92 protein-coding genes, 2 pseudogenes and 1 riboswitch (1 of these 95 running past the window's edge) are annotated in these 115,343 nt (G+C 52.7%); of the genes and pseudogenes, 53 read left to right on the top strand and 41 right to left on the bottom strand.

What is annotated here, in order from left to right; translation table 11 throughout:
* The first annotated feature begins 58 nt into the window (after window positions 1-58).
* Window positions 59-1,063, top strand: coding sequence for a nucleoid-associated protein YejK (gene yejK, locus A6A26_RS19370; RefSeq protein ID WP_063880244.1), 1,005 nt, complete (start codon window positions 59-61; stop codon window positions 1,061-1,063).
* Window positions 1,064-1,156: 93 nt separating this feature from the next.
* Here the strand turns inward: yejK and rplY are convergent, their stop codons facing one another.
* Window positions 1,157-1,441, bottom strand: a complete 285-nt coding sequence (gene rplY, locus A6A26_RS19365; protein WP_063880243.1) for a 50S ribosomal protein L25 — start codon at window positions 1,439-1,441, stop codon at window positions 1,157-1,159.
* Window positions 1,442-1,572: 131 nt separating this feature from the next.
* Window positions 1,573-3,327 carry a DNA repair helicase RadD gene (locus tag A6A26_RS19360; protein WP_063881219.1) on the bottom strand — a complete coding sequence of 585 codons (1,755 nt, stop codon included), beginning with the start codon at window positions 3,325-3,327 and terminating at the stop codon, window positions 1,573-1,575.
* Window positions 3,328-3,482: 155 nt separating this feature from the next.
* Between A6A26_RS19360 and rsuA the strand changes: the two genes are divergently transcribed.
* From rsuA to A6A26_RS19345, 3 genes are all read left to right on the top strand, one after another.
* Complete coding sequence (gene rsuA / locus A6A26_RS19355; RefSeq protein ID WP_063880242.1) at window positions 3,483-4,202, top strand: 16S rRNA pseudouridine(516) synthase RsuA; 720 nt, start codon at window positions 3,483-3,485, stop codon at window positions 4,200-4,202.
* Between the two features lie 11 nt (window positions 4,203-4,213).
* Window positions 4,214-5,410, top strand: a complete 1,197-nt coding sequence (locus tag A6A26_RS19350; RefSeq protein ID WP_063880241.1) for a Bcr/CflA family multidrug efflux MFS transporter — start codon at window positions 4,214-4,216, stop codon at window positions 5,408-5,410.
* 277 nt (window positions 5,411-5,687) lie between these two features.
* The gene (locus A6A26_RS19345) at window positions 5,688-6,008 is read left to right on the top strand and encodes a YejG family protein (protein WP_063880240.1); all 321 of its coding nucleotides are present in this window, start codon (window positions 5,688-5,690) and stop codon (window positions 6,006-6,008) included.
* Here A6A26_RS19345 and yejF read toward each other — a convergent pair.
* From yejF to yeiP, 9 genes and pseudogenes are all read right to left on the bottom strand, one after another.
* Window positions 5,995-7,599, bottom strand: a complete 1,605-nt coding sequence (gene yejF / locus A6A26_RS19340; RefSeq protein ID WP_063880239.1) for a microcin C ABC transporter ATP-binding protein YejF — start codon at window positions 7,597-7,599, stop codon at window positions 5,995-5,997. The genes A6A26_RS19345 and yejF overlap by 14 nt on opposite strands.
* Complete coding sequence (locus A6A26_RS19335) at window positions 7,600-8,622, bottom strand: ABC transporter permease (protein WP_063880238.1); 1,023 nt, start codon at window positions 8,620-8,622, stop codon at window positions 7,600-7,602.
* Window positions 8,622-9,716, bottom strand: a complete 1,095-nt coding sequence (locus tag A6A26_RS19330) for a microcin C ABC transporter permease YejB (protein WP_063880237.1) — start codon at window positions 9,714-9,716, stop codon at window positions 8,622-8,624. Before A6A26_RS19330 ends, A6A26_RS19335 begins: the two co-directional genes overlap by 1 nt.
* Before the next feature lie 11 nt (window positions 9,717-9,727).
* Window positions 9,728-11,536, bottom strand: a complete 1,809-nt coding sequence (locus tag A6A26_RS19325; protein WP_063880236.1) for an extracellular solute-binding protein — start codon at window positions 11,534-11,536, stop codon at window positions 9,728-9,730.
* A gap of 53 nt (window positions 11,537-11,589) precedes the next feature.
* Window positions 11,590-13,163 (bottom strand): annotated as a pseudogene (locus A6A26_RS19320) (cyclic di-GMP phosphodiesterase).
* Window positions 13,164-13,370: 207 nt separating this feature from the next.
* Window positions 13,371-13,940 carry a bifunctional murein DD-endopeptidase/murein LD-carboxypeptidase gene (gene mepS / locus A6A26_RS19315; RefSeq protein WP_063880235.1) on the bottom strand — a complete coding sequence of 190 codons (570 nt, stop codon included), beginning with the start codon at window positions 13,938-13,940 and terminating at the stop codon, window positions 13,371-13,373.
* Window positions 13,941-14,452: 512 nt separating this feature from the next.
* The gene (locus A6A26_RS19310) at window positions 14,453-15,160 is read right to left on the bottom strand and encodes a phosphatase PAP2 family protein (RefSeq protein ID WP_063880234.1); all 708 of its coding nucleotides are present in this window, start codon (window positions 15,158-15,160) and stop codon (window positions 14,453-14,455) included.
* 41 nt (window positions 15,161-15,201) lie between these two features.
* Window positions 15,202-16,179: a CobW family GTP-binding protein gene (locus A6A26_RS19305; RefSeq protein ID WP_063880233.1), complete on the bottom strand. Its 978-nt coding sequence runs from the start codon at window positions 16,177-16,179 to the stop codon at window positions 15,202-15,204.
* Between the two features lie 80 nt (window positions 16,180-16,259).
* The gene (gene yeiP, locus A6A26_RS19300) at window positions 16,260-16,832 is read right to left on the bottom strand and encodes an elongation factor P-like protein YeiP (protein WP_063880232.1); all 573 of its coding nucleotides are present in this window, start codon (window positions 16,830-16,832) and stop codon (window positions 16,260-16,262) included.
* Window positions 16,833-17,120: 288 nt separating this feature from the next.
* On the opposite strand from yeiP, the gene A6A26_RS19295 reads away from it, so the two are divergent.
* Complete coding sequence (locus A6A26_RS19295; protein ID WP_063880231.1) at window positions 17,121-17,375, top strand: YkgJ family cysteine cluster protein; 255 nt, start codon at window positions 17,121-17,123, stop codon at window positions 17,373-17,375.
* A 194-nt stretch (window positions 17,376-17,569) separates the two neighbouring features.
* On the opposite strand, the gene A6A26_RS19290 is transcribed toward A6A26_RS19295, so the two are convergent.
* Window positions 17,570-18,952 carry an MFS transporter gene (locus A6A26_RS19290; protein ID WP_063880230.1) on the bottom strand — a complete coding sequence of 461 codons (1,383 nt, stop codon included), beginning with the start codon at window positions 18,950-18,952 and terminating at the stop codon, window positions 17,570-17,572.
* Window positions 18,953-19,426: 474 nt separating this feature from the next.
* Here A6A26_RS19290 and A6A26_RS19285 point away from each other — a divergent pair, with 474 nt between their 5' ends.
* The 6 genes from A6A26_RS19285 (at window position 19,427) to fruA (ending at window position 27,410) form a co-directional block, all read left to right on the top strand.
* Window positions 19,427-20,455, top strand: a complete 1,029-nt coding sequence (locus A6A26_RS19285; protein WP_063880229.1) for a LacI family DNA-binding transcriptional regulator — start codon at window positions 19,427-19,429, stop codon at window positions 20,453-20,455.
* 251 nt (window positions 20,456-20,706) lie between these two features.
* The gene (locus A6A26_RS19280) at window positions 20,707-21,636 is read left to right on the top strand and encodes a dihydrodipicolinate synthase family protein (RefSeq protein ID WP_063880228.1); all 930 of its coding nucleotides are present in this window, start codon (window positions 20,707-20,709) and stop codon (window positions 21,634-21,636) included.
* 317 nt (window positions 21,637-21,953) lie between these two features.
* Complete coding sequence (locus tag A6A26_RS19275) at window positions 21,954-23,240, top strand: anaerobic C4-dicarboxylate transporter family protein (RefSeq protein ID WP_063880227.1); 1,287 nt, start codon at window positions 21,954-21,956, stop codon at window positions 23,238-23,240.
* Between the two features lie 384 nt (window positions 23,241-23,624).
* On the top strand, window positions 23,625-24,755 hold the full coding sequence (gene fruB, locus A6A26_RS19270; RefSeq protein WP_063880226.1) for a fused PTS fructose transporter subunit IIA/HPr protein: 1,131 nt from the start codon (window positions 23,625-23,627) through the stop codon (window positions 24,753-24,755).
* Complete coding sequence (fruK, locus tag A6A26_RS19265; RefSeq protein WP_063880225.1) at window positions 24,752-25,690, top strand: 1-phosphofructokinase; 939 nt, start codon at window positions 24,752-24,754, stop codon at window positions 25,688-25,690. Before fruB ends, fruK begins: the two co-directional genes overlap by 4 nt.
* A 16-nt stretch (window positions 25,691-25,706) precedes the next feature.
* The gene (gene fruA / locus A6A26_RS19260) at window positions 25,707-27,410 is read left to right on the top strand and encodes a PTS fructose transporter subunit IIBC (RefSeq protein WP_063880224.1); all 1,704 of its coding nucleotides are present in this window, start codon (window positions 25,707-25,709) and stop codon (window positions 27,408-27,410) included.
* A gap of 39 nt (window positions 27,411-27,449) precedes the next feature.
* On the opposite strand, the gene nfo is transcribed toward fruA, so the two are convergent.
* The 3 genes from nfo to A6A26_RS19240 form a co-directional block, all read right to left on the bottom strand.
* Window positions 27,450-28,292, bottom strand: coding sequence for a deoxyribonuclease IV (nfo, locus tag A6A26_RS19255; protein WP_063880223.1), 843 nt, complete (start codon window positions 28,290-28,292; stop codon window positions 27,450-27,452).
* Between the two features lie 249 nt (window positions 28,293-28,541).
* Window positions 28,542-29,435 (bottom strand): Rpn family recombination-promoting nuclease/putative transposase, encoded by an 894-nt coding sequence (locus tag A6A26_RS19245; protein WP_063881218.1) that lies wholly within the window; start codon window positions 29,433-29,435, stop codon window positions 28,542-28,544.
* A gap of 181 nt (window positions 29,436-29,616) precedes the next feature.
* Entirely contained in the window at window positions 29,617-30,669 is a 1,053-nt protein-coding gene (locus A6A26_RS19240) for a YeiH family protein (RefSeq protein ID WP_063880221.1), read from the bottom strand.
* A 102-nt stretch (window positions 30,670-30,771) separates the two neighbouring features.
* Here A6A26_RS19240 and A6A26_RS19235 point away from each other — a divergent pair, with 102 nt between their 5' ends.
* From A6A26_RS19235 to A6A26_RS19215, 5 genes are all read left to right on the top strand, one after another.
* Complete coding sequence (locus A6A26_RS19235) at window positions 30,772-31,137, top strand: YkvA family protein (protein WP_063880220.1); 366 nt, start codon at window positions 30,772-30,774, stop codon at window positions 31,135-31,137.
* Between the two features lie 17 nt (window positions 31,138-31,154).
* Window positions 31,155-32,021: a DNA-binding transcriptional regulator YeiE gene (gene yieE / locus A6A26_RS19230; RefSeq protein ID WP_063880219.1), complete on the top strand. Its 867-nt coding sequence runs from the start codon at window positions 31,155-31,157 to the stop codon at window positions 32,019-32,021.
* 185 nt (window positions 32,022-32,206) lie between these two features.
* The gene (locus A6A26_RS19225) at window positions 32,207-33,679 is read left to right on the top strand and encodes an amino acid permease (protein WP_063880218.1); all 1,473 of its coding nucleotides are present in this window, start codon (window positions 32,207-32,209) and stop codon (window positions 33,677-33,679) included.
* A 133-nt stretch (window positions 33,680-33,812) separates the two neighbouring features.
* Window positions 33,813-34,889: a FecCD family ABC transporter permease gene (locus tag A6A26_RS19220; protein ID WP_156506681.1), complete on the top strand. Its 1,077-nt coding sequence runs from the start codon at window positions 33,813-33,815 to the stop codon at window positions 34,887-34,889.
* Window positions 34,889-35,677 (top strand): ABC transporter ATP-binding protein, encoded by a 789-nt coding sequence (locus tag A6A26_RS19215; protein ID WP_063880217.1) that lies wholly within the window; start codon window positions 34,889-34,891, stop codon window positions 35,675-35,677. The genes A6A26_RS19220 and A6A26_RS19215 overlap by 1 nt, the downstream gene beginning before the upstream one ends.
* Window positions 35,678-35,713: 36 nt before the next feature.
* Here A6A26_RS19215 and fghA read toward each other — a convergent pair whose 3' ends face one another.
* From fghA to A6A26_RS19200, 3 genes are all read right to left on the bottom strand, one after another.
* A complete protein-coding gene (gene fghA, locus A6A26_RS19210) occupies window positions 35,714-36,559 on the bottom strand; it encodes an S-formylglutathione hydrolase (RefSeq protein ID WP_063880216.1) in 846 nt (281 codons plus the stop codon).
* An 11-nt stretch (window positions 36,560-36,570) separates the two neighbouring features.
* On the bottom strand, window positions 36,571-37,695 hold the full coding sequence (locus A6A26_RS19205; protein WP_063880215.1) for an S-(hydroxymethyl)glutathione dehydrogenase/class III alcohol dehydrogenase: 1,125 nt from the start codon (window positions 37,693-37,695) through the stop codon (window positions 36,571-36,573).
* A gap of 78 nt (window positions 37,696-37,773) precedes the next feature.
* Window positions 37,774-38,685: a putrescine utilization regulator PtrR gene (locus A6A26_RS19200; protein WP_063880214.1), complete on the bottom strand. Its 912-nt coding sequence runs from the start codon at window positions 38,683-38,685 to the stop codon at window positions 37,774-37,776.
* 106 nt (window positions 38,686-38,791) lie between these two features.
* On the opposite strand from A6A26_RS19200, the gene A6A26_RS19195 reads away from it, so the two are divergent.
* The 7 genes from A6A26_RS19195 (at window position 38,792) to mglC (ending at window position 47,037) form a co-directional block, all read left to right on the top strand.
* The gene (locus A6A26_RS19195; protein ID WP_063880213.1) at window positions 38,792-39,919 is read left to right on the top strand and encodes a YbfB/YjiJ family MFS transporter; all 1,128 of its coding nucleotides are present in this window, start codon (window positions 38,792-38,794) and stop codon (window positions 39,917-39,919) included.
* A gap of 125 nt (window positions 39,920-40,044) precedes the next feature.
* Window positions 40,045-40,710, top strand: coding sequence for a GTP cyclohydrolase I FolE (gene folE / locus A6A26_RS19190; protein ID WP_063880212.1), 666 nt, complete (start codon window positions 40,045-40,047; stop codon window positions 40,708-40,710).
* 50 nt (window positions 40,711-40,760) lie between these two features.
* A complete protein-coding gene (gene yeiB / locus A6A26_RS19185; RefSeq protein WP_063880211.1) occupies window positions 40,761-41,921 on the top strand; it encodes a DUF418 domain-containing protein YeiB in 1,161 nt (386 codons plus the stop codon).
* A 142-nt stretch (window positions 41,922-42,063) separates the two neighbouring features.
* Window positions 42,064-43,104 (top strand): HTH-type transcriptional regulator GalS, encoded by a 1,041-nt coding sequence (gene galS / locus A6A26_RS19180; RefSeq protein WP_063880210.1) that lies wholly within the window; start codon window positions 42,064-42,066, stop codon window positions 43,102-43,104.
* A gap of 316 nt (window positions 43,105-43,420) precedes the next feature.
* Window positions 43,421-44,416, top strand: a complete 996-nt coding sequence (mglB, locus tag A6A26_RS19175) for a galactose/glucose ABC transporter substrate-binding protein MglB (protein WP_063881216.1) — start codon at window positions 43,421-43,423, stop codon at window positions 44,414-44,416.
* A 70-nt stretch (window positions 44,417-44,486) separates the two neighbouring features.
* Entirely contained in the window at window positions 44,487-46,007 is a 1,521-nt protein-coding gene (gene mglA / locus A6A26_RS19170) for a galactose/methyl galactoside ABC transporter ATP-binding protein MglA (protein ID WP_063880209.1), read from the top strand.
* A gap of 19 nt (window positions 46,008-46,026) precedes the next feature.
* A complete protein-coding gene (mglC, locus tag A6A26_RS19165; protein WP_063880208.1) occupies window positions 46,027-47,037 on the top strand; it encodes a galactose/methyl galactoside ABC transporter permease MglC in 1,011 nt (336 codons plus the stop codon).
* A 383-nt stretch (window positions 47,038-47,420) separates the two neighbouring features.
* Here mglC and sanA read toward each other — a convergent pair whose 3' ends face one another.
* The 6 genes from sanA to metG all read right to left on the bottom strand — a co-directional run bounded on the left by sanA (window position 47,421) and on the right by metG (window position 54,378).
* Window positions 47,421-48,137 carry an outer membrane permeability protein SanA gene (gene sanA / locus A6A26_RS19160; protein ID WP_063880207.1) on the bottom strand — a complete coding sequence of 239 codons (717 nt, stop codon included), beginning with the start codon at window positions 48,135-48,137 and terminating at the stop codon, window positions 47,421-47,423.
* A 134-nt stretch (window positions 48,138-48,271) separates the two neighbouring features.
* Complete coding sequence (locus A6A26_RS19155) at window positions 48,272-49,969, bottom strand: NAD-dependent malic enzyme (RefSeq protein ID WP_063880206.1); 1,698 nt, start codon at window positions 49,967-49,969, stop codon at window positions 48,272-48,274.
* A gap of 169 nt (window positions 49,970-50,138) precedes the next feature.
* Window positions 50,139-51,029, bottom strand: coding sequence for a cytidine deaminase (gene cdd, locus A6A26_RS19150; RefSeq protein WP_063880205.1), 891 nt, complete (start codon window positions 51,027-51,029; stop codon window positions 50,139-50,141).
* Between the two features lie 119 nt (window positions 51,030-51,148).
* A complete protein-coding gene (locus tag A6A26_RS19145) occupies window positions 51,149-51,841 on the bottom strand; it encodes a CidB/LrgB family autolysis modulator (RefSeq protein WP_063880204.1) in 693 nt (230 codons plus the stop codon).
* Entirely contained in the window at window positions 51,834-52,226 is a 393-nt protein-coding gene (locus A6A26_RS19140; RefSeq protein ID WP_063880203.1) for a CidA/LrgA family protein, read from the bottom strand. The genes A6A26_RS19145 and A6A26_RS19140 overlap by 8 nt, the downstream gene beginning before the upstream one ends.
* A 118-nt stretch (window positions 52,227-52,344) precedes the next feature.
* Window positions 52,345-54,378, bottom strand: coding sequence for a methionine--tRNA ligase (gene metG, locus A6A26_RS19135; protein ID WP_063880202.1), 2,034 nt, complete (start codon window positions 54,376-54,378; stop codon window positions 52,345-52,347).
* A 176-nt stretch (window positions 54,379-54,554) separates the two neighbouring features.
* On the opposite strand from metG, the gene apbC reads away from it, so the two are divergent.
* A complete protein-coding gene (gene apbC, locus A6A26_RS19130; protein WP_063880201.1) occupies window positions 54,555-55,667 on the top strand; it encodes an iron-sulfur cluster carrier protein ApbC in 1,113 nt (370 codons plus the stop codon).
* On the opposite strand, the gene A6A26_RS19125 is transcribed toward apbC, so the two are convergent.
* Window positions 55,664-56,119, bottom strand: coding sequence for a GNAT family N-acetyltransferase (locus tag A6A26_RS19125; RefSeq protein ID WP_063880200.1), 456 nt, complete (start codon window positions 56,117-56,119; stop codon window positions 55,664-55,666). The genes apbC and A6A26_RS19125 overlap by 4 nt on opposite strands.
* Here A6A26_RS19125 and A6A26_RS26075 point away from each other — a divergent pair.
* From A6A26_RS26075 to ahpF, 3 genes are all read left to right on the top strand, one after another.
* Window positions 56,114-56,422, top strand: a complete 309-nt coding sequence (locus A6A26_RS26075) for a hypothetical protein (RefSeq protein WP_253851909.1) — start codon at window positions 56,114-56,116, stop codon at window positions 56,420-56,422. The genes A6A26_RS19125 and A6A26_RS26075 overlap by 6 nt on opposite strands.
* Window positions 56,423-56,454: 32 nt before the next feature.
* Window positions 56,455-57,018: an alkyl hydroperoxide reductase subunit C gene (gene ahpC, locus A6A26_RS19115; protein ID WP_063880198.1), complete on the top strand. Its 564-nt coding sequence runs from the start codon at window positions 56,455-56,457 to the stop codon at window positions 57,016-57,018.
* A gap of 71 nt (window positions 57,019-57,089) precedes the next feature.
* Window positions 57,090-58,658 carry an alkyl hydroperoxide reductase subunit F gene (gene ahpF, locus A6A26_RS19110; protein ID WP_063880197.1) on the top strand — a complete coding sequence of 523 codons (1,569 nt, stop codon included), beginning with the start codon at window positions 57,090-57,092 and terminating at the stop codon, window positions 58,656-58,658.
* A 49-nt stretch (window positions 58,659-58,707) separates the two neighbouring features.
* Here ahpF and A6A26_RS19105 read toward each other — a convergent pair whose 3' ends face one another.
* Both A6A26_RS19105 and A6A26_RS19100 read right to left on the bottom strand, forming a co-directional pair.
* Entirely contained in the window at window positions 58,708-59,667 is a 960-nt protein-coding gene (locus tag A6A26_RS19105) for an AEC family transporter (protein WP_063880196.1), read from the bottom strand.
* A gap of 93 nt (window positions 59,668-59,760) precedes the next feature.
* On the bottom strand, window positions 59,761-59,958 hold the full coding sequence (locus A6A26_RS19100; RefSeq protein ID WP_063880195.1) for a hypothetical protein: 198 nt from the start codon (window positions 59,956-59,958) through the stop codon (window positions 59,761-59,763).
* A 302-nt stretch (window positions 59,959-60,260) separates the two neighbouring features.
* Window positions 60,261-60,357, top strand: a riboswitch (TPP riboswitch).
* A 31-nt stretch (window positions 60,358-60,388) separates the two neighbouring features.
* Here A6A26_RS19100 and thiM point away from each other — a divergent pair.
* Window positions 60,389-61,189: a hydroxyethylthiazole kinase gene (thiM, locus tag A6A26_RS19095; protein ID WP_253851908.1), complete on the top strand. Its 801-nt coding sequence runs from the start codon at window positions 60,389-60,391 to the stop codon at window positions 61,187-61,189.
* On the top strand, window positions 61,176-61,976 hold the full coding sequence (gene thiD / locus A6A26_RS19090; protein ID WP_063880193.1) for a bifunctional hydroxymethylpyrimidine kinase/phosphomethylpyrimidine kinase: 801 nt from the start codon (window positions 61,176-61,178) through the stop codon (window positions 61,974-61,976). Before thiM ends, thiD begins: the two co-directional genes overlap by 14 nt.
* A gap of 34 nt (window positions 61,977-62,010) precedes the next feature.
* Here the strand turns inward: thiD and A6A26_RS19085 are convergent, their stop codons facing one another.
* The 13 genes and pseudogenes from A6A26_RS19085 to A6A26_RS19020 all read right to left on the bottom strand — a co-directional run bounded on the left by A6A26_RS19085 (window position 62,011) and on the right by A6A26_RS19020 (window position 84,004).
* A complete protein-coding gene (locus tag A6A26_RS19085; protein WP_063881215.1) occupies window positions 62,011-62,697 on the bottom strand; it encodes a GntR family transcriptional regulator in 687 nt (228 codons plus the stop codon).
* A gap of 48 nt (window positions 62,698-62,745) precedes the next feature.
* Window positions 62,746-64,216: pseudogene (locus A6A26_RS19080) on the bottom strand (mannitol dehydrogenase family protein).
* A gap of 156 nt (window positions 64,217-64,372) precedes the next feature.
* Window positions 64,373-65,275, bottom strand: coding sequence for a lipid kinase YegS (gene yegS / locus A6A26_RS19075; protein ID WP_063880192.1), 903 nt, complete (start codon window positions 65,273-65,275; stop codon window positions 64,373-64,375).
* 230 nt (window positions 65,276-65,505) lie between these two features.
* On the bottom strand, window positions 65,506-66,879 hold the full coding sequence (yegQ, locus tag A6A26_RS19070; RefSeq protein ID WP_063880191.1) for a prephenate-dependent tRNA uridine(34) hydroxylase TrhP: 1,374 nt from the start codon (window positions 66,877-66,879) through the stop codon (window positions 65,506-65,508).
* 122 nt (window positions 66,880-67,001) lie between these two features.
* Window positions 67,002-67,709 carry an envelope stress response regulator BaeR gene (gene baeR / locus A6A26_RS19065; protein ID WP_063880190.1) on the bottom strand — a complete coding sequence of 236 codons (708 nt, stop codon included), beginning with the start codon at window positions 67,707-67,709 and terminating at the stop codon, window positions 67,002-67,004.
* Between the two features lie 6 nt (window positions 67,710-67,715).
* The gene (gene baeS, locus A6A26_RS19060; protein ID WP_063880189.1) at window positions 67,716-69,104 is read right to left on the bottom strand and encodes an envelope stress sensor histidine kinase BaeS; all 1,389 of its coding nucleotides are present in this window, start codon (window positions 69,102-69,104) and stop codon (window positions 67,716-67,718) included.
* Window positions 69,101-70,501 carry a multidrug transporter subunit MdtD gene (gene mdtD / locus A6A26_RS19055; protein WP_063880188.1) on the bottom strand — a complete coding sequence of 467 codons (1,401 nt, stop codon included), beginning with the start codon at window positions 70,499-70,501 and terminating at the stop codon, window positions 69,101-69,103. The genes baeS and mdtD overlap by 4 nt, the downstream gene beginning before the upstream one ends.
* 12 nt (window positions 70,502-70,513) lie before the next feature.
* Window positions 70,514-73,591: a multidrug efflux RND transporter permease subunit MdtC gene (mdtC, locus tag A6A26_RS19050; protein WP_063880187.1), complete on the bottom strand. Its 3,078-nt coding sequence runs from the start codon at window positions 73,589-73,591 to the stop codon at window positions 70,514-70,516.
* Window positions 73,588-76,710 carry an MdtB/MuxB family multidrug efflux RND transporter permease subunit gene (locus tag A6A26_RS19045; protein ID WP_063880186.1) on the bottom strand — a complete coding sequence of 1,041 codons (3,123 nt, stop codon included), beginning with the start codon at window positions 76,708-76,710 and terminating at the stop codon, window positions 73,588-73,590. Before A6A26_RS19045 ends, mdtC begins: the two co-directional genes overlap by 4 nt.
* A complete protein-coding gene (locus tag A6A26_RS19040; RefSeq protein WP_063880185.1) occupies window positions 76,710-77,942 on the bottom strand; it encodes an MdtA/MuxA family multidrug efflux RND transporter periplasmic adaptor subunit in 1,233 nt (410 codons plus the stop codon). The genes A6A26_RS19045 and A6A26_RS19040 overlap by 1 nt, the downstream gene beginning before the upstream one ends.
* Before the next feature lie 518 nt (window positions 77,943-78,460).
* Window positions 78,461-79,813: a molecular chaperone gene (yegD, locus tag A6A26_RS19030; protein WP_063880183.1), complete on the bottom strand. Its 1,353-nt coding sequence runs from the start codon at window positions 79,811-79,813 to the stop codon at window positions 78,461-78,463.
* A 76-nt stretch (window positions 79,814-79,889) separates the two neighbouring features.
* Complete coding sequence (locus A6A26_RS19025; protein WP_063880182.1) at window positions 79,890-83,225, bottom strand: diguanylate cyclase; 3,336 nt, start codon at window positions 83,223-83,225, stop codon at window positions 79,890-79,892.
* A gap of 164 nt (window positions 83,226-83,389) precedes the next feature.
* Window positions 83,390-84,004 (bottom strand): phosphatase PAP2 family protein, encoded by a 615-nt coding sequence (locus tag A6A26_RS19020; RefSeq protein ID WP_063880181.1) that lies wholly within the window; start codon window positions 84,002-84,004, stop codon window positions 83,390-83,392.
* A 279-nt stretch (window positions 84,005-84,283) separates the two neighbouring features.
* Between A6A26_RS19020 and udk the strand changes: the two genes are divergently transcribed.
* The 3 genes from udk (at window position 84,284) to asmA (ending at window position 87,420) form a co-directional block, all read left to right on the top strand.
* On the top strand, window positions 84,284-84,925 hold the full coding sequence (gene udk / locus A6A26_RS19015; RefSeq protein ID WP_063880180.1) for a uridine kinase: 642 nt from the start codon (window positions 84,284-84,286) through the stop codon (window positions 84,923-84,925).
* A gap of 84 nt (window positions 84,926-85,009) precedes the next feature.
* Entirely contained in the window at window positions 85,010-85,591 is a 582-nt protein-coding gene (dcd, locus tag A6A26_RS19010; protein WP_063880179.1) for a dCTP deaminase, read from the top strand.
* A 14-nt stretch (window positions 85,592-85,605) separates the two neighbouring features.
* Complete coding sequence (gene asmA / locus A6A26_RS19005; RefSeq protein ID WP_063880178.1) at window positions 85,606-87,420, top strand: outer membrane assembly protein AsmA; 1,815 nt, start codon at window positions 85,606-85,608, stop codon at window positions 87,418-87,420.
* Between the two features lie 10 nt (window positions 87,421-87,430).
* Here the strand turns inward: asmA and A6A26_RS19000 are convergent, their stop codons facing one another.
* Window positions 87,431-88,996 (bottom strand): TerC family protein, encoded by a 1,566-nt coding sequence (locus A6A26_RS19000; RefSeq protein WP_063880177.1) that lies wholly within the window; start codon window positions 88,994-88,996, stop codon window positions 87,431-87,433.
* Between the two features lie 777 nt (window positions 88,997-89,773).
* Between A6A26_RS19000 and wbaP the strand changes: the two genes are divergently transcribed.
* From wbaP to asnB, 21 genes are all read left to right on the top strand, one after another.
* Window positions 89,774-91,207, top strand: a complete 1,434-nt coding sequence (wbaP, locus tag A6A26_RS18995) for an undecaprenyl-phosphate galactose phosphotransferase WbaP (RefSeq protein WP_063880176.1) — start codon at window positions 89,774-89,776, stop codon at window positions 91,205-91,207.
* 278 nt (window positions 91,208-91,485) lie between these two features.
* Window positions 91,486-92,625, top strand: coding sequence for a polysaccharide export protein (locus A6A26_RS18990; protein ID WP_063880175.1), 1,140 nt, complete (start codon window positions 91,486-91,488; stop codon window positions 92,623-92,625).
* A gap of 9 nt (window positions 92,626-92,634) precedes the next feature.
* A complete protein-coding gene (locus tag A6A26_RS18985; protein ID WP_063880174.1) occupies window positions 92,635-93,069 on the top strand; it encodes an arsenate reductase/protein-tyrosine-phosphatase family protein in 435 nt (144 codons plus the stop codon).
* A 12-nt stretch (window positions 93,070-93,081) separates the two neighbouring features.
* A complete protein-coding gene (wzc, locus tag A6A26_RS18980) occupies window positions 93,082-95,259 on the top strand; it encodes a tyrosine-protein kinase Wzc (protein ID WP_063880173.1) in 2,178 nt (725 codons plus the stop codon).
* 255 nt (window positions 95,260-95,514) lie between these two features.
* Window positions 95,515-96,651 (top strand): EpsG family protein, encoded by a 1,137-nt coding sequence (locus A6A26_RS18975; RefSeq protein WP_063880172.1) that lies wholly within the window; start codon window positions 95,515-95,517, stop codon window positions 96,649-96,651.
* Window positions 96,652-96,780: 129 nt separating this feature from the next.
* The gene (locus tag A6A26_RS18970; protein ID WP_063881214.1) at window positions 96,781-97,698 is read left to right on the top strand and encodes a glycosyltransferase family 2 protein; all 918 of its coding nucleotides are present in this window, start codon (window positions 96,781-96,783) and stop codon (window positions 97,696-97,698) included.
* Between the two features lie 81 nt (window positions 97,699-97,779).
* Window positions 97,780-98,532: a glycosyltransferase family 2 protein gene (locus A6A26_RS18965; protein ID WP_063880171.1), complete on the top strand. Its 753-nt coding sequence runs from the start codon at window positions 97,780-97,782 to the stop codon at window positions 98,530-98,532.
* Window positions 98,533-98,577: 45 nt separating this feature from the next.
* The gene (locus A6A26_RS18960) at window positions 98,578-99,612 is read left to right on the top strand and encodes a glycosyltransferase (protein ID WP_063880170.1); all 1,035 of its coding nucleotides are present in this window, start codon (window positions 98,578-98,580) and stop codon (window positions 99,610-99,612) included.
* An 87-nt stretch (window positions 99,613-99,699) separates the two neighbouring features.
* The gene (locus A6A26_RS18955) at window positions 99,700-101,913 is read left to right on the top strand and encodes a phage tailspike protein (protein WP_063880169.1); all 2,214 of its coding nucleotides are present in this window, start codon (window positions 99,700-99,702) and stop codon (window positions 101,911-101,913) included.
* Window positions 101,914-102,057: 144 nt separating this feature from the next.
* Window positions 102,058-103,320: a colanic acid biosynthesis pyruvyl transferase WcaK gene (gene wcaK, locus A6A26_RS18950; protein WP_063880168.1), complete on the top strand. Its 1,263-nt coding sequence runs from the start codon at window positions 102,058-102,060 to the stop codon at window positions 103,318-103,320.
* A gap of 4 nt (window positions 103,321-103,324) precedes the next feature.
* Complete coding sequence (locus tag A6A26_RS18945; protein ID WP_063880167.1) at window positions 103,325-104,548, top strand: glycosyltransferase; 1,224 nt, start codon at window positions 103,325-103,327, stop codon at window positions 104,546-104,548.
* A complete protein-coding gene (locus A6A26_RS18940; RefSeq protein ID WP_063880166.1) occupies window positions 104,545-105,885 on the top strand; it encodes a lipopolysaccharide biosynthesis protein in 1,341 nt (446 codons plus the stop codon). The genes A6A26_RS18945 and A6A26_RS18940 overlap by 4 nt, the downstream gene beginning before the upstream one ends.
* 267 nt (window positions 105,886-106,152) lie before the next feature.
* A complete protein-coding gene (gene galF / locus A6A26_RS18935) occupies window positions 106,153-107,049 on the top strand; it encodes a UTP--glucose-1-phosphate uridylyltransferase GalF (RefSeq protein WP_063880165.1) in 897 nt (298 codons plus the stop codon).
* A gap of 45 nt (window positions 107,050-107,094) precedes the next feature.
* Entirely contained in the window at window positions 107,095-108,108 is a 1,014-nt protein-coding gene (gene galE, locus A6A26_RS18930) for a UDP-glucose 4-epimerase GalE (protein ID WP_063880164.1), read from the top strand.
* A 510-nt stretch (window positions 108,109-108,618) separates the two neighbouring features.
* Window positions 108,619-109,695: a UDP-N-acetylglucosamine--undecaprenyl-phosphate N-acetylglucosaminephosphotransferase gene (gene wecA, locus A6A26_RS18925; protein WP_063880163.1), complete on the top strand. Its 1,077-nt coding sequence runs from the start codon at window positions 108,619-108,621 to the stop codon at window positions 109,693-109,695.
* A gap of 142 nt (window positions 109,696-109,837) precedes the next feature.
* A complete protein-coding gene (gene rfbB / locus A6A26_RS18920; protein ID WP_063880162.1) occupies window positions 109,838-110,923 on the top strand; it encodes a dTDP-glucose 4,6-dehydratase in 1,086 nt (361 codons plus the stop codon).
* Window positions 110,923-111,810: a dTDP-4-dehydrorhamnose reductase gene (gene rfbD / locus A6A26_RS18915; protein ID WP_063880161.1), complete on the top strand. Its 888-nt coding sequence runs from the start codon at window positions 110,923-110,925 to the stop codon at window positions 111,808-111,810. The genes rfbB and rfbD overlap by 1 nt, the downstream gene beginning before the upstream one ends.
* A gap of 59 nt (window positions 111,811-111,869) precedes the next feature.
* Complete coding sequence (gene rfbA / locus A6A26_RS18910; RefSeq protein ID WP_063880160.1) at window positions 111,870-112,748, top strand: glucose-1-phosphate thymidylyltransferase RfbA; 879 nt, start codon at window positions 111,870-111,872, stop codon at window positions 112,746-112,748.
* Window positions 112,749-112,750: 2 nt separating this feature from the next.
* Window positions 112,751-113,290, top strand: a complete 540-nt coding sequence (gene rfbC / locus A6A26_RS18905; RefSeq protein ID WP_063880159.1) for a dTDP-4-dehydrorhamnose 3,5-epimerase — start codon at window positions 112,751-112,753, stop codon at window positions 113,288-113,290.
* Between the two features lie 117 nt (window positions 113,291-113,407).
* On the top strand, window positions 113,408-114,622 hold the full coding sequence (locus A6A26_RS18900; protein WP_063880158.1) for an oligosaccharide flippase family protein: 1,215 nt from the start codon (window positions 113,408-113,410) through the stop codon (window positions 114,620-114,622).
* Window positions 114,610-115,343: the 5' end (the start) of an asparagine synthase (glutamine-hydrolyzing) gene (asnB, locus tag A6A26_RS18895; RefSeq protein ID WP_063880157.1), read on the top strand. The gene runs 1,123 nt beyond the window's last position; only the first 734 of its 1,857 coding nucleotides appear in the window; the start codon lies at window positions 114,610-114,612; its stop codon lies off the right edge, out of view. Before A6A26_RS18900 ends, asnB begins: the two co-directional genes overlap by 13 nt.

The raw sequence follows: 115,343 nt of genomic DNA, 5'->3' as shown, positions 1-115,343 counted from the left end.
TTGAAAGCTGCTGCTGGCGGTGTTTGAATACGCGCCTGTGCTATTAGGAGAGTTTACCATGAGTCTGGATATCGACCAGATTGCCTTGCATCAGTTAATTAAACGTGATGAAAATCAGTTAGAGCTGGTGCTTCGTGATTCGTTACTGCCTGCCACCAACACCGTCGAAGCGATGGTGGAAGAGCTGCACCGTGTTTACAGTGCGAAAAGTAAAGCTTACGGGCTGTTTAATGCTGAAAGCGAACTGGCAGAAGCGCTGCGCAACTGCCGCAAAGGTAACGATGATTTTCTCGCTTTTAGCCGGGCTGCGACCGGACGTCTGCGTGATGAACTGGCAAAATATCCGTTCGCCGAAGGCGGCGTGGTGCTGTTTATTCAGTATCGCTACCTGGCGGTCGAATATTTACTGGTGGCGGTGTTGAACAGCCAGTCCAGTATGCGCGTCAACGAACAAATGGATATCAGTAGTACCCATTATCTGGATATTAATCATGCCGATATTGTGGCACGTATCGATCTGACCGAATGGGAAACGAATCCGGAATCAACCCGTTACCTGACCTTCCTGCGTGGACGCGTCGGGCGCAAAGTTTCTGATTTCTTTATGGACTTCCTGGGTGCGGAAGTCGGACTGGACACCAAGGCGCAAAACCGGGGACTGTTACAGGCAGTGGATGACTACTGTGACGAGTCGAATCTGGATAAAAACGAACGCCAAAATTACCGTCAGCAGGTTTACAGCTACTGTAATGAGCAGCTTCAGGCGGGCGAAGAGATTGCGCTAAAAGAATTATCAGGCGAGCTCCCTCCGCTGGGTGAAAAGACGTTTGAAGCCTTTACCCAGGAACAGGGCTATGAACTGGAAGAACATTTCCCGGCGGATCGCGGTACGTTACGCCAGTTAACCAAGTTTGCCGGCAGCGGCGGCGGTCTGACCCTGAACTTCGACGCACTGTTACTTGGTGAACGCATTTTCTGGGACCCGGCAACGGATACGTTGACCATTAAAGGAACGCCACCTAACCTGCGCGAACAGCTTCAACGCCGCACCAGCAGTAAGTAATGCCAGGCCGGGGCAATGCGTTCCGGCGGGTAACAGACAAAATAAAAGGGCCGGTTTCGCAACCGGCCCTTCTACGTTCAACCCATTCGGCGATTAAGCGCGAACGAAGTCGATGTGGTGCAGTTTTGGCTTGAACGGGTGACGCTGAACAGCCTGCACTTTAACTTTGGTGTCTTTACCGTCAACCACCAGAGTCAGAACTTCATCGTAGAAGCCTGGCTTAGTTTGCAGGTTCATCACCTGGTCGTGGTCAAGGTCGATAGCAACCGCTGCTTCTGAACCACCGTAGATGATGGCCGGGAAACGGTTTGCTGTGCGCAGGCGGCGGCTCGCACCCTTACCCTGCTCTTTACGTTCTGCTGCTTCGATAGTGAACATTGATACGTCTCTTTATGATTCCTGCTACAGGCGACCCAGTAACAGAAGGGTTATTCAACACTGCTTATGCACATGCAAAAGCGGGCGGCATTATAGCCGTAATAGGCAGCAGGGGCAAACGCTAATCCGGCCTAACGGAGTTCGTTAGCGCGGCGAAAGCGTCCCTGGTAGTCAAAGAGCTTTTCACGGATCTGCCAGAAGTGGCCTTTGGCGCGCGCCACAACAAAATCGGGATGGCGCAGCAGGGGTTGCAAAGCCAGCACATCGGCAGCGGTTTGCCAGCCTAATGGCACGCCAGGGGCGCGCTGATGAGGGCGCATAAACAGTTGCTCAAACGCTTTGCGCTGTGCGGGCGTTTGCAGGCGAAACCGTTCGCTGACGCTGGTGCCATCTTCATCAAAATAGGTGGCTTTCAACCATTCGCCTTTGTCGTCCTTACCCTGTTCCAGCGCCATGCCGCCGCAGCGCAGTACGCGTGCATCTTTCAGCTTCAGGGCGGCTTTGAGCATATCGTCGGGATCGACCAGAATCTTGTCGCATTCCCGACAGCGGCGAGCGGCGATATCGTTTTCAGCGTTACAGTCCGGGCAGTTTTTAAAGCGAAACCGGTAGTCGCACTGTTCCCGCTCGCCTTCATCGTCTTCCAGAACGCCCTGGCAACGCCGGCCAAAGTGCTCAATCACCATGCCGTCCTGGGTGGCCTTGCCCCAAAATGTATTCGCGAAACCACATGCAGGGCAAAATACCTGCACCGGCTGATTGTCGCTTTTGCCTTTTGGCGCGCCGACTTCAGGGGTAAAAAGATCGTGCGGATTTCCGGCGTAGTCCAGAATCAGGCAATCTTTTTTGCCGGGTGACAAACGTAAACCGCGTCCCACAATTTGTTGATACAGGCTGACCGACTCGGTGGGGCGCAGGATTGCAATCAGATCCACATGCGGCGCATCAAAGCCGGTCGTTAACACCGCGACGTTAACCAGGAATTTAAGCTGCTGGGCTTTAAACGCCGCGATCACCGCATCGCGCTCGTGCGCATGGGTTTCCGCCGACACCAGTGCGCTGTTCTTGGGCAGCAGGCCCAGAATTTCGCGCGCGTGCTCCACGGTGGAGGCAAAAAGCATGACGCCGTGGCGATCCTCGGCAAACTCTACAATTTGCCGGATGATATGCGGAGTAATCCGCTGCTGCTGTTTGAGTTCCCGATTCAGGTCGGCTTCGCTGAACAGACCATTAGCCTGAGCGGTGAGGCGGCTGAAATCATATTGAACCACCGGCATATCCAGCCGCTCTGGCGGCACCAGAAACTGATGCTTGATCATGTAGCGCAGAGGCAGTTCGTAGATGCAGTCGCGGAACAGGGCCTTCTCATCGCCACGGACCATGCCGTGGTAATGAAAGCGATAAATCCATCCCTTGCCCAGGCGAAACGGCGTGGCGGTCAGACCCAGCAATCGCAACTGGGGATTGTGCTGGCGCAGATGATGAAAAATCTGTTGGTACTGGCTCTCTTTATCGTCGCCAATACGGTGGCACTCATCCACAATGACCAGTGAGAAAGCACTGTCAAACAGGCTGAGATTACGTGCAACGGACTGGACGCTGCCGAACACCACCTTTCGCTGGCTCTCTTTACGCTGCAACCCTGCCGCAAAAATATCGGCCTCAAGTCCGTAAGCCTGATATTTGCTGTGATTTTGCGCCACCAACTCTTTGACGTGCGCCAGCACCAGCACCCGACCGCGTGCCAGGCGCGCCAGTTCGGCAATCACCAGGCTTTTTCCGGCCCCGGTGGGCAGGACGATCACGGCAGGTTCATGATGGCGACGGAAGTGGGCGATGGTGGCATCGACCGCGTCCTGTTGATAAGGGCGTAAGGTAAAAGACATGCTGCTCACTTTTGTAAAATCTGCCGCAATTATGCCACGAATCCACTGTAAACGCGCTGTCAGCGAGGCGCAGTTCAGGATATACTTCTCATACTTTTTCAACGGTTAAACAGGCCGTTTTAGTTTCCCTCCGCAGTAACAGGCAAAACGAATTCATGCGACTCGACAAATTCATCTCTCAGCAACTGGAAATCAGCCGTGCTATCGCTGCACGTGAAATCCGTGGTCAACGTGTCACCGTTAACGGTGACGTGGTGCGCGACACCGCTTTCAAACTCCAGCCCGATCACGAGGTTGAGTATGACGGCAACGTGTTACAGATGCAGACCGGGCCGCGCTACTTTATGCTGAACAAACCGCAGGGTTATGTCTGTTCCACGGACGATCCCGATCATCCCACCATTATCTATTTCATTGAAGAACCGATGGCATTTAAGCTGCATGCCGCAGGCCGGTTGGATATTGATACCACCGGTTTAGTTCTGCTTACGGATGATGGTCAGTGGTCACACCGCATTACCTCACCGCGTCACCATTGCGAGAAAACCTACCGTGTGACGCTGGAAGCGCCGGTGAGCGAGGATACGGCCGCGCAATTCAGCGCAGGTGTGCAACTGCATAATGAAAAGCACCTGACAAAACCTGCTCAGCTTGAGGTCATCACGCCCACTGAGGTGCTGCTGACGCTTAGCGAAGGCCGTTACCATCAGGTGAAACGTATGTTCGCCGCCGTGGGTAACCGGGTCGTTGGCCTGCATCGTGAACGCATTGGCGCGATTGCGCTGGACGACACGTTAGAACCGGGTGAATACCGCCCGTTAACCGCAGAAGAGATAGCCAGCATTGGCTTGCCAGAAGAACTTAAACAGAAATAGCGAGAAACCCGGTGCGTAAGGAAAAGAATTCGCCGATGGGCCTGGTCGTTATTCTCGGCCTGTTAGCGATGTTGATGCCGTTATCGATAGACATGTATCTGCCAGCGATGCCACAAATTGCGCGCCAGTTTGCGGTGTCCGCCGGGAGCGTGCAGATGACGCTCAATCTTTACATCCTGGGGTTTGCCATCGGTCAGTTGATCTACGGTCCCCTGGCCGACAGCTATGGCCGCAAGCCGGTCATTACGCTGGGTACCCTGATCTTTGCCTGTGCGGCGGCGGCCTGCGCACTCTCGCAGTCGATTGAACAGCTTATTGCGATGCGGTTTTTGCACGGCCTGTCTGCGGCCGCCGCCAGCGTCGTAATCAATGCGTTGATGCGCGACAGTTACTCGAAAGAGGACTTTTCGCGCATGATGTCATTCGTGATGTTAATTACCACCATCGCACCGCTGCTGGCCCCGATTATCGGCGGCTGGCTGCTGTTAATCTGGAGCTGGCACGCCATTTTCTGGACGCTGTCGATAGCGGCCGTTATCACCACCGTACTGGTGGCGACCCAGATTCGCGAAACCCTTAAACCTGAGCAGCGGCAGCGCTTTCACCTGCGCACCACGCTGGGGAATTTCGTTATCCTGTTTCGCCATAAGCGGGCGTTCAGCTATATGTTATCAAGCGGATTCTCGTTTGCGGGGCTGTTCACCTTTCTCAATGCCGGCCCTTTTGTTTACATCGAACTGAATCACATTTCGCCGCAGAGTTTTGGCTACTACTTCGGCCTGAATATTGTGTTTTTGTTCATCATGACGCTGATTAACAGCCGGGCAGTGCGCCATTTTGGCCCCGTCGCCCTGTTCCGTTTTGGGTTGTTGGTGCAGTTTGCGATGGGCATCTGGTTGTTGATGGTGAGCGCTTTCGATCTGGGGTTCCTGCCGCTGGTATTGGGCATTGCGATGTTTATCGGCTGTGTTTCCATGGTGTCGTCTAATGCGATGGCCGTCATCCTTGATGAGTTTCCGCATATGGCCGGTACCGCCTCCTCTCTGGCGGGTACGTTACGCTTTGGTGTCGGCGCACTGGCTGGCGCGCTGCTGTCTCTGTTCAGTTTTAACAGTGCCTGGCCTATGGTGGGAACCATTGCGCTGTGCGCGACCCTCTCTGTTTTGTTATTTCTCTACGCTTCACGTCCTCGTTCCGTCGCCCGCTAAGCGGGCGTCGCGCCTTGCTGCGATCCGCCTTTATCCGCTTATAAAATAATGTTTCTTATTTGTGAAAAAAAATAGCAAATAAAGTAATCAAATTGGGTCTAAAATGATTGTTAGTTATCATTAAACGCGGTACATATAGCCCAAAGTGAGATTTAACTCTCAAATTTGCTTTTACAGGACGCCTTGCAGGATCTGCGCGTTAGCATGATTTAACGGCTCTCGATGCAGACACCGTTGGTTGTAAATTGAGCTTCATTCTCTGGAGATACTGATCACTATGTTGCAACTTTCGGTTGTGCATCGCTTGCCACAGCGGTTTCGCTGGATTAGCGATCGTCGTGGCGTGATTGAAACCGACGATGTCGGCTCAGAAGAGCATGATGTGATCGCGCTGCGGCTGATCAGCCATGATGGCGTCCCGGCATGGGAAATTCTGCACGAACTCAAAGACATGCTGGCAGCCATTCAGGTGGACGGAAAAATCGCCGAGTGCGAAGGGCAACCCTGCCTGTTTATCCGCCGGTGTGATGAGAGCGCCACGAACTGTTGCCTGAAGAATCAGGGCGTGGCTATTGCGGAAACCTTTATTGGTCACTGAGCGTGACGGAACCCAGCAACTCGCGGGTATAAGCCTGTGCAGGCGCGGCAAACAGCGCTTCACAATCGCCTTGTTCAACGACCTCGCCCTGACGAAGTACGATCAGCTGATGGCAGAGTGAGCGTACCACTTCTAAATCGTGACTGATAAACAGATAGCTCAGTTGACGCTGTTGCTGTAATCCGCGCAGCAGGGTCAGAATCTGTTTCTGCACTGAGCGATCGAGCGACGACGTCGGTTCATCCAGTACCAGTAGTTCCGGTTCAAGAATCAGGGCGCGCGCAATGGCAATGCGCTGACGCTGGCCGCCTGAAAATTCCGCCGGGTAGCGATGGCGGCTCTCTGTATCCAGACCCACCTCTGTCATTACCGCATTAACCCGTTCATCCTGCTGGGCCGCACTCAACTGTGGATAATGCACCGCCAGGCCTTCGGCGATGATCTGCTGCACCGTCATACGGGGATTCAGCGCAGAATTAGGGTCCTGAAACACCACCTGAATACGGCGACGTAACGGCAACAGTTGCTTTCGTGACAGCTGATGCAGTGGCCGATCGTCAAACCAGACCTCGCCCTGAGCCGCAATAAGACGCAGCAGGGCCAGACCCGTAGTGCTTTTGCCTGAGCCAGATTCGCCTACCAGCCCCAGACTTTCTCCCCGTTTCAGGCTAAAACTGAGGTTATTTACGGCGATTTTCTCGCCCGTTTTACGTTTAAATAACCCCTGGCGCAGGGGAAAACCGACGCGCAGATTATCCACTTTCAGGATAACCGGCGTCGCTGCAGGAAGGGGTACGGCACGACCTTCCGGATCGGCCGCCAGCAGTTGCTGGGTATAAGCGTGCTGTGGCTGCGTGAGCAGCGGTTGGCTGCGGTTGTGCTCAACCACCCGTCCAGCGCGCATTACGCTCACGCTGTCCGCCAGTTGGCGAACAATTTTCAGGTTATGGGTAATAAACAGCATCCCCATATTCAGTTCCTGTTGCAGTTCGCGCAGCAGGTTAAGGATTTGTGCCTGAACCGTTACATCCAGCGCAGTCGTGGGTTCATCGGCAATCAACAGTTTCGGCTGGGTGAGCAGGGCCATGGCTATCATCACGCGCTGGCGTTCTCCCCCGGAGAGCTGGTGGGGAAAATCATTCAGGCGCGAGGCCGGCTGGCGAATACCGACGCGATCCAGACAGCGCAGTATTTCTGCCCGCGCGGCTTCACGTCGCATCCCACGGTGTAGCGAAAGCACTTCGTATAACTGTTTTTCAATACTGTGCAGAGGGTTCAGGGACACCATCGGTTCCTGAAAAATCATGGCCATCTGATTACCGCGCAGACCGTGAAGCCGTTGCTCCGATGCCTGTAGCAGGTCTTCCCCAGCCAGCAGGATTTCCCCCTGGGGATAGGTCACCGCGGCGTCATGAAGCAGGCGCATGATCGACAGGGCAGTAACGCTTTTCCCGGAACCGGATTCGCCTACCAGAGCCAGGGTTTCACCCGCTTCAACGCGCAGCGAAACATCCTCCACCACCTGATGCAGCTGTTTGCCCTGACGAAAGGCGACGGAGAGATGATTAACAGCAAGCAGCGGGGCGCTCATTCAGACTCCTTTACTGGGATCAAAAGCGTCGCGCACGGCTTCGCCAATGAAAATAAGCAGCGACAGCAGAATCGCCAGCGTGAAAAAGCCAGATAAACCCAGCCACGGTGCCTGCAGGTTATTTTTACCCTGTAGCAGCAGTTCACCGAGAGAAGGCGAACCAATGGGCAGGCCAAAGCCGAGAAAATCGAGCGAGGTCAACGTGGTGATGGAACCGCACAGGATAAAAGGCAGAAAAGTCAGTGTGGCCACCATGGCATTGGGTAATATATGGCGCAGCATGATCCGTCCGTCACTGACGCCCAGCGCCTGCGCGGCGCGAATATAGTCAAAGTTACGCGTACGCAGGAACTCAGCGCGTACCACGCTGACTAAACTCATCCAGCCAAACAGCACGGTGACCAGCAGCAGCCACCAGAAGCTGGGCTGGATGACGCTGGACAGTAAGATCAGTAAAAACAGCGACGGCATACCGGACCAGACCTCAATCAGGCGTTGACCAATCAGATCCACTCTGCCACCAAAATAGCCTTGTATCGCGCCGATCACGATGCCAATCACGCTGGAAAACAGAGTTAGCAGTAAGCCGAACAGCAGCGAAATACGCAGGCCGTACAACAGACGCGCCAAAACGTCGCCACCGTTCGCGTCTGTGCCCAGCCAGTTTTGCCATGATGGCGGGGAAGGGAAGGGCACCTGTGACGCAAAATTAATGCTGTTGGCACCAAAGCGAATCGGTGCCCACAGCGCCCATCCCTGCTTTTCAATACGCTGTTGCAACCAGGGGTCCTGATAATCTGCCGCGGTAGCAAACTCACCACCGAAATCGCTTTCGCTGTAGTTGAAAAATAGCGGGGCGTACCAGCGTTGCTGATAATGCACCAGCAGCGGTTTGTCATTGGCGACTAACTCGGCACACAGTGAAAGGACGAAGATAAGCAGAAAAACCCACAGCGACCAGTAGCCACGGCGGTTATGACGAAAGCGCTGCCAGCGCTGCTGATTCATCGGGGAAATGTGCATTACCGCCCCTCGAAATTAATGCGTGGATCAACCAGGGTATAGGTTAAATCGCTCAGGATATTCATCAGCAAACCAATCAAGGTGAAAATATACAAGGTGCCAAACATCACCGGATAATCACGCTGGACGGTAGCGTCAAAGCCCAGTAAGCCCAGGCCATTCAGCGAGAACATCACCTCAATCAGTACCGAACTGGTAAAAAACATGCTGATAAAAGTGGCAGGAAAACTGGCAATCACCAGCAGCATCGCATTGCGAAACACATGGTGATAAAGGATGCGCCGTTCCGAAACGCCCTTGGCCCGGGCGGTGACCACATACTGTTTTCGAATTTCATCAAGAAATGCGTTTTTAGTCAGCATGGTTAAGGTGGCAAAACCGCCAATCACCGTAGCCAGTACCGGCAGCGCGATATGCCACAGATAATCGGTTACTTTGCCGTACCAGGGGAGCGTATCAAACTGTGGAGAGGTCAGTCCGCGCAAGGGGAACCAGTCGAAATAGCTGCCGCCCGCAAACAGAACAATCAAGACAATGCCAAACAGAAACGCCGGAATGGAGTAGCCAATGATAATGAAGGTGCTGCTCCAGATATCGAACGTGCTGCCATTACGCACGGCCTTTTTAATGCCTAGTGGAATCGACACCAGGTAGATAATCAACGTACTCCACAGGCCAAGGCTGACAGAAACGGGCAGACTCTCTTTGATTAACTGCAATACGGAGGCGCTGCGGAACAGGCTGTCGCCAAAGTCGAAGCGCACATAATTCCACAGCATCGTAAGATAGCGTTCCCCGATAGGTTTATCGAAGCCGTAACGTCGCTCAATTTCCGCGATAACCTCGGGGTCCAGACCACGCGCGCCGCGATACTGATTATCCCCGGGCGTGAGACGATGCAGGCTGGCCTGCGTACCGCCGCTGTCACCGCCGCCCGCACCGGGCAGCCCGCTGGTTTGACCAAACTGAATATTTGCCAGCGCCTGATCGACCGGGCCACCTGGTGCTATCTGTACAATAAAAAAGTTGAGCGTAATGATCGCCCACAAGGTAGGAATAATCAGTAACAGTCTGCGTAAAAAATAACGTGCCAACCGGGCTCTCCTCAGCGTCTGTCGGCCGGCAGTCGCCCGGCTTTATTCACGTCATACCACCAGTTATCCACACCTGTGCTGTAGGCAGGTTTAACGGCAGGATGGGAAAATTTATCCCAAAAGGCAAGCCGCTGCTCGGCGCTATACCACATCGGGATCATATACGCATTCCACAGCAAGATGCGGTCCAGCGCCTGTCCCAACGGCAGCAACGCGTCGGCATCGTCCTGATGAGCGATGATCTGTTTGACAACATTATCGACCATGGGATCTTTTACCCTCGCCGTGTTCCACGAAGACTGAATATAGTCTGACTGCCAGTTGGCCTGCAGATTGCGTGAGGGCGTCGGCATAGCATGATAAATATTACTGACCATATCATAGTCGCCGCTACGCAGGCGGCGCAGGTACTGCGAGCTGTCAATCTGGCGCAGGGTTAACGTGATACCCAGCCGCGACAGACTATGCTGATAGGGAAGCGCCCACTCGCTATTCGCACCGGCAGGCAGCAACAACTCTGCGGTAAAGGGCTGCCCGGTTTTATCGTTCACCAGGCGCTGGTTGTGGATATGCCAGCCAGCCTGATTCAGCAGTGACATGGCCTTAAGCAGGTTAGCGCGATCGTAGCCGCTGCCGTCAGTTTTCGCGGGCGCATAGGCTTCAGTGAAGATTTCAGGAGGTAACTGTGATTTGAACGGTGCCAGTATTTTCCGCTGTGCAGCATCAGGCACGCCTTGCGCCGCGTACTGCGTATTCTGAAAATAACTGCTGGCTCGCTTAAAAGCATTATAAAACAGTGCTTTATTCATCCATTCGAAATCAAAAGCCAGCGCCATTGCCTGCCGTACCCGGCGATCGTGAAACAAGGGTTTTTCATTATTCAGCGCCAGCCAGCGCGTATCAATTGAGGCCGTATTCGGCGTGGTCTCTTTAACGATCTGCTGATTATCGAAGTTACGACCCAGATACTGGGTGGCCCATTTCTTCCCCGACGTTTCTTCCCGCAGATCAAAGGCACCGGCTTTGAATGCCTCAAACGCAACGTTGTCATCCAGATAATAGTCGTAACGCATGACATCAAAATTGAAACGGCCACGATTGACCGGCAAATCCGCCGCCCAGTAGTTTTTGACCCGACTAAATTCAATAAACTGGCCCAGTTTCCACTTACTTACGCGATAAGGCCCGCTCGACAACGGAGGCTGGCTGAGCGGCTCATTGAATTTTTTATTTTGCCAAAACGTTTGAGATATCACAGGGAGCGTCAGCAACCCCAGCATCAGGTCTTTATCCGGGGCCGGTAAGGTGATTCGTACCGTCTGGGGGTTAAGGGCTTTAATTGTTACACCACGATAAAATATTCGGAACTGTGGAACGCCCTCGGTCATAAATTTTTGGAAAGTAAAGGCCACATCGTCAGCCGTGATGGGAGAACCATCGTGAAACTGTGCGCGAGGGTTGAGCGTAATTTCCATCCAACTGAAGTCATCAGGATGCCGGGCTGATTCAGCAATCAGCGGATAGTAGCTGCTGGTTTCGTCATCCGAGGTAGTGAATAAGCTGTCATACAGCGGCCCGGTACCGACGCCAGGGTTGCCTCGTGAGGCATAACGGTTGAAGTTATCGTAAGTGCCGATGACCGACAGGACAATTTTGCCGCCCTTTGGTGCCGCAGGATTCACATAGTCATAGTGACGGAAGTCTCTGGGGTACTTCGGCGATCCCAGTTGAGCAAAGGTGTAACTTGTCTGAACGGGAGACGCATGCAGCGGGGTGATGAGCAAGCTACACAGCAGCAAAATGACAAAGCGGAGCGGCATAAGGGATGTTCTCTCCTGTGAGTGTCTTGCACCGCAGCGATAATCGACGGTGATTAACGCGTGGGTTGACTGTTATGACGTTGAAAATAGTCTCTTACCTGCTCTGGCCGTAACGGCCGACTGAAGAAATACCCCTGTAAATGGGTGACGCCGCGGTTGATCAGCCAACTGGCTTGTTCATCGGTTTCCACACCTTCAGCCACGCTCATCAGGTTGAGCCTTTTAGCCAGTTGTAACACTGTATCCAGCACGGGTGAAGTGATCGTTTCGGTGCCAATACTTTGCACAAATCCACGATCGATTTTCAGATAATCAAAAGGGTACTTTTCAAGATAGATTAACGCACTGTGCCCGGTGCCAAAATCATCCACTGCGATTTTAATTCCCCGCTGATGTAGCCAGTGAAACAGTTCAGTCGCATTGCCGTTTTCAACTACGGCCCGTTCAGTGATTTCGAAGACGTACTGAAAATGATCGTGAGGCATATTGTCCTGCCAGTACAGGACATCGTCACGGAAACTGCAGGCGCTCAGATGCAGGGGGGAAATATTTAAGCTGAGGCAGGTTCCTTTGGGCAAGCTATGACGTAGCTGGTGTGCATCGCGGGCGACCAGTTCAAACAGGTGTCGGGTCAGGGGGATAATTTGGTTTTGTGCTTCAGCGTAACTGATAAAAATATCGGGTGAGACCGTTTCACCGGACGGATGCGTCCAGCGTAGCAGCGCCTCCATACCGTAAGATTTGCCATCCTGAGCCGTAATTAAAGGCTGATACTCGACGCGAAATTCACCACGCCGGATGCCCAGAGTAATTTCTTTACCGGGTCGCTGAACCCGGGTCAGTAAAAACCAACATGTACAGCCAGCGAGTAATGACATCAACAGGCTACTCAACATAATGGTCTGAAAATCGCCTGCGGATAAGGTTGAGCCGTAGAGTGCAAACTGGAACGGCAGCCCGTCCATAGTGATCTGCGTTAACGGTGGAGGGAGTTGATGATTTCTTACGAGAGTGGTTTGCCAGCTGGTCATCGCGGTATTATGCGCGAGTATCGCAATCCCGGTAATTTCAGGATGCGAGGACGCTTTTATTTGGTAATCGGCCAGGCTCAGATTCAAGGTGGTAAAGATGCCAGACTGTAGGGTGCCGGGTTGCTTGATCCATATCGCCAGTACCGGTTTCGTCGGCTGCATAGGGGTACCCGGCAATAAACGGATATCCCGGTCGCGTGTGGTATCGGTACGGGCCGAAATCGCGCTCAGTGGCTGAAAAAAGCTGCCGGTGGCTGAAGAGCAAAAGGCGTTACCGTCTTTCACTAAAATGATGGCGCGTATGTCGCCAGCAAACGCGGCACGCGCAGTTAACTCATGATTGCCGATATAACATTCTGACTTGACGAACGGAAGCAGGGGAGAAAGGGTATCTGTAATCAGCGTCGCCACGTGACGCTGGAAGTCGTTGCTGCTGTCGATGAGCAGCTGCTTATGTTGATTTTCCCGTTGATGTTGGGTCTCGGTAAGTAAAACAGAGGTTAACAACAAAAAAACAGACTGCCAACAATCGCGCTATTCCACGCGATTCGACGAGGATAAGTTGCCTGGCGTATCAGCGCCCGCGACAATGGCATGAAGTGCTTCCCCTGATCAAAATACAAAACTTAATGGTGCGCAATCGCCCGAATATTTGCGTCTGAGAATATAACGAGTCTGTTAATAATGTCTCGTTATTATTTTGATAAACAAGTATTTTTACGCGGATTCGAGGGATTCAAAAAAAAACGCTGCAAAGGCAGCGTTCTGTTTTTCTCTGGCTGAGAGGACGTTCGAGAGTAGCACTAGCTCGGGTTTTTACTTAAGACCCGGCGAGCTTCGCTATAACGCTTTTTCCAGTAGTCTTCATTAAGGCTGGAGATCATGACACCGCTACTGGTTGAGGCGTGAACAAAATTGTCATTGCCGAGGTAGATACCCACATGGCGACCAGTGGAGCCTGCACGAAACAGAACTAAATCACCTGGACGCAGTCTGGTGCGAGAAATTTCTTTACCCGTTCCCTGCTGCTCGGAGGTGGAGCGGGGAAGATCTAAGCCAAACTGTTCGCGGAAAGTGCGCTGAACGAAGGCGGAACAATCAATACCACGCTTGGTATCACCGCCAAGACGGTAACGTACACCTTTCCAGCTTGCGTATTGCTCCATGATGCGCGACTTAACGTCGACGTTACGCACCATCTCTTCGAACTCATCCTGAGACGCTTGAAGTAAAAAACCATTCTGGTTGTTAACTTCATGATTCTCGTTTTTTACGGTGTTATGGGTACTGCTACAAGCTGAGAGAAGTGTTGCCAGCGCCAGAGCGGGCACTATCCGCCAGATATATCTCAGTATTGGTTGAGACTTGACCATTATACGGGTTTTCCTTCGAAGTCCTTACGACAAGATTGTCGCCAGCCAGATGACAAAACGGAATGAGATTAATAAGCCAGTCAGAACAAGACAATGCTTTAATTATAAAATTGTGTAAATCACCACATTTTACCGATGAAAGCGTGCTTAATACTGCTACTTCTTTCTCACTGCGACCGAGATTAACCGATTACAGAGGCCGTGGCGAGAGCTTTTAATCAAATTCTGATAGGTTTTTTTGATACTTATCAAACTTAAATAACTTGTTCACTTTATCAACAGTTATTCAGGGCTGATAACCTGAGGAAAGGGATGATCTGGCGCTAATTCCAGGCATAGTGCGGGTTAACAGAAGCGCGGTAGCGCCGCGAGTGGCGAGGGCTGACGCTAAATGCTGGATTATCATAGGGTTCAGAAAGGGGATTTCTAGTTAGCTTGCTAATTATTCCATTCGGTTTTTTATAAATAAGGGCGGTTTATAATGTAAACATTATTCCGCCCGAGCTAATGAATTACTGTTGGGGTTTATTTTTACCCGGTAATTTGTGATAAAACCAATTAACCAGGTAATCACTTGCCGGGGTTAATAACCACCAACTCAATCCCACCAGCGTAACCGAAAGTGATCCAACGGCAATATCAGTAAACCAGTGTGCACCAGCCATTATGCGTGGAAGAGAAAACACCACCACAATGACCACGCTGACTAAAAATGTGCGAAAGCCAAAATAGCGCCACATAAATGCCGCGAAGATCATCAGCATCATGCCATGATCGCCTGGAAAACTGTCTTTAGACGCGTCTTTGGCTGGAATGCCGGTCAACTCACTGACGCGATGAACCCCTTCAAAAAACAGCGTTGGACTGGCGTGCTTCACCGGTAGCAAATGACCGGCCTGATTCAGGATGACGGCTGTCAGCAACATCGTAATGCCAATGGCCAGCATACGACGTCGGCCTGTCGGTGTTTCCCGTTGCCATAGCCACAGATAGAGCAAGCCCATTACCAGTAATGACACGGCGTCAAAACCGCGGAAGTTGGTGATCGCGACCAGCAGGGCAAAGCCCGGGTAATTAACCATCTCATTATTGAAAGCGAAGAAAATCCCTTTATCGATATCAAACCAAAACCCATGACCGGGCGGTAAATACCAGGAAAAAAACAGCATCATTCCCAGTGCATTCAGCAGCAGGATGGTGACAAGGCGTGTTGCGTGCATAATTCTGCCCTAATAAAAAATAACCGCCGACCTTAACCATGTCAGCTTAAACGAATCTTCAACAAAGCGGATTGTAGACTATTCCAGTCGGCAGATGAGGAATGAATCATCTCAACGCGGCTGTCAGGCGGTGTTGAACCCAGTATTTCAATATGAACGTCTTCTCCCTGACGGTTAATGCTGACGGCACCCTCCGCAATGCGCAGCACGCCTTTAACCCGATCAACTGGGGCAAGCCGTGCCCACTCCAGCAACGGCAGAGTATCAAACACCGTTTCATCATCAAAAATCCAGCCACAGGCAACATAACCCTGACCCTGATTGACCGCCCGACGCCAGGTTGCGTGCCCGTCGAGTCGCATTGCGGCAATACCACTGGTCGGGGCTGGGTGATGATGATAGTGGGCCGGATGCGGAATGGCGCGCGCTTTCCCTCGCGGCCTGTCGAGCAAAGTGAGGGGAATCTGACCAAACTCGGCAGTAACAAACTGACGATCGTCCTGGTGTGCGGCAAGCCACTGCTCCAGGCGCTGCCGATCGGCTTCGCTCCAGCGATCGCGTTTATTGCCGACAATAATGTCGGCGGCGGCCAGTTGATCGCGAAAGTTTTCATTTTTCGCCACGCGTTCATCATTAAGCTGCCGTGCATCCAGCAGGGTAAGCGTTGCCTGCAGTTCGAGCCAGGGCTGATAAACTGGCGAGGTCAGCATCTGTAATAACTGGCGCGGATGGCCCAGTCCAGTGGGCTCAATCAGCAGGCGATCGGGTTTATTCTGCTTTAACAGCCTGTTTAACCCGACCTGCATGGGCAGTCCGTTGACGCAGCACATGCAACCGCCGGGTATCTCCTTCAGGATGGCACTGCTGTTGGCGAGTAACGCACCATCAATACCAACTTCACCGAATTCATTCACCAGCACAGCCCAGTTTTCCTCTTCGGGCTTATGCGCTAACAGATGAAGCAGCGTGGTGGTTTTACCACTGCCCAGAAATCCGGTAAGAAGGTTAACGCGCGTCATGCCAGCGGCTCCTGTAAAATAAAGAAGATGATATTGTTATATTATAACATCATTCAGCCGCCAGCCTGTAGCGCAGGCAATTAGTCTGCGCGCCCCATATAGCGACGTTCTGCCACATGGATTCGGATGCGATCACCGTTGCTGAGGTACTCCGGTACCTGAACAACTAAACCGGTACTCATCCCGGCAGGTTTGGTGCGGGCACTGGCTGACGCGCCTTTAATACCGGGTGAGGTATCCACAATGTCCATGTCCACGGTTTGTGGTAATTCCAGCGCCAGAACCTGTCCGTCCATGGTGAGAACCTGAATGCCAGGAATGCCACCTTCCGGAATGAACAGCAGCTCTTCTTCTATTTGCTCTTTTTTGAAGGCGTAAGGCGTGTAATCCTCATCGTCCATAAAGACGTATTCATCACCGTCAATATAGGAGAAAGTGACGCTGCGACGGCTCAGAGAGATAGCCTCGATAATCTCGTCGCCTTTAAAGCGTTCTTCGACCTTCATCCCGGTACGGACATCGGTAAAGCGCATTTTATAAAGCGTTGCCGCGCCGCGCGCGCTGGGGCTCTGGACGTCAATATCCTTGACCAGCAGCAGTTTTCCATTGTGGGTAACGGCCATTCCTTTTTTAATTTCATTCGCTTTTGGCATTGCTGTTCTCACTCGCAAAGTAATAGTGCGCGCAACGTTACTCGCGCGCCTCTTAACAGGCAAGATAGCGCGAAAAATTTTGTTGTCGATAGCGAGTGGCAGGGCAGAACAGGCCCGTTGTATGAGTAGATAAGCCAGGTTTTACGAGGTCTTCCTCTTGCAACGGCGATTTCAGCATAAACCGCAATGCCGTTCGCTTAAGCGTTGACCTCTTTTTCTGTAAAGGTGATGTCGGGGTAATCCCCATTCTGTTATCGTCCGCGGTTTACCCTATCCCGGATGTGAAAGATGGAATGTCGTACAGATTGCGGTGCCTGTTGTATCGCCCCCAGCATTTCCTCGCCCATTCCTGGTATGCCTCAGGGTAAACCCGCTAATACGCGCTGCATTCAGCTCGCGGATAATAACCTCTGCAAAATTTTTGCATCTCCCCTGCGGCCAGAGGTGTGCGCGGGACTTCAGCCATCGGTTGAGATGTGCGGCAGCAATCGTCATTACGCCATGGAATATCTGATTCACCTTGAGCAGATCACTGCGCCATAACCTTTTTCGTCCTCCCTGTTGTCGAGCTATCACCGCGCGTTTGGTTTTTCCTTCTGTTCGTCCCAAAATCAGGCTGTTAACGATGCGCTGACCAGGCTCTCGGTGGCGCATGGCCAAACCCGGATGCGTCAGAGAAAGGCCAGGCCGGATGATGGCGATGTAACTGACTTCCTTATCGGCGTGATGTTGCCTGGTTAAGGGGATAACTCTTCAAGCGACTTTTCTTTGGTTTCAATCGCGAACAGCAGGGTGATCACGCCACCGATCAGGGCAATGACGGCGAACGTAATGAAAACAAATCTGATCCCAAAACCAGACACAATAAACCCCACCATTAATGGCCCAACAGATGACCCGGCGCGTAGCCAGGCGCTGGAAAAGGCAGTACCTGTCGCCCGAAGCCGGGTCGGATAGAGTTCGGCAGAATAGAGATAAAGTGAGAAGGCGATAGTTTGCAAAATGGCATAGGCGATGCTGCCAAAGATCAGTATCTGCCAGGGCGCATTAGCCCCTAATACACACAGCACGATGAGCGGAATAATGGCCAGCATAAATGCCCAGCTGTACCAGCGCTTACGCCCCACGTGATCGATTTTAAAGGCACAAATTACAGAGGCAATGACGCCGCAGGCCGAGGTGATCCACCCATAGGCCAGGCTGGTTTCTAACGGCAGGTGGAACAGGGTTTTATACATGGTTGGAAACCAGGTAACCATACCGTTATTGATGGTATAAACCGTCAACCACAAACCCCACAGCATAAACGTCCGGGATTTGTAGATACCTGAGAAAAGGGCTTTCACCCCGCTGGATGACGCGGGTATCACCGTTACAGGTTTAATGACGGGCTCGGGTAATGGCATACCACGACGTACAGCTTCTGCCTCGAAGGACTGGACAACTTTTTCAGCCTGTTGATGGCGGCCTTTAGAGACTAACCAGCGCGGAGATTCCGGCATTAACCAGCGCAAAGGTGCCGCCAGGGCTGAGGGGATCAGGCCAATGAGAAACATGATTTTCCAGCCATAAACCGGTACCAGAAAGAACCCGATAAGACCGGCACACATCATGCCAACCGGAAAGATAACTTCATACAGCAGAAAAAAACGGCCGCGTTTCTTTGCACCGACAAACTCGTTGATATAGGCACTGGCGACCGGGACCTCTGCACCAATTCCCAGCCCCTGCAAAAAACGGATAACCAGAATCGACCAGCCGTTCCAGGCGAACAGGCAGGCGGCATCCATGATGACAAACATAATGATGGTGATACGCAAAACACCAATCCTGCCAATTTTCTCTGCCAGCGTACCAAAAAAGAGCGCACCTACCAGTTGCCCGATATAGCTTGCTGCAATGATCAGACCGACAAATGTCGGCGTGAGTCCCCATTCCTGCGTCAGTTGTGGCAGGGCAAACGCGATAGCAATAATGGTATAGGCATCAAAAAAAGTGGACAGCCCCACCACAACACGAATAGCCATTAACCGGCGTGTGATGGGCAATCGCTCAAGCCGCGCCAGTAATACAGATGAATCGGCGGGACTGGCGTGGGAAGCGATAACCTGAGTTGACATAGTGACACCCTGTTTAGTGATGGATAGGGGGCAAACGTGCAAGACAACGACCGTGCCGGAGCCATGCGTTTGCCGCCCACTCACTGATGGTTATTGCATAAAAAAATATGCAAACTGATAATATGAAAACGTTAATGCAATCGTTTTCACATGGGTTATCGTTGGTTTAATATTCTGCTGCGTCAATCAAGCGGCATAGTTAATTGTTAACGAGTTCACATTCCGCTCTCAGGCAATCAAAAAAGCGTGAATCAGGTCATACTCTTTCTCATCGAGTTTGCGGACAGGCTACGGCGGAGGAGAACTATAAGAGCGTAATGGCTGAAAATGGCACCTTGTGAGCATTAAGAGAAGGATAAGTGCGGCACCCAACAGTGCGTGTTAACCGCGTATCCCGTTGTTATCGCGTCTGTTGTATATTGTTGCCGTCTGCAGATGGATCTTTGCCACCCACATTAATCCCCGGAGTGATATATGGATCAGGAAAGCCAGGAAAAGGAACAGTCGGATAAAAGGCTGATAACGATGCGTGATGTTGCCAATGCCGCAGGCGTAAGCATTTCAACCGTATCGCGAATTCTGGATGAAAGGCTTCCACAGTCAAAAAGTGCGTCAGCTGAAAAAGTTCGCCAGGTTGCTCGTGAACTTGGCTATCGGCGCGATTATGTTGCCTCCAGCCTGCGAAGGGGCGATACCGGTACGCTTGGTGTACTGGTTCCCCGCATGACGGATGCGGTGACGGCGATGTTGTTTGAGGCTATCGCCACTGCTGCCTCACGACGCGGCTACTTTGCCATCGTGGCGACCTGTGGTGACGACCCGCAACAGGAAAAAGCGTCCGCTGAATCCTTACTGGACAGACGCGTCGACGGACTGATTCTATCAACCTGCCGTCTGGGCGATCCGCTTCCGCAGACGCTGCGGGAACGCGAAATACCGCACGTACTGGTATTGCGCACCGACGGCGTGAGCCCCTCTTCCGTGGGTGATGACGAAATGGGCGGCTACCTTGCCGCGCGCCATCTGATCGATTTAGGCCATAAAAAAATCGGTATGATTGGTGGGCCGGATTTTGCCTCCAATGCGTTGAATCGTCGGAAAGGTTTTGAACGGGCAATGAAGGAAGCCGGTTTGTCTGTTCGACCAGAGTGGTGTCGTTCCTCTGACTTTAATATCCAGTCGGGCGAAGAGGTGGGGTCGTCGATGTTAAACCATTCCTCGCGGCCTACAGCGATTTTTGCCGTCAATGACGAGATTGCGATTGGCGTGATGGCGGCGGCGCATCATGCAGGGATCACCATTGGCAAAGAGCTGTCACTGGTAGGATACAACGATATTCCTCTCGTCAGCCGGTTGCCTGTCGCCTTAACCTCAGTGCGTACGCCACTGGAGCATATTGCAGGTAATGCCGTGGATATGCTCATCAATGGCAAGAATGAACCACATTTATCGACCATTATTCCCACGCTAATTCCGCGAAAATCCACCGCTTCCCCTCATTAGTAGCCCGTCTGACCAATGACTGCATTGCGAGAGTAATGCGGTCATGAATCCTCTGCGATCTGGATCGCAGACAATGATTTTCTCCTTGGGTGTTTTGTGATGGCTGCCGCACTTATTAACAGTAGCTGGTTGACGCGATGAGATTACATTGCGAACTTAACCTAAATGAAAACGATTGCAGTAACGTTTGCACTCATTTTTCATCCTGACTGCACTTATGAGTAAACGTCTATTACATCAAGGAGTTAATTATGATTAATATCGACCTCAGAGGCTTAACCCCTGCACCTGTTACCCCATTCACTCGCGAAGGAAAAGTTGATTTTGACGCTATTCAACGTCTGGGCAGTTGGCTGGGAAGTATTGACGGCGTAAAAGGGCTGGTGGTCCTGGGGCACGCAGGTGAGGGCACGTTTCTGACCCAGGATGAGCAGGCCGACGTCATTCGGGCATTTGTAAAATCCGTTGAAGGCAAGATCCCCGTCATTGCCGGTATTACTGGGGAAGGAACCGAAGTGGCGGCACGTGAGGCAAAACGCGCTGTTGAGGCGGGGGCGGCTGCCGGTTTACTTTATCCTTCACACGGCTGGTTGCGTTTTGGTTATCAGGACGGCGCGCCACAGGATCGCTATCGCGTCGTTTATGAAGAGAGTGGCTTACCGCTTATTTTATTCCAGTATCCCGACGTCACTAAAGCCACCTATAACCTGAAAACACTGCTGGATATTTCCGCTCAGCCGGGCGTGTTTGCGATGAAAAATGGTGTACGCAACATGCGTCGTTGGGATACTGAAATCCCTGTCATCCGCCGTGAACGTCCCGATCTTCAGATTCTGACCTGCCATGATGAATATCTACTGCATACCATTTTTGATGTTGATGGCTTTTTGGTGGGCTACGGCAATATTGCACCTGAGCCACTGATTGAAATGATCAATGCCGGTAAAGCGCAGGATTATAAGAAAGCCCGTGCATTACATGACCGACTGATGCCTGTGACTAAAGCCGTGTACCATCGTGGTTCACATATGGAAGGCACTGTCGCACTTAAACATGCGCTGGTTGCGCGTGGCATTCTGGAACATGCCACTGTTCGTTCACCGCTGTTACCGCTGGGTGAAGGCGCGGCAGAAGAGATTCACGCGGCAATGCGTGCTGCTGAGCTGGGTCGGGTGAAATAAAACGGGCGAGTCTGGCAGGCAGGACGCCTCAGTGTGGGAACTGCCTGTCGTAACGACGTAGCGCGATTCAACGTATTTCTCTGAGATGTCCCGGTCTGCTTACCGGCAGGCATCCAGAGAAATCATGCATCAACGCAAAAAGACTTTACGCCCCTCAGTGCACCCGATGCGCAGAAAACGGTTATTAAGCCGTGTTCCATTTCTCTGTAGGACATATCGACAAATAACCTGATGCAACCTTACGGGGGAAATGAAGCCTGTACCGGCATTGAGTGTGGGCGGTAACGGTGTCAACCGCAGTCAGAAGGAATGGAATCATGCTAATACTACAGTTTATGACCGTGCTTTTTTTCCTGTTTTTGGGCATGCGTATTGGCGGCATCGGTGTGGGGTTTGCAGGCGGGGCGGGAGTATTAATGCTGTGCGCGCTGGGTGCCACACCTGGCGACCTGCCGATGCTGGTAATGATATTTATCATGGTGGTGATTGTCGCCATCTCGGCCATGCAGCAGGCAGGAGGCATTGATTATCTGGTGCAACTGACCGAGCGTGCCTTGCGCCGTTATCCACGGCTGTTGGTGATTACGGCGCCGCTCTCAACCTGGTTATTAACCATGATGGCCAGTACAGGGCAGGTATCTTTTGCCTGTATGCCCGTGATTGTGGCAGTGGCTAAAGATAATCATCTTCGTCCAACCCGCGCATTAGCGCTTTCCGTCGCCGCATCGTTACTGGGCATTGTGGCATCACCCATTTCGGCAGCCGTGATTTTTTTTGCTGGTATTCTGGAACAGGGGCCGCACGGCTGGGGCTATATAGAACTGATTGCCGTGACCATTCCTGCCACCTTCATGGCGCTCTTATGTTCCGCATTGTTTTACCTGTGGTGGGATCGCTTACGTCACACTGACCAGCTTGAACATCAGGATAATGCGGTGAAAACCGTGCAGCTAACGCATTCCGCTATTCACGGCAGACGTTCGGTTCTGATTTTTATTATTGGCCTGGTGACGGTGCTGATTTATGCCATTATCAGCAGCCCCAAACTGGAAATCATTACTCGCCCTGTGCTCAATAGCGGACAGGCGCGCATTGCCGTGATGTTAGCGGTGGCAATGGCTATCGTCATGTTCTGTCGGGTGAATGTGCATACGATTCCGGGGTCGTCGGTGTTTAAAACCGGTATGACGTCGTGTATCTGTATACTTGGCGTGGCCTGGCTGGGTTCCACGTTTATGGAGAGCAATTGCCTGTGGTTAGAGGATATGGCCGCGCGCTATTTTCTGGATTCCACAGTGTTACTGGCACTGATTATCGTACTGGCATCATGTTTTCTCTATTCTCAGGCGGCATCGACCAAAATTCTGTTTCCGATGGCCTTGAGTATGGGCATTGCGCCCGCCACACTTGTCATCTGTTTTCCGGCAACCGCGTCCCTGTTTATCTTGCCTAACTATCCCACGTTGCTGGCCGCCGTTGCGCTGGATGATACCGGCTCCACTCGTCTGGGCCGACGAGTAATCGATCACCCGTTTATTTTGCCAGGTTTACTGGCCACCGGCTTGTCGATGCTTTTTGCCGCCGGTTTAGCCATGCTGTTCTAACCTTTAGCCTCATCCTGGGGATTAACGTGCGGTCCATGCTGTTGTGCACGTGCGGATGGCCTCTCACTGTCGGGCAAGGTGCCTTCCTGATCTTAAGGTGACTGTGTTTGCGGCGTCAGCTGACGCTGCTGAAATCCTCCTGAAAAGACTGACCTTGTGTCGTCCAGACTTCAGCACTATTTTTAAGATAATTTCCCAACCTCTCTGAATTGTGCGTAACGTCAAAGATCTGTTATGTCGTTTACGCATTTTCTTGCCTGTAAAGCCAAGCTGAATAACAATCCCTGAAACGTTTCAGCGTTGCTGTAACAACCTTCACGGGTTCAGACAGCAAGTTCCAATACCAATGAGCTGAAACGATTCAATCAGCAAGCGAGGAGAATTATGTTCCAGCTCGAATTGCAGGCCATCCATACCGGAGCCAGCGCCCAAAACAAAGAAGATGCGATTCGTCAGGTTGCGGCGGCACTTACCGCTGCAGGTAACGTGGCGGAAGGTTACGTCAATGGCATGCTGGCGCGTGAGCAGCAAACCTCAACCTTTTTGGGTAATGGTATTGCCATTCCTCATGGCACCACCGACACGCGCGATCTGGTGCTGAAAACCGGCGTTCAGGTCTTCCAGTTTCCACAGGGAATTGCCTGGGGTGACGATCAAACTGCCTATGTCGCGATTGGCATTGCCGCGAAATCGGATGAACACCTGGCGTTGCTGCGCCAGCTGACCCATGTACTCAGCGACGACAGCATTGCTGAACAGCTCAAAACCGCCTCCGCCGAGGATCTTCGTGCGCTGCTGATGGGTGAGAAGCAATCAGCAGAATTCAGCTTCGATACGTCGTTAATTACGCTGGACGTTAACGCACGCGACCTGATGACATTGCAGGCACTCAATGCCGGACGCTTACAGGCCGCTGGCGTGGTCGATGCCAGCTATGTTGCCGACGTGGTGTCAGGCAATCCCTTAAGCCTGGGTCAGGGTATTTGGTTAAGTGACAGCGGCAAGGGCAATCTGCAAAGCGGAGTGGCTGTCAGCCGCGCGGCGAATGCCTTCGAGCACCAGGGTGAATCCGTGGCAATGTTAGTAAGCGTGGCCGCTGTTGATGAACGACCATTAGAGGTCCTGGGCTATCTGAGCGCACTGTTACAGAACAACAAAGCCGACCGTTTGCTGAAAGCGGATGCAGCAGGCGTTTATGCCCTGCTGACCAGCGAAGTTGACGAGCAGGCAGATCAACTAACGGCTGAGTTTACTATCCGCAATGAGCATGGCCTGCATGCGCGCCCGGGTACGGCGCTGGTGAGCGTGATCAAACAGTTTAATAGCGACATCACGATTACCAACCTTGATGGCAGCGGTAAACCAGCAAATGGACGCAGCCTGATGAAGGTCGTCGCGCTGGGCGTGAAAAAAGGCCACCGCCTGCGTTTCACTGCCAGTGGTGAAGATGCACAGCAGGCGCTTAATGCCATTGAAGAAGCCATTAACAGTGGTTTAGGTGAGGGGGCGGCATGACCAGACGTGTTGCAACCATCACGTTGAATCCTGCGTATGATTTAGTTGGTTTTACGCCCGAAATTGAACGTGGCGAAGTCAATCTGGTGAAAACCACCGGTTTGCATGCTGCCGGTAAAGGCATCAACGTTGCCAAAGTCCTGAAAGATCTGGGCATCGACGTGACCGTTGGCGGTTTTCTCGGCAAAGACAATCAGGATGGCTTTCAGCAACTCTTCAGTGAGTTGGGTATCGCCAACCGTTTTCAGGTCGTCAATGGTCGTACGCGCATCAACGTCAAGCTTACCGAGCAAACCGGTGATGTGACCGATCTTAACTTTTCTGGCTTCCAGGTCACGGCGCAGGACTGGGATCGCTTCACCAGCGATTCATTAACCTGGCTGGGTCAGTTTGACATGGTCTGCGTGAGCGGCAGTCTGCCTGAAGGCGTCGATCCCGATGCCTTTACTCGCTGGATGACTGAACTGCGTACGCATTGTCCTTGCATCATCTTTGACAGCAGTCGCGAAGCGCTGGTGGCAGGCCTGAAGGCTGCGCCCTGGCTGGTTAAACCTAATCGTCGCGAGCTGGAAATCTGGGCAGGGCGCAAACTCCCTGCGCTCCAGGACGTGATTGACGCAGCGCATGAGTTGCGTGAGCAGGGCATTGCACATGTGGTGATTTCTCTGGGCGCAGAAGGCGCACTTTGGGTCAATGCCTCAGGTGAATGGATTGCTAAACCGCCGGTGTGCGAGGTTGTCAGCACCGTTGGCGCAGGTGACTCCATGGTAGGTGGCCTGATTTATGGCCTGTTAATGCGTGAATCCAGTGAACATACGTTACGTCTGGCTACTGCGGTAGCCGCGATGGCTGTCAGCCAGAGCAACGTCGGCGTTACTGATCGTACCCAGTTGGCCGCAATGATGGCGCGCGTCGACTTACAACCCGTTAACTGACAGCAGGAGAGCGATAGTGAAAACGCTGCTGATAAAAGATCCTTCAACAGGACTGGCTTCTGCCTACATGGCAAAACAACGCCTGGCTGCTGCGGCTGCGCAGGCTGGTTTAACACTAACCGAAAACCCGGCAGAGGCCGAGCTGGTGATCGTCACCGGTAAAACTGTGCCGGATGATGCCGCGCTGAACGGAAAGTCCGTTTGGCTGGGTGATGTACAACAGGCGGTCAGCGAACCTGAACAGTTCCTGAATCGTGCTAAGGCTGAAGCTAAGCCCTGGCAAGCCAGCGCGGCAGCACCTGCCGCGGCTGTTGTCTCTACCGCTGCGCCAGCGAATGGACCAAAACGCGTCGTTGCCGTGACCGCTTGCCCAACGGGCGTCGCGCATACCTTTATGGCGGCCGAGGCTATTCAGACCGAAGCCACCAAACGTGGCTGGTGGGTAAAAGTGGAAACCCGCGGCTCTGTTGGCGCGGGTAACGCGATTACGCCTGAAGAAGTTGCCGCAGCCGATCTGGTGATTGTGGCAGCGGATATCGAAGTGGATCTGGCAAAATTTGCGGGTAAACCGATGTATCGCACCTCAACCGGTCTGGCTCTGAAAAAGACCGCACAGGAGCTGGATAAAGCGGTTGCAGAAGCGAAGCCTTACCAACCTTCTGGCTCGCAAAACAGTCAGCAGGAAGAGAAGAAAGAGGGCGGCGCGGGCGCTTACCGTCACCTGTTGACCGGCGTATCTTACATGCTGCCAATGGTAGTGGCGGGTGGTTTGAGTATCGCACTGTCGTTTGCTTTTGGTATCACGGCCTTTAAAGAGCCCGGTACGCTGGCGGCGGCGCTGATGCAAATCGGTGGCGGCAGTGCGTTTGCACTGATGGTTCCGGTTCTGGCGGGCTTTATTGCTTTCTCTATCGCGGATCGTCCTGGTCTGACGCCTGGACTGATTGGCGGTATGATCGCCACCAGTATTAACGCGGGCTTCCTTGGCGGTATTATCGCAGGCTTTATCGCAGGTTACGCTGCCAGGCTGATTAGCGGCAAAGTGAAGCTGCCACAAAGTATGGAGGCGTTGAAGCCCATCCTGATTATTCCGCTGTTTGCCAGCCTGATCACCGGTTTACTGATGATCTATGTGGTGGGTAAACCGGTCGCGGGCATCATGAGTGCTTTGACCAGCTGGCTGGCTAATATGGGTACCGCCAATGCGATCCTGTTAGGTGCTATCCTGGGTGGCATGATGTGTACCGACATGGGCGGTCCGGTTAACAAAGTGGCTTATGCGTTTGGCGTTGGGCTGCTGAGTTCACAGACCTACGCGCCGATGGCCGCGATTATGGCGGCCGGTATGGTGCCACCGCTGGCCATGGGTCTGGCTACGCTGGTTGCGCGTCGTAAATTTAATAAAGGTCAGCAGGAAGGCGGTAAAGCCGCGCTGGTTCTGGGTCTGTGCTTTATTTCAGAAGGTGCGATTCCTTTTGCGGCTCGTGATCCGATGCGCGTCCTGCCATGCTGTATCGTCGGTGGTGCTGTGACGGGTGCAGTCTCGATGGCGATTGGTGCCAAACTGATGGCACCGCACGGCGGCTTGTTCGTGCTGCTCATCCCTGGTGCGATTACCCCAGTGCTCGGTTATCTGATGGCGATTTTGATTGGTACAGCGATTGCCGGATTAGGCTATGCGGTACTGAAGCGTCCTGAAGAAGAGCTGGCGAAAGCCTGATAGTTAAAAACTACAAAGGAGCCGCAAGGCTCCTTTTTTTTAACGTTGCTCTGACTTGAGCCAGGCGATTTCATCTTTCCAGATATCCGGATTAATGGTTTCCAGAATCAGCGGGATGCCATCAAAACGCGCATCTTTCATGATCCAGCTGAACACGGTTTTACCGATGTTCCCCTCACCCAGGCTGTGATGACGGTCAACCCGGCTGCCCAGCGTGCTCTTGGCATCGTTCAGGTGCATCCCGCGAAGATAGTTAAAACCCACAATGCGATCGAATTCAGCAAAGGTTTCGGTGCAGGCGGCTTCGCTGCACAGATCGTAACCGCCCGCAAAAGCATGGCAGGTATCAATGCAAACCCCCACGCGGGATTTGTCTTCAACATGTTCAATAATGGTTGCCAGGTGCTCAAAGCGGAAGCCGAGATTGCTGCCCTGTCCGGCGGTATTTTCGATAACGGCGGTGACGCTGTGGGTTTGATCCAGGGCGATATTGATTGACTCAGCGATGCGTTTTAAACAGCTCAGCTCATCGATCTGCTGTAGATGGCTGCCCGGATGAAAATTCAACAGTGTCAGACCCAGCTGTTCGGCGCGTTGCATCTCATCAAGAAACGCATCGCGGGATTTTTGTAACGCTTCCATGACGGGATGACCCAGATTGATCAAATAGCTGTCATGCGGCAGAATCTGGCCCGGCGCAAACTGGTATTTCTCGCAGGCAGCGCGGAAGGCCGCAATCGTGTCATCTGACAGCGGGGCCGCTTTCCATTGACGCTGATTTTTAGTGAACAGCGCAAAAGCCGTGGCTTCCAGTTCATGGGCGCGGATCACCGCCTGATCCACGCCACCCGATGCGCTGACGTGCGCGCCAATATACTTCATGCCGTTCTCCTGAAGGATTTAACTCAGATTTAACGGCATGATACACGATGGCGCGATGGCAAAGCGCGGTGCGCAGGAAATTTTTAGCCAGGTCAGGAGCGGTTTAGACCGGGAGAACAGCCGGGCTGGGAAGCGCGCGTTCCTGACAGCCATTAACGCGAGAACGCGCTCAGAGAGAGGATTGGGCAAGGGGAAATCAGCCGTTGCCCCACCGCGCATGTGTGTCAGAAGTCAGAATAAGGCAGAGGATTAATGGCGGAGTTTCGCTAACTCTTCTTCGGTCAGGCCGGTCATTTTGATCACAGTAGGGCGGTCAAGACCGTTATTTAACATGGTCTGGGCAATCTTCAGCGCTTCTTCCTTCCTGCCTTTTTCGATGCCTTTTTGTTCCAGCTGTTCTGCAATGGTCATCAGAGCCTCTCCGTGTTGCGGCACCCGCTGTGCCAGCTTATGAACAAAGGTGTGCGCATCCGACGCTTCGCCCACCTGTATCATGTAGTTTACCAGCGATATTACCTGCGATGAAGAGAGATATTCGTTCAGGAGAAGGGTGACCAGCCTGTCCATCAGCGCCGTCAGGTTACGCTGGTGGATATGCTTCTGCAGTAATGTTAAAGCGGCCATGCTGCGATGGCGCGCAATCTCGTCGTCCGGGATAATCGTCACGTCAACCAACGGGAAAGCCGTTGTATACAGCCCCCGCGCGATGTCTGGGTTGGCAAATTCGTCCAGCCAGCAGAGGGAATACGGATAGGGGCTGCGTTTACCGGTGTAGAACAACATTGGGATAACCAACGGCAGTGTTTTATGCCCGGCCTGCAGGTGACGGTGCATAGCGGCAACCGCATAGCGCATCAATCTAAAGGCCATGTGTTTATCCGGACCTGACTGATGCTCGATAAGCACATGGATATAGCCTTTGCCGGATGAGGTTTTGAGGCTGTACAGCACATCGCTGAAGTACTGCCGCAGGTCATCTTCGACAAACGAACCTGATTCCAGTTGCAGAGTAGAAAGATCGCAGAGCACGCGTAACGATGGCGGCAGATGGATCGCCATAAAATCCCGGGCAATGTCTGGCTGTGTCAGAAACTGCCGAAACAGAGCATCGTGAGGCGTAGGCGTGGTATTTTTTATCTTCATGAGTCCCGGCTCGTAAACATCCATCGGCGTAAAATAAAGCAGCCAGGAATGTTCACCTAACAGCGGCAGGGTAATGTTCGGCACGTCTCGCAAAACCGTCGCCATTGTGTCAAGCCCGCGCCGAAGCGCCGGGATAACCGGCTCGACGTCGAGCCGGTCAGAGACTTACATGTTCGCGCGCTCACGCCATAAAATGTTGAACCAGCAGATTAATACTGCCGCCGCCAACAATCAGCCAGCCGAATACCAGCGCCCCCAACAGCACGGGCTTAAATCCGGCTGCGCGCAGGGCAGTAAAGCGAGTGGTTAAACCCAGAGCCGCCATGGCCATGGTCAACAGTATCCCGCCGATGGTATTGAGCGCGTTAACCCACCCGGCAGGCAACCAGTGAAGAGAATTGAACAGGGCGACAGCGACGAATAGCAACGCAAACCACGGAAAGGTAATGGGCTGCGCCCTGTGCTGTGTTGCCTGTTCACGTCGAAGCACACCGCTCAGCAACAGTAAAAAGGGGGCCAGCATCATCACCCGTAGCATTTTCGCAATCACCGCACTGCTTTCGGTTTCTGGCGCAATACTGTGCCCGGCGGCAACCACCTGAGCCACTTCGTGGATCGTTGAACCGGTAAACACACCAAACTGGGTAAGACTCACCGTGGGGAAAAGATGATGAACCAGTGGCCACAGTAGGGGATAAATAAAGATTGCCAGGGTGCCAAACAGCACCACGGTTGCCACGGCGACCGCCACCTTTGACGGGGCCGCTTTTAAGACCGGCTCCGTGGCCAGCACGGCCGCTGCGCCACAAATACTGCTGCCTGCACCGATTAACCACACGGTGTCACGATCCAGCTTCAGCAGGCGTCTTCCCAGCAGACAGGTCATAAAAAATGTGCTGCTGAGCGTCAACAAATCAATGAGTACGCCGCTCAGGCCGACATCCGTAATTTGCTGTAAGGTGATGCGGAATCCGAACAGAATGACGCCCAACCTGAGCAATTTTTGTTTTGCCAGCAGCACCCCTGCATCACATTGACCGGCCATGGGTGAATACACCGTGTTACCGATAATGATGCCGAGCATAATGGCCAGGGTTAATGAACCCAGTCCCAGACGCGAGACGGCCGGCACCTGAGCCAGCAGGGCGGTGACGGCGGCAATTGTACCGCATAACAACAGGCCCGGCAGCCATTGCTGCACGGGATGAGATTTAGAAATGCTGATGTCGGCCATGATTACGCTCCTGGTTGAGTACGCATCATCACGCCAGGTTTGTTAAAAGTGAAATTGATTATATATTTATAATCTACCGCTATAAGTGATAAGGCAGGGTTTATGCTGTTCGCACGACTGGGGCGTTTCATTACGCTTATCAAAAGAGATGTTTTAACGCTCGTCTATGCCTGTCGCGATCCGCGAACGCCGCTGTGGTGTAAAGGCCTGGCGGTAGGACTCATGGCATACGGTATCAGCCCCATTGATTTGATTCCTGATGTAATCCCGGTGGTGGGACTACTGGATGATGCGGTGATCATTCCCACGGGTGTCATGGTGTTGCTGAAAATGCTGCCGAAGGCGGTGCGTGACAGCAGCGCGGAGCGTGCCCGGCAACAACGCGTACGCGGTAAAAAAGTGTTCAGCGTGCTGGCGGTGGTGTTCCTGCTGTGGATAGCCTTGATCATTTACCTTGTACAGCGTTAAGTCATTCAGGAGTTCCCATGCACATTACACTGCGGCAAATTGAAGTTTTCACCGAAGTGCTGAAAAGCGGTTCCACCACCCAGGCTTCCCAGGTGCTGGCTTTGTCTCAGTCAGCCGTCAGCGCGGCCCTGGCCGATCTGGAAAACCAGCTTGGCGTTCAGCTTTTCGATCGCGTCGGCAAGCGGCTGGTACTGAACGAGCATGGCCGGTTACTCTATCCCCGCGCCGTGGGGCTGCTTGAACAGGCCACAGAAATCGAACAGTTATTTAAAGAAGATAACGGTGCGATTCGTATTTATGCCAGCAGTACGATAGGGAATTACCTGCTGCCCGGGATGATTGCCGGCTACCGCCGTGATTTCCCGACCTTGCCTTTAGAGCTGAGTGTCGGAAACAGTCAGGACGTGATCACGGCCGTCTCTGATTTTCGAGTAGACGTAGGGTTAATAGAAGGCCCGTGCCATATGACGGAACTGGTGAGTGAACCCTGGCTTGAAGATGAGCTGGTGGTATTTGCCGCGCCCGATGCTCCGATTTTGCAGCAGCCGGTCACACTGACAACCCTGGCCGATGCCACCTGGATTCTCCGCGAACGCGGTTCAGGCACCCGTGAAATCGTTGATTATCTCTTATTGTCCCATTTACCGACGTTCCAGCTCGGTATGGAACTGGGGAATTCTGAAGCGATCAAACATGCCGTCCGGCACGGTATGGGCATTAGCTGTTTGTCCCGCCGCGTCATCGCCGATCAACTGAGCGCCGGAACGCTTATCGAACTGAATACGCCGTTGCCCAATCTGACGCGTACGCTTTATCGCATTCATCATCGGCAAAAACACATCTCAAAGGCCCTGACGCGGTTTTTGTCCTACTGCCGTGAATAAACGCAGAGAGCCGATCTGGTGGTGAAATCAGCGGTTCAACCCCTTGAAATTCAGGGAAACAGGCATCGCCGCTAATAATTTCCCGTGAATCATGAAGGTAACTTATAACTGTATAGCATTCGCTATACAGCACGGCCTTTGCTGCTACAATCGCGCCTTATTTTTACCCAGCGTAATGTTTACACATGCATAATGACTCAAATACAACACAACAACCTGCGTTACGACGCGATCTAAAAGCACGTCACCTCACCATGATCGCCATCGGCGGTTCAATTGGTACAGGTCTCTTTGTCGCATCGGGAGCCACCATCTCTCAAGCTGGCCCCGGCGGCGCGTTACTCTCCTATGCCTTAATTGGCCTGATGGTCTACTTCCTGATGACCAGCCTGGGTGAACTGGCGGCGTTTATGCCGGTATCGGGCTCTTTTGCTACCTATGGTGCAAAATATGTCGAAGAAGGCTTCGGTTTCGCGCTGGGCTGGAACTACTGGTACAACTGGGCGGTTACGATTGCTGTCGATCTGGTGGCCTCCCAACTGGTCATGAATTACTGGTTCCCGGATACGCCAGGCTGGATCTGGAGCGCCCTGTTCCTGAGCCTGATGTTCCTGATTAATTACATCTCGGTGAAGGGCTTTGGCGAAACGGAATACTGGTTCTCGCTGATCAAGGTTGTCACCGTGGTGATCTTTATCCTGGTCGGCGTGCTGATGATTGTCGGCATTATGCGCGGCGCCGAAAATGCGGGCTGGCATAACTGGCAGGTGGGGGACGCGCCCTTTGCAGGTGGGTTTGCCTCGATGATCGGTGTGGCAATGATTGTCGGTTTCTCATTCCAGGGCACTGAGCTGATCGGTATCGCGGCGGGTGAATCAGAAGATCCCGCTAAGAATATCCCGCGCGCGGTGCGTCAGGTGTTCTGGCGTATTCTGCTGTTCTATGTGCTGGCTATCCTGATCATCAGCCTGATTCTGCCTTATACCGATCCGCAGCTGCTGCACAATGATATTAAAGATATCAGCGTCAGTCCGTTTACGCTGGTGTTCAAAAATGCCGGTCTGCTGTCGGCGGCGGCGGTGATGAATGCGGTGATTTTAACGGCGGTATTGTCCGCCGGTAACTCCGGAATGTACGCCTCAACGCGAATGCTTTATAACCTGGCTCGTGAAGGCAAAGCGCCGCGTATTTTTGCCCGACTGTCAAAAGGCGGTGTACCGCGAAATGCCCTGTGGGCGACCACGGTGGTGGCGGGCCTGTGCTTTTTGACCTCGAAATTTGGCAATCAGGAAGTCTATCTCTGGCTGTTGAATACCTCCGGCATGACCGGCTTCATCGCCTGGTTGGGGATTGCGATCAGCCACTATCGTTTCCGTCGTGGTTATGTGGCGCAAGGGCGGGATCTTAATGCATTGCCTTACCGTTCGGGCTTCTTTCCTGTCGGTCCCATTTTTGCCTTTATCCTCTGCCTGATGATCACCTTAGGGCAGAATTATCAGGCGTTCCTGCAGGACAGAATTGACTGGTATGGTGTGGCAACCACCTATATTGGTCTGCCGCTGTTTCTGCTTATCTGGCTGGGTTACAGGCTGGTGCGGGGCGGTCGCATTATCAAATACAGTGAGATGGAATTCCCTCTCCATCAAGACGATAAATGACCAGAAGCGACGGTGAAAGCCGTGCGCTTTTTACCTTACGTCATCACTGTTAACATTCGATGAATTGATAATTATTATCACCTGCACTATTGTGGCTGCGTTTTTAATTTTGGAGCCATTACTGGGTTGAATCATGACAACGGAATCCTCGTTGATCGGTGCTGAAGAGGGCCATCAGCACACACTGACAAACTATCATCAGGTTGTGCGCCGCCGCCTGTTCTGGCTGGGCGCGCTGCTGACAGCAATACTCGCCTCACTCATTCTCGATTTTACGCTCGGTCCGGCAGGGCTTTCTTTATCCGTGCTGTGGCACACACTGCTGTCTCCCGAGAGCGTTGATGCGGGTACACGGGTGATCGTCTGGGATATCCGCTTACCCTATGCATTAATGGCCATAGTTGTCGGCCTGGCGCTCGGCCTGGCCGGGGCGGAAATGCAAACCATCCTGAATAATCCCCTTGCCAGCCCCTTCACGCTGGGCGTGTCCTCTGCGGCCGCGTTTGGTGCCGCGCTGGCCATTATTCTGGGCGTGGGTATTCCCGGTATTTCCGGACAGTGGTTTATTTCAGCTAACGCGTTTCTGTTTGCCCTGTTCGCCGCATTAATGCTGGACGGGATTACACGCTGGACCCAGGTGTCCTCCTCAGGTGTGGTGCTGTTTGGTATCGCCCTGGTGTTTACCTTTAATGCACTGGTTTCGATGATGCAGTTTATCGCCAGTGAAGATACGCTGCAGGGACTGGTGTTCTGGACCATGGGCAGCCTGGCGCGCGCGTCCTGGGAAAAACTGGGCGTACTGAGTGCAGCCTTTGCGGTGCTGGTTCCTTTCTCCATGCTCAGTAGCTGGAAGCTCACCGCGCTGCGGCTGGGGGAAGACAGGGCGATCAGTTTTGGTATCGATGTGCGTCGCTTGCGTCTGGCGACTCTGCTGCGCATCAGCGTGCTTTCCGCACTGGCGGTCGCTTTCGTTGGCCCCATTGGCTTTATTGGCCTGGTCGCACCCCATATTGCACGCATTATGTTTGGTGAAGATCATCGCTTTTATTTGCCTGCCAGCGCACTTACCGGTGCACTGGTGCTGTCGCTGGCTTCCGTGGCGTCGAAGAACCTGATCCCTGGCGCGATCATTCCGGTCGGCATTGTCACTTCGCTGATTGGTGTGCCGTTCTTCCTGAGTATTATTCTGCGCCATCGGGGGAATGTGTGATGGAACAAGGTTTAAGCCTGGGCGGTTTCACCACCGGTTACCCTAAACGTCAGGTGATTGAAAACCTGAATGTCGCGCGTTTGCCGCGTGGCGAGATTACGGTACTGCTTGGACCGAACGGCTGCGGCAAATCAACGCTGCTGCGTGCACTGGCCGGGCTGAATAAAGGGCAGGGCGAACTGTGGCTAAACGGGGAAGACCTGATGACCCAGCCTTTCGCGCGCCGTGCCAGGCAGGTCGTCTATTTACCCCAATCCCTGCCGGCGGGTGTTCACCTGCACGTGCTGGAGTCCATTATTGTGGCGCAGCGTGCTTCAAGTGGATTACACAGTGCCGCCAGCGAAGCGGACGTGATGGTGCTGCTGGAGCAGTTGGGCATCGCTCATCTGGCCATGCGTTATCTCGACCAGCTTTCTGGCGGACAAAAACAGTTGGTTGGCCTGGCGCAGTCGCTTATTCGTCGGCCTGCGCTGCTGCTGTTGGATGAACCGCTCAGCGCGCTGGATTTAAATTACCAGTTCCACGTAATGGATTTGGTACGGCGCGAAACCGCGCTGCGCAATATGGTTACGGTGGTGGTGGTGCACGATATCAATATCGCCTTGCGCCACGCTCAGCATGCGTTGATGCTCAAAGAGGGCAAACTCATTGCTGAAGGCGCGCCGGATCACGTCATCACACCCGCTACGCTGGCGCAGGTTTATGGCGTGCAGGGCCGCATTGAGCACTGTTCGCGAGGAACACCGCAGGTCATGATTGACGGGCTGGTCCAGGAAGGGCTGGCGTAGAATCCGGGGATTGCTCAGGCAATCCCCTTTTTTATATCACCCCACCAACAGGTGTTGCGCATGGAAGCGCAGGTGATCTTCGACAAAACTGGCAATGAAGAAGTAACTGTGATCGTAGCCAGGCTGGATACGCAGTGTTAATGGAAAGCCCATCTCCTGAGCAATCGCTTCTAAGCGCTCCGGCTGGAGTTGATCGGCCAGGAACTGATCGCTGTCGCCCTGATCGATCAACAACGGCAGGCGATGCTGAACGTTATGCATCAACTGACAGCTGTCATAAGCGCGCCAGGCCTGGCGATCCTCTCCCAGATAGGCCGTGAATGCTTTCTGGCCCCAGGGAACGTCACACGGATTAACGATAGGCGCAAACGCCGAGGCAGACGCAAAGCGATTGCCCAGACGTAATGCCAGCATCAGTGCGCCATGTCCACCCATGGAGTGCCCCATGATTGACTGACGTTCACTGACTTTAAAGTTATCGGCGACCACTGCGGGCAGCTCTTCACTGAGGTAATCGAACATACGGTAGTGGCTTGCCCAGGGTTGTTGCGTGGCATTGAGGTAAAACCCTGCGCCCTGACCCAGATCATAGCCCTCGTCATTGGCGACCTGCTCACCGCGTGGGCTGGTATCTGGCATGATTAACACCAGACCCAGCTCGGCGGCAACACGCTGTGCGCCTGCCTTGGTGGTGAAGTTTTCATCATTGCAGGTCAGCCCCGCCAGAAACCACACCACCGGCGGTGGGGAATCACCGCGCGGGCTTGGCAAATAGATACTGAACGTCATCGGGCAGTTCAGCACCTGTGACTGATGACGCCAGCGCTGCTGCCAGCCGCCAAAAATTCGATGCTCTTCCAGCAGCTCCAGAGTAGATGTCATAGCGCCCCCGATTACTTATTAAAATGCACGACGGAGCGGATCGATTTTCCATCATGCATTAAATCAAAGGCGTCATTAATCTCTTCCAGCGGCATGGTGTGCGTGATGAAATCATTCAGGGCAAATTTGCCGTCCAGATAATCCTGCACAATACCAGGCAACTGTGAGCGGCCTTTTACGCCACCAAAGGCAGAGCCACGCCAGACACGACCGGTAACCAGTTGGAACGGACGCGTCGAAATTTCCTGACCCGCACCCGCCACCCCAATGATCACCGACTCACCCCAGCCTTTATGACAGCACTCAAGGGCAGAGCGCATGACGTTGACGTTACCGATACATTCAAATGAGAAATCCACCCCGCCGTCGGTGAGTTCAACAATCACATCCTGAATGGGTTTGTCATAATCCTTTGGGTTAATCAGATCGGTCGCGCCCAGCTTACGGGCCAGATCGAACTTGCTGGTGTTGATATCAATACCAATAATGCGACCGGCTTTGGCCATTTTCGCGCCGATGATTGCAGACAGTCCAATACCGCCCAGACCAAAGATGGCAACGGTATCGCCTTCTTTAACCTTAGCCGTATTCATCACCGCACCCATGCCGGTGGTAACACCGCAGCCCAGCAGGCACACTTCTTCCAGTGGGGCTTCTTTACTGATTTTTGCCAGGGAGATTTCAGGCACGACGGTGTATTCAGAGAAGGTGGAGGTGCCCATATAGTGGAAAATGGGCTTGCCGTCTTTGAAGAAACGCGTAGTACCGTCAGGCATCAGACCTTTGCCTTGCGTGGTACGAATGGCCTGACACAGGTTGGTTTTACCGGACAGGCAGAACTTACATTTGCCGCATTCTGGCGTGTAAAGCGGGATCACGTGATCGCCCACTTCAACGCTGGTCACGCCTTCGCCCACCGCTTCAACAACGCCACCGCCTTCGTGACCCAGAATGGCCGGAAACACGCCTTCGGGATCGCTGCCAGACAGCGTGTAAGCATCGGTATGACAGACGCCAGTCGCAACGATACGCACCAGCACTTCCCCTTTCTGCGGCGGCATTAAATCCACTTCTTCGATTTTCAGCGGTTCGCCTGCGGCCCAGGCTACGGCGGCGCGGGTTTTGATCATGTTCATGCAATCCCTCTTACAGTCAGATTGTGACGCGACATGGCGTCTGGATGGTCGTGATAAGTTAAAAATAGCGCGGAAACACTATTCCGCTGCATGTAATGGATGCATCAGCTCATCATTGAGCGGACGATCGTGAAATTGTTCGATAATAAGGTACTTCAGCGCCTCAACGTTGGGCGTGAAGGCATCGCGTCGCCACATCAGCCAGGTGGCGGTGTCGCGGTATTCAGCCGGAAGGCTGTGTACCTGCACACGGGCGCGGTCTGGCATCTGTTTCAGGACCGACGCCGGTATCATGGCAACGCCAGCACCGCCCGCCACGCAGGCCAGCATGGCGTGATAGGACTGAATCTCCATCACCGTGTTAGGTGCCGCCTGACTGTCGCGATACCATGCTTCAAGTTTAACCCGGTAGGAGCAGCTGTTACGAAACGCAAACAAGGTATCCTCCTGGGTGTCCCGTGCGCAGGTCACCGGGATATGGTCAAGGTCGGTGATTAAAACCATTTCCTCGCGAAAGGCAATGCAGCCATTGAGATCGTCGTGTTGAACCGGCCCATCGACCAGGGCTGCCGCCAGGGTGCCTTCGCGCACCCGATCGATAATTTCTCCCGAGGTGCCGGTGATCAGCGATAAGGCGACCGCAGGAAAACGTTGATGGTAGGCAGCAAGAAGGCCGGGCAGGCGCGTCGCCGCCGTGCTCTCCATGGAGCCAAGCGCGAAGTTACCGCCAGGCTTACCCGCCCGGGTCATACTTAATGCTTCATCACTCAACGCCAGAATACGCTGTGCGTAATTAAGGAAATTATGGCCCATAGGCGATAACCGGATGCGCTGTTTTTCGCGAATAAACAGATCCACCCCCAATTCCTCTTCCAACTGGCGCAGGCGCGTGGTGAGATTGGACGGTACCCGATGCAAGTGTTCTGCCGCACGGGCCAGGGAACCGCTCTCTGCCACGGAACAGAACATACGTAACTGAACTAAATCCATAGTGTTCTCTTACCGTAAACAAGTTGCTTAAGATTATTCACTTTTTGTGAGTTTAAGCATCGTTCATGCTATAAGCAAGTTTCAACGCAAAAAACTGAGGTACCAGATGGCGTTTCGCGTGGCGATAAGTGCATTTTTAACCTTGTTTGTGGCTATGGGAATAGGGCGCTTTACCTTTACCCCCCAGGTGCCCTTGATGATCCAGGAACATCAGTTAACCCTCACCAGTGCCAGTCTGGTGGCGGCGTTAAACTACCTGGGGTATCTGTGTGGCTCTTTTGATGCCATGCGCGCGCATCAACGCGTTGAGCTGCGTCTGCAACTGGGAATATGGGGCACCGTTGTACTGACGGCGCTGTCAGCCCTGGCTGACGGGCCAGGATGGCATGGGGTGATCCGCTTTGTTATTGGTTGGGCCAGCGGCTGGGCGATGGTGCTGGTCGCGGCGTGGAGCAACGAGCAGTTGCACCACCATGGCCGTCCCGGCCTGTCGGCAGCGGTGTTTGCCGGGCCGGGCGCAGGCATTTTTGTCAGCGGCCTGTTGGCCGTTACGCTACACAGTTTACAGGTCAGCGCAGCACTGGCCTGGTCGATTTATGCAGCGCTGGCAGCGGTGCTGGTCGCGCTTATCAGCCGCAACCTGCCGCGCGCGGGTAAACTGCATCGGCCCGAACAGGCCCCGCAACCGCTGGTTCTGACCCGCAATCTTAAGCGGCTGGTTCTGAGTTACAGTCTGGCCGGCTTTGGCTATATTTTGCCAGCAACCTTTCTTTCACAGATGGCGGCAGCGCGTTTCCCTGGCAGTGCCACGGCCCAGTTCGTCTGGCCGGTATTCGGCGGGGCGGCAGTTGTGGGTATTGTGTTAGGCATTGCTACTCGCCGGACAGGCAGCAGCCATGCCCGCTTAGCCGTGGTGCTGTGGGCGCAGGCGTTGGGCGTGCTGGCGGCGGCGCTGCTCCCTGGATTCAGCGGCCTGCTAACAGGCGCGCTGCTGGTCGGCGGGGGCTTTCTGTGCGTGGTGCAGTTGTCGCTGCTCTGCGCCCGTGAGCTGGCGCCGCAACATATGCGTTACATGGCCGGGCTGCTGACAACCGGATATGCGATTGGGCAGTTGGCAGGGCCGATGCTTTCCTCGCTTTCAACGCTGTTCTTACATCGCCTGGAGCCTGCCTTGTGGGTCGCCGGTGCCAGCCTGATATGGGCAGGGCTGCTGGTCTGGCGGCGGGCAGCATGAAAAGCTTTCATCCCCAATCAGATTGATTGCTGGATTACCTGCACAGAAAGTTTCACAATACGCGCTCAGTAATATGACCCGCTGGCAACAAACGGCGGGCGCAACACCTGCCGGAGAAGAGTAAGATGAGTACCTTAAGTCAGGAAGCTGCACTGGTCCACGAAGCGCTGCTGGCGCGTGGACTGGAAACGCCGCTGCGTGCACCCGCGCGTGAAATAGACGATGAAACGCGTAAAAGCCTGATTGCAGGCCATATGACGGAAATCATGCAGCTGCTGAATCTGGATCTTGAAGATGACAGCCTGATGGAAACCCCGCACCGCATCGCCAAAATGTATGTCGATGAGGTCTTTTCCGGTCTCGATTATGCTAACTTCCCCAAAATCACCCTCATTGAAAACAAGATGAAAGTGGATGAGATGGTCACGGTTCGCGACATTACGCTGACCAGCACCTGCGAACATCACTTTGTGATTATCGATGGGAAAGCGACGGTTGCCTACATCCCCAAAGATAAAGTGATTGGCTTATCAAAGATCAACCGTATCGTACAGTTTTTCGCACAGCGGCCTCAGGTGCAGGAGCGTTTAACCCAGCAGGTCCTGCTGGCGCTGCAGACGCTGTTGGGCACCAACAACGTTGCCGTCTCGATTGATGCCGTTCACTATTGTGTCAAAGCGCGCGGCGTGAAGGATGCAACCAGCGCGACCACGACGACCTCGCTGGGCGGCCTGTTTAAATCCAGCCAAAACACCCGTCAGGAATTTCTGCGCGCGGTACGTCATAACTAAAGCTGACAGGCGGGCGCGGCTGTCGTCTGCCTGATACTTCAGGATTCCACATGCAACGCTACCTCGTGCTGGATTTCATTCGGGGCTGTGCCATTCTCGGCATTCTGGTGTTAAACATTATTGGCTTTGGTTTACCTTCCGCCGCGTATCTCAATCCCGCCTGGCAAGGCAGCGTCACGCTCTCTGATGCCTGGACATGGGCCATTTCCGACATCTTTGCCCAGCTCAAATTCCTGACGCTATTCGCCTTGCTGTTTGGCGCAGGACTGCAAATGCAGCTGTCACGCGGCAGTCGCTGGCTGAGCGCCCGTTTATCCTTGTTAGTGGTGCTGGGATTTATTCACAGTGTCTTTATCTGGGAAGGGGATATTTTACTGGATTACGGCATTATCGGGCTGATCACCTGGCGTATGTTGCGTGATGTACCTTCAACGCGGGGGCTCATTAACACGGGCGTCCTGCTCTATCTGATGGGATGTGCCGTATTGCTGGTGTTCGGGCTTATCTCCAGCCCTGAACCTTCGCCATCGTGGCTCCCGGGTGCCGCCGGGATTCAGTATGAGCAGTTCTGGAAGCTGACGGGTGGCCTGGCTGCCGTGCAGATTCGTCTGGACCACCTTTCCTCGGGCCTGATGGCGCTGGTGGCGCAGTATGGCTGGCAACTGGCCGGATTGATGATGCTGGGTGCTGCTCTGGTGCGCTGTGGCTGGCTGAAAGGCGCCTTTCCGGTGCACCACTACCGGCGCGTAGCCGCAATGTTATTGCCGCTGGGGTTACTGATCGCTACTGTCGGTGTGGCAGCACAGTGGTGGGTCGACTGGGATTACCGCTGGAGCGCTTTTTTTCTGCAACTGCCGCGTGACCTGGCCAGTCCATTGATCAGTCTTGGCTATGTCGCATTATGTTTCGGCTTTTGGCCTTCTCTCCAACGCTGGCGGCTGAGCTATGCCATCCGCTGCGTGGGCAGGATGGCGCTCAGCAACTATCTGTTGCAATCCCTGATATGCACCACGCTGTTTTACCGCTTCGGCTTGTTTATGCATTTCTCACGGCTACAGCTGGTTATGCTGGTACCGGCCATCTGGTGCGTTAACCTGCTGTTTTCTGTGCTGTGGTTGCGCTATTTCCCGCAGGGCCCAATGGAATGGGTCTGGCGTCGTCTGACGCAGATTACGGCAGGCCCCTCATCCACTTCCCCTTCTGAAAGATAATGACCGCCATCACAAAGGTTACAGAATTGTATGTAACCGTTTTCATTGATGTGACGTAATTCACGCTGCACGCTCTTCTTCCCTGACAAAATAGCGCCGGTGTTGTAACTGGCATAATGCCTTATCTCTCTGGAAGTGCTGCATGATAACGATTCGTGATGTTGCGCGTCAGGCCGGTGTGTCGGTCGCTACCGTTTCGCGCGTACTAAATAACAGCAGCGCGGTCACCGCTGAAACACGTGATGTGGTGTTACAGGCGGTTGACGCTCTGGGCTATCGCCCAAATGCCAATGCACAGGCGCTGGCAACCCAGGTGAGCGATACCATCGGGGTGGTCGTCATGGATGTGTCCGATCCCTTTTTTGGCGCGCTGGTCAAGGCGGTAGACACGGTGGCACAGCGCGTACATAAACATGTTCTGATCAGTAACTCCTGGCACCATGAAGAGAAAGAGCGTCATGCGATTGAGGTACTGATTCGCCAACGCTGCAATGCGCTGGTGGTGCACGCGAAAACGCTTTCAGACGCGGAACTGGCTGATTTTATGAGCCAGGTGCCCGGTATGGTGGTGATTAACCGTAGCGTGCCGGGTTTTGAGCACCGTTGCGTCAGCCTTGATAATGTAACAGGCGCATTGATGGCCTCAAGAATGCTGCTGCAACAGGGTCATTGCCGCATTGGCTATCTGTGTTCCAGCCATCCTATCGAAGATGTCGCGCAGCGGCGGGAAGGCTGGCTGCAGGCAATGGCAGAGCAGGGGATTCGCCCGCAGGAAAGCTGGATTGCCAGCGCGGAGCCTGATATGCAAGGGGGCGAAGCGGCAATGGTGGAACTCCTGGGCCGTAATCTCAACCTCAGTGCCATCTTCACCTACAACGACAGCATGGCGGCGGGGGCCCTCACGGCCCTAAAAGACAACGGTATTCAGGTGCCCCAGCATTTTTCAGTGGTGGGCTTCGATGATATCCCGATTTCACGTTATACCGATCCTCAACTGACCACGGTCCGTTATCCTATTGTTTCTATGGCGAAACTTGCCACTGAGCTGGCGCTTCAGGGCGCGGCGGGCTGTATCGACAACAGTGCAAAACACATCTTTATGCCGACGCTGGTACGCCGCCACTCGGTGGCGCAAAAGCAAATTGTGGAGTCCGTCACTAATTCAGGCGATTCAGCGATGTAACCGTTTTCAATCTGTGATTGTATTCACAGTTAATTAACATTGCTCTCACTATGATGGCAGCGTCTAACAGTACTGAAACATTATGTAACGCCACTCTCTTCATGAGGGGGCCGACCGGGCGTCGGTTTACATGGTTCATGACACGCACTATGGATGCATTGCCTACACGGAAGTCACGGAAGTCGAGTTTTGCATGGCACAGCAGGGGCTCCGCCTGATAAAGCGCATCCTGCCTCGCCGAATAATTCTACCTGATGTTCTGACGCCATCTGGGCGGCTGAACAAAAAAAGACCCTGCAAAAAAACCGGAGATACCATGAATAAGAAGGTTTTCACGCTCACAGCACTGGTTGCCAGCATGATGTTTGGTGCAACTGCTCATGCCGCTGACACACGCATCGGCGTGACCATTTACAAATACGACGACAACTTTATGTCGATGGTTCGTAAAGATATCGAGAAAGAAGCCAATACACTGGGCGGCATTCAGCTGCTGATGAATGACTCACAGAACGATCAATCCAAACAGAACGATCAAATTGACGTGCTGATGGCAAAAGGCGTGAAAGCGTTAGCCATTAACCTGGTTGACCCGGCTGCGGCGGCCGTTGTCGTGCAAAAAGCCCGTGCTAACGATATTCCCGTGGTGTTCTTCAATAAAGAGCCTAACGCTAAAGTGCTGGCCGGCTATGACAAAGCGTACTACGTGGGTACCGACTCTAAAGAGTCAGGCGTGATTCAGGGCAAACTGATTGAGAAGCACTGGAAAGCGACCCCAGCATGGGACCTGAATAAAGATGGCGTGATCCAGTATGTTCTGCTGAAAGGCGAGCCGGGCCATCCTGATGCAGAAGCACGTACCAAATATGTTATCGACACGCTGAACAAAGACGGCCTGAAAACCCAGAAGTTAGCGATGGATACGGCTATGTGGGATACCGCTCAGGCGAAGGATAAGATGGACGCATGGCTGTCTGGTCCAAACGCTAAGAAAATTGAAGTGGTTATCGCTAACAACGATGCAATGGCAATGGGCGCAGTTGAAGCACTGAAAGCGCACAACATGTCTTCCATTCCGGTATTCGGTGTGGATGCGTTACCTGAAGCGCTGGCGCTGGTTAAGTCAGGTGCAATGGCGGGTACCGTGCTGAATGACGCGGAAAACCAGGCGAAAGCGACCATTGATATGGCGAAAAACCTTGCAGATGGCAAACCGGCTACGGCAGGCACCAACTTCAAGATGGTAGATAAGATCGTCCGCGTACCTTATGTACCGGTCGATCAAGAAAACCTGTCTCAGTTCCAGAAATAAGTTTTTGCAGATGGGCGCGGCAGCTGCTGCGCCTTTTTTATGTCATCACCGTTTTTTAGCCAGGTAAATTATGGCCAGTGATAATACGACCGCGCAGCGCGAATATCTGCTGGAAATGACCGACGTCAGTAAATCATTTCCCGGCGTGAAAGCTCTCGATAACGTTAATTTAAAAGTGCGGCCTCACTCCGTTCATGCACTGATGGGTGAAAACGGCGCTGGTAAATCGACGTTGTTAAAGTGCTTATTTGGTATCTATAAAAAAGATACCGGCAGTATTCTTTTTCAAGGGCAGGAAATTGATTATAAAAGCTCCAAAGAAGCGCTGGAAAACGGCGTATCAATGGTGCATCAGGAATTAAATCTGGTATTGCAACGCACCGTGATGGACAACATGTGGCTTGGGCGTTATCCACGCAAAGGCTTCTTTGTCGATCAGGACAAAATGTACCGTGATACCAAAGCGATTTTTGACGAGCTGGATATCAATATCGATCCTCGTGATAAAGTCGCCCATCTCTCTGTCTCGCAAATGCAGATGATTGAGATTGCTAAAGCGTTTTCCTATGACGCAAAAATCGTGATCATGGATGAACCGACTTCCTCCTTAACGGAAAAAGAAGTTAATCATCTGTTCACGATTATCCGTAAGCTGAAAGATCGCGGCTGCGGTATTGTTTATATCTCGCATAAGATGGAAGAGATCTTCCAGCTGTGCGATGAAATTACCATCCTGCGTGATGGTCAGTGGATTACGACTCAGCCGCTTGAAGGGCTGGATATGGATAAGATCATCTCCATGATGGTCGGACGTTCACTGAGCCAGCGCTTCCCGGATCGTATCAACGTCCCGGGAGAAACCATTCTTGAGGTGCGTAATCTGACCTCACTGCGTCAGCCTTCTATTCGTGATATTTCGTTTGATTTGCGTAAAGGGGAGATACTCGGCATTGCCGGGTTAGTGGGTGCAAAACGTACTGATATCGTTGAAACGCTGTTTGGCATTCGCGAAAAATCAGGCGGCACCATTAAACTGCATGGTAAAACGATTAACAATCATACGGCCAATGAAGCCATTAACCACGGCTTTGCGCTGGTGACGGAAGAGCGTCGTTCTACCGGTATTTATGCTTTTTTGGATATTGGCTTTAATTCTCTTATATCCAATATCAAAAAATATAAGAACAGTATTGGCCTGCTGGATAATAAACGCATGAAAAGCGATACCCAATGGGTGATCGATTCCATGCGGGTAAAAACCCCTGGGCACCATACGCAAATTGGTTCGCTTTCTGGTGGTAACCAACAGAAAGTGATTATTGGACGCTGGTTGCTGACTCAGCCCGAAATATTAATGCTCGATGAACCGACGCGCGGGATTGATGTGGGTGCCAAATTCGAGATTTACCAGTTGATGGCGGAGCTGGCAAAGAAAGAAAAGGGCATCATTATTATCTCTTCCGAAATGCCAGAGCTGTTAGGCATCACCGATCGTATTCTGGTAATGAGTAACGGTCTGGTAGCCGGCATTGTTGATACGAAAACTACCACGCAGAACGAAATATTGCGTTTAGCGTCATTACACCTTTAATGAAGTAAGGGCTGTTAACATGAAAGCGACTACAAAAAAGAATGCGCTAACCTGGCTTAAAGAGGGCGGCATTTATGTCGTACTGCTGGTACTACTGGCTATTATTATTTTCCAGGACCCGACATTTTTAAGTTTAATGAACCTGAGTAACATTCTCACCCAGTCCTCGGTGCGTATTATTATCGCATTGGGCGTCGCCGGGCTGATTGTGACCCAGGGTACGGACCTGTCAGCAGGCCGTCAGGTGGGACTGGCGGCGGTTGTCGCGGCAACGCTGCTGCAGTCGATGGATAACGTCAATAAAGTGTTTCCACACATGGAAACTGTACCGATCCCAGTGGTTATTCTGATCGTCTGTGCAATTGGTGCAGTGATTGGGCTGGTTAACGGTATTATTATTGCCTATCTCAAAGTGACGCCTTTTATTACCACGCTCGGCACCATGATTATCGTTTACGGTATTAACTCCCTGTATTACGACTTTGTGGGTGCGTCACCTATCGCAGGCTTTTATGACGGCTTCTCAACCTTTACTCAGGGGTTCCTGCGTTTCGGTGATTTCAAGCTGTCGTACATCACGTTCTATGCGCTGGTTGCCATCGTTTTCGTCTGGATTCTGTGGAATAAAACCCGCTTTGGTAAAAACATTTTTGCCATTGGGGGCAATCCGGAAGCGGCGAAAGTCTCAGGCGTCAATGTTAACCTGAACCTGATTTTAATTTATGCCTTGTCCGGTGTGTTTTATGCCTTCGGCGGTATGCTGGAAGCGGGCCGTATCGGCTCAGCCACCAACAACCTCGGCTTTATGTATGAGTTAGATGCAATTGCAGCCTGCGTCGTCGGCGGGGTCTCCTTCGCCGGTGGTGTGGGTACCGTTGCGGGCGTGGTGACCGGTGTACTGATCTTTACCGTTATCAACTACGGTTTGACCTACATCGGTGTGAACCCTTACTGGCAGTACATCATCAAGGGCGGCATCATTATCTTTGCAGTGGCGCTCGACTCGCTGAAGTATTCGCGTAAAAAATAACAGCAGTGGCAATCATACAAGCGGCCTCCGGGCCGCTTTTTTTTGGGCCGTGCAAATGCGCGTCGTCAGCTGGTCTTTAGGCCGGGCACGGCCTTAATATCATCAGTTCATCAGCTAAAATCGCAAACCCGCAAACCCGCAAACCCGCAAACCCAGAAATCCGTAAGTCGATAAGTGCATAAACTGGCCAGTGAAGAACAGTCTCCTGCACGTCTGTTCGCCTTCAGCCCTCGACGGGCGCTGGATGCGATGTTGCCTTTTCGTATGATTTCTAACACTGAGAGTAGAACGGCAGGATGAAAAGATGGCAGGGCAGGAAGCGCCGTGCGAAGTCTCGTCAGCCCTTTCAGTTAAGGAAAAGCAGCACTGAGCTGACGGGATGACTAACGGCGTTTCTGTTCGAGTTCCAGCAGTTGTTCCGGGGTCACGGCCGGATAGCTTTGTGCATCTTCAGGTATCTCATGCACGGCAGGGATCGGTACCAGTGGGCCAAGGAAACGCGGTTCGCGCTTCAGCAAAAACAGATCCGCCAGCGCGCCGAGACGTGCACCCACTTCACGCATCCGCACGCTGAGCATATTTTTGGGGGACGGCACCGCATAGCACTGAGCCTGAATGCCGAGATGCAAGGCGATAAACAGTGCCCGCTCGCAGTGAAAGCGCTGGGTGATGATAATAAAGTCATTGGTATCAAATACCTTGCGCGTGCGCACAATCGAATCCAGGGTACGGAAGCCGGCATAGTCCAGCACGATATCAGCAGGATCGACACCGCCTTTAATCAAATCGCGCCGCATTGTCATCGGTTCGTTGTAGCTTTGCTGTGCATTGTCACCGCTCAACAGCAGGTAGTTAACTTTACCGCTGTTATAGGCGTTGAGCGCGCCCTGCATTCGGTAGAGGTAATACTGATTAATCACACCTGTGCGGTAATATTTCGCCGTTCCCAGCACAACGCCCACCTGACGATGGGGGAGCGACGCGAGGTTGTCATAAATATAAGGTGCCGTTTTCCAGCTGATCCAGCGATCAAGGCCGAACGCCGTCGCCACCATCGTTAAGATGATGAAAAGCAGAGCAATGAAAACGCGTTTCAGCATGCGCCTGAGCACTCGAGATCAGAAGTTTTGGTGGGACAAGGCTACTTGAGCTACACCTGCTAAGCAAGTTTACCCCGTTTGGCTGGTGTAAATTTGAGCTGCGCTGAATCAATGACGACCCAGCGCAGCAATTTTTAGATCGAGGTACGACGATAATGGCGGTATTGAGGCAGCCAGAAATTGTTCGCGATGGACTGTGACAGCACGTCTTCTGAGGTCACCACTGCCACGCCAGCCAGCTGCGCGGCTTTACCCACTTCCATGGCGATAATCTTCGACACACCCTGAATATCTTTGATTTCAGGCAGTACCGGCCCTTCACCGTCGTTCACCAGCGGTGAGCAATCCGCCAGCGCACGGCTGGCTGTCATCAGCATGGTATCGGTGACACGGGACGCGCCAGAGGCGATCACACCCAAACCGATACCCGGGAAGATGTACGAGTTGTTGCACTGCGCAATCGGGTAGGTTTTCCCGTTCCAGGAAACCGGTGAGAACGGGCTACCGGTGGCCACCAGCGCTGCACCATCGGTCCAGGCAATAATGTCTGCTGGGGTAGCTTCAACGCGCGAGGTTGGGTTGGAAAGCGGCATCACAATAGGACGTTTGCAGTGCTTATGCATCTCACGGATGATCTCTTCCGTGAACAGGCCAGGCTGACCTGACACACCGATTAAAATGTCGGGCTGTGCATTACGCACGACGTCCAGCAGGGAGATAGCGTCGCTTGACGTATCCCAGTCTTTAAGATTGTCGCTTTTCTGCACCAGCCTGCTCTGGAAATCCAGCAGGTTAGGCAGTTTGTCGGTCAGCAGACCAAAGCGATCCACCATCATAACGCGACTACGTGCTTCGTCGTCGCTCAGACCTTCCGACTTCATTTGGGCAACAATCTGCTCAGCAATACCACAACCGGCGGAACCTGCGCCCAGGAAGACGACCTTCTGCTCGCACAGGCGGCTTCCGGCAGCGCGGCTTGCGGCAATCAGGGTGCCGACGGTCACGGCAGCGGTGCCCTGAATGTCGTCATTGAAGCAGCATACTTCATCACGGTAGCGCTCCAGCAGCGGCATCGCGTTTTTCTGTGCAAAGTCTTCAAACTGCAACAGCACTTTCGGCCAGCGGCGTTTAACGGCCTGAATGAATTCATTTACAAAGGCGTCATATTCTTCACCGGTGATACGTGGATGACGCCATCCCATATACAAGGGATCGTTCAGCAGTTGCTGGTTATTGGTACCCACATCCAGCACAACGGGCAGCGTGTAAGCCGGGCTGATACCGCCACATGCGGTGTACAGTGACAACTTCCCGATTGGAATGCCCATACCGCCGATGCCCTGATCGCCCAGGCCAAGGATGCGCTCACCGTCAGTGACCACAATCACTTTTACGTTCTGCTTGGTGGCGTTTTGCAGCATGTCTTCGATGTGCGCACGATTGGGGTAGGAGATGAATACGCCGCGTGCGCGACGATAAATTTCCGAGAAATGTTCGCAGGCGGCACCGACGGTTGGGGTATAAATAATCGGCATCATCTCTTCGAGATGGTTGTCCAGCAGGCGGTAAAACAGCGTTTCGTTGGTGTCCTGAATGTTGCGCAGGTAAACATGTTTATCGTTATTGTTTTTAAAGTCCTGAAACTGACGCCATGCGCGTTTTGCCTGCTCTTCGATGGATTCTACTGCTTCAGGCAGTAAGCCATTGAGATTGAACTCATTGCGCTCTTCGATGCTGAAGGCGCTGCCTTTATTCAGCAGCGGAAATTCCAGCAAAATAGGGCCAGCATAGGGAATATATAGCGGGCGTTTACTTTCGTATTCGAGTTCCATGCAGTCATGCTCCGGTTGCAAGTTTTCCTGGCGCAATAATCAAAGAGTAGGGTGGACGCCAGTTTTATTGTGATGACGAAGGCCTGGCGCCAGATCCTATGAAATTTCTCGCCGATGTACAGCTTTTGTAAATAAAAGATTTAGAAACTGTTTAAAACCGTGCCGCACATTACGCTTTTGCCAGGGGCACCTGCGTCAGTTGATCGCAACCCAGCGCGCGTAATGTCGCCTGAGTAGCCGAAAACTGATCCAGAGCAGGCTGGTGCGTCTGGGCCAGTGCGGCGGCCTGGATATCGTGACAGGACTCACCTGCCATGTTCAGTAAAATCAGTGCGGCCTGCAGCGGCGGCAGGCTGGGATTGAACGCCGCGTTTTCTGCATAACGTCCGCTAAAAATACGGCCTGAGACGGTCTGTAACGCGACACCGCTAAACGCCCGGCTGTAAGGTGCATGAGAGCGATTGGCCGCCTTAACCGCGGCCTGAGCCAGCGCATCGCCCGTTACAACGTAGCCCTGGTCTACATCATCCATCAGGCGTTCCATAATCTGTAGATCACCCGGGCCAAACGCATCGGGCAGGTAATGCGCCAGCGTCTGTACGTCGCGCTGCGGCAGGCTGATGCGAATGTCTGTACCGCTGTTGAGTTCGTTCATGAACTGGCGACAGTGACCGCAAGGCGTGTAATTGACAGTGATGCTTTCAAGGCGCGATTCGCCACGCAGCCAGGCGTGGGTGATGGCGCTTTGCTCCGCATGAACGGTTTGCTGCATGGTCGCACCGGTAAACTCCATATTGGCACCGAAATACCAGTTACCGCTCACGCCACGCGCGATAGCACCGACGTTAAACTGCGACAGCGTCGCCACCGCGCAGGCGGCGGCGACCGGCAGCAGCGCCAGCGCCAGGGCATCTGCATCCAGTTTGGTTTGCGCCTGCAACAGGGTGACCTGCTCGGCCCGCAGCATCGCGTCAAATCCCGGCTCGTTCAGCACCGGGCGAAGCGCGGTTTGCAGCGTAGCGGGAAGTCCTTCAACGGCAGAGTGGAAACGTGGATGCATGGAAGCCTCATTCAATCATCAGAGCGGTATGCCAGACATCGGTTTATATGTGATCTCCGTCGCTCTGACAATGCAACATGTCTTACAGTTTTCAACTTTGCGAGATCTCTCCCAAAGTTTTAGCCAAACCAGTGCAGCAACAGCGGGAAAACAAAGGGAGCCAGCAACGAGGTGATGATGCCGCAAATCACCAATGCCAGCGAACTAAAGGCGCCTTCCTGAAAATCAATTTCCGCCGCCCGAGCCGTTCCCAGTGCATGAGAGGCATTACCAATCGCCAGGCCGCGTGCCGCTTTGCTCTTCACGCCTAACAGATTCAGTAGCATATGACCAAATACGGCGCCCAGCACGCCCGCGATCAACACACAAATCGCGCTAATCGCAGGAATGCCGTGCAGCGATTGGGAGACCGCCATGGCAATCGGGGTGGTCACCGATTTTGGCAAAATCGTGGCGGCGATTTCTGGGGTTGCGCCCATCCACAGCGCAATGGCGGTGCCCGAAATCATTGCCGTCAGGCTACCAATCACGCACACGCCGATAATGGATTTCCAGCGGGCACGGATTTGATGCATCTGTTCATACAGCGGCAGCGCCAGGGCCACCACCGCGGGTTGCAGCAGCTGATTCAGCACCTCGCTGCCAGCGAAATAACGGGCATAGGGCATGTGCAGTAACAGCAGGAGGGGAATAATCACGGCCATGGAAACCAGTAACGGATTCAGCAACGATATCTTCAGTCTTGCCGCCAGCTTGCGCGCCAGTAAAAACGCCCCGACAGTGAGTGGCAACGACCACCAAATATCACTCATCGTTAACCTCTTTGGCCGTAGGTCGTGAATGCAGTTTATGGGCACTTAACCCCACAATGGCAAGGACAGCGAAGGTACTGACAAGGCAGGAGACGACAACAGGACCGAATTGCGCGGTGAGGATATCGGTGTAATTCATGACGCCCACGCTGATGGGCACAAACAGCAGCGCCATATAGCGGATAATCAGATGACAGCCCGGCTTGACCCAACGCACGGGCAGGATTTGCGACGCAAGCAGCGCAAACATAATAAGCATGCCGATGATGCTGCCGGGCAGGGTGATGGGCAGCAGCAGGGCTATGCCGTTTCCTGCATATAAGCAAAGATAAATAATGATAAAAGCGCGCAGATAACGCCAACTCATCGTTAGCACGGTGTGCATGACAGGCTCCTGTTTTTAACGGGTTTTATCATACGCACTAACGGCCTGGCCTGCCAGCAATCAGCCGTGTGGCTGAAGCGCCATCCCCGGCGGTAAACCGCAGAGGATGGCCAGAGGACTATTTCACAGGCATGCCAGGTACGGCACCGCTGTCTACGGACAGGACAAACAGATCTTTGCCACCGGGGCCGGCAGACAGCACCATGCCTTCCGACACGCCAAACCGCATTTTACGCGGCGCAAGGTTGGCCACGATGATGGTCATCTTGCCGACCAGCACCGCGGGATCGGGATAGGCCGCACGAATGCCTGAGAAAATCTGGCGCTTCTCACCGCCCAGATCCAGCTCAAGACGCAGCAGTTTGTCTGACCCTTCGACTAATTCCGCTTTCTCAATCAGCGCGACGCGCATATCCACTTTGGCAAAATCGTCGATGGTAATGGTATCGCCAATGGGCGCATCCGCCAGTGGGCCGGTTACCGCCGGTTTATTGGCTTCTGCCGCATCCACTTTTGATGCCTCAATCAGGCCTTCAACCTTCGCCATTTCAATACGACCATAAAGCGCCTTAAATGGCGCGACCTGATGATTCAGCAGCGGCTGTTGAATCGCATCCCAGTGCAGTTCGCTGTTCAGGAACGCTTCAGCACGTTCGGTCAGTGATGGCAGCACCGGTTTCAGCCAGGTCATCAGGATGCGGAACAGGTTGATGCCCATTGAGCAAATGGCCTGCAGGTCTGCATCACGGCCTTCCTGCTTCGCCACCACCCAGGGTGCCTGCTCATCAACATAGCGATTCGCCAAATCGGCCAGCGCCATGATTTCACGAATGGCACGGCTGAATTCACGGCTCGCCCAGGCTTCACCAATCTTCTCTGATGCGTCCAGGAAGGTTTGATACAGGGCGGGATCGGCCAGTTCCGCTGACAGCTTGCCGTCAAAACGTTTAGTGATGAAACCGGCATTACGCGAGGCAAGGTTGACCACTTTGTTGACGATATCGGCGTTGACGCGCTGAACAAAATCTTCCAGGTTCAGGTCAATATCATCGATACGTGAAGAGAGCTTCGCCGCGTAGTAGTAGCGCAGGCTGTCGGCATCCAGATGCTGTAACCAGGTGCTGGCTTTGATAAAGGTCCCGCGTGACTTCGACATTTTTGCGCCATTGACGGTCACGTAACCATGCACAAACAGGTTATTCGGTTTACGGAAACCGCTGCCTTCCAGCATGGCCGGCCAGAACAGACTGTGGAAGTAGACAATGTCTTTACCGATGAAGTGATACAGCTCCGTGGTTGAATCCTGCTGCCAGAATTCGTCGAAGTTGATATCGCCACGCTTGTCACACAGGTTTTTAAACGATCCCATGTAGCCAATAGGTGCATCCAGCCAGACGTAGAAATATTTGCCCGGCGCGCCTGGGATTTCAAAGCCAAAGTAGGGCGCATCACGGGAGATATCCCACTGCTGCAGTCCCGACTCAAACCACTCCTGCATTTTGTTTGCGACCTGCTCCTGCAGTGCACCAGAACGCGTCCAGGCACGCAGCATTTCGCTGAACGACGGCAGATCAAAGAAGAAGTGTTCAGAGTCACGCAGGACCGGCGTCGCACCGGAAACCACGGATTTCGGGTCGATCAGCTCAGTCGGGCTGTAGGTCGCGCTGCACACTTCACAGTTATCACCGTATTGATCGGGTGACTTACATTTCGGGCAGGTGCCTTTGACGAAACGGTCCGGCAGGAACATGCCTTTTTCCGGATCGTACAGCTGAGAAATCGTGCGGTTTTTAATAAAACCGTTCTCTTTCAGGCGACCATAAATGAGCCCGGCAAGCTCACGGTTTTCATCGCCATGCGTAGAGTGATAGTTGTCATAGCTGATATTGAAACCGGCGAAATCTGTTTCATGCTCGTGTTTCATTTCAGCAATCATCTGCTCCGGCGCAATACCAAGCTGCTGCGCTTTCAGCATGATCGGTGTGCCGTGAGCGTCATCGGCGCAGATGAAGTAAACCTGATTGCCACGCATTCGCTGATAACGCACCCAAATGTCCGCCTGGATATGCTCGAGCATGTGACCGAGATGAATTGAGCCGTTTGCGTAAGGCAGGGCGCAGGTTACCAGAATTTTTTTAGCGACTTGAGTCATAGTTTGCGTAGCTTTCAGTTAAGTAAAAAAACGGGCTTAGATGGTAACCGATGGGCACAGCCGCGTAAACACAAGGGATTTCCCATGCGCAACAGCCCGCGAAACGATCGGCATCTGATAGAATTGTTATTACCTCGCTGGAACACAGCGCAAGCACAGCAGAAAAAGGAGTGGGGATGACAGCGCAATCCCGGGAACCGCATACACCAGAAGCCTTACGCGCCGTTGTGGTCGGCGTGCTGAGCAGCTTTGAACATCCGACGCTTCAACGTAACCTGATTGCCCTCAAGGCATTACATCATGTGGCGCTTCTCGATGGCACGCTGCACATTGAATTGCTGATGCCGTTTGCCTGGAACGGTGCGTTTGAAGACCTTAAAGCCGAAACCAGTGCTGAGCTGCTGAGGCTAAGCGGCGCTCAGGCGATTGACTGGCGCTTAAGTCATGATATCGCCACCCTGAAACGGGTTAAGAATCACCCTGGCGTCAACGGGGTGAAAAACATCATTGCCGTCAGCTCCGGTAAGGGCGGTGTTGGCAAATCGAGTACGGCAGTCAATCTGGCGTTGGCGTTGATAGCGGAAGGTGCGCGCGTGGGTATCCTTGATGCCGATATCTATGGCCCGTCCGTGCCTAACATGTTGGGTTGCGAAAAAGAGCGTCCCACGTCGCCCGACGGAACGCATATGGCCCCTGTTCTGTCCCACGGGCTGGCAACCAACTCCATCGGCTATCTCGTGACAGATGATAATGCGATGGTATGGCGCGGGCCGATGGCCAGCAAAGCGTTGATGCAGTTGCTTACCGAAACCCTGTGGCCAGACCTGGATTATCTGGTGCTGGATATGCCGCCAGGTACCGGCGATATTCAGCTCACCCTGGCGCAAAGTGTGCCGGTGACCGGCGCGCTGGTGGTAACCACGCCGCAGGATATTGCCCTGATCGATGCGCGCAAAGGCATGGTGATGTTTGAGAAAGTTAACGTGCCGGTGCTGGGCGTTGTTGAAAATATGAGCATTCATATTTGCAGCCAGTGCGGCCATCATGAACCGATTTTCGGCACGGGTGGTGCGCAACGGCTGGTGGACGATTATGGCACCCGGCTGCTGGCGCAGCTTCCGCTGCATATTCACCTGCGCGAAGACCTCGACGATGGCGAGCCCACCGTGATCCGTCGTCCACACAGCGAGTTCGCGGCACTTTATCGCCAGCTCGCTGGCCGGGTGGCTGCCCAGCTTTACTGGCAGGGCGAGGTGATTCCGGGCGATATCGCCTTTCGGGCGCTTTAGCGCGCGTCGGCATCGCTGGTGTAAAGCGAGGCCGCGGGATAGTGCATCAGCACATAGTTGCCCTGTTCGCTTTCACCCTGTGAAATGATTTTCCAGCCGCGCTGCAAATAAAAGGTTTGCGCGGCTTTATTCATTTCCAGGCACTTCAGTGCTCCGGTAGAGGTAAAGCGTGACTGCACCTCGTCAAGTAAAGCGCTGCCCACGCCACGACTCTGGAACGCAGGATCGACATACAGGCTATGCAGGAAGTTATCGTTTTCCATCAGCCCGGCAAAGCCCGCCCGATGACCGTCCAGTTCGGCAACCAGAACGGTTTCGCCAGGGATGATCCGATCAAAGTCTTCAAGCTGCCAGTCATCGTTTTCAATCCAGTTCCAGTTATGACGGCGTGCGGCCAAAAACAGGGTTCGCAAAAAAGGGCGATCGGCCTCAGTAAATAATCGAATATGCACATCATGCTCCGTTTAGTCTTTTTAACAAACCTGGCAGGGATTGCCAAAAAAGCAAAAGCAGAACAAATGTCATCTTTTTCACGGTACACTGCTCGATGGTGCCGTTTGGGGAGAATGCGGTGCGCCGTCGGTTTTTACGCGTGGTATTTGGCGCATAAGCAAGTAAAGAGTGACGTTACGAACAGCACCGCTCGCAAAAAAGCGGTTTTTTCCCTGAAAGATCATGACGATCGGCGTTTGATAGCTTTCGTTTATTTTATTGATAACGAGCGCTTATTAGATGTTGGCCCAGAAAATTTGTAACCTGCATCACATATTCTAAAGGAGGCCATCACATGTCCATTATCAATACCAAAATTAAGCCGTTCAAAAACAGCGCTTTTAAAAACGGCGAATTCATTGATGTAACCGAGAAAGACGTTGAAGGTAAATGGAGTGTTTTCTTCTTCTATCCAGCTGACTTCACTTTCGTTTGCCCGACCGAACTGGGCGACGTAGCGGATCACTACGAAGAGTTCCAGAAAATGGGCGTGGACATCTATTCCGTGTCTACCGATACCCACTTTACCCACAAAGCCTGGCACGGTTCTTCCGACACCATCGCTAAAATCAAATATGCAATGCTGGGCGATCCAACTGGCGCGCTGACCCGCAACTTCGACATCATGCGCGAAGACGAAGGTCTGGCTGACCGTGGTACGTTCATTGTTGACCCACAGGGTGTTATCCAGGCGGTAGAAATCACCGCTGAAGGTATCGGTCGTGATGCGTCTGATCTGCTGCGCAAAGTGAAAGCAGCACAGTACGTCGCGTCTCACCCAGGTGAAGTGTGCCCGGCAAAATGGAAAGAAGGTGATGCTACGCTAGCGCCGTCTCTGGACCTGGTTGGCAAAATCTAATTTCGCATCGATACGTCGATCATTTTCTCATCGGGTGCTGCGGCACCCGATTTTTTGACCAGGAACTCACTATGCTTGATACCAATTTAAAAACGCAGCTCAAAGCCTACCTTGAGAAACTCACCAAGCCTGTGGAGTTGATTGCGACGCTGGATGATGGCGCAAAATCAACGGAGATTCGCAATCTGTTGGTCGATATCGCGAGCTTGTCTGACAAAGTCAGCTTCCGTGAAGAGAACGATCGTCAGGTGCGTAAGCCCTCATTTTTAATCACCAACCCTGGTGCGAATAACGGCCCACGTTTTGCCGGTTCCCCGCTGGGTCACGAATTTACCTCACTGGTGCTGGCGTTGCTACAGACCGGTGGGCACCCGTCCAAAGAAGCGCAAAGCCTGCTCGATCAGATTGTGGCACTGGATGGGGATTTCCATTTCGAAACCTATTATTCACTGTCGTGCCACAACTGCCCGGATGTGGTGCAGGCATTAAACCTGATGGCGGTGCTGAATCCCCGCATCAGCCACACCGCGATTGACGGCGGTCTGTTCCAGAATGAAATTCAGGAACGCAATGTGATGGGCGTGCCTGCTGTCTATCTGAATGGCAAAGCCTTTGGTCAGGGACGTATGAGCCTGGCCGAGATCGTCAGTAAAGTTGACACCAATGCAGACAAGCGTGCAGCAGAAGAGCTGAACAAACGCGATGCTTACGAGGTTCTGATCGTCGGTAGCGGCCCGGCTGGCGCGGCTGCGGCCATCTATTCTGCACGTAAAGGCATTCGCACTGCGTTACTGGGCGAGCGTTTCGGTGGACAGGTACTGGATACCGTCGATATCGAAAATTACATTTCCGTCCAGAAAACGGAAGGGGCCAAACTGGCCGGCGCCCTGCGTGCCCACGTAGATGACTACAATGTGGACGTCATTGACAGCCAGAGCGCCATTAAACTGATTCCGTCTGCGGTCAAAGGCGGCTTGCACGCCATTGAAACCGCATCCGGCGCGGTCCTGAAATCACGCAGCATTATCCTTGCCACTGGTGCGCGCTGGCGCAACATGGGCGTGCCAGGCGAAGAACAATATCGCACCAAAGGCGTAACCTACTGCCCGCACTGTGACGGTCCTCTGTTTAAAGGCAAACGCACTGCGGTCATCGGTGGCGGTAACTCTGGTGTCGAAGCGGCTATCGATCTGGCGGGCATTGTTGAACACGTGACGCTGCTGGAGTTCGCCAGTGAAATGCGTGCGGACAAAGTGCTGCAGGACAAACTGCGAAGCCTGAAAAACGTGGATGTGATTCTTAATGCACAAACGACAGAAGTGAAAGGCGACGGCAGTAAAGTCACGGGCCTGCAATATCTGGATCGCACCAACCAGACTACCCATGAGCTGGCGCTGGCGGGCATTTTTGTTCAGATCGGCCTGCTGCCTAACACCAACTGGCTGGAAGGTGCGGTTGAACGCAACAAGATGGGCGAAATCATGATCGATGCGAAATGCGAAACCAGCCTGAAAGGCGTTTTCGCAGCAGGGGACTGCACCACCGTTCCTTATAAGCAAATCATTATTGCCAGCGGTGAAGGTTCAAAAGCCTCTTTGAGTGCGTTTGACTACCTGATTCGCACCCAGCCTGCGCACTAAGTTTTCGCGCGCATGATCAAGGCCCGGTAACCTGCGTTACAGGGCCTTTTTAGTATCCCGCCAGCGTCATTAACATCATCCACAGCGGCGTGGTTATCGCCGCGAAAAGCGTGGAAAACAGCATACTGGCGGCCGTCGTCCCGGTAATCACATTGAATTTCTGCGACATCAGATACACATTCACCCCAACCGCCATTGACCCCAGCAGCACCACAACTTTGCTTTCCAGCGCGGGCAGGCCGGTTAGCCAGGCAATCGCCCATACGCACAGCGGTTGCAGAATGAGCTTCAACGCACAGATGGTGTAACTCTCTTTCAAGCCTTCACGAATCCGGTAGTGCGCCAGGCTCATGCCAAGGGTGATCAGGGACAGGGGCGCAGCAATGGAGGCCAGCATGCGCAGAGGTTCGGCGGCAATAACGGGCAGTGGGCGCTGCAGCAGGCTCCAGGCGGTACCGGATAAAATCCCGATGATTAACGGATTTTTTAGCACGCTGATCAAGGTGCGTTTAAAGCCGCCCAGTGAAAAACTGCCCTGTTTTGACCATTCCACCGACACCGTTAATAACGTCCACAGTATCAGGCTGTTAAACACCAGCACCAGGGCGACGGAGGGCAGGGCCGCAGGCCCAAGCAGGACGGTGGCAACCGGAATCCCCAGCATCACATTGTTCGAGAACACACCGCCCAGGGCAAAGACCGATCCGGCTACGCCATCCAGTTGAAACAGGCGCGAGGCCACAATCCGCCCCACAATGAAGACCAACAGGCAACTGCCAAAAAACGCCAGCAGCAGGCGCACATCGACCGGAGGACTGTTATAAAAGTCACTCATGATGCGAAACAGCATGCAGGGCAGGGCGACGTTGAACACAAAACGGTTCATGCCTTCACTGACGGTAACGGGCCATTTGCCGAACCGGATAAGGCCGAATCCCAGAAAAATCAGGATAAACAACGGGGCCGAAAGATAAATCTGGTGTCCTAAAGTATCCAGCAGGAAAGGCATAAGCGTTCACACGTAAAAAATCATTGGACGTGAGATTAGCAAATTACGCCAGCAACGTAACCTGCCGGTCAGTACCAGGTCGCAATTTTATGATTAGCCCAGCCAGCGCCGCGCCTGTTCATCACTGATATCACGATAGTAAACACGGTGAATGACATCATCGCAATGTGTGCAGCGGGCAGAAATATAAGTGGAAAAATAGTGTCGACCAGAAGGAGAAACCGCACCCTGACGGGTTATGTTAATGTCGGTCCATCGGTGACGATGAGGAATAAGCGCTAAGAATCGCATCATGCTTCCTGTAAAGTATGAAGTGTTCTGTTTGTTTATTAACTACATGAATTATATGTTTTTTGTTGCGATGTCTAAGGCAGGCTTTATTTATAAAAAAGGCGGTGTAATAGATACGAATATTATTATTAAATAGCGGAAAAGTTTTCACGACTATTACGTATGAATTTACAGCCCGCAGCATTAAGCCTTTTTTTGTGAGGTTGGTGGTTGATCGAGATCATGCAAAACGTTTGCATATCCAATCGAAAAAATAATAAGTGCCTTGCTTAAAACAGGGTGCTTACTTATGCTTCTGTTCGTAACACGACTCGGGGTGCCCTTCTTCGTGAAGGCTGAGAAATACCCGTATTACCTGATCTGGATAATGCCAGCGTAGGGAAGTCCGATGCCTGACCGCATTCGCCTTCTTGTCCGCCGGTTGGGAGTTATGATGACACATCAACCGCAGCACCTTTCTGATGCGCAATGCGCGCCCATCCTGCAACAGTTTCGCCGTCAGTCACCGCTGGTGCACTGCATGACCAATGATGTGGTGCAAACGCTAACCGCTAACGTCTTACTCGCCCTTAATGCCTCGCCGGCCATGGTTATCGACGCTGAAGAAGCGGCGCAATTTAGCGCTATCGCCGATGCGCTGCTGATTAATGTCGGTACGCTAACCCACGATCGTAAGCAGGCGATGCAGGCTGCGGTGCTTGCAGCTAACCAGGCTGGCACGCCCTGGACGCTGGACCCGGTGGCGGTGGGCGCACTGACGCTGCGCACCGCGTTTTGCAAGCAGTTGCTCGCGCAGTCGCCTGCAGTGGTACGCGGCAATGCCTCAGAGATTCTGGCTCTGGCGCAGCAGGCCGCAGGCGGACGCGGTGTTGACAGCCTGCACCCGGCCGAAGCCGCACTGCAGGCAGCACAACAGCTGGCAAAAGCCTTTCATACCTGTGTGGTGGTGACCGGCGAAGTGGATTATGCCACTGACGGCACGCTGACCTGGGCGATTCCGGGCGGCTCGCCGTTAATGACGCGGGTGGTGGGCACTGGCTGTGCGCTTTCGGCGGTGGTTGCGGCCTTTGCCTGTTTGCCAGGTGACCGACTGATCAACATCGCCTGCGCCTGCCGGGTGATGGCGCTGGCCGGGGAAAAGGCCGCGCACGTAGCAGATGGACCGGGCAGCTTTGCGCCTGCTTTTCTGGATGCCCTCTGGACGCTGGAGGCGCGCGATGAAACGCATTAATGCCCTGACGATTGCAGGAACCGATCCCAGTGGCGGTGCCGGTATCCAGGCCGATTTAAAAACCTTCTCTGCACTGGGCGCGTACGGCACCAGTGTGATCACGGCGCTGGTGGCGCAGAATACCTGCGGCGTGCAGTCGGTATACCGTATTGCGCCTGAATTTGTGACCGCCCAACTGAACTCAGTGCTGGATGATGTGCGCATCGATAGTGCGAAGATTGGCATGCTCGCTGAAACGGACATTGTGGAGCGCGTGGCACATGGCCTGCAGCGGCGGGACATTCCTTTTGTGGTGCTGGATACGGTCATGGTGGCAAAAAGCGGTGATGCCCTGCTGAACCCGGATGCGATCGCCTGTGTACGTGAGCGCCTGTTGCCGCAGGTGTCATTGATTACACCTAACCTGCCTGAAGCCGCTGCATTGCTGGGATGTCAGGTGGCAGTCAATGAAGATGAGATGCTCACTCAGGGCGAAGCCTTGTTGCTGATGGGCTGTCAGGCGGTACTGATGAAAGGTGGTCATCTGGATGACGATGAAAGCCCGGACTGGCTGCTGACCCGGACAGGACGGCAGCGCTTTAGCAGCGTACGGGTAAATACGCGCCATACGCACGGCACCGGCTGCACGCTGTCCGCCGCGCTCGCAGCCTTGCGGCCGCGCCACCACAGCTGGGAAGCGACGATCAGCGAAGCGAAAGCCTGGCTACAGCAGGCGTTACTCGCCGCGGATTCGCTGGAGGTCGGCAACGGGATTGGACCGGTGCACCATTTTCATCAGTGGTGGTAGCCGCCATGCTTGCGCCTGGCTGTCCGGCAAGGCGTTAATCCTCGTCGAACCAGGCGCTGTTTTGCTTGATGACGGGGGTGATCGAAAACTTCATGGCCTGCAGATGGTGGCGCAGTGCTGCCTCTGCCATCTCGGGATCGCTTGCTTTCAGCGCGGCAAAAATAGCGTCATGCTGCTTAATCAGCGTTTCGGCGGGTGCAACGTCGTTCAGGGTTAAATAACGTACCCGGTCCATGGTGGCTTTGATGTTCTCTACCGTTTCCCATGCCAGCGGGCAGTTGATGCTCTCAGCGATCAGACGATGAAACTCATCATCCAGGCTTAAGAACATCTGACTGTCGCCACGGGCAGCCGTGATGCGCTGCAACTGCAGATTATGTTCCAGTGCCATCAGTCCCGGCTCACCGATTTCCTGAGCCGCACGGCGGATCACGGCAACCTCGACAGCCTCACGAATAAAACGGCCATCTTCGACCCGTTTAGCCGAGATCCTGCGGACAAAGGTGCCGCGCTGCGGCAGGATCTGCACCAGCCCCGCTTCCGCGAGCTTGATAAAGGCTTCACGCACCGGCTGACGAGAGAGGTTAAACCTTGCGGAAACCTCTTTTTCAGAAAGCGATGCGCCCGGCTGAATCACGCAGGTCACGATATCGCGGCGCAGGTAGCGGTAAACCTGCTGATTTACCGGCTCGCTGGTGGTGATGGTGTAAGAAAGTGTCATATTGCTGTCCATGTAAAAATCAGTCTGTCCGGGCGTTGGGCTATCGCATCAGTGCTGCGGCTGGCTTGCGGTAGCCTGCTGTACGCAGGCGCGTGCACCCTGTGCAGCAAGCTGTTGGTAACAGGCGGTAAGTTGTTTAACCAGCTCACCGTTTTTGGCAAGGTCATCGCCAAACACCCTGTTCAAGCGCAGCAAGGCCCGCACGCGTGCTTCACCCTCATCACTCTCGGCCACGCATGTCGCCAGTTGCGCTTTCAGCGGATCGCGGATCTCAATAGGCTCGCCTTTGTCATCGACCGCACTGACATAACGCATCCAGGCGGCAATGCCCAGCAACAGTAACGGGCAAGGCGTGCCGTTATTCAGGTGCCAGCGCAGGCTGTCCAGAAAGCGCTGGGGCAGTTTCTGCGTGCCGTCAGTTGCAATCTGATACGTCCGGTGTTTGATCGCGCGATTGGCAAATCGGGCAATTAAAGCATCGGCGTACGCGGGTAAATCAACGCCCTGAATAGTGAGCGTGGGTGCCTGCTCATTGACCATCAGTGCGCGAGCCGCTGCCCGAAACGCGTCATCTGCCATACAGTCGCTGATGTGTTCGTAACCGGCAAGATAGCCAAGGTAAGCTAAAAATGAGTGGCTGCCATTGAGCATGCGCAACTTCATCTGCTCAAACGGCAGGACATCCTGCACCAGTTCGGCACCCGCTTTATCCCAGTCAGGTCGGCTGCTGACGAAATTATCCTCAATGACCCATTGAAAGAAGGGTTCGGCTTCGACGGCCACCGGATCATGGGAACCGATGCGCAGACGTAACGCGTCAAACGCCGCGTCATTCATGGCGGGAACGATACGATCCACCATGGTGGAAGGAAAGGTGATGTTCTGTTGGATATACTCAGCCAGTAAGGGATCGTGCTGCTGGGCTAACTGCATAACGACATGACGCGTCACACGGCCATTTTCCGGCATATTATCGCAGGACATAACGCTAAACGGCGCTAAGCCGAGATCGCGACGGCGGCGGATTGCCGCAACAATCAGACCCGGCAGAGACTGCGGGTGTTCGGGATGCGCCAGGTCATGCTGAATATCGACATGCTGCAGGTCAAGGTTCCCGCTGGCGGGCAGGTGACAGTAGCCTTTCTCGGTGACGGTCATCGATACAATGGCGACATCAGGCTGGGACATCGCGTCAATCACGGCTTGGATACCGTCCGTTTTGCCGTGTAACGCGGCGGTGATAATGCCGATCACGCGGGTTTCCACCGCATCATCACTTTTCTCTGTCAGCGTGTAGAGCAGGTCTTGTTCACGCAGCGCCTGAATGAGTGCACCGCTGTTAAGGTTGACTTCACAGTATCCCCAGTCACTGCCGTGTTCGGCCAGCTTATCGCTGCATAACGCCTGATGTGCGCGATGAAACCGCACCAAAACCGATGTGCACCATGCGGGTTTTAAGCTGGCGACGGTTGTAGGCTGGGCGCTGGACATCAGCGGGAAGGTGGTCAGTTTGCAGCATAATGCATCCTTTTAGCGGAGAGGACGACAGGCCATTCCGGCGTTAAGGATGAAAAATTACGCGTCCTACTACTACCATACAAGTTGACGTAACAAAATTGTGAATGTAATCACGAACTGTTTACATTTAAGCCGGGAGCCTTCACTCCCGGCGCACTCAGTTCAGCAATGCGCACTGCGGTGGCAGACGGCAGCTTAACGCGCCCGGCATAACATCAATCGTGAATTCCTGCCCGGACAGCGGCTCGCCATCCAGATTAAATGTCATCTCGTGGGGCGAGCGAATCGTCAGGGACGATAAACGGGTCGAAATGATGCTGGGATTATCTTCATCGCCGCCGGTGAGGGAATGCAGCAGGGTGGGCAGTAACTCCTGCGCGGTGACCACGCTGACGTCGAGCAGGCCGTCATTAATCAACGCAGAAGGGCATAATCGCTGACCGCCGCCCGCCTGGCGACCATTGCCAATGCCGATGACCAGCGCATCGCCTTGCCAGTGGAAATCGGGCCCGCTGATTTCACAGCTGTCGGGTTTCAGGGTGTCCATGCGCATCAGGCCGTGAATAAAATAGGAAACCCCACCCAGCGCCGATTTCAGCTTTTCCGGCGTCTCGGTGGTAATGCGCGTGCCGAAACCGCCTGTAGCCATATTGATAAAGTAGTGACGCTGATTCACCCGGGCCAGATCGATGTCGTACGCTTTGCCCTGAATAGCCAGCCGTAAAGCCGGTTCGATCTCTTCGGGGATGCCGACGCTGGTGGCAAAATCGTTCGCCGTGCCCAGGGGAATAATCCCCAAGACAGGACGGTCGGCGACATTTACCGACGCCAGTGCGGTGGCGATTTCATTGACGGTGCCATCGCCGCCGCCCGCCACCACGGTGACCGCCTGTAATTCCAGCGCTTCTTCGACGTAGCGTTCGCCGTCGCCTTTTTCATATGTCACGCGCACGGCAATGTTGTAGCCCTCATCGCGCAGCTTAGTGACCGCTTCACGTAGATCATCATTGCCTGCGCCTTTACCGTTAAGGATCAGCAGCGTAAGCGATTCTTTGTCCATTATCTGTTCCTTGAAGATCTAAAGCGTAGGTAGTGGTTATAGCACAGCCTGGAGAGAAAAATGATGGGCGAAAGGGAGAAAAAAGAAAACCCGCACGGGGGAGCCGGGCGGGTGAATGAGGTGGATCCAGTTACAGCTGCTGATAATTGTTACTCATTGGTAGCAGGCAGCACTATAGAGCAGCAAAATTAAGCCGTCTGTGATCCTTCTCGTGCTTTTGTCAAAATGTGTCAACCTGTCACACCGGTGGCGTGAGGCGCGCGCGTATCCTGACCGTCGGTAAAATTGCGCAGCAGCAACGCAAATTGCAGATCGACCTGTGGAGGCACCTTCATCCAGACACGATGACCGTCTCCCGGCGCCACGTCCGTCGGCTCGCCCCGGCTGTTTTGTAAGGCATCCAGGGTACAAATCAGGTTACCAGAGGGCGTCATGATCTCCAGGCTGTCATGCAGGACGAATTTATTCTTCACCACGACTTCCGCCCAGCCATCGTGCTGCTCACCGCTGAATTCGCCGACAAACTGTTGGCGCTCAGAAACAGAATAGCCGTTCTGGTAATTTTGATAGCTGTCATGCGTATGGCGACGTAAGAAGCCTTCGGTATAGCCGCGATGCGCCAGACCTTCCAGGGTTTCCAGCAGGGCAGGATCAAAAGGTTTGCCGGCGGCGGCATCGTCAATCGCTTTGCGATAGACTTGCGCGGTGCGGGCGCAGTAATAATAAGATTTGGTTCGGCCTTCAATTTTTAATGAGTGAACGCCCATCTGGCTCAGCCGTTCAACGTGCGCCACGGCACGCAAATCTTTCGAATTCATGATGTAGGTGCCATGTTCATCTTCAAAGGCACTCATCATCTCGCCGGGTTTCATCTTCTCTTCCAGCAGAAAAACCTTGTCACTGGGTTGACCGATGCCCAGGGTTGGCGTGACATCCTGCACCGTCACCGGCTGATGGATTTCAACAATATTGCCGACGTCATCTTGTTTGGCCTCCTGCAACTGATATTCCCAGCGGCAGGCATTGGTACAGGTTCCCTGGTTCGGATCGCGTTTATTCATGTAGCCGGAAAGCAGACAGCGCCCGGAATATGCCATACACAGCGCGCCGTGCACGAAGACTTCCAGCTCCATGGTGGGCACCTGCTGTCGAATGTCGGCAATCTCTTCCAGCGACAGTTCACGTGACAAAATCACCCGACTCAGGCCCATCTGCTGCCAGAACTTCACGGTCGCCCAGTTAACGGCATTGGCCTGAACGGATAAGTGAATGGGCATGGCCGGAAAAGCCTCACGCACCAGCATGATCAAACCGGGATCGGACATAATCAGCGCGTCCGGCTGCATCTCAATCACCGGCGTTAAGTCGCGGATAAAGGTTTTTAGCTTGGCGTTATGCGGTGCGATATTGACGACGACGTAAAATTTTTTACCCAACGCATGGGCTTCGTTGATGCCTTTCGCCAGGTTTTCATGGCTGAATTCGTTGTTACGAACCCGCAGGCTGTAGCGTGGCTGGCCGGCATACACGGCATCTGCGCCGTAGGCAAAGGCATAACGCATATTCTTCAGCGTACCCGCTGGAGAAAGTAATTCTGGTTTCATGGCGTACTCACTGATGTCAGGTCAGTATGCCGCCTTGGGCGGCACGTGCAGGGGCGTTACCCCTGCGAAAGGTGCGGAATTGTAGGCAGTGAGAAAAAGGAAGTAAATTGATCTGAATCAATCTAAATCAAATGACAGATATCGGCTTCCCAGCGATAGCCCATGCCATACACGGCGCGAATGAAAGGCTGCTCGCTGTCCAGGTTTTCCAGCTTTCTGCGCAGGTTCTTGATATGACTGTCAATAGTGCGGTCAGTGACGACCCGATAATCGTCATAGAGGTGGTTTAACAGCTGCTCGCGTGAAAACACTTTTCCAGGCTCAAGGGACAGCGTTTTTAACAAGCGAAATTCCGCAGGTGTTAAGTCGAGTGGTTCATCGCGCCAGCTGGCCTGGAAGCGACTTTCATGCACTTTCAGCAGCGACGCAACCGGGGCTTCTTCAGGCGAACGTTTCACCCGACGCAAAATGGTTTTCACCCGCGCCACCACTTCACGCGGGCTGAACGGTTTACAGACGTAGTCATCCGCCCCAATTTCCAGCCCCAGCAGGCGATCGATTTCTTCTGTCCGCGCAGTTACCATAATAATCGGCAGTTCAGAGTCACGGCGGATTTCACGGCACAGTGTCAGGCCGTCCTTACCTGGCAGCATTAAATCCAGCAGGATCAGATCGGGCGGGGTCTGATGAACGTAGTCCAGCACCTCATTGCCATGCGCCAGATGGTGGGTACGGTAGTTGGACGCCTGTAAATAATCGATCATGAGTTGCGCCAGCTTGGGTTCATCCTCAACCACAAGGATTAGCGGATAGGTGTTTTCCTGATTCATAGTCTTCTAAACGGGAGGAACATAACGCAATTGTAGCGCGATTTTCAGTCCACCTAAATCAGCGTGCGTCGCGGTTATGGTTCCGCCATGCGCATCAACAATATTTTTACAGATTGCCAGACCCAAACCTGAGCCGCCGCTGGCCCGATTGCGGGACCCTTCGGTGCGGAAAAACCGTTCAAAAATTTGCGCCTGCTGATCGCCATCCACACCGGGTGCACTGTCCTCAACGGTGACGTGCCAGTAGGGTGCGTCATACCAGAGACGAACCTGAACCGTGCCGCCCGCATCGGTATAACGCAGGCTGTTTTCCAGCAGATTGATAAACAACTGCATCAGGCGATCGGGATCGCCAAAGAAGGGCGCATCTTCAGGCATAGCCAGTTTCAGTGTCAGGTCATGGGCACGGTAGCGTTCGGTAAAGTTGCCTGCGCTGACCTCAATGAGCTGCACCAAATCCGTGGCCTGCTTGCGGTAAGCCAGCGCACCCACGTCAGAAAGAGACAACTGATGCAGGTCGTCTACCAGCTTCGTCAGCAATGCAACTTCACTTTGCAATGAGGTAATGGCGTCGGGCGTCAGCTGACGAACGCCATCCTGCATCGCCTCCAGTTCACCGCGTAAAATAGCCAGCGGCGTTCGCAACTCATGAGAAATATCGGCCATAAACGCCCGGCGCATACTTTCATTTTTCTCCAGTGAGCTGGCCAGCAGGTTAAAGTCATGTGCCAGCTGGCCCAGTTCATCCTGGCTGCTGACTTCTACTCGGGTGGCTAAATTCCCCTCGGCCAGATGATGGGTACCGTCCACCAGCCTTTTTACCGGAGCCAGCAAGCCTCGCGCCATCAGCCAGGTCACCAGCGCGGCAAGCAGAGTTGACAAGCCGACGATATACCAGCTGGTTCGTCGCTGTTGCTGATCAAAATTAATGTCGGTACTGCGCGTCAGGCGTTCGGGCGGTGAGCTGATGATCCAGCCCACCACCTTGCCGTTGCTGGTGGTGATATTGTGGCGTATTCCCTCTGGCGGTACCTGTGAGCGCGGACCAACCATCACTTTATATTGCTGATCGAGCACCCAGAACTGGGTTCGCCAGCCGTGCGGCGGAAGCTGATTGTTGCTGTCGGGATTCTGCTCCAGCGAGCGCAGCATGGTAAAAATCAGTCGGTCATTGTTGCGCAGAAAATCCCAGTTGCCATGCTGTTCGTACTGATCGGCCAGCGCCGCGCCCAGCAAATTCAGTCGCTGTTCATTACCGCGTTTGATGTAGTCGACGAAGCCATGCTCAAAGCTCAGCCTTACGCCCCAGTGCATGGTAATCAGTACCAGCATGCAGGTGGAGAAAATAGCCATAAACAGCTTGGCACCGATGCCAACGCGCAGAAACGATCTCATTCACTTCTCCGGCGTCGCAGATCGACGCTTTTACTCTCTTCTTTCGGGACACGCCAGAACACCAGCGCAGGCAGAATAATGATCAGGGCCATACAGAGATAAACATAGATAAAGGCCTGGTGGCTTAACCCCTGTTGCCCCAGCGCCGACTGACCAAACGCGCCCAGCAGCAGGCCCGCGACGGTTACCCCGATACTCATTGAAAGCTGCATGATCATCGACAGCAGGCTGTTACCGCTGGATGCCAGATCGTCCGGCAGCTCTTTCAGCGTCAGCGTGTTCATTGAGGAGAAGCGAATCGCATTCACCATCCCTTGCAGGAATAACACCAGCGGCAGCATGGCCGTCCAGCCCAGCATCGCAACCAGCGGAAACAGCAACACCACCAACGCCAGACCGACGGTCGATCCCACCAGCACGTTGCGATAGCCGAACAGGTTAACGATACGGACCACGATGCGTTTCATGCCCATATTGCCAAGCACCATCGCAATCATCATTAAACCGGCATGAAACGGGCTGAAACCCATTCCGATCTGTAAAAAAAGCGGCGTCATAAAAGGTAACATCCCGCTGCCGATGCGGCCCGCCAGGCTACCGAGTAATCCGATGGAGAACACCCGATTATCAAACAGCTTCAGGCTAAACAGCGCATCGTCGTTGTGGCGCGCATGCAGCAGGTAAAACAGCAGGGAACCTGTGCCTGTCAGGATCATTGCCGCCAGCAACAACGCGGAGCCGCCGCTGCTGCGCTGGCCATCAAGCGCCAGCGTCAGGGTTGCCATGCCCGCAGCCAGCAGAACAAAACCCAAAAAATCGAAGCGTCTTGGCGGCATGGCGTAGTTGGGTAACAGCTTTAAGGTGGCGATAGCGCCGATCACGCCAACCGGGATATTAATCAGGAAAATCCAGTGCCAGCTGGCATATTCCACCAGCACCCCGCCGAGCGCCGGACCCAGTAGCGGACCAATCTGGCCGGGCAGGGTGACGAACGTCATGGCGGACATATATTGATCGCGCGGCACAATGCGCATCACCGTCAGCCTGCCTACCGGCACCATCATGGCCCCGCCGATGCCCTGCAGTACACGTGCCACGAGCAACTGATCCAGCGTGTGGGATAACCCGCACATCAGCGAACCCAGGCTGAACAGCACGATGGCGCTGAAGAAGATATTTCTGACGCCAAACCGATCGGCCAGCCAGCCACTCAGGGGCAGGGTGACCGCCACCGTTAACACGTAGGCGACAATGACCGAATGCATATGCAATGGGCTCACGCCCAGATCGTGGGCCATGGACGGGATGGCCGTATTGACGATGGTGGTATCCAGCGCCTGCATAAAGAAGCCAAAGGCGACAATCCATAACTGCCAGCGGACCGTTACGCTCTGCATGATAGTTACCCCTTAGTGCTGCGTCGCATTCATTGTCTGAGTGCGCTTTTTGCGTCGCAGTTTATCCATCATTAAGTACACCACTGGCGTGGTATACAGGGTAAGGAGCTGGCTCATGATCAGCCCGCCCGCAATGGTGATCCCTAACGGCTGTCGCAGTTCCGCGCCATCTCCGCTGGTCAGCACCAGCGGGAGTGCGCCAAACAACGCGGCCAGGGTAGTCATTAAAATAGGGCGGAAACGCAGCAGGCAGGCCTGGAAAATGGCATCGCGGGCGCTCATGTTACCCTTACGTTCTGCCTCCAGGGCGAAGTCCACCATCATGATGGCGTTCTTTTTAACGATCCCGATTAATAACAGAATACCGATCAGGGCAATCAGGCTGAACGGCGTATCAAACAGCTCCAGCGCCAGCAGTGCACCGACGCCTGCCGAGGGCAACGTTGAAAGAATGGTCAAAGGATGCACGTAGCTCTCATAGAGAATGCCCAGCACAATATAGACTGCCGCAATGGCGGCCAGCATCAGCCACAGCTGGCTGCTCTGCGATTGCTGGAAAGCCTGCGCGGTACCGGCAAAGCTGCCGCGCACGCTGGACGGCACGCCCAGCGCGGTCATGGTGCGGTCGATGGCCTCCGACGCCTGTGACAGGGAAACACCTTCTGGCAGGTTAAAGGAAATGGTCGATGCGGCAGACAGCCCCTGATGATTGACGGACAGCGGGGCATTAGCCGGCTGCCATTTGGCAAACCAGGCGAGCGGGATCGGTTTGCCCTCGCTGTTAATCACAAACATCTGATTCAGCGCGCTGATGTCCTGGGTATAGCGGGGGTCCACTTCCATGACGACCTTGTACTGGTTCAGCGGCTGGTAAATGGTGGAGATCTGGCGCTGACCAAATGCATCATTTAACAGGGCGTTGGCTTCTGAGACGTTGATTCCCAGCCGGGCCATGCTGGCGCGATCGTAGGTCAGGGCCATTTCACTGCCCTTATCCTGTTGGTCGGAGTTGACGTCAGCCAGTTCCGGCAGGGCGGTAAAGGCCTGCCGGATTTGGGGTTCCCAGGTGCGAAGCGCAGCAAGATCGTCTGACAGCAGCGAGTACTGATAGCTGGCATTGGCTTCGCGACCGCCCACCCGAATATCCTGCACCGCATTGAGATACAGGTTGGCTCCGGGTTCGTTTGCCAGCTTCGTACGCAACCGGGCAATCACTGTCTGGGCATTGTCTTTCCGTTCAGACAGCGGTTTCAGAGAAATAAACATCAGCCCCATGTTGGTGCGCATCCCGCCGGTAAAGCCTACCACGCTGGACACATCGGGATCGGCACCGACGATTTTCATAAAGTCTTCCAGCTTACCGCGCATCGCCTGAAACGAAATACTTTGGTCGGCTGAGATAAAGCCCGACAACCGGCCAGTGTCCTGCTCGGGCAGGAAGGTTTTGGGAATACTGATAAACAGCCATACCGTCAGGGCCACCGTCCCCAGCAGCAGCAACAGTACCCAGCGCGCATGGTTCAGTACCACGGTCAGTGAGCGCGCATAACCGCGCTGCACCGCCAGCAGCAGCCGTCCAAATCCCCGGCGTTGCGGTTGACTGCGCGGCGCATGGGGCTTGAGCAGGTAAGCACACATCATCGGCGTCAGCGTGACAGAGACAAACAGGGAAATCAGGATGGCGACCGACAGCGTGATAGAAAATTCGGCGAAGAAGCGACCAATCAATCCGCCCATCATTAGCAGCGGCAGGAATACCGCAATTAATGAGAGGCTCATCGACAGCACGGTGAAGCCGACTTCACGCACGCCTTTTAGCGCAGCAGCCAGGGGTTTCATCCCGGCTTCCACATGACGGGCGATGTTTTCCAGCACCACAATGGCATCATCCACCACAAATCCGGTGGCGATCGTCAGGGCCATCAGCGACAGGTTATTCAGGCTGAAGCCGCATAAATACATCGCGGCGAAGGTGCCGATCAGCGATACCGGCACCGCCACGGCAGGGATGAGCGTGGCGCGACCAGAGCGTAAAAACACAAACACCACCAGAATCACCAACGCGACGGCAATTACCAGCGACTGTTCCACTTCCTCAAGCGAGGCGCGGATGGTGGGCGAGCGGTCCTGCGCCACCTCAAGGTTAATGGCCGCAGGGATAATCTCGTGCAGTTCGGGCAGTTCGGCACGAATGCGATCCACCGTGTCAATCACGTTCGCATCGGCGGTTTTGCGTATGACCAGCAACACCGCCGGTTTACCCCGTGACATCCCGGCGTTACGTACGTCCTGTACCGAATCCTGCACCGTGGCAACATCCGACAGGCGCACCGCTGCGCCATTGTTGTAATGCACCACCAGGGGCTGATATTCACTGGCGGTTTGCAGCGCATCGTTGGTGCGCAGCTGCCACCGCTGTTGACGATCTTCTAGCGCGCCCTGTGGACGACGCTGGTTGGCGTTAGAAATGGCCTGCCGTACTGCGTCCAGGGAAACGCCCTGGTTAAACAGGGCCTGCGGGTTCAGCGCAACGCGCACGGCGGGCAAAGAGCTGCCGCCTACGGTGACATCGCCAACGCCGTTAATCTGCGACAGCTTCTGCGCCAGCTGTGTGGAGGCGTAATCGTAGAGCTGAGCCGGGCTGAACAGGTCGGAGGTCAGCGTCATGATCATGATCGGCGCATCAGACGGGTTAGCTTTGCGATAGGTCGGGCGCGAAGGCATACCGGTGGGGAGCAGGCTTTGCGCAGCGTTGATCGCCGCCTGGACATCCCGCGCCGCGCCATTAATGTCACGATCAAAATCGAAGACCATAATGATGCGCGTCGATCCCAGGGAACTGGTGGAGGTCATTTCGCTGACGCCGGCGATGCGGCCCAGGGAACGTTCCAGCGGCGTGGCGACTGACGAGGCCATCGTTTCCGGCGAGGCACCGGGCAGAGAAGCCGACACCATAATCACCGGAAAATCCACCTGCGGCAGCGGGGCGACGGGCAGTAGGCGAAAGCCCAGCATCCCGGCCAGCGCAATCGCCAGCGTCAGCAGCGTGGTGGCAACCGGGCGATGGATAAACAGCGCAAAAAATTTCACTGCTGTTCCTCCGTGTGACCGAGGCGGCGACGCAGGTTATGCGCCAGTCGGTCAAACAGCAGGTAAATAACCGGTGTGGTAAACAGGGTCAAAATCTGGCTGAGGATCAGGCCGCCGACCATAGCAATACCCAGCGGTTGGCGTAATTCTGCGCCGACGCCGGTGCTGAGCATCAGCGGTAACGCCCCCAGCAGCGCGGCCAGCGTGGTCATCAGAATAGGTCGGAAACGCAGCAGGCAGGCCTGATAGATCGCGTCATACGGCTTCATGCCCTGTTCACGCTCCGCGGCCAGGGCGAAGTCAATCATCATGATGGCGTTCTTTTTCACGATGCCAATCAGCAAAATGATGCCGATGATCGCCACGATATCCAGCTCGTTGCCGCTTATCATCAGGGCCAGCAAGGCACCCACACCTGCGGTTGGCAGGGTTGAAAGAATGGTGATGGGATGAATAAAACTCTCGTACAGGACGCCCAGCACGATATACATCGCCACGACAGCCGCGACAATCAGCCACACCGTGCTCGTCAGTGCCGCTTCAAACGCCAGGGTGCTGCCCTGGAACTGCGTCATCACTTCTGACGGCATACCAAGTTGTTCTTCGGCCTGGGTTATCGCCTTTGTGGCATCTTCCAGCGAATAGCCCTTCGCCACATTAAACGAGAAGGTGGCAGACGGAAACTGGCTCAGGTGGTTGATGGTCAAAGGCGCATGGCGCTGCTCAATGCTGGCGATAGCATTTAAGGGAACGCTGCCGCCGTCGGTACTGATCAGGCGAATACCCTCCAGACTTTGCAGGCCCTGCGTGGTGCTGTTGTCCTGCTCCAGCACCACGCGGTACTGGTTTGCCTGAGTATAAATGGTTGAGATCAGCCGCTGCCCAAAGGCGTCGTAGAGCGCGTTATCCACATCCGCCATGCTGATACCCAACCGGCTGGCGCTGTCACGATCGACTTTGATATAGGCTTCCAGGCCCTGATCCTGCCAGTCGCTGCTGACATCTTGCAGCGCGGGCAGTTTCTGCAAGGCGCTCACCAGCGCAGGAACCCAGGTGCTGAGTGAGTCCAGCGATCCGGACTGTAGCGTAAACTGATAGGGCGTGCGGCTGGCCTGGGTATCAATCGTCAGATCCTGAACCGCCTGGAGCCACAGCGTGACGCCGGGGATCATGCTGATTTGCTGTTGCAGTCGCTGCTGAATCTCAGGAATACGTTCGCTGCGCGCATCCAGCGGTTTAAGGTTGATCTGCAACCGGGCACTGTTGAGTGACGGATTGGTGCCGTCGACGCCCACAAACGAAGTCAGGCTTTGTACCGCGGGATCTTTCATTATCACCGAGGCAACGTCACGGGTGCGCTCAGCCATGCTGGCGTAAGACACCGACTGCGGGGCCTGCAGAGTGCCCTGGATGATGCCGTTATCCTGCTGTGGGAAAAAGCCTTTAGGAATCGCGATCCATAACAAGACGGTAAGCAGCATCGTGCCAAGTGCCACGGATAACGTCAGCCAGGGATGGTTAAGCACCCGACTCAGCCCGCGACCGTACACCGCAATCACTCGCTCAAACATGGCTTCGCTGGCGCGGGAAAAGCGGTTTTGCCTGCGCAGCGATTCTGCGCTCAACATGCGGGCACACATCATCGGCGTCAGGGTGAGCGAGACCACGGCTGAAATCAAAATCGCCACCGCCAGCGTCACCGCAAATTCGCGGAACAGACGGCCGATGACATCACCCATAAACAGCAGCGGGATTAACACCGCAATCAGTGAAAACGTCAGAGAGATAATGGTAAAGCCAATTTCGCCCGCGCCCTTCAGGGCGGCCGTCATGGGTTTTTCGCCTTTCTCGATATAGCGCGAAATGTTCTCAATCACGACGATGGCATCGTCTACGACAAAGCCTGTGGCGATGGTCAGCGCCATCAGCGTCAGGTTGTTGATGGAAAAACCCAAAAAATACATCGCCGCAAAGGTACCAATCAGCGACAGAGGCACCGCCACGGCCGGAATAATGGTGGCAGGCACGTTACGCAAAAACAGGTAGATGATCATCACCACCAACCCCATTGCCAGCATCAGTTCATGCTGGGTGTCGCTGACGGACGCACGAATGTTGGTGGTGCGGTCAGTGACCAGTTTCACGTCGACTGATTTAGGCAGGCTGGCGATCAGTGACGGCAGCATGGCGCGAATGCTATCGGCGGTGGCAATAATGTTGGCACCTGGCTGGCGTTGCACATTCAGCACAATGGCTGGTTCACGGTTGGACCAGGCACCCAGCCAGCTGTTTTCTGCGCCCTGTTCAATGGTTGCCACATCCGCCAGGCGCACCGGTGCACCATTTTTATAACTGACGATCAACTGGCGGTAATCCTCTACCGATTTCATCTGATCGTTGGCGGAAAGCGTGACCGAGCGGGTAGGGCCATCCAGGCTGCCTTTCGCGGAGTTGACATTGGCATTGGTGATCGCCGTGCGCACCGTTTCGCTGGTCAGCCCCATGGCGGCCAGCGCCTGGCTGTTCATCTTCACGCGCACCGCCGGACGTTGACCGCCCGTCAGCGTCACCAGACCGACGCCGGTGACCTGCGATATCTTCTGTGCGACACGGGTTTCCACCATGTCCTGCACCTGGGTTAACGGCATGCTGCTGGTGGTGACGGCCAGGGTCATAATCGGTGGATCGGCCGGATTGACTTTGCTGTAAACCGGCGGATTTGGCAGGTCACTGGGCAGCAGGTTGGTGGCAGAGTTGATCGCCGCCTGCACTTCCTGCTCCGCCACATCAAGCGGCAGCGTCAACTGAAATTGCAGCGTGACGATTGAGGCGCCACCCGAGCTTTGCGATGCCATCTGTTTCAGTCCGGACATCTGGCCGAACTGGCGTTCAAGCGGGGCGGTAATGGAGGAGGTCACCACATCCGGGCTCGCCCCGGGGTACAGCGTAACGACCTGAATCGTCGGATAATCCACTTCAGGCAGGGCAGAGACCGGCAAAAAGCGGTAACCCAGAATCCCCGCCAGTAAAATGGCAATCATCAGTAAGGTGGTCGCGACCGGACGCAGGATAAACTGGCGTGACGGCCCTCCGCTGTGGTCAGGAGGCATAACCTGCATTACTCAGATTCCCCTTTGGACGGCAAGCTGGTGCGGGTCTCTTTTGTGGCGCGACTCTGCGCGGCAACCACTTCGACTTTTGCCCCTTCTGTCAGGCGGTCCAGCCCGTCGGTGACGACGCGATCGCCTGCGTTGAGTCCGGCGCTGATTACCACTTTCTGGCTGTCCTGCAGACCGGCGGTCACGCTTTTCTTACTGACCTTGTCTTCACTGTTGATCACCCAGACAAAGTGGCCTTCATTCCCCATTTGCAGTGCTGCGGTGGGAATCACGACGGCATCCTGTAAGGTATTCACCTTCAGGCGCGCATTAACAAACTGGTTAGGAAAGAGCAGGTCATCCTGATTATCAAAGCGCGCTTTAATTTTAATCGTGCCGGTGGTCACATCAATCTGGTTATCCAGACTGAGCAGTTTACCGCGGGTGATCAAATGCTGATTGCTGCGATCCCAGGCTTCGACCAGTAAAGGTTCGCCAGTTTTCTGCGCCTGCATGATCTGGCTGATAGTGTTTTCAGCCACGCTGAACACCACATCCACCGGATGCGTTTGAGTAATCACCACCAGGCCATTGGTGTCGCCGCTGGTAATGTAGTTGCCGATATCAACCTGCTTCAGACCCACGCGGCCATCGATAGGTGAAGTGATGCGACTGTAAGTCAGATTCAGTTGGGCGCTGGCAACGCTGCCTTCATCGGCTTTTATCGTGCCCAGGGTTTCATTCACCAGAGCGCTCTGTGTGTCCAGATCCTGCTGGGAAACCAGCGAGGTTTTCGCCAGCTTCTGGTAACGGGCTAAATCGCGGCGTGCGTTCGCCAGGGTAGCCTGGTCGCGCGCCAGCTGACCCTGTGCCTGCATGAGGGCTACCTGATAGGGACGGGGATCGATCTCGGCGAGCAGATCGCCAGCTTTCACCTGCTGGCCTTCTGTGAAGTGGATAGCCATCAGATTCCCATCCACCCTGCTACGCACCGTCACGGTGTTGGCGGCTGTCACGGTGCCTAACCCATTCAGGTATTGCGGCACACTCTCTTTGACCGCACTGGCCGCCTGCACCGGCGCTAAGGGCTTATGCGCGCCACTGCCTCTTTTACCATGTGCAGACTGGCTGGATGCGTCACCGTCGCTTGCGGGTTGGGCCGGATGCTTCCACCAGTAATAGCCGCCTGCGGCCACGGCAATCACCACCAGCGCAATCAACGCTTTTTTCATAACAGGGTATCGGTTGTTCATTGTTGTTGTTGCTCTCCAGCACTGTCTTTCCAGGGCGCGGGCTTAAAAGGTTGCCTGCAAACCACGAATTGTAGTCGTCCCTGCGGGTGAAAATTTGAAGGAATTAAGGATATCTGTCAGCACTGCGTAATTATGTCGATTTTCTGAAGACATATTGTCGTTTAATTGATGGGCCGTATTCATAACGCATTTGAATGAGTGTGCCACAGAATAGCGCGCGATGAGCTGTTGTGGTCAGGAAATGATTTATTAAATTCATCAATGGCAACAAGCGCAAAAAGCCAGAAGGAGCAGGTGTCAGGCGGCAATACGCCGCGCGGAGCGGCGTGAAAACGCCAGCGTTTGCCCGCAGGAAGGCGAGCAAAAGGCATGAGGTGACGTCAGGTGAACGAATGATGTAGAGAGGGCGTCTCAGCGGCGCGAGGACCGCAGAGCCGTAATACCGACTCTGGCGACATCGCCGGCCGTTGACGCTGTCCTTCTACTGTCTCACCTGGCAGCTGTCTCACCCGGCAGGGTCAGGCAAACATCACCTCTGCCCAGCGCGCCAGACCTGCGGTGACCGAGGCAAAATCGTCTCCACCGGCAATGGGCGTACCCGGCAGGGCCTGCTGCAGTGCGGCGCGTAAAAGAGGCGAGCGGGCGCTGCCGCCGGTGAGATAGATCACCTCGGGTTTGATATTGCTGGTTGCCAGCGCCAGCTGTACCTGCTCCAGAATCTTCTCCAGCGGCTGGCTGATTGCATCCTGCAGGGTGGTCACGCTGATATCGGCCTGTAAACCGGCGGTGATAAAATCCAGGGATGCCGTAAAGTCGGGGCGATCGGACAGGGCGATCTTGCTTTCTTCGGCGGTCCGGACCAGGCGATAACTCAGCTTCTGCTGCCATACCTTGAGTAAATGGGCGACGGCGACAGGATTTTCTGCCTCGCGGACTAAATCGCGCAGCATCTTGCCGCAGGCGGTGCTGTAAAAATCGCTTTGCGCAGGCACATCGTTGATGGCGACGGCGTTCCACCAGGGCAGGGCAGGCAGAGCAGTGCCTTTCTGGGTGTTACCGCCCGCGCCCAGTAAGGGCATCAGCGCCTTGAACGCCAGCATAATATCCAAATCGTTCCCGCCCACGCGACAACCGCTGTGGCCCAGCAGACTTTCACGCCGATCTGACAGGTTGCGCCACTGCGGGCCCATCAGCAGCATCGAGCAGTCGGTGGTTCCCCCGCCAATATCGACCACCAGCACACGGGTTTCCTTATCCAGCGTCGCCTCAAAATCCAGGCCCGCCGCCACCGGCTCAAATTGAAATTCCACATCCCGGAAGCCCGCGCGTTTCGCCGCACGTAACAAAATGCCCTGTGCCTGCTGATTCGCGTCTTCGCTGCCTAATCCTTGAAAGTTAACCGGACGGCCTATCACCGCCTGGTCGATCGGCTGCTGGGTCTGCGTTTCACCCTGTTGGCGAATGTGCAGCATCATGGCGCAGACCAGATCTTCAAAAAAAGCAATCTGCTGCGGTTTCAGGCCCGTGGCACCCAGAAAAGATTTTGGGGATTTAACAAACCAGACATCTTCAGGATCGACCATGTAATGCTGGAGCGCGGTCAGGCCAAACTGAATGCTGTCGGGTAAAACATCGATATCTTCTTCGCGGTTGTAGCGTAGCGCCCGCTGCAGCAGCGCCGTACTTTCCTGTTCAGGTGTGGCAACCTGATGATGGCGATAGAGCCATTCCGTCACGGCTTCACGTGTAGGGGAGCAAATCATGGACGGCAGCAGGCGTTGACCCTTCTCCAGCGTTAACAGCCGTGGCGAGCCATTTTCGCTGACCGCAATGGAACAGTTAGCCGTACCGTAATCGAATCCAATGAACATTTTTCGCCCCCAGGCAGGAAAAAAGGGGGCGACTTTAGCGCAGCTGAAAGGTCGTGGCAAGCGGTGAGCGGCAGAATTAGCGAATCGCGAAAAGGGACTCTTCCGCCAGTTTACTCAGTGGCTGGCGTTCTGCGACCGCGCTTCCCCAGACGCCGTCAACGTCGAGACGGGTGAGCGTGGTGAGAACGGCTGGAACCGAAACCGGGCCTGCAAGCAGGGTAATATCACGCTGGCTGGTCTGGCTCTGAATAATGGAGATCAGCATCTCATCCATCAGATTATTGTGCAGGTTAGCAACCAGCTCCGGGGCCAGAATCAGGCAGTCAACGACCTTGCCGGTGAGCTGATTAAAGGCATCCAGATTACGGCCAAAATGCTGCAACACGATGCGACAGCCCGCCTGGCGTAGCTTCGTCAACGCGCCGATCAGGCGCTCACCGCTGGCAAGGACGCTGGCGGCGTTAAGCGCAATCCCGCTATGGCTGTCGGCAAGACCCGATTCCGCAAAGCGAAAACACAGGTTTTCGACAAAGGCCGGATCGTAAAGCGCGTTCACATCAAGGGGCAATATCAAGGCGATGCCTTTTTGGCTCATTGTTGAAATACGCTGACCGAAAAAGGCCGCAACGATATTGTCTTCCAGTCGGCGTTTCAGCGCCTCATCGGTCAGGTTGTTACGCAGCAGATGCTCATCAATAAGCAACCCTTTCTCGGTGAACAGCTGAATCTCCACCAGCCAGACGCTGGCAGAATGAGGCTTACCTGGCGGCGCGACCGCCCATACCTGCATTTCAACCTGCAAGGCATCCAGCATCGTCAGATCCAGGGCGTGAGGGTTTCCCATCAACGCGAGAGGGTGCTGCTCATACACCATATAGCGGCCCCGCCCGCTACGCTTGGCGTTATAACAGGCAATATCCGCCTGCGAGAGGACATCACTGCTCTGCGCGTTCTGTGCGGAGATTTGCGTAATGCCCGCGCTGGCACCGACCTGATAGGCGCGCCCCAGCCATTCAAAACAGTAGTCACTGACGGCGCGAACGATGTTTTCGACCTCTTCGCAGGCCTGATCGACCCGGCATTCGGGCATCAGGATGGCAAACTCGTCGCCGCCGAGCCGGGCCAGGAAGTCGCTGCCGCGCAGGCGGTGGCGCATTAAGTCCGAGAGTTCGCTTAGCAGGGCGTCCCCGGCGGCATGTCCCGCGCTGTCGTTGACCGCCTTAAATTTATCAAGGTCAATAAACACCAGCACGTGCTGATTCTGATGCTCGACAGCGTCGGAAAGCAGTCGCTTAAGTTGCAGCTCAAAGCTGGCCCGGTTAGGCAATCGGGTCAGCGTATCGTGCAGGGCGCTGTAACTCAGGCGTTTCATCACTTTACGTGACTCGCTGACGTCCTGAATAACCAGCACCGCACCGCGCTCGGTGCCAGATTCAGATTTGAGCGGCGTAATACTGTAATGGATATCAATATGTTCGCCGTTCAGCGTGTGTAATATCCACTCTTCAGACAGGTAGGGCGCGGTTTTTTCGGAGGGGATGTGGTTCAGCAGCAGGTTTTCGACTTCAGGGCCATGACGACCATGGGTGATATGCAATAGCTCGCTGACCGGTTTGCCTGCCGCGGCGTCCTGAGACCAGCCCGTCATTTTTTCCGCCACAGGGTTCATAAAGGTCACGCGCATCTCCTGATCGGTACTGATAACGGCCTCACCGATTGAGTCCAGCGTGATCATCATGCGCTCTTTTTCCTGAAACAGCGCATCATTCAAATTACGTAACGGCGTGATGTCTTGGGAGATCCCCAGGATGCGCTCAATACGGCCATCTTTACTGAGCAGGCGATTAGCCTGGGTACGAATCCAGTAGTGCTCATCCTCACGCACCACCCGATACTCCATCTGGAACGCACTGCTTTGTTCAATAGCGCCTTGTATCGTCATCACGCAATACTCACGATCGGCGGGATGGACCATCTTCACCCAGAGCTCGTAGCTGGGCGATTCATAGGATTTCATGCCAAACAGCTCGAACATGCGTTTATCCCACAGCACTTCGCCGCTGACCATGTTCCATTCCCATACGCCGATGCCGCCCGCTTCATTCGCCAGCGTAATCCGCTCCATCAGACGCTGATTCACCAGTTCGCTCTGTTTCAGTTCGGAGATATTGATAATCTGCGCAATAAAATAGAGCGGTTGCTGCGCGTTATCGCGCACCAGGGAGATGGTCAGCCGTACCCAGACTATTTCGCCGTCTTTGCGAAAATAGCGCTTTTCCAGCGTGTAGGAATAAATTTTGCCTTCGAGCAGCTTCTCCAGGCGCTTCTGATCGTCATAGATGTCGTCGGGATGGGTAATTTGCAGGAAGGTCAGTTTGGTGAGTTCATGCTCGGGATAACCCAGCGTATCGCACAAGGATTTATTCACCTGAAGCCATCGGCCTTCTACAGAAACCAGCGCCATGCCAATGGCTGAATACTCCATGGCATGACGAAAACGGGTTTCGCTCTCGCTAATGTGATGCTTTTCATGGCGGAAAGCATCCATCACTAACGACATGATATGACAGGGGATTAAAACCATCAAAAACGGAAGCCAACTGGTGATGACTGCATAGGCGCTGACGGTAGACGTGACCTTAATCCAGTCTAATGAGAGCAATAACGCCATAAAGCTGGCGTTAAGAAAAAACAGCACAAAGGCTTCGACCTTGGGCAGCCGCACGGCACACCAGAACAGCACGACCAAAATAAAGGTAAACGGCCAGGGTAAGAACCGCAGCGATAAATAGCTGGCGGTGAGCGTCAGAACGAGGGTGATAAGCGTTTCAAACAGCGACGCGCGTTTCAGATAATCGTGCGGCAGTGGCCAGGAGAGCAGCAGCAAAACCGGGCCAAGGGCGAGCATGCCGATAATTTCTGAAATCACCCAGGTATAAAAGAAGGCAAACGACGCCTGTTCACCCACGTGCAGTACCCACAGGGCAAGGGTACCGCCAATAAACGGAGAAATGATGCCGGTGGCAATGACAAAGCGTATCCAGTCATTTAGCGAAACCAACGGCGCATCCCGGTTAAGTAATGCGCGTAATAAAAATCCGCCCATCAGGGCCTGCAACAGATTAAGCAGCGCAAATTTTAAATTTGAAAGGGCAGGGCCGATGATCAATGCGTTTGCCACCGCCGTACCAATTAAGCAGGCAAGAAGCAAAAAGGGCAGCTGGCGTGAAGTGCAACGAAAAACCACGATGGTCATCAGTGCCGTTGAGAACCAGAGCGGCGAAATTTTACCGCTGACCACAATTAGTTCAAGACAGAACAACGTAAGGACGAAGGAAGCCAGGCTAAGCCAGCAGGCGTGTAGCCACGTGTTAGGTGATTTATCTGACGAGGCCAGTGTCTCAACGATCATTTATCGATCCAGCAGGGAGCAAGATAGTGCAATGGAATGCGGTGCGCGAGCCATTGTTATTGGAAGAATGCTAGCACATTTGGTAGAAAAAACAGGGGGGAAATCATTAAATTGCGGTATTCGTTGGATTGAATGGCGCGCGCCAGCACGCGCCATTCAGTTTATCAGTCGCGGAAAAGATCGGCCCTTGTATAAGGTTTTTCCATGCCAGCCAGACGGGCAGAAAACTGCTCCAGAAACTGTTGTGTCGTGGCTATCCGGCCGTGCCCCAGCAGCAGTACCGGGACCAGGAGCGCCGCGGCAATTTGTGGCCAGCTAAAGCCCTTCAGCGCCGTTTGCCGTTGCGACAGTAAAAACGCGGTACTGAGCGTAAAGCCCAGCAACAGCCCGGTCAGTACCTCACTAATGGAATGGGCATGAATGACCAGTCGTGACAGACCTACCATCAATGGAATGACATAGCCCACACCAATAGCAAAGACGCGCCACCGGCTTGACCAGCGCCCTGATATTAACCAAAGCATCACTGGCCACAAGGTAGCGGACATGGCGCTGTGACCGCTAAACCCGGTGAAGTTAAAGCGGGCGCTACCGATACCAAAACCAAGAAACAGTATTTTGGACACGCTGACAACCAACCCGGCTAAACCAAACGCCATGATCCAGTACCATACGGTGCGGCGGTTATCGCTTTTCCACGGCAAAATCAGTGCAATAATCACCGCCGTGGGAATCAACAACATACTGTCACCAAAATAGGTGAGGGTCTTCCAGAGCATAGTCTTCCTTTATTCTTCTTCGGGCAAAACGCCCTTATTCATCAGCCACATCAGGCCCGACAGGTGCTGTGCGTCGTCATTCTGTTTTGTGCTGCTAGTTTATCGGTGAAATCCGTTAGGTTAAAAGGGGAAAGTCTGAAAAGGGAGAATGCCATTTCTCTGGCATCAAAAGGCCGAAATCCCTATACTTAGCGCCAACTCACCCTCTCCGTTCAGCCCCATTAACTGGGTGCGCAGTTTGCGCACAGTTTCTGGCTCCAGTATCAGGTTTTTAAAAGTATGACTGACAAGTCTCATCAGTGCGTGATCGTTGGCATTGCAGGTGCATCCGCATCCGGTAAAAGTTTAATCGCCAGTACTCTCTATCGTGAAATCCGCGACCAGGTGGGCGATGAACATATCGGCGTTATTCCTGAAGATGCTTATTACAAAGATCAAAGTCACCTCACCATGGAAGAGAGGGTTAAAACCAATTATGACCATCCCAGCGCGATGGATCATGATTTGTTATTACAGCATTTGCGTGCGGTAAAAGCAGGACAGGACATTGAGTTACCCGTGTACAGCTATGTCGAGCACACCCGTACGAAAGAAACGCTGCAAATTAAGCCTAAAAAAGTCATCATCCTTGAAGGCATTTTACTGTTGACCGATGCGCGCCTGCGTCAGGAACTGAATTTCTCCATCTTTGTGGATACGCCGCTCGACATTTGTCTGATGCGTCGTATGAAGCGTGATGTGAATGAACGTGGTCGTTCAATGGACTCCGTGATGAGCCAGTATCAGAAAACGGTTCGCCCTATGTTTCTGCAATTCATTGAACCCTCCAAACAATATGCAGATATTATTGTGCCGCGCGGGGGTAAAAACCGTATCGCCATTGATATCCTCAAGGCCAAGATTAACCAGTTCTTCGAGTAGTTTACGTCTCAAAGGACGTGGCGCGAACAGGTTAACAGCACAGATGCGCCCTGTTCGCTACACTTACTTCATGGAGTTACCGCAATGAGATTATGCGACCGCGATATTGAAGCCTGGCTTGATAGCGGAAAACTGGCGATTACGCCGCGGCCACCCGTAGAACGTATCAATGGTGCAACGGTTGACGTCCGTTTAGGCAATCAGTTCCGTACTTTCAGTGGACATACCGCTGCCTTTATCGACCTGAGTGGCCCGAAGGACGAAGTGAGTGCCGCGCTCGATCGCGTGATGAGCGATGAGATCGTTCTCCCCGAAGGCGAGGCGTTCTTCCTGCATCCAGGAGAACTGGCTCTGGCGGTAACGCTGGAATCCGTCACCATTCCTGACGACCTCGTAGGCTGGCTGGACGGACGCTCCTCGCTGGCGCGCCTGGGTTTGATGGTCCATGTGACCGCGCACCGTATCGATCCAGGCTGGCAGGGCCGTATCGTGCTGGAGTTCTATAATTCGGGCAAACTGCCCCTGGCGCTGCGCCCCGGAATGCTGATTGGTGCACTAAGCTTTGAGCCGCTTTCCGGGCCAGCCGCGCGCCCTTATAATCGCCGTGAGAACGCGAAATATCGAGGCCAGCAGGGTGCTGATGCCAGTCGTATCGATAAAGACTAATTCATGAGGATGTGATGAGAAGAGTGATAACCACGCTGGCCATCTTACTGGTGGTGGTCGTAGCAGGCTTGACCGCGCTGGTTTTGCTGGTCAATCCCAACGACTTTCGTAGCTACATGGTACAACAGGTCGAACAGCGCAGCGGTTATCAACTTACCATCAACGGCGATTTGCGCTGGCATGTCTGGCCAAAACTCAGCATTCTTGCCGGTCGTATGAGTCTGACGGCGCCCGGTGCGTCGCAGCCCGTCGTTTCTGCAGACAACATGCGCCTGGATGTAAACCTCCTGCCTTTATTGTCGCATCAGTTGAGCGTCAGCCAGGTGATGCTGAAAAATGCCGTGGTGCGGGTGACACCTGACAGTGCCGCACAGGCCCCGCAGGATGCGCCGCGCGGCCCGCACAATACCGAGCCGACCTCTTCTGCCCGCTGGTCATTCGATATCGACAAGCTTCAGCTGTCGGACAGCCTGTTTATCTGGCAACAGCCCGGCGGTGATGCGTTCACCTTCCGCAATCTGAATCTGGATATGGAGCAGGATCAGTCCAGCGTGGCCACGATCACGCTGAATACCAGCCTGACGCGCAACCAGCGCACGGCGCGAGTCAATCTGAAAGGCCGGCTGGACAAATCACAGTATCCTCATCAGTTAAGCGGTCAGCTCGATCAGCTGGATTACGATCTGTCTGGTGCCAGCCTGCCGCCGCAGGGCATTAAAGGTACGCTGAGCTTTCAGGGACGCTGGAATGCCGACAGGAATACCTTTGCCGTCACCGACCTGAAGCTTAACGCCAACGACAGCGTTCTCAGCGGCAACGCGCAAGGCAACCTCACGCCACCGCAACAACTGGCGCTGGACCTTCATGCCACTTCACTCGATATGGACAACCTGCTTTTTATCTCATCACTGACCCAGCAGGTGAGTGGGCAAAGCAGCCAGATCGCCCCTGCGCCGGTGATTGCCGATCAGCGCGAACCCACGAATGCGGACTCGCCGCTCAACGATATCGATCTGGATGTCAAACTGCAGGCGGATAAGGCGGTGTGGCGAGGTCTTAGCCTCACCAAATTCGCTGTGGATGCGGTTAACCAACAGGGCTTGATGACACTGCGCACGCTGTCTGGCTCAGTAGGGCAGGGCAGTTTCTCTGTTCCTGGCAGCATTGATATTCGTCAACCCGTTACCCATGTCACCTTTAAGCCGGTGCTGAACCAGGTTGATATCCAGCCCTTGTTAAAGGCGCTTGCCTTGCCGCAGTCGTTACAGGGAACGGTGGATCTTAATGGCGATTTGGCGGGTGATAACCTTACCCTTGAGGATGCGAAACGCAGCTGGCAGGGCAAAGCGGATATCCGTGTGAGCCACCTCAAGCTGGCACAAATTGACTTGCAGCAGATGGTGCGTCGCGCCGTCGCACGCGTCAGCGACCGTATCAGCAGTGACGATCAGGCATCAGGGCAGGGCATCGACGAAATTAGCGGCCAGCTTGCACTGAAAAAAGGGCAACTCACCTTTAGCCATCTTAACGGTACCAGTAAGCAACTGGCATTACGGGGCGACGGCAGTGTCAATATGGTGCAGCAACAGTTAGACGTGACGCTGGGCCTGACGCTGAGTGGCTGGCAGGGTGACGAAAAACTGGTTGCAGCGCTCTCCAGCCAGGCGATCCCGTTTCGTATCTACGGCAGCTGGGATAATCCACAATATACGCTGCCGGTTGACGACGTGCTCCGTGATAAGTTGCAAAACGAGGCTAAAACACGTCTGAATCAGTGGCTCGATCGTCAGCAGACCAAAGACAGCCGCCAGGATTCGCCGCGCCCATAAAGGTGCGGCTTCAGTGCGGCGCGTCGGGGTTTGGCAGGATTTCTACCTTCTGAATCCGGTGGTGTTCAACCTGCAGGGTGCGTAACCGGTAATCGCCGAGTGCGATTTCTTCGCCTTCCTGCGGGATCGTCTGAAGTCGATCCATCACCAGCCCGGCAAGCGTGTGATAATTACGTTTGTCGTCCAGCGGCAAGGTGACATACATTGCCAGGTCTTCTAACGGCATTTGGCCATTGGCAATCCAGCCGCCCGCACCGTTAGGCTGAATGTCATAGCGCGCATCGGTCTCACCTGCCTCATTGGGCAGACTCCCGGCGATGGTTTCCATCAAATCGCTCAAGGTGACAACGCCTTCCACAGAACCAAACTCATCAACGACAAAAGCAAAGTGCGTGTGCCCCTGACGAAACAGCTCCAGCGCCTGTAACAGGGTGATGCGTTCATGAAACACCAGCGGCTGGCGGATCAGGCTGCGTAAATCGAGAGAATGCTGGTGCAGTGACTGATGCAGCAAATCGTTAACATGCACAATACCGAGCGGTTCGTTGCCGTTATCCGTGATAACGATGCGCGTATGCTGATTACTGTCGAGATTCGCCATAATGACGGCCGGATCGTCACTTAAGTCAATATGCTGAACATCGTGGCGCGTCGTCATAATGCTGTTTACGTGGCGCTGTCCAAGCCCCATGACTCTGGCGATCATCACGCGCTCCTGACGATTGAACAGCGCGACTGAATCGCCATCGGCAAGCATCGACGACGTTTTTGCATCCAGTTCTGCCCGTTCGGCTTCGCCGCGTAACAGGCGTAAAACCGCTTCGGCGGTACGCTGCCGTAACGGACGACCGGCAGACAGCACCTTGCGACGGTTAAACTGCGCAAGCTGGTTCAGGGCTTCAATAAGCACCGAGAAACCAATGGCGGCATAGAGATAGCCTTTAGGAATGGCAAAGCCAAACCCTTCCGCCACCAGGCTAAAGCCAATCATCAGCAAAAAACTCAGGCACAGGATAACGATGGACGGGTGACTGTTGACGAAGCGGGTAAGGGGCTTACTGGCCAGCAACATCAATAAAATGGCGACGGTGACCGCGACCATCATCACGGGCAAATCGTTTACCATACCGACAGCCGTGATCACCGCATCCAGCGAAAATATCGCGTCCAGCACCACAATTTGTGCCACTACTGGCCAGAATTTAGCGCCGCCTTTTTGTTGAGCGTTGTCGTCATCGCTACCTTCTAGTCTTTCGTTCAGTTCTGTTGTCGCTTTAAACAATAAAAACAGTCCACCGAACAGCAGTAACAGGTCACGGGCGCTAAAGGCGTGATTAGCCAGCGTCATCAATGGCTGGGTCAGTGTTACCAGCCAGGAAAGGGACGCCAGCAGCAGCAGCCGGCAGACCAACGCCATCAGCAGGCCAATAACCCGGGCCCGATCGCGCGACGCGGCGGGAAGCTTTTCGACCAGAATGGCAATAAATACCAGGTTATCGATGCCCAGTACCAGTTCAAGAACGATTAGCGTGACTAAACCTGCCCATAACGCGGGGTCGGCCATTACCTCCAACATGCTTTATTCACCTGAATGTCTAAAAATAAGCTTTATCTGATGATAGTGGAGAGAGGGCCAGGGGACAAATAGCGACCTTACAGGTTCTTTACGATTTAATTGAATACCGCATACATTAATTACAGGATAATTCTTCAGCAGATTGATTAATGCGGGGACGACAGTAGCGGAAAAAGGTTGCAGATTAATGTCACCGCATTTCTCATTCAGAGGAATTTCTTATGCGATTATTCCTGGTGCCAACATGGAATAAATCTGATTTTTTTCCACCTCAAAGCCGAAAATGGGCGGATTCAATACTTATTACTGGTAGTCTTTTTCCTAAAATAGTCCAGGGATGGCGGGGTCTACTTGTAAACATGCCAGTAATAACTAGTATAGCAACGAGTTAGTCAACGCCTGCGCCTGAATCTGTAATTTGCGCGATAATCCGTCATGGTATGTAGCGGAATGTCAACGCATTCTGCACAAGGATGTTTTGTGCGCAATCGCACGCGGTGCAGCGAAAAACAGTGGCAATCAGGGCGGTATTGGCAGCGACAGCCAAGGGCGGTAGCGTGTCTGAGTCGCCGCTTCGGTTTGATATTTAATCAGCATGTTGCTGATAAAGTCAGAGTAATCTGTTGGTATTGAGTACGGTATTATTGGTTTCATAGTCAATGACAATGGCGTAAATGCCGCAGGAGCTCCCCTCAGAAACGCTCGGGCTTAAGGGACAATGCTGGTCGCTTAAGAGTCTGGTGTGGTGGGTTAAGGAAATAAAATAAAGAGTTAAATATGCGCGATAACGAATTTACGTTTAAAAGTCTTATCACCAAATTATTATTGGCTTGTTCTGATTTAATATGTTTCAACGCGGCATTATTTATCGCGATGATGCTAATTAATATGACATCTCCTTCACTGTTGTCGGATATGTCTGATCGGGAATTAAATTTAAAAGTTGCTACACACATCTGCCTGTCTGTAATTTGCGTGTTCTGGTTCTGGGTCAGGCTGCGTCATTACACCTATCGCAAACCTTTTTGGTTCGAATTAAAAGAAATTTTTCGTACCATTCTCATTTTCTCCGTCATCGAACTGTCGATCACGGCCTTGTCACAATGGCAGATGTCACGTTTTGTCTGGTTGCTGACCTGGCTTATTACGCTGGTGATCATTCCGGTCTGCCGTTCGCTGTCTAAACGCCTGCTGAATAAATACGGCTTGTGGAAAAAGCAGACCATTATCATCGGTAGCAATAAAAACGCCCAGGAAGCCTGGCAGGCTTTGCAGAGCGAAGAAGTCATGGGCTTCGACGTGATTGCCTTCTATGACGTGGACGGTTCCTGCCCGCAGGAGTTAATTTCAGGTATCCCGGTGCTGCGCGATGAGCAAGCGCTGTGGAATCTGACGAACAGTGAAACGCAGTTTATTGTTGCGGTTGAGTTCGAGCAAAGTCAGCACCGCGACATGTGGCTGAAATCCCTGGCCATGCATAACTGCCGTTCTGTGTCAGTGATCCCGACGCTTCGCGGTGTGCCGCTTTACGGCACCGACATGGCCTACATCTTCAGCCATGAAGTCATGATTCTGCGTGTTCAGAATAACCTGGCAAAACGTACCTCACGTTTCCTGAAACGCACCTTCGATATTTTCGGTGCACTGTCGATCATCCTGATGCTGCTACCGGCTCTGCTGGTGCTGGGCTTCCTGGTCGGACGCGACGGTGGGCCGCCAATTTATGGTCACGAGCGCGTAGGTTTAAACGGTCGTAAGTTCAAATGCCTCAAGTTCCGTTCGATGGTGATTAACTCGAAGGAAGTGCTGGAGGAAGTCTTACGCACGGACCCGATTGCCCGCGCTGAATGGGACAAAGATTTCAAACTCAAGAACGATCCACGTATTACTAAAGTCGGGCACTTTATTCGTAAAACCAGCCTTGATGAACTGCCGCAGTTGTGGAACGTCGTGCGTGGCGATATGAGCCTGGTCGGACCGCGTCCGGTGATTGAAGATGAACTGGCTCGCTATGCTGGCGATGTCGATTACTACCTGATGGCCAAACCGGGCATGACAGGGTTGTGGCAGGTCAGTGGGCGCAACGATGTAGATTATGAAACGCGAGTCTATTTCGACTCATGGTATGTAAAAAACTGGTCTCTGTGGAACGACATTGCGATTTTGTTCAAAACCGTTGGTGTCGTACTTAAACGTGATGGTGCTTACTAGCCGCAGAAAAAAACTCTGTCAGCCATGCTCTGATAGCAGCCCTTTTCAGGTGCCCGGCTGGCAGGTTTTTCTAAAAAAAAGCGGTACGGCATTGATAAACAGAAATGTTCTGCTTTGCTTTAATCCGTCCCGGGTAAAGCGCGTTATTGGTAAAAGACAGGAGCTAAGAATAATGAACGACATGTTCAGGGCCTGATTCAGGATAGTTTACATTTTTCGAGCGCTTACACAGCGGCGTATTCGCCTCTATCAAACATTAACTGATAGCGAAGATCTAAATGATTACAATGAAAATGAAAATGATACCTGTTCTGGTATCTGCCACGTTTATGGCCGGCTGTACCGTCGTGCCGGGGCAAAATTTGTCCACTTCGGGAAAAGATGTCATTGAGCAGCAGGACAACAATTTTGACATCGACAAATACGTTAACGTTTACCCGTTAACACCAACGCTGGTGGATAGAATGCGTCCCAAGCCCCTGGTGGCACAGGCTAATCCATCACTCCAGACCGAGATTCAGAACTACGAATACCGCATCGGCATTGGTGACGTGCTCACCATCACCGTGTGGGATCACCCTGAGCTCACCACCCCCGCAGGTCAGTACCGCAGCGCCAGCGATACCGGTAACTGGGTACATTCAGATGGCACGATTTTCTATCCTTACATTGGCAGAGTCCGTGTAGCTGGTCGTACCGTTGGTGAGGTGCGTGATGAAGTCGCGCGTCGTCTGGCGCAGTACATCGAAAGCCCTCAGGTCGATGTCAGCATCGCCTCGTTCAAGTCACAGAAAACCTACGTGACCGGCGCCGTAACCACTTCAGGCCAGCAGCCTATTACCAACGTCCCGCTCACTGTCCTGGATGCGATTAACGCCGCAGGTGGCTTAGCGGCGGATGCAGACTGGCGTAATGTCATTCTGACTCACAACGGTCGTGAGCAGCGCGTTTCGCTGCAGGCATTGATGCAGAACGGCGATCTGAGCCAAAACCATCTGCTTTATCCGGGTGACATTCTGTATGTGCCGCGCAATGACGATCTGAAAGTCTTTGTGATGGGTGAAGTGAAACAGCAGGCAACCCTGAAAATGGATCGCAGCGGCATGACGCTGGCGGAAGCACTGGGTAACGCGGCGGGCATGGATCAAACCACCTCTGACGCGACCGGTGTGTTTGTTATCCGACCGACTCGCGGCACTGATCGCAGCAAAATTGCCAACATCTATCAGTTAAACACCAAAGATGCGGCCTCCATGGTCATGGGTACCGAATTCCAACTTGAACCTTACGATATCGTCTACGTAACCTCGACGCCGCTGACGCGTTGGAACCGTGTGATATCGCAGTTGATACCAACCATCGCCGGTGTTAACGATGCGACTCAGGCCGCACAGCGCATCCGCAACTGGTCGAACTAAGGTTTAGCCATGATTAAGTCCGTGTTAGTCGTCTGCGTAGGCAACATCTGCCGCTCTCCCACAGGAGAGCGCCTGTTCAAACGTGCGCTGCCGCACCTTCCTGTGGCATCTGCCGGACTCGGCGCGCTGGTCGGTCATGCGGCGGATAAAACCGCGACTGAGGTGGCGGCCGAAAAAGGGTTATCCCTGGACGGTCATGAGGCCCAGCAGTTAACGGCCAGCCTGTGCCGGGAGTATGACCTGATTCTGGTGATGGAAAAACGCCATATTGAACAGGTTAACCGCATCGATCCGGCTGCACGCGGCAAAACGATGCTGCTTGGGCACTGGCTCAATCAGAAGGAAATAGCGGATCCGTACAGAAAAAGCCGTGAGGCCTTTGAAGAGGTTTACGGGTTACTGGAACACGCCACTCAGAAATGGGTCAGCGTACTAAGCCGATAGTTGGGATTATCCATGAATATAAAAAACAAAGTCATGACCGCGCCACGCGAGGAATCGAATGGGTGGGATTTGGCGCATCTTGTGGGACAGCTTATTGATCACCGCTGGGTCATCGTCGCTGTTACCGCTTTTTTCATGCTGGTGGCAACGCTTTACACACTGTTTGCGACGCCCATTTACAGCGCCGACGCCATGGTTCAGGTTGAGCAGAAGAATAGCAGCACCGTCCTGAATGAACTGCAGTCAATCATGCCCACGACGCCGGCCTCAGATACCGAAATCCAGATCCTTGAATCACGTATGGTGCTGGGGAAAACCGTTCAGGACCTCGGCCTGGATGCGATGGTTTCGCAGAACTACTTTCCGGTCATCGGTAAAGGCTTGTCGCGTCTGATGGGCAACAAGCCCGGACAGGTCGCGGTATCCCGTCTTGAAATCCCGCGCACTATTGAAAAACGCAGTGTTGAACTGGAGGTTACGGGTAAAGACAGCTATACCGTTTCGGCTGATGGCGATGAGCTGTTCAAAGGTAAAGTGGGGCAGTTTGAAAAACACGGCGACGTGAGCATGCTGGTCAGCGATATCAATGCGGAGCCTGGCACCACGTTTACCGTCACCAAACTCAACGATCTGCAGGCAATTAACAGCATCCTGTCTAACCTGACCGTTGCGGACAAAGGGAAAGATACCGGCGTACTGGGACTGCAGTATGTGGGTGAAGATCAGGAGCAGATCAGCAAAGTGCTGAACCAGATCGTCAATAACTACCTGTTACAGAACGTGCAGCGTAAATCCGAACAGGCCGAGAAAAGCCTAGAGTTCCTGAAACAGCAACTGCCGGAAGTTCGCGGCAAACTGGATCAGGCCGAAGACAAACTCAACACCTACCGTCGCGAGAATGAGTCCGTTGACCTGTCGCTCGAAGCAAAATCGGCACTGGATTCTTCCGTCAGTGTTCAGAGCCAGCTTAACGAGCTGACCTTCCGTGAAGCCGAAGTTTCACAGTTGTTCACCAAGGATCACCCAACCTACCGGGCGCTGTTGGAAAAGCGTAAAACGCTGGAAGACGAGCAGACGCAGCTGAACAAGAAAATTGCGCAGATGCCTAAAACCCAGCAGGAAATTCTGCGTCTGACCCGCGATGTGCAGTCAGGACAGGAAATCTACATGCAGCTGCTGAATCGTCAGCAAGAGCTGAGCATCAGTAAAGCCAGTACCGTGGGTGATGTCCGTATTATCGATCAGGCCGCGACCGCCAATTCACCGGTTGCGCCGAAAAAGCTGCTGATTATTGCCGCCAGCCTGATTCTGGGTCTGATGGTGTCCGTGGGCGTGGTACTGCTGAAGGCGCTGCTGCATCACGGTATCGAGAACCCAGAGCAGTTGGAAGAGCTGGGCATGAACGTTTATGCCAGCGTCCCGCTTTCCGAGTGGCAACGTAAGAAAGATACCGAAGCACTGGCACGTCGCGGTCACAAGGTGAAAACCGATCCGCATGAGACGTTGTTAGCGCTGGGTAACCCAACCGATCTGTCCATCGAAGCGATTCGTAGCCTGCGTACCAGCCTGCACTTCGCGATGATGGAAGCGAAAAACAACATTCTGATGATTACCGGTGCCAGCCCGGGTATTGGTAAAACCTTTATCTGCGTCAACCTCGCCACTCTGGTTGCGAAAGCAGGGCAGAAGGTGTTGTTTATCGATGGTGATATGCGCCGTGGTTACACCCACGAACTGTTGGGCGCGGAAAATAAATCCGGTCTCTCTAACGTGCTGTCAGGCAAAACTGAGTTTACGCCGGCGATGATCCAGCAAGGACCATACGGTTTTGACTTCCTGCCGCGCGGTCAGGTTCCACCGAATCCGTCGGAGCTGTTGATGCACCGCCGCATGGGTGAACTGCTGGAGTGGGCAAGTAAAAATTACGACATAGTCCTGATTGATACGCCACCGATTCTGGCCGTAACGGATGCCTCCATTATCGGTAAGCTGGCCGGTACCTCGCTGATGGTGGCGCGCTTTGAAACCAACACCACGAAAGAAGTGGATGTCAGCTTCAAACGCTTTGCCCAGAACGGTATCGAAATTAAAGGGATTATCCTTAACGCCGTGGTACGAAAAGCGGCTAACTCGTACGGTTATGGCTATGACTACTACGACTACGAGTACGGTAAACCGACGAAAAGCTAAGAGCTGAAAGAAAAGGGGCGGGTTTGACCGCCCCTTTTGATCGCAGGCTCAGGATGACGACACATAACGATTTGCACAGGTGATTCTGGATACAACGCACAATAAGCGACGATCTAACGTCAATCATCAGAATTCATCATCAACACGCTTTTGTCTGTCGCGATGTCGGCGCAGACCCGCTGAGATATCAACCCGGAAGGTAATCAGCACAGGCCGCTGTTGGCATGAGAACTTGTGGATTTAAGGAATCACACCATGGCTCCATATTGGTATATATCAGGGTTTTTGCTGCTGATTTCGCTGTTTGAAATCCTGGTGAAAAAAGACGAACGCACAAATTATATTTTGACCTGGCTGCTGTGCTTTGCGGCCATTATTCTGATCGTGTTTGGTGGTATTCGCGGGCTTGGCACCGGCATGGATGACTACCAGTACCGCAGTTTCTTCGAAGACTTTATCCGGCGCATCCAGATCAACGGTTTTTTCGAGACCGTTGCGTTTTTCCGCTACGAACCGCTGATTTTTGCGATGGCGTGGGTAACCAGCTTAGTTTCGCACAATGCCAGCGTGTTCCTGTTTGTCTTCTGCGCCATCGCGGTATCGATAAACGCTTATTTTTTCAAAAAGATGTCACCTTACCCGGTACTGGCGCTGGCGCTCTATTCGGCGCACATCTTTATCAACAAAGACATTAACCAGATACGTTTTGGCTTAAGTTCCGCCCTGTTCCTTGGCGTACTGTGGACGATATACCTGAAGCGTTACTGGTGGGCCTTTGCCTTTTTTATTCTGTCATTTATGAGCCACAACACCGCCGTGATGGTGGTGACGCTGGTGCCATTCCTGTTTATTCGTGACTGGCGCTGGTGGCCGGTGATTATCATCGGTTTCAGCCTGCCGCTCTCGGTGGTGGGGGGATCAAGCTTTATTGCCCTGATTGCCGGTCATCTTGGATCGCTAGGGGAAAGGGCATCGGGTTATAACAACGATCCCTCCTATGCAATGGATGGCAGCATCCTGTCAGTGTCGAACCTGAAGAACATCATGCTGGTGTTTATCTTCTTCTATTTCATGCTGAGCAATGAGCTGAAACGCGAAAACTATGCGCAGTATCGCCTGAACTACCTGCTGATTTTAAGCTTTGCTATCGGCGGGGCGATCCGTATCTTCCTGTACAACTTCCCGTCAGGTTCGCGTCTTTCTAACTATCTGCAACAGGTTGAACCCATCATCCTGACCTCACTGATCTATCAAGCCAGGCGAGTATGGAAGCCGGCGCTGTTTGGCATGCTGTTTTTCTTCCTGCTCTATTACCTCTACTACAACACCATTTCAACCAAGCAAGCGGTTGTTGGGTATGAAGTGGCCCAGGAGTTTTGGCTGATTCGGTAACGGACCCGGCGATCCGCACCGCGTGAACGGCTTCACTCAGCGCGGCGGTCGCCTGAAATATCACAGGTTTTTCTTCGACGTTTGTCGATTGAATTGTTTATTTTTGAATACTTTTATGAGGTGCTGGCAATGAAGGACATTCGTTTCTCCATCGTAATTCCGGCTTATAACGCGTCAGAATCGATTGTCACGACGCTGGATTGCGTTAAAGCACAAACGTATCGTCATTTCGAGGTCATCATCGTGGATGACAAATCCGCGGATGCTGCCGCGCTGGCCGACGTGGTGCGCAGTGAGCGCTATCAGGATCTGGACATCAATCTGGTGTTATCTGAGGTGAAACTCAACGGTGCCGGGGCTCGTAATAAAGGCATCGAGCTGGCAACGGGTGACTACATTAGTTTTCTGGATGCCGACGATGAATGGCATGCGGACAAGCTGCAGCAGGTCAGCGAGAAAATTGCTGAGCTTGAGGCACAAGGCAAACAGAACACCATTATTTTCAGTCAGGTGAACATCTATCAGGACGGTGAGTTCCTGAAAGTCATGCCCATGCAGCCGCCCGCCGAAAATGAAACTGTGGCGGAATACCTGTTTGGCTGTTATGGCTTTATTCAAACCAGCACCATTGTGCTGAAGCGTGAAGATGCCGCTAAAATTCAGTTCGACGCGCGGTTTATCCGCCATCAGGATTATGATTTCTGCATCCGTGCCGATCGCATGGGTTACCGGTTTGAAATGATCGCTTTCCCGCTGGCTAACTATCATCTGGTCACGAAGTTTGGCTCTAAACACAAAGGTGAATCGGTCAAGTACTCCCTGTTTTGGCTGGAGACGATGAAACCGCACCTTACCGCACGTGATATTCACACCTACAAAGCGTTCAAGCTGCCCCTGCGCTACAAAATGGACGGCAACTCGCTGATGGCGAGCGTCAGTTTTGCACGCTACTTCTTGCTGACCAATAAAGACAACCGCACTTACTTCCTGAACCGCGTGAAAGACAAGTTAAAAGCGCGTTTAGGCGGCGAAAAGGCGCTCTCCTGATTCCATTGAATGTCGTGACGTTTTAACGCTGCCGGACAGGCTCCTGGTGGCTCCGTCTATTTTATTTATTCAGGTATGAAAATGAATAATCACTCTGGTACCGTTGGCATTGTTATGCCTATGTATAATGCTCGCCAGACGGTATTACGCGCCGTGCAGTCCGTTATCAATCAAACCTATCAGGACTGGCACCTGTATCTGATCAACGATAAATCCACCGATGATTCACTCGAGTGGGTGAGAGAACAGTGTCAGGACCCGCGTATTACCCTTCTCGATAACGCGGTCAACATGGGCGCCGCAGAAACCCGCAATGTCGGATTGCGTGCCGCTACAGAAGAGATCATCGCCTTTCTTGACAGCGATGACGAATGGCACAGCGATAAGCTGCGTCAGCAGATGCAGGCTATTGCCGATGGCGATAATCTGGTCATTACGGAATATCACTACAAAACGCGCAAAGCCGACCACGATATCCGCTACGCAAAGCCTTATCTGCAACAGGACAACTTCGTGAAAAAACAGTATCGGGTGTGCTTCTCATCCGTCTGTTTTCGCCGTCCGCCGGGTGGCATTTTGTTTGAACGCAAAGGCCATGAAGACTTCCTTTTCCTCTACGAACTGTTTAACCGTTATAAACAGGCCCGCATAATTCAGAGCATTCTGGTGAATTATTACGAACTGGGTGATTCCCTGTCGCGTAATAAAAATAAAGCCGCCAAATGGCACCTCGAACTATTAAGAATTATCTATAAAAACAATCCGTTAAAAATCTATTACTATTACGCCTGGTATATGGTGAATGGTGTGCTGTTTAGCCTGAAACACCGCTAAGCCGATCGGCAGGATTGTGTATAAATTTGAGGTGGATAACGTTTCATGAAAAAAATTGTCCTGGTGATCAAAGACGCTTACTCGTATGCGGGCACCGAAAATATCTGTAATTTTATGTCGGAATGTCTCGGCGATGAGCACGACGTCACCATCTACTCGCTAGAGGGGCACGGTGAACCCTTTTACCCTTTTGAGAAGGTCAGGCAGATCGTCAGCTTTGAAGGGGAAAGCAATCCCATCAAGCGTGCCGTTGCCCGCATCCAGCAGGAAGGCTTCGACACCGTATTTTTAATCAGCATGGGTCGCCTGAGCGTGATGTTTGCCTTCTGGAACCTGATGGCGCTGAAAAAGAAGCGTTTCAAAGCTTATGCCTGCGAGCACATCGCCATTAACTCCTTCAGTAAGCCCATTAAATTCCTCAAGTTCCTGCTACTGCGCTACTACGATCGCGTCATCGTGCTGACGGATAAAGATCATCAGGTGTTTCAGCGCTGGCACATTCCCAGTCAGGCCATTCCTAACCCGGTAGTGTACAAATCCTGGCATCGCACCACGCGCCATCGTCAGGCGCTGGCCGTGGGCCGTCTGGACAATCAAAAGGGATTTGACCTGTTACTGGATATCTGGCGCGACTTTACGAAAGCGCATCCTGACTGGACGCTGGTCATTGCCGGCGACGGCGAATTACGTCAGCAGTTGCACGATCAGGCGGCGGTACTGGGCATCACTTCCAGCGTGAATTTTGTCGGTAAAGTCACCAACATCAATGATTACTATCGCGACAGTGATATGGCGCTGATGACCTCGCGCTACGAAGGTTTGCCGCTGGTGCTGCTGGAAGCAAAATCCTGGTCACTGCCGGTCGTCGCCTATGACTGTCCAACCGGCCCGCAGGAGATCATTAACCACGGTGAAGACGGTTTCCTGGTGCCAATGAACAAGAAAAGCGAATTCCTGGCGCGGATGGAACAGCTCGCCAGCGATGATGCGCTGTTCTACGCCATGAGCGAAAAAACCCAACAAACCGCGCTGAAATTTGACGGCAAGCAAATTAAACAAAGCTGGCTGGCACTGGTGTAACGGGCTGGAGAAGCTCACTTTTGATGTGCCTCATGGGACACCTTTTATGGCTGAGTTTATAGCCTTCATGACGACGGGATTTATTGCATGAAAAGAAGAGAAGTCTTGCAAACCGCAGCCTCCGCCCTTGTAGGGGCGCTCTCCGTGAGCACCTTTTCCAGTTACGCCGCTAAAAACAATGGCCTGGCGCTAAAGTCGGTTGATGCCACCGCGATTCCTAAAGGCGATGTACCCATTCTGACACCTGAAAACGTCTATGCGATGCCGCCGCAGTTTTGGCAAAACTTTCAGGGAAAACTGTGGATTGGTCAATCCGGCAGTGATGCCAGCAAACCGGGTAACCAGATACCGGTATTCCTGCGCGATGCCAACGGTAATCTGGCACAAATCAGCCAGCCGATTACCCTGAACAAAGGCAATTTTGACCAGTTCGTTAAAGATAATGCGGCGCTGATAGCCAACCCCTCGCACTCGATGGCGCTGGAAGACAGCAACGGGCAGATGGTGTTTAACATTCCTGATGTCAGCCAGCCGGGTCAGGCGGCCTTCAGCCAGCGTCTGGCGCAGCCTGCGGGTTACCAGCTGATTGGCGAGATCCCCTCGGTAGACGATCTGCGCAAGACGCGACCGCTGTTTGAAGGGGCAAAAATCAAGCTGAAAAGCTGGCACGCCGGGCTTGAAGTGGGCGGCGGCGAGTTCGTCGGCAGCTTTCAGCCGGCGCAGGACGATCAGGGGGTGATTTTCAGCGGCGACGGATTTCACTGGCGTCGCGTGGTCGATGACTTCAACCGACTGTCGCTGTTTGATTTTGGCGCTATCGCTGACGGCAAAACCGACAGTGCGCCCGCCATTAAAGCCATGTACCAGTGGTCGCAACAGAGCGATCAGCCCATCTGTGTGCAGTTCCCTGCTGGTACCTTCTTTGTGTCCGGCTGTGATTTCGGCGAAGAACAGCGCCGCTTCTTCCGTATCTCCGGGGCGATGGTTAACTTCGGTTATTTCCCGGCGACCACCATCGTTTCAGATGGTAAATCCCCGTTTGTGTTCGAAGTCAGCGCCCGCTGGGTGGAAATCTCTAACCTGATTTTCAATGGCAATACGGATTCCAGTCCCAATAAACAGGGCCTGTTCCGTAATACCTGTCCGGGCGGCCAGTTTTTCCGTGGCGCGTGCCTGCGCTTCAACCAGGTCGGCGGCACCGCGCTCAGCCTGCTGGATACACTGGACTGTAAGATTGACCAGTGGTACGCCTCGGCCTGTACCGGTGATGTGATCCAGGCGGGCTGGTCCGGTCAGAAGAAGGGCAACTGGGATCACAGCACGGCCATCGAGCTGTCTAACTTTAACGCTCAGCACTGTAAGGGCGGCAAAGTCCTCAATCTGCCGCGCTGCAGCCAGTCGCTGATTCATAACGGCTGGATAGAGCACTGCGACAATCCGGGTGATATCTCAAACGGTCAGTGGATTATTGACGCCCTCAGCCTTGAGGATTGTAAAAATCCGCTGATTGCCTGGCATTCCCGCCTGAATACACGTCAGACCAACCTGCAATCCGGTAGCTGGATTGATAATTCAGAGCAGGGCGACCGGTGGTTAAGCGCCTGGGAGATGGGATCAACCCGCGTTGAATCCTATGGCGTCGCCATTGATGGCAGCCTGAAATACAACTACCTCACCTCGCGCTGGTTGTTGGAAAACAACAGCAATCAGGCCGTGTGGTTCGAACTGGCTAATCTTTATTCCCCGACCGTCGGTGATTCGTGGGAAATCGAACTCTTTGGTCAGTCGCAGTTCAATAACGGCACGGACGGTGAACCGCTGATGAACCTGATCAGTGGCAAAAACACCGGCGGCCGGGCGGTGATTCATATTCAGCGTAAGAAAGACCATGCCGAAGCCAGCTGGTCAGCGGAAGGCAGTAGCCCGGTGCTGGATGTGCGTTATGTCGCCAAAACCGATACCGACACCCAGGTTTTCGTCAAACTGGCCGGCTGGACGCCATCTGCCGCCGTGATGATCAAGAGCACAGCGAAAGATCGTTTTGTGACCGGCCGTTGTGCGCGGGTCGATGCCAAAATGGCGAAGGCCACGCCGGACAGCAGCAGCCATGCTGCCCCACAGCGTTTCAGCCTGCACAATGGCAAAGCGGGCGTGGGCGCGAATGAGCAGGGGGATTTATTGCTGGCCTCCCGCGCGTTGTCTGATGACAAGGTGGATACCAGCAAACCTGAAGGATTCGTGTCTGTCGTTATTAACGGTAAGCAGGTCGCTTTACCGTATTTTGCTATCAAATCGTCATGAGAGAGGGCTGCCTGATGGCAGCCAACACCAACAGCATCTGGGACGTTGGTGAACTGAAATAACTTGCTGTTTTTAATCGTATTCATTTTGCCCGTTTCGGAACTGGGCGGTTGGTAGAATTAGAAAAAATTATTCGGAGTTTTTATGAAGATTTTATTGGTGGGTAACCATACCTGTGGGAATCGTGGGGATGGCGCGATTCTACGTGGACTGATTGATTCAATTCAGGCCGCGCGCAACGATGTAGATATTGATGTTATAAGCCGTTATCCAACCAGCTCCGGTTATCTGCTTCAGCAACATATTCAGCAGGATAAGCTCTTCCTGCACAATAACTCCTCGGGTAAAGGCCTGATTGGCTCCGTGAAACGCAAAGTCGCTAACCGACTGATGCCGAATATCATGATGGCGCACCTGGGCAAAGGCGGGCCGTATAAATCCTTTTCCGTTCCGCCGCACCTAAAAGCTTTTACGGAAAGTCTGGCGCAGTACGATGCGGTGATTCAGGTTGGCGGATCGTTTTTCGTCGATCTCTACGGTGTCACCCAGTTTGACCATGCGCTCTGCGCACTACTGGCGAAAAAACCGCTTTATCTCATTGGTCACTCAGTCGGCCCCTTCCAGAACGCCCGCACTAACCAACTGGCCAATTTTGTCTTTGACCGGGTTGATCAACTTATTTTGCGTGAGTCTGTCAGCCTGGACCTGATGAAGCGCGACGGCGTGACCAGCTCGAAAGTGGTGCCCGGCGTCGATACCGCATTCCTGGTTCGCGCCCGCCACGTTGACAATCCCAGCCACAGCCTGCAGCACTGGCAAAGCGTCATCCGTGAACGTAAAACCATTGCGATTACGGTCCGCGAACTGGCCCCGTTTGATAAGCGTCTCGGCGTGACGCAGCAAGAGTATGAAGCCGCATTCGGTCGGGTGATCAATGCCATGATCGCCAGCGGTTACCAGGTCGTGGCGTTATCAACCTGCACGGGCATCGACAGCTATGCAAAAGATGACCGTATGGTGGCGCTGACTTTACGCGACCATGTCCAGCAGCCTGAGCATTATCACGTTGTCATGGATGAGTTTAACGACCTCGAGCTGGGAGTGCTCCTCAGCGAGTGTCATTTGACCATTGGAACCCGTCTGCACTCAGCCATCATCTCAATGAACTTTGGCACACCTGCGGTCGCTATCAACTATGAACACAAATCCATGGGCGTCATGAATCAGTTAGGTCTGCCGCAAATGGCGACCGATGTGCAGAGCCTGATGGACGGTTCGCTGATTGATAAGGTTCAGGCTATCCTGGCCGACTACGATACCATCAAGCAAAACGTCGACATCGCCGTGGCGCGCGAAAGGGAAGTCGGTAACAGAATCACGGAAGAGATTCTAAACGTAATAGGATAATGTGATGAAACTGACTTTTTTCACTATGCGTTTCCCGGTTGCCTCAGAAACCTTTGTTCTCAACCAGGTCACTCACTTTATTGATGCCGGTTACGACGTCGAGATTATCTCGGTGTTTCCGGGGGACTTAGTGAACCGGCACGGCGCGTTTGACGAATATGGCCTGGCGGCAAAAACCCATTATCTGCTGCCAGAAGAGAAAATTTCCCTGGCCGATAAGCTGGGGCAACGCCTGAAACTGGTTCTGCCGAAAATCACCAAAGTCTCGTTACTCCGTTCGCTGAACGTGCGCCGCTATGGCGCACAGTCCAGCAAACTGCTGCTGCCTGCGATTGTCGCCAACGCGCGCCAGACCTACGTCGCCGATGTCTTTCTGGTGCATTTCGGCTACGCCGGTGCGCTGGCAAACAAGCTGCGTGAACTGGGTATCCTGAAAGGTAAGCAGGCAACGGTGTTTCACGGAGCGGATATCTCCCGCCGTCACATCCTTGACGAGCACAAGCAGGATTATCGCAATCTGTTCCAGCAGAGCGAACTGATGCTGCCTATCAGCCATCTGTGGCAAAACAAGCTGATTGCAATGGGTTGTCCGCCAGAGAAGATCCACGTTACCCGCATGGGCATTGAACCGGAAAAATTCAATTTCCAGCCACGTGATGCCTTTCACAAGCCGTTGCGCATTGTGTCCGTCGCTCGCCTGACCGAAAAGAAAGGGTTGGACGTGGCCGTTAAAGCCAGCGCCATTCTCAAACAGCGCGGCGGGCAGTTCCAGTACACCATCATCGGTAATGGCGACCAGGATCAGATGATGCGTGACTTCATCGCGCACGAAGAGATGGACGACTGCGTCACCATGCCGGGCTTTAAACCTCAGGAAGAGATCCGCAAGGCCCTCAATGAAGCCGATATCTTTCTGTTGCCTTCGAAAACAGCTGCAGATGGCGATATGGAAGGGATTCCGGTTGCCCTGATGGAAGCGATGGCGGTGGGGCTGCCGGTGGTCTCCACCTTCCACAGCGGGATTCCAGAGTTAATCGAACATAACGTTTCGGGCTGGTTGGTGAAGGAAGATGATGCCGAAGCGCTGGCCGACACGCTGCTGAAGTTATCTCAAGGCGAAGTGGACGTTGCGCCGGTTGTTGCGGCCGCCAGACAAAAAGTTGAAACCGAGTTTAATCAGCACATCGCGTATCGCGAGCTGGCACAGATTCTGGAGCAAATGGTTTGAGTGGAATAAAGTCACAGGCGATGTGGTTGTTTGGCAGCACCTGTTTTTCAGCCGTATTACAGGTCGCCCAACTGAGTATTCTCGCCCGGAAACTCGAAACCCATGAACTGGGGTTGTTGGCGATCATCAACGCGATTCTGGCGGTAGCAGGCGTGCTGCAGGACATGGGCATGAGCAGTTATCTGGTGCATCGCCAGAACATTACCCGGCGTGAACAGAGCACCATCTACTGGGTGAACGTCTCGCTCAGCTTGTGTACCGGCCTTGTTATGCTGTTGATTGCCTGGCCTGTTTCCTGGTTCTATCATCTGCCGGAACTGGTGGGGCTGATTATGCTGACCAGCCTTAACTTTCTGGTACTGGGGCATCTTTCGCAATATCAGGCGCACTACATTAAAACCAAACGCATGGTGTCACTGGCGAAGATTGAAATGGGCACCAAGCTGTTTGCGTTTCTCTGCGTCGTGGCGATGCTGGAGTTTACCTCGCTGACGGTGGCTGCGGCGATCCTTGGCCTGTTCATCAACGCCTTCACCCGCATTCTGTGCATGATTGCGCTGGGTGAGAAGTCCTGGCGTCCTACATGGGAATTCGACAAGCAAACCTTCTTGAGTGCGATACGTTACGGCATCTATCAGCTGGGTTCGCAGACCATTAACCAACTCCGCACCCAGGCCGATGCGCTGGTGGTCGGTAAAGTGATGGGGGCCGAGATGCTCGGCATCTATTCACTGGCAAAAGAGCTGGTGCTGCAGCCGCTGAAGTTGGTGTCGCCGGTCATTAACCGCCTGGCACTGCCGCGTTTTGCCGAGAAGCAGCAGGACCCGGAGCAGTTAAAGAAGCTGTTCCTGAAAGGCACATTGATGATAATGCTCTTCAGCAGCGCGATGTACCTGGCTATCGGTATTCTGTCTCCGGTCATTGTACGCGTGCTCTATGGTGCATCTCATGAACAGGTTTATCACCTGATCCCGCTGATGCTGCTGTTTGGTATGTTGCGTCCAATGGGTGGACTGACCGGGGCGATTTCCCAGGCGAATGGCCGCACTAACGTGGAGTTCTACTGGAACATCGTTGCCAGCCTGGTGGTCATGGCTGTGCTTGCCACCACCTTCATCTGGCCAAACGTGCTCTATGTTGCGCTGACGTTGTCGATCTCACAGGTGCTGATTTCCGCCCTGGCGCATCCATTCTTCATCAAGCCGGTGATAGGTATCCGCTTTATCCCTTACGCCCGACAGTGGGTATCTGTGTCGGTGCTGTTTGTGGGACTCATGCTGCTGGTTAATCACTTCGATCTTTTCGTGATGCCAGAATGGTTTGAACAGTGGCTGTAAGCCAATAACAACGGGCGACCTCAGGTCGCCCGTTTCTTTTTACGGCTGGTATTAAAAACACCTGAGTAAATTCTGATAACACGTCTCAGGCTCGCCTTTACGGATTGTGTTTACTCCGCATCTTTCGGGGTTCAGGCATCGTAAAAACCCGAATTTGTAAGATTTCACAGCGAGTTAGTGTTGCCTTTTCAGATAAAGATTATACTTCCTTTTCCGGTCCATCCGGCATAATTGACGTATGTCTTCACTTCATTAGATGGAATAACTATGACCAAGCTTAAAGCAGTAATCCCGGTTGCGGGTCTCGGTATGCATATGCTTCCGGCGACTAAAGCCATTCCGAAAGAGATGCTGCCTGTAGTGGACAAGCCAATGATTCAATACATCATTGATGAGTGTGTTGCGGCAGGTATCAAAGAGATTGTGCTGGTCACCCATGCGTCAAAAAATGCGGTAGAAAATCACTTTGACACCACCTATGAGCTTGAAGCTCTGCTCGAAGCACGCGTTAAGCGCCAACTGCTGAGTGAAGTCCAGTCAATTTGCCCACCAGGCGTGACCATTATGAACGTGCGCCAGGCGCAGCCATTGGGCCTGGGCCATTCCGTCCTCTGCGCACGTCCTATGATTGGCGACAATCCTTTTGTTGTTGTCCTGCCGGATGTGCTGTTAGACGATTCCACCGCTGACCATTTACGCTATAATCTCGCGGCAATGGTTGCACGTTTTGAAGAGACAGGTAACAGCCAGGTACTGGCAAAACACCTTACCGACTACGATCTGTCTGAGTATTCCGTTATCACTACGGAGCAGCCGCTGGAAAACCCAGGCGATGTCAGCACCATTACCAACTACGTTGAGAAACCAGAGCATCCCGATGAGTTAAACTCGGATCTGGCAGCGGTAGGCCGTTACGTGCTTTCTGCGGATATCTGGGCTGAACTGGAACGTACCGAACCGGGTGCATGGGGCCGTATTCAGCTGACGGATGCCATTGCCAGCCTGAGTAAGAAGAAAACGGTGGATGTGTCACTGATGACAGGACACAGTTTCGACTGCGGACGTAAAATGGGTTACATGCAGGCATTTGTTTCTTATGGTTTGCGTAGCAATGCGCAAGGTCGCGAGTTCCGCGAAGCCATCAAGAAAATTCTGGCGAAGTAATCACATATTATTCGCTGCGGCTGACGCGGCAGAAAGGGAGAAAAGATGGCTATTTTGGTAACGGGAGGAGCAGGTTATATCGGCTCCCACACAGTGCTGGCACTGCTTGAGCGCGGTGATGATGTGGTGGTACTGGATAATCTGTGCAACGCCTCGCGTGAGGCCATCAATCGGGTTGAAAAACTTGCCGGTAAGAAAGCCACCTTTATCGAAGGTGATGTTCTTGACCGCGCCTGCCTGCGTGACCTGTTCGCTTCAAACAGTATCTCTGCCGTGATTCACTTTGCCGCGTTAAAAGCGGTAGGGGAGTCAACGCGTATGCCGCTGGAATACTACGAAAACAACGTAGCCGGCACGGTAGTTCTGCTGGAAGAGATGCGCAATGCGGGCGTCTGGAACTTTATTTTCAGCTCTTCCGCCACCGTTTACGGTGCCAATGCGCCCGTGCCTTACGTGGAAACTACACCGATTGGTGGTACCACGAGTCCGTATGGTACCTCCAAACTGATGGTTGAATTTATCATTCGTGATTTCGCCAAAGCTGAACCTCATTTCAAAACCATTGCACTGCGCTACTTTAACCCGGTCGGCGCGCATGAGTCGGGTGAGATTGGCGAAGACCCAACGGGTATTCCTAATAACCTGCTGCCCTATATTGCCCAGGTCGCTATCGGTCGGCTGGACAAGTTAGGCGTTTTCGGCGGTGACTATGACACGCCAGACGGCACCTGTCTGCGTGACTATATTCACGTTGTTGACCTGGCGGAAGGCCACCTGAAAGCGCTGGACCATCTTGGCAAGATCGAGGGTTATAAAGCCTATAACCTCGGTGGTGGGAAAGGTTTCTCCGTGTTGGAAATGATCAAGGCGTTTGAGAAAGCCTCAGGCAAACCGATTCCGTTTGAAATCAAGCCACGTCGTGATGGTGATTTGCCTGCGTTCTGGGCGGATGCCTCGCTGGCAAACCAGGAACTGGACTGGCGCGTTTCGCGTGGTATCGATGCGATGATGCGCGATACGTGGAACTGGCAGTCGAAGAATCCGGATGGGTTTCGCTAATCCCGTCACGTTGAGCGTATAAAAAACCCCCACGTTGTTCTAATGCTATGTAGTCATTAAACAACGTGGGGGTTTTTTCTTTCAGGCAGTTAATTTTTTTACATTAGCCAGCAAATGAAACTGGTTCATTAGAAAAAAATCAGAACATCAAGTTTTTGTTTTTTTAATGAATAAAATCAAGGGAATATGGCCGTTATACTTAACCTACTGTGCGAATGGATATAGAGCTTTGTAGATTAAATGAGCAAGTTTGTGATTTTGCAGCCGGGTTAATTACAAAATTGTCAAAAAGTGGCTTTTTAAACCTTGTTTCGAGACCCGTATAGTACGAGAATCGTAAGGTTTTTTATCGATTAGGCTGGGTTCTCAAAAATATTAGCCCGGCAATACAACGCCATTTTGTAATGCAGTCTATGCTTAACGATGGCTAAAACTACGTTCACGCAAGTGGTTGCGATAGCCAGGGGCGGTAGCGTGGTTAAAATATGACAACTCAGCAGTGGTGCATACATGCAAGAGATCGTTTGTGTTTTTCTAAGTGCATTTGCGTTGCTCTTTATTGCGCGCAAGGTCGCGCGCAAGGTCGGACTGGTCGATAAGCCCAACGACAGAAAGCAACATAAAGGACACATTCCCTTAGTTGGCGGCGTATCGGTCTACTTATCACTTTGGATACTTTATCTCATGCAGCCGGGTTGGTTACCTGACTTCACCATTTATATGTTCTGCGCTACTGTGCTTTTAGCTGTAGGCGTACTTGACGATCGTTTCGATCTGCCAGTTATGCCTCGCATACTGATTCAGGCTTTGATGGCGTGCATAATGATGTGGAACAGTTACTACCTGTACTCGCTTGGCAATGTCTTGTTCGGATTTCAGTTAGTGCTGGGTATGTTTGGTTATGCATTTACGCTCTTTGCTGTCATCGGAGCGATCAATGCATTTAATATGGTTGATGGTATTGATGGCCTGTTAGGGGCATTGTCATGCGTCACATTTGGGGCTCTGGGTATCGTTTTTGAGCTTGGTGGTAATCCAAAAATTGCATTGTGGTGCACCTGCCTGATGGCGGCCTGTCTACCTTATATTTTATTAAATCTTGGTATCCCATGGGGTAGGAAATTTAAAGTCTTTATGGGAGATGCAGGAAGTACACTTATCGGATTTACAGTAATTTGGTTGCTCATGATCGCGACTCAGGGGACTGAGGCAGTGATGCGGCCTGTCACAGCACTCTGGTTGATAGCGGTTCCTTTGATGGATATGGTACGAGTGATGAGCTCACGCATACGGCGTGGTTGCAGCCCTTTCAGGCCTGACAGAGAACACCTCCACCATTTACTGATGAGAGGCGGTCTGACCGGACGTGGTACACTCATTGTCATGACCTCCTGTGCCGCTATACTTGCAATGATTGGGATTGTATTGGAAAGCATTAGAATGGGTGATTGTTGGCAACTGCTGGCATTTATTGGTCTGTTCTTCTCCTTTAATGCGGCCATCAACAAGTCAGCAAGATTTCATAGAATAAACTCAATTAAGCTCTCAAAACAGAATGAAAATGAAGTATTAGCAGATAAGTTCTGACCTTAGATTTATTCCGGCTAAGATGCGAATTTTTAGCTGTAGCGAAGACTAAACTTAACACACAAAGTAAATTGCATTTTGAGCCAATTAATTTGAAATTGGCTTAAAATGTTGAACTTGAAATAATATCTGGATAGCAATCGTGAAAATTTTAGTGACTGGTGGTGCAGGTTTTATTGGATCCGCGGTAGTTCGTCATATAATTAAAAATACGCACGACAGCGTTATAAATGTTGACGCACTGACTTATGCAGGCAATCTCGAGTCACTCAAGGACATCGAGAGCAATGAGCGTTACAGTTTTGAACATGCAAGCATATGTCATGCAGACCAAATGACCTCGATTCTGGAGCGTCATCAGCCAGATGCAATCATGCACCTGGCTGCAGAAAGCCACGTTGATCGCTCAATAACTGGCCCAGCCGCTTTCATTGAAACCAATATTGTAGGCACCTACACTCTATTGGAAGCAGCACGGCAGTACTGGTTGACCCTGGGCGACATTAAGAAAAAAAATTTTCGTTTTCACCACATCTCAACAGATGAAGTCTATGGTGACTTACCTCATCCAGACGAAGTGGAAGAATCTCAACGGCTCCCCTTGTTTACAGAAAACACGCCATATGCACCAAGCAGTCCTTACTCTGCCTCGAAAGCATCCAGCGATCATCTGGTCAGAGCATGGACACGGACATACGGTTTGCCTTCCCTCGTTACCAATTGTTCAAATAATTACGGTCCTTATCATTTTCCAGAAAAACTTATCCCTCTCGTCATACTTAATGCGCTTGAAGGTAAACCATTACCTGTTTATGGCAAAGGTGACCAGATTCGTGACTGGCTATATGTTGAAGATCATGCGAGAGCGCTCTATACAGTTGTGACCTCTGGACAAATAGGGGAGACATACAATATTGGCGGTCATAACGAGAGGAAAAATCTCGATGTTGTATTCGCAATTTGCGATTTATTAGACGAAATCGTCCCCAAAGAAGTGTCCTATCGTGAGCAAATTACCTATGTAAAAGACAGGCCTGGACACGATCGCCGCTATGCCATTGATGCGAGAAAAATTGCAAACGATCTTGGTTGGAAACCTCAGGAAACCTTCGAAAGTGGTATCCGTAAAACGGTAATGTGGTACTTACACAATACTGAATGGGTTAACAATGTGAAAAGTGGTGCATACAAAAGCTGGATCGAAGAGAACTACGGAGAACGCCAGTAATGGATATCCTGCTTTTAGGTAAATCAGGGCAGGTGGGCTGGGAACTACAAAGAGCACTCGCGCCGCTAGGTAAAGTTGTTGCGCTTGACAGGCACTCACAAGCGTATTGTGGTGATTTAAGTCAACCTGATGCTATTGCGCAAACCATAAGACAGCTCAAACCGGGCATCATTGTTAATGCTGCGGCTTATACGGCAGTCGATAAAGCAGAGTCTGACACTGAACAAGCTTATTTATTAAATGCGGACTGCGTTGAAGTCATTGCTAAAGAAGCTGAAAAAATTAATGCGTGGATAGTGCACTACTCGACAGATTATGTTTTTTCGGGCAAGGGCGAAACACCGTGGCGAGAAAGTGATATCACGGAGCCTGTTAATATTTACGGTGCAAGTAAATTGGCGGGTGAAAAAGCAATACAGATGCACAGTACCAGATATCTGATTTTTCGCACAAGTTGGGTCTATGCAGCAAAAGGAAGTAACTTTGCTAAAACGATGCTGAACCTTGCAAAAAATAAAAAAGAACTGTCCATCATTAACGATCAGTTTGGCGCACCTACTGGTGCGGAGTTACTGGCCGACTGTACTGCTCATGCACTTCGTGTTGCCGTTTCCCAACCCGAAGTTTCCGGTATATACCATCTGGTAGCGAGCGGTATCACCACGTGGTTTGATTATGCATCATTAGTATTTTCTGAAGCGCGTAACAACGGTGCCATGCTTGAACTTGAAAGCGTTAAAGCGGTTCCAACGAGTGCTTATCCAACGCCAGCACCCCGGCCAAATAATTCGCGACTAGATAATACTAAATTCCAACAGACATTTAAGATTAATTTGCCTGAATGGGAAATGGGTGTTAAGCGTACACTGAATGAACTATTGACTTAAAAATTTGATAATCCGCTAATGCCTGAGATCAGGCATTTTGTGTTTAAAGAGAAAAATATATGGAAAAGCGTAAAGGCATAATTCTTGCGGGTGGATCTGGAACCCGCCTCTACCCTGTAACGATGGCTGTCAGTAAACAGTTACTGCCAATTTATGACAAGCCTATGATCTACTATCCGCTTTCTACGCTGATGCTGGCCGGGATAAGAGACATTTTAATTATAAGTACGCCCCAGGATACACCCCGTTTTCAGCAGTTACTCGGAGATGGAAGTCAGTGGGGAATAAATTTAGAATATAAGGTTCAACCTTCTCCTGATGGATTAGCACAAGCATTTATTATTGGCGAAAGTTTCATTGGAAATAGTAACGTCGCATTAGTATTGGGTGACAATATATTTTATGGCCATGATTTGCCAAAGCTTATGGAAGCAGCTATTGAAAAAGAAAATGGCGCGACTGTTTTTGCCTATCATGTAAATGATCCAGAACGATACGGCGTCGTTGAGTTTGATAAGCAAGGCACGGCAATAAGCCTGGAAGAAAAACCTGATACACCTAAAAGTAACTACGCGGTCACAGGTTTATACTTTTACGATAACGATGTCGTCGAAATGGCTAAGAATCTTAAACCTTCTACTCGTGGTGAACTCGAAATCACTGATATTAATCGTCTCTATCTTGAGCAGGGACGACTTTCTGTAGCCATGATGGGGCGAGGTTATGCATGGCTTGATACGGGAACGCATCAAAGTATGATTGAGGCAAGCAATTTCATTGCGACGATAGAAGAACGGCAGGGGCTAAAAGTATCTTGTCCTGAAGAAATCGCGTTCCGTAAAGAGTTTATATCAGCTGAAAAAGTTGAGACTTTAGCAAAACCACTTTTGAAAAATGCCTATGGGCAATACTTGATGAAAATGTTGAAAGGCTATTAAGCATGAAAGTGATTGAAACTGATATTCCAGATGTGCTTATTTTAGAACCACAAGTATTCGGTGATGAGCGCGGGTTCTTTATGGAAAGCTTTAATCAAAAAAAATTCGATGAAGCGGTCGGGCGAAAGATTGAGTTCGTTCAAGACAACCATTCTAAGTCTGCTAAAAACGTTCTCAGAGGATTGCATTATCAAATTCCACCCTATTCTCAGGGTAAGTTGGTCCGTTGTGTTACAGGTGAAGTCTATGACGTGGCCGTCGACATACGTGAAGATTCATCATTCTATGGCAAGTGGGTTGGTGTGCATTTGTCGGCTCAAAACAAGCGACAGTTGTGGATTCCTGAGGGGTTTGCACACGGTTTTTTAGTCTTAAGTGATTCTGCAGAGTTCTTATACAAAACGACAAATTATTATCATGCAGAAAGTGACAGAGGACTGATGTGGAATGATGCTGACATCGGTATTGAATGGCCTGTAATGGGCTCGCCTCTGCTGTCCAATAAAGACAGCAATCAACCTAAGTTTAACAAAACGCGCTAAATGTATACGGAATAATATAAACCAATAAGCTGATAGTTTAGAAAAAATCATCAGCTTATTCAAAAGAATCAACGCTAATATAAATAATTAATTTTACGCGCAACATGAGATAGCAGTATGGGGCATTACAAGAAAATAGTGTTTGATAATTTTTTTCTGGCTGTTCAGTTTTTTTTCGGTGGCCTGACAGTGTTTTATGTATCACCAATGATTATAAAAATTATTGGTGTCAATGATTATGGAAAACTGGCGGTATTTTTAAGTCTGGTTACCTATATGTCAGTTATAATCCAGTATTCGTTCAATATGACTGGACCTAAATTAATAGCTGAAAATAGTGATAAAAAAGAATATTTCTTTAATGTAATATTGTCAGCGAAAGGAGTGCTGTTTTTTCTGGTAACGTTCATTTTTTTAGTTTATTTTATTATAAATCAGGAAAAATACAGTCTGGTCTATCTTTTGTTCCTTATTATGCCATTTTCATGGGTTTTAAACAGCGCATGGTTTTTACAATATAATGGAAATTTTTTAATCAGCAGTGTTTGCTCCATCTTAGGCTCTCTGGCAACATTTATTCTAGCCTACTTTTTTTTGAAAAAAAATGATGGCTATACTGTAGCTATCTTGTGTTTGGTTTTTTCAGCTGCAATTAATGGGTTGTTAACATTTATTTTCTCTGTGAGATATTTAGAAAAAATAAGAATTTTAAAACCTTTCATTGTAATTAAAGATGGACGCGATATTTTTATATCGCAGATGATTTCAGCACTGTACACAATGTCAGGCGTTTTAGTTGTCTCGTATTTTTACGGTTCTACCCAGAGCGGTGTTTATGCTGCGATTGAAAGATTCATGAATCTTTTTATCTCATTGGGAATATTAACGCATGTGGCGGCGTATCCTAAGTTGACTGTAATCTTCAATAATGACTTTAAAAAATACAAGAGTACCGTCCTGTTCGTCGTTGGTGTTTATACATTATTCTCCCTTGGCATTTTATTAGGGTTAGTTTTGTTCGAGACTCAAATAGAAAACTATATATTCGGTAGTCAATACGAGGGTGCATATAGAGTTTTGTACTCGGCTGCATTTTATATTTTTTTTGGTATCTATGGTCCTGTTATAACAGGCTATTTAAATCTTATTAATAAAAGTAACAAAATAATTAAAATTAATATATTAATAACTGTTATTTCCATGTTGCTGGGTGGTTTCTTATTGAAGTTTTTAGGCAGTGAAGGTTGGTTGCTGGGAGTTGGCTTGGCTCAAATTATCAATGTAATATATTTCATAAGAATATTTTTCCGGAGAACGTCATGTGTGGAATAGTTGGATTTATTGGTGAGCACAACAACAAAAATATTATTGCTAATATGCTGGCTACCATTAAACATAGGGGGCCTGACTCCGATGGCATTTGGCATGACGATTCTTGCAATTTATTTTTAGGCCACACTCGTTTATCCATTGTAGATTTAACAGCGTCGGGTCATCAACCGATGGTCAGTGATTGTGGTAATTACGTTTTAACCTTCAACGGCGAAATTTATAACCACCTTGAGCTCCGTAATAAATTGTCAGGCACGCTATCATTAAATTGGAAAGGGATGTCAGACACCGAAACCTTATTAAAGTGCATTATTGAATGGGGTTTATCTAAGACACTTCAGAACCTGACAGGGATGTATGCCTTTGCGCTATGGGACGTTCGTAAAAGAACGTTAAGTCTGGCGCGGGATCGCCTGGGTGAAAAGCCATTATATTACGGGTATTTGGGTGGGTCTTTTGTTTTTTCATCAGAAATAAAAGCGATAAAAGAACATCCGGAGTTTAGTGAAGAAATAGACTGGGATTCTGTTAACAGATTCCTACACAAAAACTACATATCATCGCCAAACTCTATATATAAGAATATTAAAAAATTAAAAGCAGCTCACTACTTGCATTTTACTTATGAAGATATGTTGGCAAAAAATGATGTCGAGCCTGTCTGCTATTGGTCAGTCCGGGCTTCAGTAACTGATAAAAATTTTAATAAAAAAGATTACAA

The organism is Pantoea sp. OXWO6B1, from assembly GCF_001641135.1.
Lineage (GTDB): Bacteria > Pseudomonadota > Gammaproteobacteria > Enterobacterales > Enterobacteriaceae > Pantoea > Pantoea allii.
This window is presented reverse-complemented; position numbering and strand designations above follow the sequence as displayed.

Coding starts and splice junctions, on each gene's coding strand:
- yejK (WP_063880244.1), top strand. CDS start 59: ATGAGTCTGGATATCGACCAGATTGCCTTGCATCAGTTAATTAAACGT.
- rplY (WP_063880243.1), bottom strand. CDS start 1,441: ATGTTCACTATCGAAGCAGCAGAACGTAAAGAGCAGGGTAAGGGTGCG.
- A6A26_RS19360 (WP_063881219.1), bottom strand. CDS start 3,327: ATGTCTTTTACCTTACGCCCTTATCAACAGGACGCGGTCGATGCCACC.
- rsuA (WP_063880242.1), top strand. CDS start 3,483: ATGCGACTCGACAAATTCATCTCTCAGCAACTGGAAATCAGCCGTGCT.
- A6A26_RS19345 (WP_063880240.1), top strand. CDS start 5,688: ATGTTGCAACTTTCGGTTGTGCATCGCTTGCCACAGCGGTTTCGCTGG.
- yejF (WP_063880239.1), bottom strand. CDS start 7,599: ATGAGCGCCCCGCTGCTTGCTGTTAATCATCTCTCCGTCGCCTTTCGT.
- A6A26_RS19335 (WP_063880238.1), bottom strand. CDS start 8,622: ATGCACATTTCCCCGATGAATCAGCAGCGCTGGCAGCGCTTTCGTCAT.
- A6A26_RS19325 (WP_063880236.1), bottom strand. CDS start 11,536: ATGCCGCTCCGCTTTGTCATTTTGCTGCTGTGTAGCTTGCTCATCACC.
- mepS (WP_063880235.1), bottom strand. CDS start 13,940: ATGGTCAAGTCTCAACCAATACTGAGATATATCTGGCGGATAGTGCCC.
- A6A26_RS19310 (WP_063880234.1), bottom strand. CDS start 15,160: ATGCACGCAACACGCCTTGTCACCATCCTGCTGCTGAATGCACTGGGA.
- A6A26_RS19305 (WP_063880233.1), bottom strand. CDS start 16,179: ATGACGCGCGTTAACCTTCTTACCGGATTTCTGGGCAGTGGTAAAACC.
- yeiP (WP_063880232.1), bottom strand. CDS start 16,832: ATGCCAAAAGCGAATGAAATTAAAAAAGGAATGGCCGTTACCCACAAT.
- A6A26_RS19295 (WP_063880231.1), top strand. CDS start 17,121: ATGGAATGTCGTACAGATTGCGGTGCCTGTTGTATCGCCCCCAGCATT.
- A6A26_RS19290 (WP_063880230.1), bottom strand. CDS start 18,952: ATGTCAACTCAGGTTATCGCTTCCCACGCCAGTCCCGCCGATTCATCT.
- A6A26_RS19285 (WP_063880229.1), top strand. CDS start 19,427: ATGGATCAGGAAAGCCAGGAAAAGGAACAGTCGGATAAAAGGCTGATA.
- A6A26_RS19280 (WP_063880228.1), top strand. CDS start 20,707: ATGATTAATATCGACCTCAGAGGCTTAACCCCTGCACCTGTTACCCCA.
- A6A26_RS19275 (WP_063880227.1), top strand. CDS start 21,954: ATGCTAATACTACAGTTTATGACCGTGCTTTTTTTCCTGTTTTTGGGC.
- fruB (WP_063880226.1), top strand. CDS start 23,625: ATGTTCCAGCTCGAATTGCAGGCCATCCATACCGGAGCCAGCGCCCAA.
- fruK (WP_063880225.1), top strand. CDS start 24,752: ATGACCAGACGTGTTGCAACCATCACGTTGAATCCTGCGTATGATTTA.
- nfo (WP_063880223.1), bottom strand. CDS start 28,292: ATGAAGTATATTGGCGCGCACGTCAGCGCATCGGGTGGCGTGGATCAG.
- A6A26_RS19245 (WP_063881218.1), bottom strand. CDS start 29,435: ATGAAGATAAAAAATACCACGCCTACGCCTCACGATGCTCTGTTTCGG.
- A6A26_RS19240 (WP_063880221.1), bottom strand. CDS start 30,669: ATGGCCGACATCAGCATTTCTAAATCTCATCCCGTGCAGCAATGGCTG.
- A6A26_RS19235 (WP_063880220.1), top strand. CDS start 30,772: ATGCTGTTCGCACGACTGGGGCGTTTCATTACGCTTATCAAAAGAGAT.
- yieE (WP_063880219.1), top strand. CDS start 31,155: ATGCACATTACACTGCGGCAAATTGAAGTTTTCACCGAAGTGCTGAAA.
- A6A26_RS19225 (WP_063880218.1), top strand. CDS start 32,207: ATGCATAATGACTCAAATACAACACAACAACCTGCGTTACGACGCGAT.
- A6A26_RS19220 (WP_156506681.1), top strand. CDS start 33,813: ATGACAACGGAATCCTCGTTGATCGGTGCTGAAGAGGGCCATCAGCAC.
- A6A26_RS19215 (WP_063880217.1), top strand. CDS start 34,889: ATGGAACAAGGTTTAAGCCTGGGCGGTTTCACCACCGGTTACCCTAAA.
- fghA (WP_063880216.1), bottom strand. CDS start 36,559: ATGACATCTACTCTGGAGCTGCTGGAAGAGCATCGAATTTTTGGCGGC.
- A6A26_RS19205 (WP_063880215.1), bottom strand. CDS start 37,695: ATGAACATGATCAAAACCCGCGCCGCCGTAGCCTGGGCCGCAGGCGAA.
- A6A26_RS19200 (WP_063880214.1), bottom strand. CDS start 38,685: ATGGATTTAGTTCAGTTACGTATGTTCTGTTCCGTGGCAGAGAGCGGT.
- A6A26_RS19195 (WP_063880213.1), top strand. CDS start 38,792: ATGGCGTTTCGCGTGGCGATAAGTGCATTTTTAACCTTGTTTGTGGCT.
- folE (WP_063880212.1), top strand. CDS start 40,045: ATGAGTACCTTAAGTCAGGAAGCTGCACTGGTCCACGAAGCGCTGCTG.
- yeiB (WP_063880211.1), top strand. CDS start 40,761: ATGCAACGCTACCTCGTGCTGGATTTCATTCGGGGCTGTGCCATTCTC.
- galS (WP_063880210.1), top strand. CDS start 42,064: ATGATAACGATTCGTGATGTTGCGCGTCAGGCCGGTGTGTCGGTCGCT.
- mglB (WP_063881216.1), top strand. CDS start 43,421: ATGAATAAGAAGGTTTTCACGCTCACAGCACTGGTTGCCAGCATGATG.
- mglA (WP_063880209.1), top strand. CDS start 44,487: ATGGCCAGTGATAATACGACCGCGCAGCGCGAATATCTGCTGGAAATG.
- mglC (WP_063880208.1), top strand. CDS start 46,027: ATGAAAGCGACTACAAAAAAGAATGCGCTAACCTGGCTTAAAGAGGGC.
- sanA (WP_063880207.1), bottom strand. CDS start 48,137: ATGCTGAAACGCGTTTTCATTGCTCTGCTTTTCATCATCTTAACGATG.
- A6A26_RS19155 (WP_063880206.1), bottom strand. CDS start 49,969: ATGGAACTCGAATACGAAAGTAAACGCCCGCTATATATTCCCTATGCT.
- cdd (WP_063880205.1), bottom strand. CDS start 51,029: ATGCATCCACGTTTCCACTCTGCCGTTGAAGGACTTCCCGCTACGCTG.
- A6A26_RS19145 (WP_063880204.1), bottom strand. CDS start 51,841: ATGAGTGATATTTGGTGGTCGTTGCCACTCACTGTCGGGGCGTTTTTA.
- A6A26_RS19140 (WP_063880203.1), bottom strand. CDS start 52,226: ATGCACACCGTGCTAACGATGAGTTGGCGTTATCTGCGCGCTTTTATC.
- metG (WP_063880202.1), bottom strand. CDS start 54,378: ATGACTCAAGTCGCTAAAAAAATTCTGGTAACCTGCGCCCTGCCTTAC.
- apbC (WP_063880201.1), top strand. CDS start 54,555: ATGACAGCGCAATCCCGGGAACCGCATACACCAGAAGCCTTACGCGCC.
- A6A26_RS26075 (WP_253851909.1), top strand. CDS start 56,114: ATGCACATCATGCTCCGTTTAGTCTTTTTAACAAACCTGGCAGGGATT.
- ahpC (WP_063880198.1), top strand. CDS start 56,455: ATGTCCATTATCAATACCAAAATTAAGCCGTTCAAAAACAGCGCTTTT.
- ahpF (WP_063880197.1), top strand. CDS start 57,090: ATGCTTGATACCAATTTAAAAACGCAGCTCAAAGCCTACCTTGAGAAA.
- A6A26_RS19105 (WP_063880196.1), bottom strand. CDS start 59,667: ATGCCTTTCCTGCTGGATACTTTAGGACACCAGATTTATCTTTCGGCC.
- A6A26_RS19100 (WP_063880195.1), bottom strand. CDS start 59,958: ATGCGATTCTTAGCGCTTATTCCTCATCGTCACCGATGGACCGACATT.
- thiM (WP_253851908.1), top strand. CDS start 60,389: ATGATGACACATCAACCGCAGCACCTTTCTGATGCGCAATGCGCGCCC.
- thiD (WP_063880193.1), top strand. CDS start 61,176: ATGAAACGCATTAATGCCCTGACGATTGCAGGAACCGATCCCAGTGGC.
- A6A26_RS19085 (WP_063881215.1), bottom strand. CDS start 62,697: ATGACACTTTCTTACACCATCACCACCAGCGAGCCGGTAAATCAGCAG.
- yegS (WP_063880192.1), bottom strand. CDS start 65,275: ATGGACAAAGAATCGCTTACGCTGCTGATCCTTAACGGTAAAGGCGCA.
- yegQ (WP_063880191.1), bottom strand. CDS start 66,879: ATGAAACCAGAATTACTTTCTCCAGCGGGTACGCTGAAGAATATGCGT.
- baeR (WP_063880190.1), bottom strand. CDS start 67,709: ATGAATCAGGAAAACACCTATCCGCTAATCCTTGTGGTTGAGGATGAA.
- baeS (WP_063880189.1), bottom strand. CDS start 69,104: ATGAGATCGTTTCTGCGCGTTGGCATCGGTGCCAAGCTGTTTATGGCT.
- mdtD (WP_063880188.1), bottom strand. CDS start 70,501: ATGCAGAGCGTAACGGTCCGCTGGCAGTTATGGATTGTCGCCTTTGGC.
- A6A26_RS19045 (WP_063880186.1), bottom strand. CDS start 76,710: ATGCAGGTTATGCCTCCTGACCACAGCGGAGGGCCGTCACGCCAGTTT.
- A6A26_RS19040 (WP_063880185.1), bottom strand. CDS start 77,942: ATGAACAACCGATACCCTGTTATGAAAAAAGCGTTGATTGCGCTGGTG.
- yegD (WP_063880183.1), bottom strand. CDS start 79,813: ATGTTCATTGGATTCGATTACGGTACGGCTAACTGTTCCATTGCGGTC.
- A6A26_RS19025 (WP_063880182.1), bottom strand. CDS start 83,225: ATGATCGTTGAGACACTGGCCTCGTCAGATAAATCACCTAACACGTGG.
- A6A26_RS19020 (WP_063880181.1), bottom strand. CDS start 84,004: ATGCTCTGGAAGACCCTCACCTATTTTGGTGACAGTATGTTGTTGATT.
- udk (WP_063880180.1), top strand. CDS start 84,284: ATGACTGACAAGTCTCATCAGTGCGTGATCGTTGGCATTGCAGGTGCA.
- dcd (WP_063880179.1), top strand. CDS start 85,010: ATGAGATTATGCGACCGCGATATTGAAGCCTGGCTTGATAGCGGAAAA.
- asmA (WP_063880178.1), top strand. CDS start 85,606: ATGAGAAGAGTGATAACCACGCTGGCCATCTTACTGGTGGTGGTCGTA.
- A6A26_RS19000 (WP_063880177.1), bottom strand. CDS start 88,996: ATGTTGGAGGTAATGGCCGACCCCGCGTTATGGGCAGGTTTAGTCACG.
- wbaP (WP_063880176.1), top strand. CDS start 89,774: ATGCGCGATAACGAATTTACGTTTAAAAGTCTTATCACCAAATTATTA.
- A6A26_RS18990 (WP_063880175.1), top strand. CDS start 91,486: ATGATTACAATGAAAATGAAAATGATACCTGTTCTGGTATCTGCCACG.
- A6A26_RS18985 (WP_063880174.1), top strand. CDS start 92,635: ATGATTAAGTCCGTGTTAGTCGTCTGCGTAGGCAACATCTGCCGCTCT.
- wzc (WP_063880173.1), top strand. CDS start 93,082: ATGAATATAAAAAACAAAGTCATGACCGCGCCACGCGAGGAATCGAAT.
- A6A26_RS18975 (WP_063880172.1), top strand. CDS start 95,515: ATGGCTCCATATTGGTATATATCAGGGTTTTTGCTGCTGATTTCGCTG.
- A6A26_RS18970 (WP_063881214.1), top strand. CDS start 96,781: ATGAAGGACATTCGTTTCTCCATCGTAATTCCGGCTTATAACGCGTCA.
- A6A26_RS18965 (WP_063880171.1), top strand. CDS start 97,780: ATGAATAATCACTCTGGTACCGTTGGCATTGTTATGCCTATGTATAAT.
- A6A26_RS18960 (WP_063880170.1), top strand. CDS start 98,578: ATGAAAAAAATTGTCCTGGTGATCAAAGACGCTTACTCGTATGCGGGC.
- A6A26_RS18955 (WP_063880169.1), top strand. CDS start 99,700: ATGAAAAGAAGAGAAGTCTTGCAAACCGCAGCCTCCGCCCTTGTAGGG.
- wcaK (WP_063880168.1), top strand. CDS start 102,058: ATGAAGATTTTATTGGTGGGTAACCATACCTGTGGGAATCGTGGGGAT.
- A6A26_RS18945 (WP_063880167.1), top strand. CDS start 103,325: ATGAAACTGACTTTTTTCACTATGCGTTTCCCGGTTGCCTCAGAAACC.
- galF (WP_063880165.1), top strand. CDS start 106,153: ATGACCAAGCTTAAAGCAGTAATCCCGGTTGCGGGTCTCGGTATGCAT.
- galE (WP_063880164.1), top strand. CDS start 107,095: ATGGCTATTTTGGTAACGGGAGGAGCAGGTTATATCGGCTCCCACACA.
- wecA (WP_063880163.1), top strand. CDS start 108,619: ATGCAAGAGATCGTTTGTGTTTTTCTAAGTGCATTTGCGTTGCTCTTT.
- rfbD (WP_063880161.1), top strand. CDS start 110,923: ATGGATATCCTGCTTTTAGGTAAATCAGGGCAGGTGGGCTGGGAACTA.
- rfbA (WP_063880160.1), top strand. CDS start 111,870: ATGGAAAAGCGTAAAGGCATAATTCTTGCGGGTGGATCTGGAACCCGC.
- rfbC (WP_063880159.1), top strand. CDS start 112,751: ATGAAAGTGATTGAAACTGATATTCCAGATGTGCTTATTTTAGAACCA.
- A6A26_RS18900 (WP_063880158.1), top strand. CDS start 113,408: ATGGGGCATTACAAGAAAATAGTGTTTGATAATTTTTTTCTGGCTGTT.